The 115343-nt window shown below is 41.2% G+C and carries 102 protein-coding genes, 2 tRNA genes and 1 pseudogene (1 of these 105 only partly in view); 36 read left to right on the forward strand and 69 right to left on the reverse strand.

Annotation, left to right across the window (positions count from 1 at the left end; genetic code table 11):
- Nucleotides 1–153: 153 nt before the first annotated feature.
- The gene (uvrA, locus tag ACX3PU_RS06190) at nucleotides 154–2982 is read right to left on the reverse strand and encodes an excinuclease ABC subunit UvrA (protein WP_459084077.1); all 2829 of its coding nucleotides are present in this window, start codon (nucleotides 2980–2982) and stop codon (nucleotides 154–156) included.
- 272 nt (nucleotides 2983–3254) lie between these two features.
- Between uvrA (ACX3PU_RS06190) and ACX3PU_RS06195 the strand changes: the two genes are divergently transcribed.
- Nucleotides 3255–4121, forward strand: coding sequence for a sigma-70 family RNA polymerase sigma factor (locus ACX3PU_RS06195; RefSeq protein ID WP_459084078.1), 867 nt, complete (start codon nucleotides 3255–3257; stop codon nucleotides 4119–4121).
- Nucleotides 4122–4212: 91 nt separating this feature from the next.
- Here ACX3PU_RS06195 and ACX3PU_RS06200 read toward each other — a convergent pair whose 3' ends face one another.
- The 3 genes from ACX3PU_RS06200 to ACX3PU_RS06210 form a co-directional block, all read right to left on the reverse strand.
- Nucleotides 4213–4794 carry a Crp/Fnr family transcriptional regulator gene (locus ACX3PU_RS06200; protein ID WP_459084079.1) on the reverse strand — a complete coding sequence of 194 codons (582 nt, stop codon included), beginning with the start codon at nucleotides 4792–4794 and terminating at the stop codon, nucleotides 4213–4215.
- A gap of 9 nt (nucleotides 4795–4803) precedes the next feature.
- Nucleotides 4804–5178: a bacillithiol system redox-active protein YtxJ gene (gene ytxJ / locus ACX3PU_RS06205; protein WP_459084080.1), complete on the reverse strand. Its 375-nt coding sequence runs from the start codon at nucleotides 5176–5178 to the stop codon at nucleotides 4804–4806.
- 307 nt (nucleotides 5179–5485) lie between these two features.
- Nucleotides 5486–6022, reverse strand: a complete 537-nt coding sequence (locus ACX3PU_RS06210; protein ID WP_459084081.1) for a YfiT family bacillithiol transferase — start codon at nucleotides 6020–6022, stop codon at nucleotides 5486–5488.
- A gap of 164 nt (nucleotides 6023–6186) precedes the next feature.
- Here ACX3PU_RS06210 and pncA point away from each other — a divergent pair, with 164 nt between their 5' ends.
- Nucleotides 6187–6792 carry a bifunctional nicotinamidase/pyrazinamidase gene (gene pncA / locus ACX3PU_RS06215; RefSeq protein ID WP_459084082.1) on the forward strand — a complete coding sequence of 202 codons (606 nt, stop codon included), beginning with the start codon at nucleotides 6187–6189 and terminating at the stop codon, nucleotides 6790–6792.
- A gap of 73 nt (nucleotides 6793–6865) precedes the next feature.
- On the opposite strand, the gene ACX3PU_RS06220 is transcribed toward pncA, so the two are convergent.
- From ACX3PU_RS06220 to ACX3PU_RS06275, 12 genes and pseudogenes are all read right to left on the reverse strand, one after another.
- Nucleotides 6866–7945, reverse strand: a complete 1080-nt coding sequence (locus ACX3PU_RS06220) for a pseudouridine synthase (protein ID WP_459084083.1) — start codon at nucleotides 7943–7945, stop codon at nucleotides 6866–6868.
- A gap of 182 nt (nucleotides 7946–8127) precedes the next feature.
- A complete protein-coding gene (locus ACX3PU_RS06225; RefSeq protein WP_459084084.1) occupies nucleotides 8128–9075 on the reverse strand; it encodes an electron transfer flavoprotein subunit alpha/FixB family protein in 948 nt (315 codons plus the stop codon).
- Between the two features lie 31 nt (nucleotides 9076–9106).
- On the reverse strand, nucleotides 9107–9853 hold the full coding sequence (locus ACX3PU_RS06230; RefSeq protein WP_459084085.1) for an electron transfer flavoprotein subunit beta/FixA family protein: 747 nt from the start codon (nucleotides 9851–9853) through the stop codon (nucleotides 9107–9109).
- Nucleotides 9854–9955: 102 nt separating this feature from the next.
- Nucleotides 9956–10663, reverse strand: a complete 708-nt coding sequence (locus tag ACX3PU_RS06235) for an SDR family oxidoreductase (protein ID WP_459084086.1) — start codon at nucleotides 10661–10663, stop codon at nucleotides 9956–9958.
- A gap of 60 nt (nucleotides 10664–10723) precedes the next feature.
- A complete protein-coding gene (locus tag ACX3PU_RS06240; protein ID WP_459084087.1) occupies nucleotides 10724–12106 on the reverse strand; it encodes a dipeptidase in 1383 nt (460 codons plus the stop codon).
- Nucleotides 12107–12244: 138 nt separating this feature from the next.
- A complete protein-coding gene (locus ACX3PU_RS06245; RefSeq protein ID WP_459084088.1) occupies nucleotides 12245–12478 on the reverse strand; it encodes a hypothetical protein in 234 nt (77 codons plus the stop codon).
- Between the two features lie 97 nt (nucleotides 12479–12575).
- On the reverse strand, nucleotides 12576–13727 hold the full coding sequence (locus ACX3PU_RS06250) for a THUMP-like domain-containing protein (protein WP_459084089.1): 1152 nt from the start codon (nucleotides 13725–13727) through the stop codon (nucleotides 12576–12578).
- Nucleotides 13728–13761: 34 nt separating this feature from the next.
- The gene (locus ACX3PU_RS06255; RefSeq protein WP_459084090.1) at nucleotides 13762–14925 is read right to left on the reverse strand and encodes a methylmalonyl-CoA mutase family protein; all 1164 of its coding nucleotides are present in this window, start codon (nucleotides 14923–14925) and stop codon (nucleotides 13762–13764) included.
- Nucleotides 14926–14944: 19 nt separating this feature from the next.
- Nucleotides 14945–15307, reverse strand: coding sequence for an FtsB family cell division protein (locus ACX3PU_RS06260; RefSeq protein ID WP_459084091.1), 363 nt, complete (start codon nucleotides 15305–15307; stop codon nucleotides 14945–14947).
- Nucleotides 15307–15939, reverse strand: a pseudogene (udk, locus tag ACX3PU_RS06265) (uridine kinase); the annotation flags it as partial. The pseudogene udk and the gene ACX3PU_RS06260, both read right to left, overlap by 1 nt.
- A gap of 49 nt (nucleotides 15940–15988) precedes the next feature.
- Nucleotides 15989–16600, reverse strand: a complete 612-nt coding sequence (locus ACX3PU_RS06270) for a SanA/YdcF family protein (protein WP_459084092.1) — start codon at nucleotides 16598–16600, stop codon at nucleotides 15989–15991.
- Complete coding sequence (locus ACX3PU_RS06275; RefSeq protein ID WP_459084094.1) at nucleotides 16597–17721, reverse strand: 2Fe-2S iron-sulfur cluster-binding protein; 1125 nt, start codon at nucleotides 17719–17721, stop codon at nucleotides 16597–16599. Before ACX3PU_RS06275 ends, ACX3PU_RS06270 begins: the two co-directional genes overlap by 4 nt.
- Before the next feature lie 25 nt (nucleotides 17722–17746).
- Here ACX3PU_RS06275 and ACX3PU_RS06280 point away from each other — a divergent pair, with 25 nt between their 5' ends.
- The 7 genes from ACX3PU_RS06280 (at nucleotide 17747) to ACX3PU_RS06310 (ending at nucleotide 26294) form a co-directional block, all read left to right on the forward strand.
- Complete coding sequence (locus ACX3PU_RS06280) at nucleotides 17747–18307, forward strand: TlpA disulfide reductase family protein (protein WP_459084095.1); 561 nt, start codon at nucleotides 17747–17749, stop codon at nucleotides 18305–18307.
- Between the two features lie 29 nt (nucleotides 18308–18336).
- Nucleotides 18337–19332 carry an iron chelate uptake ABC transporter family permease subunit gene (locus ACX3PU_RS06285; RefSeq protein WP_459084096.1) on the forward strand — a complete coding sequence of 332 codons (996 nt, stop codon included), beginning with the start codon at nucleotides 18337–18339 and terminating at the stop codon, nucleotides 19330–19332.
- Nucleotides 19329–20264, forward strand: coding sequence for an ABC transporter ATP-binding protein (locus ACX3PU_RS06290; protein ID WP_459084097.1), 936 nt, complete (start codon nucleotides 19329–19331; stop codon nucleotides 20262–20264). The genes ACX3PU_RS06285 and ACX3PU_RS06290 overlap by 4 nt, the downstream gene beginning before the upstream one ends.
- A gap of 164 nt (nucleotides 20265–20428) precedes the next feature.
- Nucleotides 20429–20884 (forward strand): MarR family winged helix-turn-helix transcriptional regulator, encoded by a 456-nt coding sequence (locus ACX3PU_RS06295; protein ID WP_459084098.1) that lies wholly within the window; start codon nucleotides 20429–20431, stop codon nucleotides 20882–20884.
- Complete coding sequence (locus ACX3PU_RS06300; protein WP_459084099.1) at nucleotides 20885–23278, forward strand: 3-hydroxyacyl-CoA dehydrogenase/enoyl-CoA hydratase family protein; 2394 nt, start codon at nucleotides 20885–20887, stop codon at nucleotides 23276–23278.
- Nucleotides 23279–23302: 24 nt separating this feature from the next.
- The gene (locus tag ACX3PU_RS06305; RefSeq protein WP_459084100.1) at nucleotides 23303–24484 is read left to right on the forward strand and encodes a thiolase family protein; all 1182 of its coding nucleotides are present in this window, start codon (nucleotides 23303–23305) and stop codon (nucleotides 24482–24484) included.
- Between the two features lie 19 nt (nucleotides 24485–24503).
- Nucleotides 24504–26294: an acyl-CoA dehydrogenase family protein gene (locus ACX3PU_RS06310; protein ID WP_459084101.1), complete on the forward strand. Its 1791-nt coding sequence runs from the start codon at nucleotides 24504–24506 to the stop codon at nucleotides 26292–26294.
- A 320-nt stretch (nucleotides 26295–26614) separates the two neighbouring features.
- On the opposite strand, the gene ACX3PU_RS06315 is transcribed toward ACX3PU_RS06310, so the two are convergent.
- Both ACX3PU_RS06315 and ACX3PU_RS06320 read right to left on the reverse strand, forming a co-directional pair.
- A complete protein-coding gene (locus ACX3PU_RS06315) occupies nucleotides 26615–28144 on the reverse strand; it encodes a SulP family inorganic anion transporter (RefSeq protein WP_459084102.1) in 1530 nt (509 codons plus the stop codon).
- A gap of 22 nt (nucleotides 28145–28166) precedes the next feature.
- Nucleotides 28167–28478, reverse strand: coding sequence for a hypothetical protein (locus tag ACX3PU_RS06320; protein ID WP_459084103.1), 312 nt, complete (start codon nucleotides 28476–28478; stop codon nucleotides 28167–28169).
- 147 nt (nucleotides 28479–28625) lie between these two features.
- Here ACX3PU_RS06320 and ACX3PU_RS06325 point away from each other — a divergent pair, with 147 nt between their 5' ends.
- On the forward strand, nucleotides 28626–29069 hold the full coding sequence (locus ACX3PU_RS06325) for a phosphohydrolase (protein ID WP_459084104.1): 444 nt from the start codon (nucleotides 28626–28628) through the stop codon (nucleotides 29067–29069).
- A gap of 8 nt (nucleotides 29070–29077) precedes the next feature.
- Here ACX3PU_RS06325 and ACX3PU_RS06330 read toward each other — a convergent pair whose 3' ends face one another.
- The gene (locus tag ACX3PU_RS06330) at nucleotides 29078–29788 is read right to left on the reverse strand and encodes a DUF2490 domain-containing protein (protein ID WP_459084105.1); all 711 of its coding nucleotides are present in this window, start codon (nucleotides 29786–29788) and stop codon (nucleotides 29078–29080) included.
- A gap of 33 nt (nucleotides 29789–29821) precedes the next feature.
- Entirely contained in the window at nucleotides 29822–31630 is a 1809-nt protein-coding gene (locus tag ACX3PU_RS06335; protein WP_459084107.1) for a TonB-dependent receptor plug domain-containing protein, read from the reverse strand.
- Between the two features lie 277 nt (nucleotides 31631–31907).
- Here ACX3PU_RS06335 and uvrA (ACX3PU_RS06340) point away from each other — a divergent pair, with 277 nt between their 5' ends.
- Nucleotides 31908–34694, forward strand: coding sequence for an excinuclease ABC subunit UvrA (uvrA, locus tag ACX3PU_RS06340; RefSeq protein WP_459084108.1), 2787 nt, complete (start codon nucleotides 31908–31910; stop codon nucleotides 34692–34694).
- A 329-nt stretch (nucleotides 34695–35023) separates the two neighbouring features.
- Here the strand turns inward: uvrA (ACX3PU_RS06340) and ACX3PU_RS06345 are convergent, their stop codons facing one another.
- On the reverse strand, nucleotides 35024–35917 hold the full coding sequence (locus ACX3PU_RS06345) for an EamA family transporter (RefSeq protein ID WP_459084109.1): 894 nt from the start codon (nucleotides 35915–35917) through the stop codon (nucleotides 35024–35026).
- A 386-nt stretch (nucleotides 35918–36303) separates the two neighbouring features.
- On the opposite strand from ACX3PU_RS06345, the gene ACX3PU_RS06350 reads away from it, so the two are divergent.
- On the forward strand, nucleotides 36304–37323 hold the full coding sequence (locus ACX3PU_RS06350; protein ID WP_459084110.1) for a M28 family metallopeptidase: 1020 nt from the start codon (nucleotides 36304–36306) through the stop codon (nucleotides 37321–37323).
- A 110-nt stretch (nucleotides 37324–37433) separates the two neighbouring features.
- Nucleotides 37434–37505: transfer RNA gene (locus tag ACX3PU_RS06355), tRNA-Arg, on the forward strand.
- A 40-nt stretch (nucleotides 37506–37545) separates the two neighbouring features.
- On the opposite strand, the gene ACX3PU_RS06360 is transcribed toward ACX3PU_RS06355, so the two are convergent.
- The 4 genes from ACX3PU_RS06360 to ACX3PU_RS06375 all read right to left on the reverse strand — a co-directional run bounded on the left by ACX3PU_RS06360 (nucleotide 37546) and on the right by ACX3PU_RS06375 (nucleotide 41001).
- The gene (locus tag ACX3PU_RS06360; RefSeq protein ID WP_459084111.1) at nucleotides 37546–38430 is read right to left on the reverse strand and encodes an AraC family transcriptional regulator; all 885 of its coding nucleotides are present in this window, start codon (nucleotides 38428–38430) and stop codon (nucleotides 37546–37548) included.
- Nucleotides 38431–38522: 92 nt separating this feature from the next.
- Entirely contained in the window at nucleotides 38523–39629 is a 1107-nt protein-coding gene (locus ACX3PU_RS06365) for an alanine racemase (RefSeq protein WP_459084112.1), read from the reverse strand.
- A 2-nt stretch (nucleotides 39630–39631) separates the two neighbouring features.
- Nucleotides 39632–40066: a GNAT family N-acetyltransferase gene (locus ACX3PU_RS06370; RefSeq protein WP_459084114.1), complete on the reverse strand. Its 435-nt coding sequence runs from the start codon at nucleotides 40064–40066 to the stop codon at nucleotides 39632–39634.
- 17 nt (nucleotides 40067–40083) lie between these two features.
- The gene (locus tag ACX3PU_RS06375; RefSeq protein WP_459084115.1) at nucleotides 40084–41001 is read right to left on the reverse strand and encodes a universal stress protein; all 918 of its coding nucleotides are present in this window, start codon (nucleotides 40999–41001) and stop codon (nucleotides 40084–40086) included.
- Between the two features lie 96 nt (nucleotides 41002–41097).
- Between ACX3PU_RS06375 and ACX3PU_RS06380 the strand changes: the two genes are divergently transcribed.
- Nucleotides 41098–41286: a hypothetical protein gene (locus tag ACX3PU_RS06380; protein ID WP_459084116.1), complete on the forward strand. Its 189-nt coding sequence runs from the start codon at nucleotides 41098–41100 to the stop codon at nucleotides 41284–41286.
- On the opposite strand, the gene ACX3PU_RS06385 is transcribed toward ACX3PU_RS06380, so the two are convergent.
- The 7 genes from ACX3PU_RS06385 to holA all read right to left on the reverse strand — a co-directional run bounded on the left by ACX3PU_RS06385 (nucleotide 41287) and on the right by holA (nucleotide 45835).
- Entirely contained in the window at nucleotides 41287–41535 is a 249-nt protein-coding gene (locus ACX3PU_RS06385; protein ID WP_459084117.1) for a DUF6952 family protein, read from the reverse strand.
- The gene (locus tag ACX3PU_RS06390; protein WP_459084118.1) at nucleotides 41516–41830 is read right to left on the reverse strand and encodes a thioredoxin family protein; all 315 of its coding nucleotides are present in this window, start codon (nucleotides 41828–41830) and stop codon (nucleotides 41516–41518) included. The genes ACX3PU_RS06385 and ACX3PU_RS06390 overlap by 20 nt, the downstream gene beginning before the upstream one ends.
- A gap of 42 nt (nucleotides 41831–41872) precedes the next feature.
- On the reverse strand, nucleotides 41873–42511 hold the full coding sequence (locus ACX3PU_RS06395; RefSeq protein WP_459084119.1) for a redoxin domain-containing protein: 639 nt from the start codon (nucleotides 42509–42511) through the stop codon (nucleotides 41873–41875).
- Between the two features lie 639 nt (nucleotides 42512–43150).
- A tRNA-Ser gene (locus ACX3PU_RS06400) sits at nucleotides 43151–43235 on the reverse strand.
- Between the two features lie 109 nt (nucleotides 43236–43344).
- Nucleotides 43345–43707 carry a fluoride efflux transporter CrcB gene (crcB, locus tag ACX3PU_RS06405; RefSeq protein WP_459084120.1) on the reverse strand — a complete coding sequence of 121 codons (363 nt, stop codon included), beginning with the start codon at nucleotides 43705–43707 and terminating at the stop codon, nucleotides 43345–43347.
- Between the two features lie 6 nt (nucleotides 43708–43713).
- A complete protein-coding gene (gene trxB / locus ACX3PU_RS06410; RefSeq protein ID WP_459084121.1) occupies nucleotides 43714–44652 on the reverse strand; it encodes a thioredoxin-disulfide reductase in 939 nt (312 codons plus the stop codon).
- A gap of 148 nt (nucleotides 44653–44800) precedes the next feature.
- Nucleotides 44801–45835, reverse strand: a complete 1035-nt coding sequence (gene holA / locus ACX3PU_RS06415) for a DNA polymerase III subunit delta (RefSeq protein WP_459084122.1) — start codon at nucleotides 45833–45835, stop codon at nucleotides 44801–44803.
- Nucleotides 45836–45839: 4 nt separating this feature from the next.
- On the opposite strand from holA, the gene ACX3PU_RS06420 reads away from it, so the two are divergent.
- Genes ACX3PU_RS06420 through ACX3PU_RS06430 form a run of 3 tightly spaced genes read left to right on the forward strand, consistent with a single transcriptional unit; the run spans nucleotide 45840 to nucleotide 48226 of the window.
- On the forward strand, nucleotides 45840–46274 hold the full coding sequence (locus ACX3PU_RS06420; RefSeq protein WP_459084403.1) for a type I restriction enzyme HsdR N-terminal domain-containing protein: 435 nt from the start codon (nucleotides 45840–45842) through the stop codon (nucleotides 46272–46274).
- A gap of 6 nt (nucleotides 46275–46280) precedes the next feature.
- Nucleotides 46281–47597, forward strand: coding sequence for a Na+/H+ antiporter NhaC family protein (locus ACX3PU_RS06425; protein ID WP_459084123.1), 1317 nt, complete (start codon nucleotides 46281–46283; stop codon nucleotides 47595–47597).
- A gap of 17 nt (nucleotides 47598–47614) precedes the next feature.
- Nucleotides 47615–48226: an HAD family hydrolase gene (locus tag ACX3PU_RS06430; RefSeq protein ID WP_459084124.1), complete on the forward strand. Its 612-nt coding sequence runs from the start codon at nucleotides 47615–47617 to the stop codon at nucleotides 48224–48226.
- A gap of 1 nt (nucleotide 48227) precedes the next feature.
- Here the strand turns inward: ACX3PU_RS06430 and ACX3PU_RS06435 are convergent, their stop codons facing one another.
- The 11 genes from ACX3PU_RS06435 to ACX3PU_RS06485 all read right to left on the reverse strand — a co-directional run bounded on the left by ACX3PU_RS06435 (nucleotide 48228) and on the right by ACX3PU_RS06485 (nucleotide 60809).
- Complete coding sequence (locus ACX3PU_RS06435; protein ID WP_459084125.1) at nucleotides 48228–48590, reverse strand: cupin domain-containing protein; 363 nt, start codon at nucleotides 48588–48590, stop codon at nucleotides 48228–48230.
- The gene (locus ACX3PU_RS06440; RefSeq protein WP_459084126.1) at nucleotides 48577–49056 is read right to left on the reverse strand and encodes an Lrp/AsnC family transcriptional regulator; all 480 of its coding nucleotides are present in this window, start codon (nucleotides 49054–49056) and stop codon (nucleotides 48577–48579) included. The genes ACX3PU_RS06435 and ACX3PU_RS06440 overlap by 14 nt, the downstream gene beginning before the upstream one ends.
- Nucleotides 49043–50389, reverse strand: a complete 1347-nt coding sequence (argH, locus tag ACX3PU_RS06445; protein WP_459084127.1) for an argininosuccinate lyase — start codon at nucleotides 50387–50389, stop codon at nucleotides 49043–49045. The genes ACX3PU_RS06440 and argH overlap by 14 nt, the downstream gene beginning before the upstream one ends.
- Nucleotides 50390–50392: 3 nt before the next feature.
- Nucleotides 50393–51463, reverse strand: a complete 1071-nt coding sequence (locus tag ACX3PU_RS06450; RefSeq protein WP_459084128.1) for a M20 family metallo-hydrolase — start codon at nucleotides 51461–51463, stop codon at nucleotides 50393–50395.
- On the reverse strand, nucleotides 51460–52260 hold the full coding sequence (gene argB, locus ACX3PU_RS06455) for an acetylglutamate kinase (RefSeq protein WP_459084129.1): 801 nt from the start codon (nucleotides 52258–52260) through the stop codon (nucleotides 51460–51462). The genes ACX3PU_RS06450 and argB overlap by 4 nt, the downstream gene beginning before the upstream one ends.
- A 7-nt stretch (nucleotides 52261–52267) precedes the next feature.
- A complete protein-coding gene (locus ACX3PU_RS06460) occupies nucleotides 52268–53221 on the reverse strand; it encodes a Rossmann-fold NAD(P)-binding domain-containing protein (RefSeq protein WP_459084130.1) in 954 nt (317 codons plus the stop codon).
- Nucleotides 53218–54351, reverse strand: a complete 1134-nt coding sequence (locus ACX3PU_RS06465; RefSeq protein WP_459084131.1) for an aspartate aminotransferase family protein — start codon at nucleotides 54349–54351, stop codon at nucleotides 53218–53220. Before ACX3PU_RS06465 ends, ACX3PU_RS06460 begins: the two co-directional genes overlap by 4 nt.
- A 33-nt stretch (nucleotides 54352–54384) precedes the next feature.
- The gene (gene argC, locus ACX3PU_RS06470; RefSeq protein ID WP_459084132.1) at nucleotides 54385–55371 is read right to left on the reverse strand and encodes an N-acetyl-gamma-glutamyl-phosphate reductase; all 987 of its coding nucleotides are present in this window, start codon (nucleotides 55369–55371) and stop codon (nucleotides 54385–54387) included.
- The gene (locus ACX3PU_RS06475) at nucleotides 55364–56560 is read right to left on the reverse strand and encodes an argininosuccinate synthase (RefSeq protein WP_459084134.1); all 1197 of its coding nucleotides are present in this window, start codon (nucleotides 56558–56560) and stop codon (nucleotides 55364–55366) included. The genes argC and ACX3PU_RS06475 overlap by 8 nt, the downstream gene beginning before the upstream one ends.
- Nucleotides 56542–57192 (reverse strand): N-acetyltransferase, encoded by a 651-nt coding sequence (locus ACX3PU_RS06480; RefSeq protein WP_459084135.1) that lies wholly within the window; start codon nucleotides 57190–57192, stop codon nucleotides 56542–56544. Before ACX3PU_RS06480 ends, ACX3PU_RS06475 begins: the two co-directional genes overlap by 19 nt.
- Nucleotides 57193–57497: 305 nt before the next feature.
- A complete protein-coding gene (locus ACX3PU_RS06485; protein WP_459084136.1) occupies nucleotides 57498–60809 on the reverse strand; it encodes a cytochrome c biogenesis protein in 3312 nt (1103 codons plus the stop codon).
- A gap of 199 nt (nucleotides 60810–61008) precedes the next feature.
- On the opposite strand from ACX3PU_RS06485, the gene ACX3PU_RS06490 reads away from it, so the two are divergent.
- The 4 genes from ACX3PU_RS06490 (at nucleotide 61009) to ACX3PU_RS06505 (ending at nucleotide 66428) form a co-directional block, all read left to right on the forward strand.
- Nucleotides 61009–63441: an FtsK/SpoIIIE family DNA translocase gene (locus ACX3PU_RS06490; protein ID WP_459084137.1), complete on the forward strand. Its 2433-nt coding sequence runs from the start codon at nucleotides 61009–61011 to the stop codon at nucleotides 63439–63441.
- Nucleotides 63442–63540: 99 nt separating this feature from the next.
- Complete coding sequence (locus ACX3PU_RS06495) at nucleotides 63541–64179, forward strand: LolA family protein (RefSeq protein WP_459084138.1); 639 nt, start codon at nucleotides 63541–63543, stop codon at nucleotides 64177–64179.
- A gap of 69 nt (nucleotides 64180–64248) precedes the next feature.
- On the forward strand, nucleotides 64249–65706 hold the full coding sequence (locus tag ACX3PU_RS06500) for an LptF/LptG family permease (RefSeq protein ID WP_459084139.1): 1458 nt from the start codon (nucleotides 64249–64251) through the stop codon (nucleotides 65704–65706).
- A gap of 182 nt (nucleotides 65707–65888) precedes the next feature.
- The gene (locus tag ACX3PU_RS06505) at nucleotides 65889–66428 is read left to right on the forward strand and encodes a hypothetical protein (RefSeq protein ID WP_459084140.1); all 540 of its coding nucleotides are present in this window, start codon (nucleotides 65889–65891) and stop codon (nucleotides 66426–66428) included.
- Between the two features lie 54 nt (nucleotides 66429–66482).
- Here ACX3PU_RS06505 and frr read toward each other — a convergent pair whose 3' ends face one another.
- Together frr and pyrH are read right to left on the reverse strand one after the other, a co-directional pair.
- Entirely contained in the window at nucleotides 66483–67037 is a 555-nt protein-coding gene (frr, locus tag ACX3PU_RS06510; protein ID WP_459084141.1) for a ribosome recycling factor, read from the reverse strand.
- A 67-nt stretch (nucleotides 67038–67104) separates the two neighbouring features.
- Complete coding sequence (gene pyrH / locus ACX3PU_RS06515) at nucleotides 67105–67809, reverse strand: UMP kinase (RefSeq protein ID WP_459084142.1); 705 nt, start codon at nucleotides 67807–67809, stop codon at nucleotides 67105–67107.
- A gap of 176 nt (nucleotides 67810–67985) precedes the next feature.
- Here pyrH and cmk point away from each other — a divergent pair, with 176 nt between their 5' ends.
- From cmk to ACX3PU_RS06535, 4 genes are all read left to right on the forward strand, one after another.
- A complete protein-coding gene (gene cmk, locus ACX3PU_RS06520) occupies nucleotides 67986–68660 on the forward strand; it encodes a (d)CMP kinase (RefSeq protein ID WP_459084143.1) in 675 nt (224 codons plus the stop codon).
- Between the two features lie 157 nt (nucleotides 68661–68817).
- Nucleotides 68818–69231, forward strand: coding sequence for a YtxH domain-containing protein (locus ACX3PU_RS06525; protein ID WP_459084144.1), 414 nt, complete (start codon nucleotides 68818–68820; stop codon nucleotides 69229–69231).
- A 103-nt stretch (nucleotides 69232–69334) separates the two neighbouring features.
- Nucleotides 69335–69643, forward strand: a complete 309-nt coding sequence (locus ACX3PU_RS06530) for a phage holin family protein (RefSeq protein WP_459084145.1) — start codon at nucleotides 69335–69337, stop codon at nucleotides 69641–69643.
- Between the two features lie 4 nt (nucleotides 69644–69647).
- On the forward strand, nucleotides 69648–70139 hold the full coding sequence (locus tag ACX3PU_RS06535) for a phosphoribosyl-ATP pyrophosphatase (RefSeq protein WP_459084146.1): 492 nt from the start codon (nucleotides 69648–69650) through the stop codon (nucleotides 70137–70139).
- Nucleotides 70140–70160: 21 nt separating this feature from the next.
- On the opposite strand, the gene ACX3PU_RS06540 is transcribed toward ACX3PU_RS06535, so the two are convergent.
- Nucleotides 70161–70901 (reverse strand): TrmH family RNA methyltransferase, encoded by a 741-nt coding sequence (locus tag ACX3PU_RS06540; protein ID WP_459084147.1) that lies wholly within the window; start codon nucleotides 70899–70901, stop codon nucleotides 70161–70163.
- Between ACX3PU_RS06540 and tamL the strand changes: the two genes are divergently transcribed.
- Nucleotides 70887–73460 (forward strand): translocation and assembly module lipoprotein TamL, encoded by a 2574-nt coding sequence (gene tamL / locus ACX3PU_RS06545; protein WP_459084148.1) that lies wholly within the window; start codon nucleotides 70887–70889, stop codon nucleotides 73458–73460. The two genes, ACX3PU_RS06540 and tamL, sit on opposite strands and share 15 nt — an antisense overlap.
- Nucleotides 73461–73534: 74 nt before the next feature.
- Here tamL and ACX3PU_RS06550 read toward each other — a convergent pair whose 3' ends face one another.
- From ACX3PU_RS06550 to ACX3PU_RS06620, 15 genes are all read right to left on the reverse strand, one after another.
- Nucleotides 73535–73864: an ATP-dependent Clp protease adaptor ClpS gene (locus ACX3PU_RS06550; protein WP_459084149.1), complete on the reverse strand. Its 330-nt coding sequence runs from the start codon at nucleotides 73862–73864 to the stop codon at nucleotides 73535–73537.
- Between the two features lie 2 nt (nucleotides 73865–73866).
- Nucleotides 73867–75222: a hemolysin family protein gene (locus ACX3PU_RS06555; RefSeq protein WP_459084150.1), complete on the reverse strand. Its 1356-nt coding sequence runs from the start codon at nucleotides 75220–75222 to the stop codon at nucleotides 73867–73869.
- 84 nt (nucleotides 75223–75306) lie between these two features.
- Nucleotides 75307–75855, reverse strand: coding sequence for a phosphatase PAP2 family protein (locus ACX3PU_RS06560; protein WP_459084152.1), 549 nt, complete (start codon nucleotides 75853–75855; stop codon nucleotides 75307–75309).
- A complete protein-coding gene (locus ACX3PU_RS06565; protein WP_459084154.1) occupies nucleotides 75852–76229 on the reverse strand; it encodes a Sec-independent protein translocase subunit TatA/TatB in 378 nt (125 codons plus the stop codon). The genes ACX3PU_RS06560 and ACX3PU_RS06565 overlap by 4 nt, the downstream gene beginning before the upstream one ends.
- 68 nt (nucleotides 76230–76297) lie before the next feature.
- Nucleotides 76298–77518: a TCR/Tet family MFS transporter gene (locus tag ACX3PU_RS06570; protein ID WP_459084155.1), complete on the reverse strand. Its 1221-nt coding sequence runs from the start codon at nucleotides 77516–77518 to the stop codon at nucleotides 76298–76300.
- A gap of 55 nt (nucleotides 77519–77573) precedes the next feature.
- Nucleotides 77574–78473, reverse strand: coding sequence for a UbiA family prenyltransferase (locus ACX3PU_RS06575; RefSeq protein WP_459084157.1), 900 nt, complete (start codon nucleotides 78471–78473; stop codon nucleotides 77574–77576).
- Between the two features lie 32 nt (nucleotides 78474–78505).
- Nucleotides 78506–79432: a mevalonate kinase family protein gene (locus ACX3PU_RS06580; protein WP_459084158.1), complete on the reverse strand. Its 927-nt coding sequence runs from the start codon at nucleotides 79430–79432 to the stop codon at nucleotides 78506–78508.
- A gap of 146 nt (nucleotides 79433–79578) precedes the next feature.
- On the reverse strand, nucleotides 79579–81069 hold the full coding sequence (locus ACX3PU_RS06585; RefSeq protein WP_459084159.1) for an MFS transporter: 1491 nt from the start codon (nucleotides 81067–81069) through the stop codon (nucleotides 79579–79581).
- A gap of 93 nt (nucleotides 81070–81162) precedes the next feature.
- Nucleotides 81163–82344: a thiolase family protein gene (locus ACX3PU_RS06590; RefSeq protein WP_459084160.1), complete on the reverse strand. Its 1182-nt coding sequence runs from the start codon at nucleotides 82342–82344 to the stop codon at nucleotides 81163–81165.
- Between the two features lie 119 nt (nucleotides 82345–82463).
- Nucleotides 82464–83723 carry a nucleoside permease gene (locus ACX3PU_RS06595; protein WP_459084161.1) on the reverse strand — a complete coding sequence of 420 codons (1260 nt, stop codon included), beginning with the start codon at nucleotides 83721–83723 and terminating at the stop codon, nucleotides 82464–82466.
- Nucleotides 83724–83807: 84 nt separating this feature from the next.
- The gene (locus tag ACX3PU_RS06600) at nucleotides 83808–84413 is read right to left on the reverse strand and encodes a bifunctional nuclease family protein (RefSeq protein WP_459084162.1); all 606 of its coding nucleotides are present in this window, start codon (nucleotides 84411–84413) and stop codon (nucleotides 83808–83810) included.
- Between the two features lie 128 nt (nucleotides 84414–84541).
- Nucleotides 84542–87436 (reverse strand): protein translocase subunit SecD, encoded by a 2895-nt coding sequence (gene secD, locus ACX3PU_RS06605; protein ID WP_459084163.1) that lies wholly within the window; start codon nucleotides 87434–87436, stop codon nucleotides 84542–84544.
- 200 nt (nucleotides 87437–87636) lie between these two features.
- The gene (hemN, locus tag ACX3PU_RS06610; protein WP_459084165.1) at nucleotides 87637–89001 is read right to left on the reverse strand and encodes an oxygen-independent coproporphyrinogen III oxidase; all 1365 of its coding nucleotides are present in this window, start codon (nucleotides 88999–89001) and stop codon (nucleotides 87637–87639) included.
- Between the two features lie 89 nt (nucleotides 89002–89090).
- On the reverse strand, nucleotides 89091–90113 hold the full coding sequence (locus ACX3PU_RS06615) for a WD40/YVTN/BNR-like repeat-containing protein (protein ID WP_459084166.1): 1023 nt from the start codon (nucleotides 90111–90113) through the stop codon (nucleotides 89091–89093).
- A 53-nt stretch (nucleotides 90114–90166) separates the two neighbouring features.
- Nucleotides 90167–91843: an amino acid permease gene (locus tag ACX3PU_RS06620; RefSeq protein ID WP_459084167.1), complete on the reverse strand. Its 1677-nt coding sequence runs from the start codon at nucleotides 91841–91843 to the stop codon at nucleotides 90167–90169.
- Nucleotides 91844–92027: 184 nt separating this feature from the next.
- On the opposite strand from ACX3PU_RS06620, the gene pnuC reads away from it, so the two are divergent.
- The 4 genes from pnuC (at nucleotide 92028) to ACX3PU_RS06640 (ending at nucleotide 97289) form a co-directional block, all read left to right on the forward strand.
- A complete protein-coding gene (gene pnuC / locus ACX3PU_RS06625) occupies nucleotides 92028–92723 on the forward strand; it encodes a nicotinamide riboside transporter PnuC (protein WP_459084168.1) in 696 nt (231 codons plus the stop codon).
- A 46-nt stretch (nucleotides 92724–92769) separates the two neighbouring features.
- Nucleotides 92770–93546, forward strand: a complete 777-nt coding sequence (gene dapF / locus ACX3PU_RS06630; RefSeq protein WP_459084169.1) for a diaminopimelate epimerase — start codon at nucleotides 92770–92772, stop codon at nucleotides 93544–93546.
- A gap of 21 nt (nucleotides 93547–93567) precedes the next feature.
- Nucleotides 93568–94596: an endolytic transglycosylase MltG gene (gene mltG, locus ACX3PU_RS06635; protein WP_459084170.1), complete on the forward strand. Its 1029-nt coding sequence runs from the start codon at nucleotides 93568–93570 to the stop codon at nucleotides 94594–94596.
- Nucleotides 94597–94757: 161 nt separating this feature from the next.
- Nucleotides 94758–97289 (forward strand): TonB-dependent receptor domain-containing protein, encoded by a 2532-nt coding sequence (locus tag ACX3PU_RS06640; RefSeq protein WP_459084171.1) that lies wholly within the window; start codon nucleotides 94758–94760, stop codon nucleotides 97287–97289.
- 98 nt (nucleotides 97290–97387) lie between these two features.
- Here the strand turns inward: ACX3PU_RS06640 and galE are convergent, their stop codons facing one another.
- Both galE and ACX3PU_RS06650 read right to left on the reverse strand, forming a co-directional pair.
- Entirely contained in the window at nucleotides 97388–98428 is a 1041-nt protein-coding gene (galE, locus tag ACX3PU_RS06645; RefSeq protein WP_459084172.1) for a UDP-glucose 4-epimerase GalE, read from the reverse strand.
- A 12-nt stretch (nucleotides 98429–98440) separates the two neighbouring features.
- Complete coding sequence (locus tag ACX3PU_RS06650) at nucleotides 98441–99565, reverse strand: DegT/DnrJ/EryC1/StrS family aminotransferase (protein ID WP_459084173.1); 1125 nt, start codon at nucleotides 99563–99565, stop codon at nucleotides 98441–98443.
- Nucleotides 99566–99975: 410 nt separating this feature from the next.
- On the opposite strand from ACX3PU_RS06650, the gene ACX3PU_RS06655 reads away from it, so the two are divergent.
- Together ACX3PU_RS06655 and ACX3PU_RS06660 are read left to right on the forward strand one after the other, a co-directional pair.
- Nucleotides 99976–101139: an iron-containing alcohol dehydrogenase gene (locus ACX3PU_RS06655; RefSeq protein WP_459084175.1), complete on the forward strand. Its 1164-nt coding sequence runs from the start codon at nucleotides 99976–99978 to the stop codon at nucleotides 101137–101139.
- A gap of 29 nt (nucleotides 101140–101168) precedes the next feature.
- Nucleotides 101169–101825: a GDSL-type esterase/lipase family protein gene (locus tag ACX3PU_RS06660; RefSeq protein WP_459084176.1), complete on the forward strand. Its 657-nt coding sequence runs from the start codon at nucleotides 101169–101171 to the stop codon at nucleotides 101823–101825.
- 43 nt (nucleotides 101826–101868) lie between these two features.
- On the opposite strand, the gene ACX3PU_RS06665 is transcribed toward ACX3PU_RS06660, so the two are convergent.
- Both ACX3PU_RS06665 and ACX3PU_RS06670 read right to left on the reverse strand, forming a co-directional pair.
- Complete coding sequence (locus tag ACX3PU_RS06665; protein ID WP_459084177.1) at nucleotides 101869–103221, reverse strand: DEAD/DEAH box helicase; 1353 nt, start codon at nucleotides 103219–103221, stop codon at nucleotides 101869–101871.
- A gap of 427 nt (nucleotides 103222–103648) precedes the next feature.
- Entirely contained in the window at nucleotides 103649–104602 is a 954-nt protein-coding gene (locus ACX3PU_RS06670; protein ID WP_459084178.1) for an NAD-dependent epimerase/dehydratase family protein, read from the reverse strand.
- Between the two features lie 226 nt (nucleotides 104603–104828).
- On the opposite strand from ACX3PU_RS06670, the gene ggt reads away from it, so the two are divergent.
- Nucleotides 104829–106514, forward strand: a complete 1686-nt coding sequence (gene ggt, locus ACX3PU_RS06675) for a gamma-glutamyltransferase (RefSeq protein ID WP_459084179.1) — start codon at nucleotides 104829–104831, stop codon at nucleotides 106512–106514.
- A 4-nt stretch (nucleotides 106515–106518) separates the two neighbouring features.
- Here the strand turns inward: ggt and ACX3PU_RS06680 are convergent, their stop codons facing one another.
- From ACX3PU_RS06680 to lysS, 4 genes are all read right to left on the reverse strand, one after another.
- The gene (locus ACX3PU_RS06680) at nucleotides 106519–107370 is read right to left on the reverse strand and encodes a diacylglycerol/lipid kinase family protein (RefSeq protein ID WP_459084180.1); all 852 of its coding nucleotides are present in this window, start codon (nucleotides 107368–107370) and stop codon (nucleotides 106519–106521) included.
- 50 nt (nucleotides 107371–107420) lie between these two features.
- The gene (locus ACX3PU_RS06685; protein WP_459084181.1) at nucleotides 107421–108224 is read right to left on the reverse strand and encodes an RsiV family protein; all 804 of its coding nucleotides are present in this window, start codon (nucleotides 108222–108224) and stop codon (nucleotides 107421–107423) included.
- Nucleotides 108225–108362: 138 nt separating this feature from the next.
- Complete coding sequence (gyrB, locus tag ACX3PU_RS06690; protein ID WP_459084182.1) at nucleotides 108363–110297, reverse strand: DNA topoisomerase (ATP-hydrolyzing) subunit B; 1935 nt, start codon at nucleotides 110295–110297, stop codon at nucleotides 108363–108365.
- 343 nt (nucleotides 110298–110640) lie between these two features.
- Entirely contained in the window at nucleotides 110641–112338 is a 1698-nt protein-coding gene (gene lysS, locus ACX3PU_RS06695) for a lysine--tRNA ligase (RefSeq protein WP_459084183.1), read from the reverse strand.
- A gap of 161 nt (nucleotides 112339–112499) precedes the next feature.
- Here lysS and ACX3PU_RS06700 point away from each other — a divergent pair, with 161 nt between their 5' ends.
- The 3 genes from ACX3PU_RS06700 to ACX3PU_RS06710 form a co-directional block, all read left to right on the forward strand.
- Entirely contained in the window at nucleotides 112500–113078 is a 579-nt protein-coding gene (locus tag ACX3PU_RS06700) for an anthranilate synthase component II (RefSeq protein ID WP_459084184.1), read from the forward strand.
- A 41-nt stretch (nucleotides 113079–113119) separates the two neighbouring features.
- Nucleotides 113120–113875 carry a lipoyl(octanoyl) transferase LipB gene (gene lipB / locus ACX3PU_RS06705; protein ID WP_459084185.1) on the forward strand — a complete coding sequence of 252 codons (756 nt, stop codon included), beginning with the start codon at nucleotides 113120–113122 and terminating at the stop codon, nucleotides 113873–113875.
- A 350-nt stretch (nucleotides 113876–114225) separates the two neighbouring features.
- Nucleotides 114226–115343, forward strand: partial view of a dihydrolipoamide acetyltransferase family protein gene (locus ACX3PU_RS06710; protein ID WP_459084186.1) — the 5' portion only. It continues 220 nt past the right edge of the window; only the first 1118 of its 1338 coding nucleotides appear in the window; the start codon lies at nucleotides 114226–114228; the stop codon falls past the right edge of the window.

Below are 115343 nucleotides of genomic sequence, written 5' to 3' on the forward strand. Positions count from 1 at the left end.
TGTTAACATTGCGTTCACATTAGCGTAATACAAATGTAACAAATAAATACAAACAACTGTCAAACAATCAGTTAAAAATTACCAAAAAATCAACAATTCAATGCTAATCGCTTCCAGCACTCCAAATCCCTTAAATAAATTCTTTTTGTGCACTTAAAGCTCCTCTTTCAAGAAGCGACCCGTAACCGATTTTTTGTTCTTCACAATTTCTTCCGGCGTACCTTTGGCCACAATGGTTCCACCACGCTTGCCTCCCTCTGGCCCAACATCAATAATGTAATCAGCCAATTTGATTACGTCCATATTGTGTTCAATGATAATAAAGGAATTGCCCAAATCCACAAGCCTTGCGACGGTATCCATCAAAATGCGAATATCTTCGAAATGAAGTCCGGTTGTGGGTTCATCTAAAATATAAAGGGTGCTTCCGGTTTGTTTTTTGGAAAGTTCGGTTGCTAATTTAATTCGTTGGGCTTCACCTCCTGAAAGAGTGGTAGACTGCTGTCCTAAGGTAATGTAGCCAAGTCCCACATCATGCAAAGTCTTGACTCTGCTGTAGATCTTAGGAATGGGCTGAAAGAACTCAACAGCCTCATCAATAGTCATTTCAAGAACATCGGAGATGGACTTACCTTTGTAACGTACCTCGAGAGTTTCTCGGTTAAAGCGTTTACCATTGCAGGTTTCACAGTGCACATACACATCGGGGAGAAAGTTCATTTCAATCACTTTAAGTCCTCCCCCTTGGCACGTTTCACAGCGTCCTCCCTTGACGTTAAAGGAGAATCTTCCCGGCTTATAGCCTCGAATTTTACTCTCTGGCAATTCTGAAAACAGCGTACGAATGTCTGAAAACATTCCAGTATACGTGGCGGGATTGCTTCGTGGGGTTCGTCCAATTGGAGTTTGATCCACATCGACAATTTTATCAATATGCTCAATGCCTGTAAACTTCTTATAAGGCAGAGGCTCTTGAAGGCTTCGATAGAAATGCTTATTTAAAATAGGATAGAGAGTTCCGTTGATAAGGGAAGATTTTCCACTTCCTGAAATCCCCGTGACCACCACAAGTTGTCCTAAAGGGATGTCTACATTTACATTTTTCAGATTGTTTCCACTCGCTCCCTTGAGACTTAAGGTCTTCCCATTGCCTTTTCTTCGCTCAGTGGGAACCTCAATTTTGCGCTTTCCACTTAGATAATCAGAGGTGATTGTATGGGCAGAGGTTAGATCCTTCGGATCTCCCTGCCATAGCACTTCGCCACCGTGCTTCCCTGCTCGAGGTCCAATATCAAGCACGTGATCCGCCTCTAGAATCATGTCCTTATCATGTTCTACCACCAAAACCGAGTTTCCTAAATCCCGCAAGTTTTTAAGTGAGGCGATAAGTCTTTCGTTGTCCCTTTGGTGAAGCCCAATGCTAGGTTCGTCCAATATATACAAGACATTGACAAGCTGAGAGCCAATTTGAGTTGCGAGTCGAATCCTCTGGCTTTCTCCACCGGAGAGGGTTCGAGAACTTCTATTAAGGCTTAAATAATCAAGTCCTACATCCAGTAGAAATTGCAAACGAGTTTTGATTTCTTTTAAGATTTCGGATGCAATGAGTGTATGGGTTTTAGAAAACTTCCCGTCCAGTTGGCTCAGCCACTCTTTGAGTTCGGCCAGCGGCATTGCACTCACTTGCGCGATATTTAACTCATCAATTTTAAAGCTTAAACTTTCCGTTTGCAGACGAGCACCGTGGCAGCTTGGACACACATCTTCTGTCGTAAAATGCCTTTCTAATAGGACTGCGTCATAATTTTCTTTGTTTGCAATGAGATCCTCCATGTAAGGAATTAACCCCTCAAAATTAACTTTTATCTTCTTCGAGATCCCAGCGTATTTTAGATCTTTATTGAATTCTTTATGGAGTCCATTGTAAAGGTAGTCCAATGCCTCAGCGGAGATTTCCGAAAAAGGTGTATTTAGGTCTTGTCCAAAAATCTCAAGAATCGATTTTATTTGGCCCATTAGCCATTTGTTGTTTTTGATATCCTCTAGTGGGCGAAGGGCACCTCGGCTAATGGATAATTTCGGATTCTCAACAAAATATTCTTTGTTTATTTTCTTCACACTCCCAAGTCCCTTGCAAACAGGACAACTCCCTTTTGGGGAATTGAAGGAAAATGTATTGGGTTCTGGAAGCGCTAAGGAAAGACCTGAATCGTCATCCATTAATTTCTTCGAGAAATAATGAATTTCCGTTTCGTGGAGTTTTTGAATACCGATCACTCCCTCTCCCATTTCCATAGCGGTTCTTAGCGAACTTTCCATTCGGCTTTCCGTCGCATTCTCCCCGATAATCCATCGGTCTACAACAATGTCTATATCATGCGTTTTGTAGCGATCTAATTTTAGATCGTACTCGATGTCCTGCAACTCGCCATCAATCCTAGCTTGTCCATATCCTTTCTTCGCCATTTGTACGAACAACTCATGGTAATGCCCTTTTCGGGAGCGAATCACAGGAGCCAATAGAAGTACTTTCTCTCCTTGGTAATTAGACTTGATCACCTCTAAAATTTGCTCTTCTGTATAGCTTACCAGCTTTTTGCCCGAACTTTGGGAATAAGCCTCAGAGACGCGAGCGAAAAGAAGGCGAAGGAAATCGTATAATTCGGTAACCGTTCCTACGGTGGATCTTGGGTTTTTGTTAGTGGTTTTTTGTTCAATGGCAATGACGGGAGAGAGCCCTTCAATTTTATCTACGTCAGGACGTTCTAATCCTCCTAGAAACTGCCTTGCATACGCAGAAAAAGTTTCAATGTATCGTCTTTGACCTTCCGCAAAAATGGTATCAAAAGCGAGAGAGGATTTTCCACTACCTGAGAGTCCTGTAATTACGACCAATTGATTGCGCGGAATGCGCACATCAATATTCTTTAAGTTATGCTCTCGTGCGCCGTATATTTCTATATATTCGATTTCTTCGTTCATTATTTTAGGACTTTGACTATCAGAATCAAAATCGTACAAAATTACGAAATTTAACGCGATAAGCCGTCATAGAGAATGGAAAACCCACACGTGTTTACCCTTGGGTTTTCGGAATGTCGCATGGTCAAATCGCAATCCAACACGGTCTTAGAGCCCCCTTTTCCACTCATTTAGAAGGGCGAAAGAAAAAGAAAAGCAAAAGGTGTGTAACCTTTTGGTCATCTTGAACGTATATATAAGTAGAGCCCTATAAATACCGGGCAAAAGTTTACATGAGACAGTTAAAAATTACAAAGCAGGTTACCAACCGTGAGACGGCGTCCTTAGACAAGTATCTTCAGGAGATTGGTAAAGTGGAACTAATTACGGCAGACGAAGAAGTTGAACTTGCACAGAAGATTCGTGCAGGAGACCGCATAGCCCTTGAAAAACTAATTAAAGCAAATTTACGTTTTGTGGTTTCCGTATCGAAACAATACCAGAACCAAGGACTTTCCCTCCCCGATTTAATCAACGAAGGAAACTTAGGATTAATGAAAGCGGCCAAACGGTACGACGAAACAAGAGGATTTAAATTCATTTCTTACGCCGTATGGTGGATTCGTCAAAGTATTTTACAAGCGTTAGCAGAGCAATCTAGAATTGTGAGATTGCCTTTAAATAAAATTGGGTCCATCAACAAAATCAACAAAGCCTACGCACATCTAGAACAAGAGAACGAAAGACCTCCTTCCCCAGAAGAGTTGGCAGAAGTTCTCGACATGAGCGAGGATGACATTAAAGAATCCATGAAAAACAGTGGACGTCACCTCTCTATGGATGCGCCTTTGGTGGAAGGGGAAGACAGTAACCTGTACGATGTACTTCGTTCCGGTGAATCTCCAAGTCCAGACAAAGATTTGATGCTAGAATCTCTTCAAATTGAAATTGAAAGAGCCCTTCAGACGCTAACGCCCAGAGAGGCCGATCTAGTAAGACTTTACTTTGGACTTAACGGTAAGCATCCTATGACCTTAGAGGAAATCGGAGAAACCTTTGACCTTACAAGAGAAAGAGTACGTCAGATCAAAGAGAAAGCGATCAAACGTCTTAAGCACAATACAAGAAGTAAAATCCTTAAATCCTATTTAGGGAAATAGGACTCTATCCTTTTTGAATAAATCCTTCTAAGAAAGGGTTTGAACCTAATAACAAAGCCACTCGATGAGTGGCTTTGTTTTGTTTGGGCACTTATTTTTCTTTGCTTACGAGTTCTTTTCGAACTCGGCTTAAACTCTCTGGAGTGATTCCTAGGTAAGAAGCCACCATCCACTGGGGGGCTCGTTGCATTAAATTAGGATACATCTTAAGGAAATTCAAATACCGCTGCGAAGCCGTGTCTGACAATAGAGAATTGATTCGGTTTTGAAGGGAACGAATATGCTTTTGCAGAAGAAGATCATTGTTGACAATGGTCCCTGGAAACTGCATGCTTAGGTTTGAGAAAAAGTCTGAACTTAAAAAAAGAATCTCACTGTCTTCAACCGCCTCAATGTAATAGTTGGATTTTTCATTAAAATAGAGGGAACTGCGGTCACTCATTAGCCATTTTTCAGGCGCAAATTGGATAATGTGTTCTTTGCCATTGGGGTCAATCGAATACATTCGAAGAAGTCCCTTTTCTACAAAATAGGTACTCTGGCAAATTTCCCCAGCCCTTAAAAGAAACTCTCCCTTCTTTATGTGCTGAAGGGTATAATAGGCACCGCAAATACCGATGGCTTCCATGGGTATCTCTAAAACATCAGAAAGATAGTGTTCAATATTTTCCATCGTCTAAAACTAGACCAAAGATAATGAAATTGCTTGGTGTGAACTATTTTCTGTGCACACTCCGTTCTCAATTACGAGGAGCTGTGGGCTTTGATGAATAATTTTTAGGTCACTTGCAATTTGGTTGGAAAGCTGTCGGTATTGAAGTAAGTCTAGATAATAGAAATCCAGTTCCTTGTCCTGTTCTTCCATCTCGCGTTGAAAATTTTTTAAAACCATTTTACTTACGTGGCACGCCGTTGAGTGTTTAAACACCACTACTTTCTTCTGCTTCGAAGCCTCTAGCACAGCCTTCCAGTCGGCTTCGTTTCTCAAGGCGATCCATCGTGCATCCAGTTCAAAAGAAGGGTTTGAACCCGAGCTAAACAAATTAAAAAGACTCATATCCCAAACTATTTTTTTTATTAGTTAAACAGCGACAGTCCCTCACAACCCATTTGATATTTATATTATCTACTTATGGCTAACCGCTATTTCTATGGAAGCAAGAATCAAGTAAATATCAATAATAGAGCAATTGAATTCGCCGATTTCCTTTTATTGCAAATTCGTTGCCACTCAGTCCGACAGAATGTATTATTATTCTCTTGGACTGATTTTCTTTGAAATTTAGCGATTTAAAAGAAAGCCAATTGATTGTTGCAACCTAATTGGCACCTTTGAAAAATAGTGGATTCAAAAGCCAAATAAATTACCAGCCTTCTTTGTCTTTGAGAGCGTGCAACTGCGCTAAATGATGCTCACAATGCCATGCATAGTAAGCAAGACTTTCTCTAAGTGTGAAAGAACGATCGTATTCCGAGTGGTAGAATGTACGTTTCAGTTCTTTGTTGGTCAGAGCTTTAATTTCAAAAACCCAGCGTTTGTGAAGTCCTTTAAGAATAAGCATCGAGGGCTTGATATCGATCGAAAAACTATCTTGCAATTCTGCCCATGCGCTTTCTTTGTACGTTTTAATCGTGGGATTGTCTTCCGTAAGGGCTAATTTAAAGCGCAAATAGCTATTCATATGACTATCGGCCAAATGATTAATCAATTGGCGTGCTGTCCACCCTCCTTCACGGTAGGGCGTATCGAGCTGCTCCGTGGTCCACCCCTCGACCAGATTTTTCAATTTCGGATAAAAATCTTTTAGTGTGCGTAGGTGTTTGTCTACGTCTACGTCCGTGATCTTTTCACTTTGTTTGTATTCTCCTATCGGATATCGAATGTCCATTTTATCTTTCATAAATTTGTACAAGCGACAATTTGTCTTGTCTTTTGCATTCGGTCGCTTATTTGTGTAAAGTTAGTTTAGATTCTGCTAAACGAATTACACGATTAGATTAAATATTTATAAATAAATAAGGGTGTACCCTTTACCGAAGCCTTACAGAGGTAAAAAATAAGAATATGAAAAAAGCCTTACTCGTCGTAGATGTTCAAAATGATTTTTGCCAAGACGGATCGTTAGCCGTCCCCAAAAGCAATGAAATTATTCCTTATATCAATCTTCTAATGGAAGAAAACCAGTACGACCAAATTGTATTTTCACAAGATTGGCATCCTGCGAATCACAAAAGCTTTGCTTCCAACAATGGAAAACAAGTGGGGGACACGATCACTCTTAATGGCACTACTCAGTTCATGTGGCCAGATCATTGTGTTCAAAACACCAAGGGAGCTGAATTCCATCCGGAATTAGAGCTATCTAAAGCCACTCACATTATACAGAAAGGGAAAAACCCAGAGATTGATAGCTATAGTGCATTTCAAGACAACAATCACTTTGCAAAAACAGGACTTGATGACTATCTCAAATACCATGAAATTCAACTCGTGGAAATCGTAGGCCTGGCTCTAGATTACTGCGTCAAATTCACTGCGATCGATGCCTTTGATTTAGGGTATCTCACTTGTCTCCATTTTAATGGAACACGAGCAGTCAATGTAAAACCGGACAATGGACGCGATACCATCTATGAACTTTTAGAAAAGGGAGTTACTATATTGGGGTAAAAAATCTATTTACGAAACAAAAAATGCAGCCCGAGGGTTGCATTTTTTTATTTTCTAAAAGATAGGTTTTTGCCTAGAGCATTTTCAAATTGTTCACCTCTTGTTCCGTTAGAATTCTCCAATGTCCTCTTTTGATATTCTTTTTGGTTAGCCCTGAAAACATTACGCGGTCTAGGGTTTCCACTTCGTATCCTAATTTCTGGAAAATACGACGAATCACGCGATTCCATCCAATGTGAATTTCGATTCCAATCTCATTCTTTGGTTTCCCTTCAATAAAGGAAATGCTATCTACTTCTGCAATACCTTCGTCTAGACGAACTCCTTCAGAAATAATTCTTAAATCGTCCGTAGAAAGTTTACGATCCAAAGTCACGTGGTAGATCTTCTTCACATTAAAAGAAGGGTGAGTCAACTTTTTAGTTAAGTGACCGTCATTGGTTAATAGAATGACCCCCATTGTAGTACGATCTAACCGTCCTACAGGAAAAAGTCGGTAGGGAGAGGCGTTTGCCACTAAATCCATTACGGTTTTACGAGCCTTTTCATCCTTCGTGGTTGAGATATATCCTTTTGGTTTGTTTAAAAGTACATAAACAGGTTTTTCCGGCGTAATGTTCTGACCGTCAAAAACCACTCGGTCCGTTTTCTCGACTTGGTATCCCATCTCCGTTACCACTTTCCCATTCACTTCTACAAGCCCTTGGGTAATGAGTTCGTCCGCTTCTCTTCTAGAACAAATTCCAGAGTTTGCGATGTATTTATTTAAACGGATGGTATCTTTGTGAAGGTCTTTTTCGATTTTCTTTAAACGACGTTGTTGCACAAAATTACGTCCTCTATCCTCTCCTTTGTCGTCTCCTCTCGAAAACGGCTTCCTTGGATATTTCAAATCTCCTTTCGAATATTTATCTCTAGCATCAAACGGCCTTGATCCTCCTCTTTTGGGACGTGCTGAATTAAAGGACTTTGCCTCACCTTTTGTGAAAAGTCTAGGTTCTCTAGAAGTCTGTGGCTCCTTAGGCTCTTTCGCCTCTCTTGAGAAATTGGACTCTCTCGGTTCTTGCGTGCGAGGGCGCCGATCCCCTGAAGGGCTTGGTTTGGAGGGTCTTGGTTTTCTAGGTCTATCCGATTGATTTCGATCTTGGCGCATTTAACTTATATTTTTGCAAAGATAGTGATTTTGAAAATGGCTTTTCAAGATATTTACAATCTGGACAAGAGTCTCTTCTTTGGAATCAAATCTCTACTGCTACTTAGGACTTTATCAAAATAAAAGAGACTGCGTAAAATTTACGCAGTCCTCTATTTGTATAAAAAGATTCAAGTAAATTCTTATCCCTTGAAAGCTTTAATTTTCTCTGTGAGTTTAGGAATAATATCAAAAGCATCGCCTACGACTCCATAATCAGCAGATTTGAAAAACGGTGCTTCTGCATCGTTATTCACCACTACGATGGTTTTCGAAGAGTTTACCCCGGCCAAATGCTGAATCGCACCGGAAATTCCTACTGCGATATACAAATTGGGAGCAATCGCTTTCCCTGTTTGCCCTACGTGTTCACTGTGAGGTCTCCAACCTATATCGGATACAGGTTTTGAACAGGCCGTAGCGGCACCTAGTACTTCTGCAAGCTCTTCAATCATGCCCCAATTTTCAGGTCCTTTCATTCCTCGACCGGCAGAAACCACAATTTCGGCTTCTTTTAAATCTAGCTTTCCAGAAGACTGCTCATGAGAGATCACTTTGGTATCTTCGTTTTGTACACTTAATGCTTTTTCTGTGGTTGAACCTTGCACTGGATTTTCTTTCACTCCATAGGAGTTCTGAGATACGGTTACAATCACCTTATTACTCGTCGCAACCGCGTTCATAATTCCTTTCCCTGAAAACGCTTTACGCTTTACAGTGAAGGGAGAAACACTTGAAGGCGCTTCCATTGCATTGGTAATCAAACTATATTCCTTCGCTACAGATAGCATGGGAGCCACCGAGGAGGCATCCGTCGTGTGAGGGAATACAATTACGGAACCGTCTAGTACTTCCCCAATTGCTTTTGCAACTGCTTTTGCACTAAAATTCTTTAGTCCTTCGTCTTTAATTTCAATGACTTCCGAGGCACCGTAACGGTATAACACATCAGAAGAATCACTCGGGTTAATGGAGATTGCAGTGACACTCTCACCCGATAGGTCTGCAATTGCTTTCCCATAGGAGACGGCCTCAAAAGCTGCTTTTTTATAAACTCCGTTTATTGTTTCTGCGTAGACAAATACTGCCATTTTATTTATTTTTTCTTCGTTAATACTTAGATTAGATTACTTTCGCTTCTTCATGCAAAAGTCTTACTAACTCGTCAAGATTGTCTGGCGAAACCAATTTCACAGCCGCACGAGGCGCTACTCTTTCAAAGGTTTCCGCTTTTACGCGAACGTCTTGTTGCTGGGGTTCTACCACCTCTAAAGGCTTGCTTCTTGCTCCCATAATTCCACGAATATTTGGTATAATCACCTCTTTTTCGTCTACGAGTCCTTTCTGTCCTGCAATAACCGCAGGAAGTTTCACTGAAATGGTTTCTTTTCCCCCTTCAATTTCACGAACGGCTTTAAGCTGCGCTTCTTCTACTTCTAATCCGACGCATGCATTCACAAAAGGAGAATCTAAAAGCTCGGCAAGCATTCCGGGAACGGAGCCTCCATTGTAATCAATAGATTCCTTTCCACACAAAATAAGGTCGTATGAACCTGCACCCGCCACTTGCGCAAGAGCCTTCGCCGTTGAAAAACTATCTTGAGGATCCAAATTCACGCGTACTGCTTGGTTTGCACCTGTTGCAAGTGCTTTGCGAATAATGGGTTCATTTTCTGCCGGACCTACGTTGACTACGGTGACCTCAGCTCCTGCACTGGTTTGAAGTTGAATGGCTCTACTTAGCGCAAATTCATCTAGAGGGTTAATCACCCACTGAATCCCATTCTTATCAAGAGACTCTCCTCCCGCAGTGAAATTAATTTTCGAAGTAGTATCGGGAACACTACTGATACAGACTAATATTTTCATGTATTTATATGTATTTTAATTGTTGCTAAAATAATAAAAAAAGTCTTATGCATGCATAACAAATTAAAGTTTTACTATTCAGTGCATTACGTTCAAATTTGTTTATTTTAAATCCGGTCGACTTGGCCGAATCTCGATCTTGCTTGGAAGCGCTCTTCGATTCATCTTCAGGATACTTTCAATCAGTTCTCCAAGGTCTTCCGGTTGAATCTTCCAATGGTCTTTCATCGAGGGATCGTTTCCATTAAAATGGGAGGATACGGTTCCGGGCATAATCGTGCAAACACTAATGCCGTATTTCCGTAGATCGAGCATCGCGGCCTGAGTGAATCCCACCACACCAAATTTACTTGCATTGTAGGCTGAACCGTTCTCAAAGAAATTGGTTCCTGCTAGAGAAGAAATACTAATGTAATAGCCTTTGCTTTCTTTCAAGGCTTCTACCGTAGCTTTCAAGGTATAAAACGCACCGGTCAAATTGGTGTCAATCATTTGATTCCATTCCTCGGGGGAAAGTTCATCTACCGGTTTGAAGATTCCGACGCCCGCATTGGCAATGACCACATCAATCCGGCCAAATTTATCTAGAATTGCTTTGACAGCGAGTTCTTCTTTTTCAAAATCCCGAACATCCGAAACCACGCCGATTACGTCCATCGAAATACGACTTAGTTCTAGTGCTATTTTTTGGACGTCCTTTTCATTTCGACCGCTAATGGCCACTTTGTATCCACTTTTAAGCAGAAGCTGCGCCACTCCGTAACCAATTCCTTTGGTGGCTCCGGTAATGTATATCACTTTATTTTCCATGTCCTAAAAATACGAAAAACGCCCCAAAGTAGGGGCGTTTTCCAAGAAATTAATTAAACTTTAACCTTTCGCATAATTTTCAAAGAACAAAGGAATACTCTCAATACCTTTGTAAAAATTAAACAGTCCGTAGTGTTCGTTTGGAGAGTGAATCGCATCGGAATCAAGTCCAAATCCCATAAGAACAGACTTCGCTTCAAGCACTTGTTCAAACATAGCGGTAATCGGGATACTACCTCCGCTTCGGTAAGGAAGAACTTCCTTGCCAAAGGCAGTTTCCATGGCCTGTTTCGCGGCTAAATATTCTTTCGTATCGCTAGGCAGTACATAAGGCATTCCTCCATGATGTGGAGTGACTTTCACCTTTACATTGTCGGGTGCGATTTTATTGAAATACGCAGTGAATTTTTCAGTGATTTCGTCTGGAGTTTGGTACGGAACCAAACGCATCGAAATTTTAGCAAACGCTTTGGATGGGATCACGGTTTTGGCACCCTCGCCTGTGTACCCACCCCAAATGCCATTGCAATCGAGAGTGGGACGAATGGAGGTACGCTCAAGAGTCGTGAATCCTTTTTCTCCTTCCACTCCAGAAAGGCCAATGCTTTGCATGAACTCTTTTGGATTGTCTTTAAGACGATTCATTTCGGCGCGCTCATCGCTGCTTACTTCTAAAACGTTGTCGTAGAATCCGTCAATTTTAATTCTTCCGTCCTGATCAATTAATTCCCCAATCATACGAGAAAGGACATGAATAGGATTTGGAACTGCGCCTCCATAAAGTCCAGAGTGAAGATCTCGGTTGGGTCCCTCCACTTCTACCTCGACATAACTTAGGCCTCTTAATCCTGTGGTCACGGTAGGCTGTTCTCTAGAATAAATATGCGTGTCTGAAATCAGGATGCAGTCGCAAGAAAGTTTATCCGTGTTTTGCTTCACAAATCCTTCTAAACTTTTGCTTCCTACTTCCTCCTCTCCTTCAATAATAAATTTCACATTGCAAGGCAAAGAATCGGTCTTAATCATGGCTTCAAATGCTTTCACATGCATGAAAAATTGCCCTTTGTCATCCGCAGAACCTCTAGCGAACACAGCTCCTTCTGGGTGAAGTTCCGTTTTTTCAATATAAGGTTCGAAAGGGGGTTTTTTCCATAGATCGAGGGGATCTGGCGGTTGCACATCGTAATGCCCATAAACCAATACGGTCGGCAAAGAAGGATCGAGGATTTTTTCCCCGTACACAATGGGATACCCCTCGGTATCGCAAACTTCTACTTGGTCGGCCCCGGCATCTTTTAGGAATTGTGCTACTTTTTCCGCACAATCTAAAACATCTTGGTTGTACGCTGGATCTGCACTAATGGACGCTATTTTCAAGAGTTCGAATAATTCGTCAAGAAAACGCGCTTTGTTTTGCTCAATGTAATTTAAGGTTTGCTGCATTATCAAATATTTACGTAATGTGTAAAAATAGCAAAAATGCCTTGCGGGGGCAAGACATTTCGCGAATATTTATGAGTTTAAACCCCTAACCTGGAAACGAAATCCTTAGGGACTGCTCTTTAAAAGTAAGGAATCTCCTTAGTGTGTAGTAGCCTGAGGTTCTACCTTGGTTGAATCTGCATTCATTGCAGGGGCACTTAAGGTATCTACAGCGATAACCGCAGGTTCCTGTTTCGCTTTACGAGATTCCTCAGAATCGTAACGCTCTACTCCATCCTCCATGGCTAATACTCCTTGATTACCGCCTGCAGCAATTTTTTTACAACTTACTAAAAAGGCACATACGGCCACAGCAAATACTAGTTTTTTCATACAATAGGGATTAAATTTAAGGCCCAAATAGTTTAATACAGGCCCAAATGCATTTCGTTCGCCAAAAGTAAGAAATACTTAAGACTCCGCAAAACGATTAAATTGATTTTAATACTATTTTTCCTTTTCCAGACTGCGTAAAGATAAGGTAATTCACTCCCCCATCTTTCAGTTTGTATTTCTTTTTGATTTCCTCCGGTTTTAAGGGATGATTTTTTGAAATAATATTGAATTGACTGCCTTTGGGTAGCTTAGAGGGATCTGTAATTTCCATGCGCAATACACGTCCTGGAAAGTCCTTTACGAGCCGAGTCGAGGTGTAAAGGTGGGTGTTTTTGGCTAGTTTTTCAAGTCCAAAAACATTTGCGATATGGGAAAAAGCGCCCGATTTCAAAAGGGCATTGTTCGGTATGTATATATACTCTTTCGGCTCACCATATATAGGAGTACATTCAGCATCTTCCCTAGTAAACGTGAAATCCGGTTCGCCCGATTCTAAATTGACGCATTTAAAAAGAACCGATTCTTCTCCAAATTCCTGTTCCATATGAACCAAAACTTCTTTGACTTCATTTTTTACAGCGACAATCTCTATTTTACTCACCTTCTCAAGAACCTCCGTCAAATAAGTAAGGTCAATCAAGGGGGAGAGTTTAACGAGTATTTTTTTTGAACGCTTAAGAAGCAAGGATTGAATCTCTACCAGGTTAGGGGACAAATCTTCAAGCAAAAACACTTTCTTTTTCTGCGCATCTCTACGCGCTGGATCCAGATAAATCAAATCAAAACTTTCATTTGAATGACTTAAAAAATCATGGAGATCGCCCGTTTTAAATTCCGCTTCACGCCCTAGAACTTTCCAATTGTGCTTTACGATTTCAATTAGAGCCGAATCCCTTTCGATTAAAACCCTGCGTGTAAAGTCTTTAGATAAAAATAAGGGATCAATTCCAAACCCAAGGGTCAAATCCAAAAAGGACTCTCCTTTTCGCCCCCTACTTTTGTACTCCGCTGTGGCTAGGGAAGAGCTTTGTTCTAGATTTAGATGTTCGGGAAACACAATGCCCTCGGTCCGTAAAAACGGATATTTTTTGGCTGCGATTTGCCTGCCCTTAATCTGCACCACGATCTCTCGCATACTCACCTTCTCAAAGGGAGATTTCTTTAGCATCAAAGAGCGCAGATCTTCGTTAGAATGCGTGTCTATAAAAAGTTGAACCTCGGGATCGAGAAGGGAATCGTAGTCCATTTCACCGTGGGAATAGAGGGTAATTGAACTTGATTTAAGGTTCAAACATTTCAGAAAGTCGAACTGCTTTGAGTGAATTCGGACTGTAAAGAGATTCCACCGTGCGAATTACTTCGTGCTTAGGATATAAGTTTACGCCAATGAGCTTAATTCTACCCTCCTGAACCCAACTCTGTTCTTTGCAGGCAGATTGGTAAATCTTCTGGGTAATGGATCCGTTTTCAAAGGCTTTTTCAAATCCGCCCTCCTTTTCGATTTCCAGAAACTCTGCCCATGCTTTTTCACAAAGCTGAAGCGTTAAGTCTTCTACATAATAACTCCCTCCAAGGGCATCCTCAAATACGTTGATGAGACTTTCGTAAGCGAGTACGATTTGCTGTTTGAACCCAATTTCTCGACTCCACTCTGAACCAGACTCAAGTTTATAATCACTAGAATACAGGGCATCGGCGCCCCCTACCATGGCAGAAGAGAGCTCAAGGGTAGAGCGAATTAAATTGTTTTCTATATCCAGTTTGGATTTGTTTCGATTGCTGGTTTGGGCAAATATATAAGGTACTCCCGTCTTGTCATATTCTTGACAGAACTGATTGAAAAGAAGTTTAAGTGCACGAATCTTGGCAATTTCAAAAAAGTAATTGGATCCTACCGAAATGCGAAACAGAACCTCCTCTAGACACTCAGGTCCAAACACCTCAACAAGTTCCTTTAGTTTTCCAAGGCCCACAGCAAGCTGCTGCACCATGGTTGCTCCTGCGTTCTGATAAAGTGTCAAATCGATGCAAAGCGCCCGTTCAAATCCTTTAGCTAAGAACTCTTTGACGAGTTGATCGCTAAGTTTTTGAGTGGACTCCTCAAAAGGTTCTACCAGGGGAAAGACGCGATTTAAGTCCGTCACAATATGCTCGCAAAGCTCTTTGCTCGTTACAAACAAGGTTTTGTCCTCAAGGTCCTCCACATTGTTCTCCAAGGCAAAACTATACACATCTTGCTCTAGACTCTCATGGTAAGGGGCCACCAAACTACTTGACTCTTCAAGTCGGGGCAGTACCGCTCTTTCTTTCTTTTCTTTTGCATAGATAGGCTTGACCACGAGTCCTTCTAAATTCTCTTTGGAAAGACTTTCGTATAAATTCTCAAGGTTTTGCTGTTTTTTTACGAGCTCTTCCCAGGCTTCTATGGAGATAGGTTCAGACATGCACTAAGCTTTAAGAGCACTAACGAGTAGTGGCAGGTTTAATATTACTGGAATCTACGACCAAAATGAAAATCTCCTCGTCGGGTTTACGCATAAAGTAATTCTCTCGTGCGTATTTTTCTTTTTCGTCCTTGTTATTCATTAATTTTCTATAAAACGAATCGTTCTTCTCGTATTCGGTTTTGTAATAGTCAAGTTGGGTTTCGTATTTGTCAATTTCTTTGTTCAAATCATTGATAACCAAATACGACGTACTGTCAAAAAGCGTCATCCAGACCAAAAAAGCCACAATCGTAATAAAATACTTATTCAGTACATACGTCTTCAAAAGCCTTACGGTTTTGGATTTGGGTTTTAGGTCTTTGATTTGCGATTTCGACATTACATAGATTTTTTCAAAGAATTGTTAATCACTGTGGTTAAAAAGTCAATCGCCACATTGTTGTGTTTCATATTGGGAACAATCAAATCCGCTTCGTTTTTTGAGGGCTCAATAAATTCCTTATGCATCGGTTTAAGCGTGGTTTGGTAGCGATGCAAAACCTCGTCTAAGTCCCGTCCTCTTTCCTGAGTATCACGGCGAATCCGGCGAATGAGTCTCTCGTCCGAATCGGCATGGACAAACACTTTCAAATCGTATTCTCTGATAAGTTCGGGGTGAGTTAATACCAAAATACCCTCCACAATCAATACATTTTTCGGCTCAATAGTCACATGATCTCCCGTACGGCTGTGCGTCACAAAACTATAGATGGGTTGATCTATGTTTTCTTTGTTTTTTAGTTTCTTTACATGGCTTGTAAGAAGCTCAAAATCGATGGATTTCGGATGATCATAATTCAGCGATTCCCTTTCATGCAGGGAAAGATGCTGGTTGTCATGATAATAATTGTCTTGTGAAAGCACGTTTACGCCTTCTGTGCTAAGTTGTTGAAGAATTTTGTTTACCACTGTGGTTTTTCCACTTCCAGTTCCTCCTGCGATACCTATGACCAGCATGTTTAAATATTTTTTACAAAGATAATATTTTAATTAAAACCAACGAGACTTTGTCCCTATCTCCTTAGCCAATTCCAAATACATAATGCACCACGGCAAGAACCCGAGCGAAAAACTCTCGCATTTGGTTTCGGTAAAAGCTTTCGGGTCTGGATATATCTTGCGCATCAAAACCCAGGGCATTCATTTTCATATTTCTAGCAAAAAACAAAGCTCTAAAATTGTGGAACCCTTGGGAAACAATAATCACATTGCTTTCTAAATAAAGTTCTTTGCATCGATCGATACTCTCTTTGGTGCTCAGCCCTTTGGAATCTTTTAGAATAATATTTGCAGGGACTCCTTCTTGATATACAAGAAAGTTCTTCATCGCGGTAGGCTCATCGTAGCCTCTGCTTTTCTCACCACTCACAATAATCCGTTTGATCTTGCCGTGATGGTACAAAAGGGCAGCCGCCTCCATTCTTGCAATAAAATAGGGATTGGCATTGCCGCTCATGGTTTTAGGTGAAGTCCCTAAGACCAGGGCGGAGTTGCGAGGTGGAATTTTTGAAATTTTGGTATAGGTTCTCCCATTGGTTAGGGCAAAAACCCAAACATTGGCAAACATCATCACTAGAACGGCAAGTTCTAAGACTCGAAGCAAAATTTTCAATATGTTTAAAGCGCCTCTCAAAGTTGATCGAAATCTAAGACAATTTTTTCTTTTAACGCGTAAGACATACAGGCTAATATTTGCCCTCTGGACTCTTCGCTTTGGGTTAAATATTCGTTCTCAAGAAGTTCGACTTCTCCTTCCACTAACTTGCATTGACACGACCCACAAATTCCCGATTTACAAGAAAAAGGTAGCTCGAAATTTTGAACGGATAGACTTTGCAGAAGTTTGTTTTTGTTGGAATCCAAATCGGTTTCGTGCCACTGCCCATTGTACAGAAATTTAACATGGACGGGACTAATATGCGGCAGCTCCACCTCGACAGGGTAGATATCTTCGTTATAGGATTCAAAGAGTTCAAAATGGATTTGCTTCTTGGGAATCCCGTTCTCGTAACAGGCTCTAGCGATGGATTTAATCATTTCCCCCTTTCCACAGATGAGCACGTGATCCACCGCATCCCAAAGGGTAGATTCTTCGTCCGTATCATCGATCATCATCACTTGATTAATGATTAAATGCACTTTTTTCGCATCCAGTCTTCCTTCCAAAAAAGCATTTCCAAGCTTTTCCCTCGAATAAAAATAGTGAACGCTAAAGCGCTCTCTGTTTTCCATTTCCAAGGCATCAATTTCCTCTTTGAATGCAACGTCTTTTCTTGTTTTATTGCCATAAAAGAGAAAAAGGCGCGTGCGCGGCTCTGTTTTCAGCAGGGTTTTGAAATGACTTAGGATCGGAGTAATTCCAATGCCCGCTGCGAAGGCCACAATGGTTCTAAACTCATGAGGTTTTGAGACAATCGTAAAGCGTCCTTTAGGCTCGGACACCTCCAAATAACTTCCCACGGGATGCGCATGAATCAAACTACTTGTGGAACTCAGCTCATCGTTTACTTTAATTCCTAGAGTTAAAAAAGACCCTCCGCTCATTCCGGTCATGGAATAATCGTTCAGGTACTTCTCTCCCTTATGCTCATACTCAAGGGTCACATACTGCCCTGCAAGAAATTCAAAATTTGATTGTAATTCCGTCGGGATTTCCAGTTCCAAGGAAAAAGTACTTTTGGTAAGTTGTTGTTTTTTCGTTATTTTTAGCGGGTGAAACACACCCTTTTTGACTTTCTGTAAAGTTGATTCCATAGGTGTAACAAAACTAAGAAAAATTATGAAAAGAATTTGCCTCCTACTTGTAGTATCCCTAAGCTTAGTAGCCTGTAAAAAAGAAACCACCGTGAGCGATGCGGATCTCTCTTCTAGGACTGCCGCGGATTCTGCGGGCGCGCAAACCCAAGCGGTAGCCAGCATTAAAGAAGTTACTCCTCAGGCCTTTAGTGAATCGCTTAAGCTTTCAAACGACACGCTCTATGTAACGAATTTCTTTGCCACTTGGTGTGGACCGTGCGTAAAAGAAATGCCTCACTTCCAAGATAAAATCAAAGAACTTGAGGGGAAAAAAGTAAAATTCACCTTTGTGAGTCTTGATGAAAAATCCGATTGGAACACCAAAGTCCCGGAATTTGGAGACAAGTATCAAATCTTAGACAAGATTGTTTTACTAGACGGCCAGGCTTTGGGTGAAGATTTTTTCAGATCCAACTTTGAGTCATGGGAAGGAGCCTCTATTCCTTTCACTCAGTTCCGTCAGGGAACCCAAAAGAAAGAAATTGTCGGAATGATGACCCAAGAGCATATGCAAGAGCAGTTTTCTGCCTTTACCATCAAGTAACACGGCATCCTTTTACGAAACGAACCCAATTGAAATCCCTCCTGCGAAAACAGTCCCTAAATTTTAAGACTTTATGTCTGCTGCTTGTTGTGCTCGCTATTGTGGGAGTGGGAAGCAATTTAAGCATTGGGTATTTGGATTTATCGTGGCAGGACTTCTTTTTCTCGACTCCCAACCAAAGCATTGCTTCTCTTCGAATCCATCGGGTTTTGGTCATGATTTTGGCGGGAGTAAGCATTCCCACCGCGGGGTTTTTACTTCAAGAATACTTTCAAAATCCTCTTGCGGGTCCTTCCGTTCTTGGAATCAGTTCGGTGGCTAGTTTGAGCGTTGCGCTTTATATTTTTCTTTCGTACGATCTAGAAGTTCCTGAATTCTTACAAAACGGCTTTATTTCACTCACAGCCATTGTGGGAAGCTTTCTTTTGATGCTCATTCTAATGCTTATCTCTAAGCGCTTTGAGGACCCTTCTTTCTTAATTATTTTTGGGTTCCTGATTTCTGCCTTGGCAGGAGCAGTGGTCTCAGTTCTCCAAGTTTATGCGGACAATCAAAGTTTGAAAAACTACATCCTTTGGAGCTTTGGGGCAAACAATCAAGTCAATCAAAATCAACTTCTGGTTCTCGCTTTCTTTGTAATCCTAGGGTTAGGGGTGAGTTTTCGAGCCATTAAACCTTTGATAGGCAGTTCTCTTGGACTCCCATACGCTCAAAGTCTCGGGGTCAACCTGAACCATTTAAAATACCTCGTGATTTTTGCTTCGTCTCTTTTGTCTGCGAGCGTGACGGCCTTTCTTGGCCCTATACTATTTATAGGAATTGTCGTACCTCATTTTTCAAGGATGCTTTGGAATCCTGCTAAACTATGGCACCAATGGATTTTAAATATGCTAATTGGAGTTCTTATCATGCTAATTTTCTCCAGTATAAGTGAGCTTACACTCTTTCCTATTAATGTGATTACTTCGCTCTTTGGGATTCCAGTAATCTTGCTTATGCTTCTAAAACCGAGAACTTCCTCATGAGCCTAAGTCCTTACATAGAATTAAAAAACGTCTCCATCGGCTATAAATTTCCGCTGATTTCAAAGGTAAATGCTACTCTTTTTCAAGGAGAAGTGGTTCTCTTGGTAGGAAATAACGGAGTGGGCAAAACCACTTTAATGCGTTCGCTCTTAGGACAAATACCTCTTCTTGAAGGAAGCATCCTCATGGAGGGCAAGAACTTAAAAAATTTAAGTTCTGTGCAAAAGGCTCACCATACCGCCGTGGTGTTTTCCAAGTCAAGCGTACCTCCTCAGCTTACTCTCTATGACCTTGTGGCCTTAGGGAAATACATTTACTATCCCTACTACATTAAACTAAGCCAATCTCATAAGGCAGAGGTGCAGGATATTATAGACAAGCTGGGACTTGGATCCTACCAGCATCATTTGCTCTCGCAGCTCTCGGAAGGCAATCTTCAAAAAGCATACATCGCGAGAGCTTTTTGCCAGAACTCGCCTTTTATTTTGCTCGATGAGCCTACGGCGCATTTGGATGAACTCAACAAGATCATGATCTTGAAACTATTAAGAGATCTTGCAAAGACTTACGGGAAGCTAATACTTTTCTCCTCTCATGATTTTCGGTTGGCCAAAGAATTTGCAGACAAAATTTGGCTCATCAAAGATTCTCAATTTTACAGCGGCGTTTCTGAGGATCTACTCTCTCAGCATCAAGAACTCATCCGTCCTCTTCTCTTTGATTTAAACCAAGGCTTTGTTCCTCCGGAGATAGAAGCAGGCCCACTTGAAAAGGAGCTACTCTACTCTTTTTTGCAAAAGCATTTTCAAAGCGATTTTTCTAATTTTAAGTTTCTCCGCTCCGAGGGCCATTGGCAAGTCTATTTCAGGGAAAAAAAGTGGACCTTGTCCTCCTACGAAGATTTGCAGCGGCTTCTATCTACCTTGCTATAAATCAGCCTATTACCTACTGTTCTCTAATACTATGCATGCATAGTATTATGCAATTCATACTTTTTAAATACTTGATAATCAACAATTAACAAAAGATTAACATTTAAAATATACTATGCATGCATAAGATTTTCTATATTTGAAATAACCCAATCGCAAATACAATGAAAACGACCTCAAAGGAGAAATCCGACAACATAGATTTGATCTTAAAGTCCACATGGCTCGCAGTTTCCAAGATGTATTCAGACATGGCTTCCGAATACGACTCCACCGCAGTGCAGGCACTCACTTTACTCAAAATAGATCCCAAAGACGGCACCCGAAGCACGAATTTGGGACCCAAAATGGCAATTGAGCCCACTTCCCTCACTCGAATCGTGAAGCTTTTAGAAGACAACGGGTATATATACAAAGAAAAGACGCAGCACGACAAGCGTGAAGTAATTATTAAACTCACGGAGAAAGGACTTCAACACCGGGACATTTCGAAAGATGTCGTTCTTAACTTCAATCAGATTATCGTGGATACAGTAGACAAGGAAAAACTCGATGTTTTTCGAGAAGTGATGTCCACCATCCTACGAACCGCTAAGCAATTAAACAATAAAAAGAAATAAATGAAACGCAGAATCAAACACGTGAGCGTACTTGGATCTGGAATTATGGGATCTGGCATCGCAGCGCATTTCGCCAACATTGGCGTCGAAGTCCTGCTGTTAGACATTGTTCCAAATGAACTCAATGCCGCAGAACAAAAAAAGGGCCTTAGCCTAGAGAGTAAAACTGTACGTAATCGCATTGCGAACGAAAATTTAGAAAAACTTAAAAAATCAAACCCCGCTTTATTGTATTCCCCTAAATTCGCCTCCCGAATTAAAACGGGTAATTTTGAGGACGATTTAGAAAAGATTAAATCCACCGATTGGATTATTGAAGTGGTTGTGGAACGCATTGACATCAAGCGTTCGGTCTACGAGAAAATCGAACAGCACAGAAAAAAAGGAACTCTGATTTCAAGCAATACTTCGGGTATTCCTATCAACCTTTTGGCTGAGGGTCGTTCCGAGGATTTCAAAGCGCATTTCGCAGGCACCCATTTCTTTAACCCTGTGCGTTATTTACCTCTACTTGAAATTATTCCTACAAAGGATACCCAGAGCGATGTACTTGATTTTTACATGGAGTATGGCGCGAAATACTTAGGCAAAACGACTGTTCTTGCAAAAGACACTCCTGCCTTTATCGCCAACCGTATCGGAGTCTTCTCCATCATGAACTTACTTCATTCGGTCAGCGAACTAGGTTTAAACGTTACAGACATTGATAAACTAACAGGGCCTGTCATCGGTCGACCTAAATCTGCGACCTTTCGAACTGCGGATGTCGTCGGGTTAGATACCTTAGTGCATGTGGCGAAAGGCGTTCACCAAAGTGGAGTGGAACCGAACAATTTCAACGATGTTTTTCAACTTCCTCCCTACATTGAAACGATGATGCAGAATCAGTGGTTAGGATCCAAATCCGGCCAAGGCTTCTTCAAAAAAGTAAAAAATCAGGACGGTTCCTCAGAAATCCTAGGCTTAAACCTCCAAACCATGGAGTACGAAGCGCAAGCAAAATCCAGTTTCCCGACCCTTGAACTCACCAAAGCAATTGACCGCCCCATTGACCGATTTAAAGTCTTAATTGGCGGAAAAGACAAAGCGGCTGAATTGTACCGGAAATCCTTCGGTTCCCTATTCGCTTATGTTTCTCATAAAATTCCAGAGATTTCGGACGATCTATATAAAATTGACGATGCCATGAGAGCCGGGTTTGGATGGGAAAACGGTCCGTTTGAGATTTGGGATGCCATTGGCGTAGAAAAAGGGGCAGCCCTTGCAAAAGAAGCAGGATATGAAGTCGCTCCTTGGGTTCAAAATGTCAAGTCATTTTACCAAGTCGACGGCCAAGGACACAAACAGTTCTATACGCAAGAAAATGAATCTTACAAAGGAGTCCCAGGACAAGAATCCTTTATTATCCTTGACAACATCCGAAAAGAAAAAACGCTTTGGAGCAATTCAGGATCGGCGATTGTAGATTTGGGGGACGGAGTAATCAATTTTGAAATCCGGTCAAAAATGAATTCCTTAGGAGGCGAAGTTCTGGACGGACTAAACCGCGCCATTGAATTAGCGGAGAAAGATTACGAAGCCCTCGTAGTGGGTAACCAGGGGACGAATTTTTCTGTGGGAGCCAATCTAGCTATGATCCTAATGATGGCTATCGAACAAGATTGGGACGATTTGAATATGGCCATTGCGTACTTCCAAAAATCCATGATGAGAGTTCGCTATTCCAGTGTTCCCGTCGTGGTTGCTCCCCATGGGATGACCCTTGGTGGTGGATGTGAAATGACCATGCACGCAGACCGAGTGGTCGCGGCAGCAGAAACCTACATCGGTCTTGTGGAAACAGGAGTCGGTGTAATCCCTGGCGGAGGTGGAACCAAAGAGTTCACTTTAAGAACCTCAAAAGAATTCAGCAAAGACGATGTGAAAACAAACCGTCTGCGCGATGTCTTTATGAACATCGCTATGGGAAAAGTAGCCACTTCTGCGTACGAAGCCTATGATATGGGAATTTTAGAACCTCACAAAGACCTTGTGGTGGTAGACAAAAACCGACAAATCAAGGAAGCGAAAAAAGTCGCTCTGCTTCTTGCCGAGCAGGGCTATACTCAGCCAATTGAACAAACGGTAACGGTGCTTGGAAAAGATGCCCTCGGAATGTTCTACGTAGGGACCGACCAAATGCTTGCAGGACGTTATATTTCAGAGCACGATAAAAAGATTGCGGACAAATTAGGTTACGTGATGGTCGGAGGAAACCTTTCTGAACCTACAGCCGTGAGTGAGCAGTACCTCTTAAACCTGGAACGTGAGACCTTCCTACAGCTCTGTGGGGAACGCAAAACGCTTGAGCGTATCCAGTATATGTTACAAAAAGGGAAACCACTTCGTAATTAATCTTTCATCTTAAAGAACAAAAAAATGTCAAAAGCAGCATATATCGTAAAAGGCTATAGAACAGCCGTAGGAAAAGCGCCCAAAGGAAGTCTGAGGTTCACAAGACCCGACGTGATGGCCGCAAGAGTAATTGAAAAACTAATGGCAGAATTGCCCGGTTTAGACAAAAACAGAATCGACGATTTAATCGTAGGAAATGCCATGCCTGAAGCGGAACAAGGGTTAAATGTCGCTCGTTTGATTTCCCTCATGGGACTTAACACCGAAAAGGTACCTGGAGTGACAGTCAATCGCTACTGCGCCTCGGGTTCAGAAGCCATTGCTATTGCAAGTGCTAAAATCCAGGCCGGTATGGCCGATTGCATTATCGCAGGAGGTACGGAAAGTATGAGTTACATTCCGATGGGAGGCTACAAGCCTGTGCCTGAAGCCGACATGGCCAAAGCCAATCCGGATTACTATTGGGGAATGGGCTACACGGCAGAAGCGGTAGCCACTCAATTTAACATTTCTCGTGAGCAGCAAGATGAGTTTTCATTCCGTTCGCATCAAAAAGCGCTCAATGCACTGGCCGAAGGGAAATTTGAAAGTCAGATAGTTCCTTTGCCCGTCGAGTATACTTTTTTGGATGAGAACCAAAAGGTGCAAACCAAAAAGTTTGATTTCAAACAAGACGAGGGTCCACGAAAGGACACTTCCATGGAAGGACTTGCTAGACTTCGCCCTGTTTTCGCTAACGGAGGTAGTGTCACGGCAGGAAATTCATCTCAAATGTCTGACGGAGCTGCCTTCGTGATGGTTATGTCAGAAGACATGGTAAAAGAACTTGGTCTTGAACCTCAAGCGAGATTGGTGGCCTACGCGGCCGCGGGGTTAGAACCAAGAATCATGGGGATGGGTCCTTTGTACGCGGTTCCAAAAGCCTTAAAGCAGGCAGGTCTTTCCTTACAAGACATGGACCTTATTGAACTGAACGAAGCTTTCGCTTCTCAATCCGTTGCACTAATTAAAGAACTGGATCTAAATCCAGACATTTTAAATGTCAACGGTGGAGCCATTGCACTTGGACACCCGCTTGGATGCACAGGAACGAAACTTACCGTGCAACTAATGAACGAAATGAAAGCCCGAGGAGGTAAATACGGTATGGTGACCATGTGCGTAGGAACCGGACAGGGCGCAGCCTCTATTTTTGAAATACTATAACGAATAAAAAGTAAAAACAATGAGCGATACTGAAAACCGCACAATAAAAGGGGGTGAATTCCTAATCAAGGACATCCCAGCAGAAGAAATTTTCTCACTAGAGGAACTGTCTGAAGAACAAAAAATGCTACGCGATTCGCTAAAGGAATACATGGAGCGCGAGGTCGACACAAAAAGAGAACGATTTGAGAAGAAAGATTATGCTCTGACTGAGGAGTGTATGAAACAACTTGGAGAACTTGGAGCTTTAGGAATTGCCGTTCCCGAGGTGTACGGGGGACTTGAAATGGGCTTTGTCACCACCATGCTTGTCTGCGATGTGGTCTCAGGTTCAAACGGTTCTTTGGCCACTGCCTACGGTGCTCATACCGGAATTGGAACCCTTCCTATCCTACTCTATGGAACGGAGGAGCAAAAACAAAAATACTTACCGGCTCTCGCTACGGGAGAAAAATTTGGTGCTTACTGTTTGACAGAACCGGACGCCGGATCAGATGCTAATTCGGGCAAAACTAGAGCAAAGCTCTCCGCAGACGGAACTCATTATCTTGTGACAGGACAAAAAATGTGGATATCGAATGCAGGATTTGCGGATACTTTTACTTTTTTCGCCAAAATTGAAGACGATAAAAACATCACCGGCTTTGTGATCAATCGATCCGAACTAGAAAATCCAGAAAGTCTTACTTTGGGAGAAGAAGAACACAAACTAGGAATTCGCTCCTCTTCGACTCGTCAGGTCTTTTTCAATGAAATGAAAGTTCCTGTAGAGAATTTACTGGGAGAAAGAAACAATGGATTTAAAATTGCCCTAAACGCACTTAATGCAGGGCGTATCAAATTAGGTGCTGCCAATTTAGATGGACAAAGACGCATTACGAATCTTTCTATTGCGTATGCAAAGGAAAGAAAGCAGTTCGGCGTATCGATTTCTACCTTTGGAGCTATTCGTAAAAAAATAGCAGAAATGACTACGGGTATTTTTGTTTCTGAGGCCGCCGCGTACCGCGCAGCGAAAAATGTAGAGGACAAAATTAAAGAGAATGCCGCCTCTGGAATGGACCACCAGAAAGCGGAATTAAAAGCTTTAGAAGAGTTTGCCGTAGAATGTTCTATCTTGAAGGTTTACATTTCGGATTTAACTCAACACATCGCCGACGAAGGAATTCAGATATACGGTGGAATGGGCTTCTCCGAAGACACACCAATGGAAGCGGCATGGCGTGATTCCCGTATCGGTAGAATCTACGAGGGTACGAATGAAATCAACCGTCTACTGGCCGTAGGGATGCTTATCAAAAAAGCAATGAAAGGCGAACTTGATTTGCTCAACCCTGCCATGGCTATCGGAAAAGAACTCATGGGAATTCCATCGTTTGAGGTTCCCGATTTCTCCGAATATATGTCAGAAGAAAAAGCGGTGCTTCATAACTTAAAGAAAGTCTTCTTAATGGTTTCAGGAGCTGCTCTTCAAAAATACATGACGGAGATCGAAAACCAACAGCACTTGCTTCTGAATGCCTCTGAAATCTTAAACCAGATATACATCGCTGAATCCGCTATTCTACGAGCTGAAAAGCATTTTGCAAGCGATTCTGTAGAAGCGAGCATGGCTAGACTAAATCTTTACAAAGCCGTAGAAAAGACCATCGTAGCTGCAAAAGAAGGAATTGTTTCGTTTGCAGAAGGTGACGAACAGCGTATGATGCTTTCAGGGCTTAGACGATTTACAAAATACACAAACACACCAAATGTTGTGGAGTTAACCGAGAAAATTGCGGCGCACTTCATTGACAAAGGAGCTTACTAAAAACGAGTTATCCTTTTCGAAAATTGTAGTAGCCGCCTCCGTATTGGGGCGGCTACTTACTTTTATATCTCTGGTTTTACCCGTTCCATCTACGGCGTAGCCTTCTATGGGTAAGCTCCTCCAAAAAACAGTACGGTCTCTAAGTATAAAATTTAATTACCTTTTTAGGTATTAACTTGGTAAGAAGAATTAAAGTGAAAAATTTGAATTTAGAATAAAATAGCATTGCATATTACCGTGTTTTTAGCCTACCCTATTACTTCAAAATCCTTGCAAATAGACCTCCTTCTGTTCGGTTCCATTATTAGTAAGAACAAAGTCTATTTCATAACCACGTAGGATGGATCCTCTAGAATATGAATGTCAATTACCGCATCCGCATTGCTTAATAACTTTCGACAATCCGGACTTAGATGCTTTAAGTGAACGATTTTGCCTTGTTTAGAATAGCGCTGGGTCAATTTATTGAGCGCATCGATTGCGGACATATCCACCACTTTGCTTTCTTTAAAATCGACCACCACTTTTAAAGGATCCCCTGCGGGATCAAATTTCTCGAGAAATGCCGTGGTTGAGCCAAAGAAAAGTGGGCCGTAGATTTCATAATGTTTCACACCCTCCTTATCAAGAAATTTACGGGCTCGAATTCGTTTTGCACTTTCCCAGGAAAATACCAGTGCCGCAAGTATGACACCGATCAAAACGGCCAATGCCAAATTATGACTAATGACTATGATTAGGGCCACTAACACGCCGATCAAAATATCGGCTTTTGGCATTTTACGAATAATACGAAAACTGGCCCATTCAAAAGTTCCAATGGCCACCATCATCATCACTCCCACCAAAGCAGCCATAGGAATTTGATCGATTACAGGACCCGCCACGAGAATAATTAGTAGAATGCTTAGCGATCCAATGATCGCTGAAATTCGTGTGCGCCCTCCTGCACCAAGATTCACCATGGTTTGAGCTACCATCGCGCAGCCCCCCATAGCACCAAAGAATCCATTGGTGACATTTGCAACACCTTGCGCCACGGCTTCTTTGTTGGAGTTTCCTTTTGTGGCCGTGATTTCATCCACCATGTTTAAGGTTAAAAGACTCTCGATTAATCCTACACCGGCCATGACCAAAGCGTAGGGAAAAACAACTTGAAGTGTTTCGTAAGTAAAAGCGACATTTGGCACATGAAATTTGGGAAACGAACCACTAACCGATGCAATGTCTTGAACTTGCCGAGTGTCGATTCCTAGAAAGTACACCAGGGCAAAAACCACCACAATGGCCACCAGAGAAGAGGGAACTACTTTTGTGAATTTTGGAAGCACATACACAATGGCGATCGTAAGAAGAGTTAGAAATACCATTAGGTAAAGGGCCGAGCCTTCTAACCAACTTTCCGTTCCGTTTTGGAAAACCTTAAACTGCGAGAGTTGAGCCATGAAAATGATAATGGCAAGTCCATTCAAAAACCCATACATGACAGGCTGCGGAATTAGGCGGACTAATTTCCCTAATTTTAATACGCCGACTAAAATCTGAATAAAACCTCCTAAGACCACAGCTGCAAAAAGATACTCGACGCCGTGCGAACTTGCAAGGGCCATGAGCACAACAACGGTGGCCCCTGCTCCCCCTGAAACCATTCCAGGTCTTCCACCGAGAACCGCCGTTACGAGTCCCATCAAGAAAGCCGCATAGAGTCCAGTTAAAGGAGAAAGTCCGGCTAAGATGGCAAAGGAAAGCGATTCCGGAATCATCGTCATGGCGACGGTGAGACCGGCGAAAAGTTCATTTTTGAAATTAATTTTTTTACGAAAATCAAAGAGATTGATTACTTTCTCCATACGCGCGTTCTATGGGTAGAGACTAATTTAAAAAAATCTGAGAAAAAAGACTACTCACCCTTTCCATTTCCGACCTTAGTCCATAGACGAGCATGAGTTTTAGTTTGAAAAGAATAGGTTCCATCCCTGAGCCCAGCGCAGCCCATTGGGTTTCCGGTATAATGCTATAGCATTTTCCGTTTTGTTCCACAAAAAGCGCATTGTCCACTAGCGAAACCCGAATCCGGCTTACCACTTGGTAAAACGAAGTTTCGCTAAGTCGTTTAAACCCATCCATGCTTAATTCTTGACAAAGCTTATTAAATATTATTTGGCCTTCCGGCGATAAACTCATAAGTAAATTCGTTTTCGAGTTCAAAACTACTTAATAAGATTTAATTTAAGGACCCTTGCTCCTACTTTTTCAAGAAAAAATGACACAATTAGTTTTTGTTCAAAACCAAAATAATAGTTAATTTTACTTTTCGGAACCTTTTCTTATATGACAAAACAAGAATTATTACACAAAGCAATTAAGATTGCGAACAAAGCGCACAAAGGTCAAACCGACCGCTATCACGCTCCTTACATAGCCCATGTTTTAAGAGTCTCCGCTGCGGGTCGCACACTCGACGAAAAAATTGTTGGTGCTCTTCACGATGTGGTCGAAGACTGCCCAGAATACAATTTGGAATATCTTGAAAGTGTTGGGTTTCCAAACGACATTCTCTTTGCCGTAAAATGCTTAAGCAAAATGGATCCCGAAGAAAGTTATAGCGACTTTATTTTAAGAATTGAAGCCTCTTCACTTGCCATTTCTGTCAAACTAAATGATTTAAGAGACAATATGGATCTTGCCCGGTATCCGGATGAACTTAGTTCTCACGATTTCAAGAGACTTCAAAAGTACCATAATGCGTACCGGTATTTAATTGCGAAATACTAAACGGAAAGTTAATCCGCACTTGGGAAACTATAGTCTTTTTCGTCGTCCGTGGAATCGATATTAAAATTAAGCGCGAAATAAATAAAATTTATATTTTTATTCCCCTTGGAGGCAAATTCTCTTTGCCACAAATAACCGCCTGCTAGCCCAATGGTTTCGTCAATCTGATACCCTAGACCACTATACAAACGATTTCGAGAGAAGGCATGTTCTGTTTTTGAAGGCGTAAAAAAGACCTCGTTGTAAGCGTTCACAGAAATAGTTCCCGGCTCAATCTTCTTTTTATTTAAGGGAACCGAAACGTTTAAACGGTAACGAAATCTTGTTCTGCCGCTTTTCTTATCTACGTCGGGTTCGTAAAACCAACTTTTCTCCGCTCGCACTCTATTTTCAAACTTGACGACTCCTTTTTGCACGTTCACCACGTCCTGCAACCAAATTCTAAATTCTTCTTTGTCCAAATTATGCTCTGAATAAGTGGCATACCTTCCAATTCCAAGCAAAGGTTTATGATTGGAAGTTAAATTATACCCTAACCCTCCTTTAACCTCATAGTAGTCAGGATACGAAAAATCCTCAATTCCTCTTAGTTGAATTTCTCCGAAAATAAAGAATTTCGGGTGGAATTTGTAATTAAGGCTCATCGAATTGTAGCTCGAAAGCTGCGCACTATGAAGAACTGCCCAGAAAAAAGCAAGGAAAATGGATATTTTTTTCATGGATGCAAAAGTACGTTTTTTTGTTTAATTCTTTTATTTGAAATCAAGTCTCACACTTGCTCCTATTTGAAAATAGCGACCCGGCATAGGTACGCCGAAGGCCTCGTGGTACTGCGTATTGGTTAAGTTCTGCAACAGAAGAAAAAGTTCCACCTTTGAGAGCTCGTATTGCAGTTTCGCATCTAGGAGGTGATAGCTATATCCGTCTGCTCTCGATTGAAAACGGTAAACCCATTCAGTGGTAAGATGCTTTGTCAAGCGATTTTCAAGTTTTCCGATTAGCTGATGACGCTGATGATCGAGTACGTATTTGGAAAGCTCTGCCTTCGTGTCAAGTTCTTGATTTAAATAGGTATAGCCTAGGGAATATGACTGTACGAAACGATTCGGTCTAACCGAGAGCTCAGCCTCAAACCCGAGGGTTGAAATATTCCCCACGTTTTGAGCCACCCATGGATCTGCAGGCTCGTTTTTAATCCAGTCGATTCCGTTCTTCGTTTCGCGACCAAAGACACTCGCTTTGGCAAGAATCCCTTTATGCAAATACCGATATCCAAACTCATAGCTAAATGCATTTTCAGGACTTAAATCGGGATTCCCTATCTCGGTTTTACTCACATAATACAAGTCTGTGAAGGTTGGGATGCGATGCACTCTTGCGGCGTTTGCATAAAGTTTATGCCTAGAGCTAAGATTGTACCCGAGATCAAGTCCAGGATAAAAGAAGGAACCCACACCAGAGTAATTAGCCCAAGTGATTCCAGGGACTATTTGCAATTTTTCTTCGAAGAAAGAAAAATGATGCTCAAAGAATCCTTGCGCTAAGAAACGGTTTCGTCCCCCAAGATTGTTACTCGCTAAATCTTCCTGCCTTAGTTCGATTCCAATGCCCGAATACCCAAGTTTTGATGGGACTCCTACATTAATTTCGCCCCCGTACGTATTGCCAATGTGCATATTTCGATATCCCTGCGGCATGGCGCGATCATATAAGTATAGATCTTGACCTCTTCGCCAAAATAGATTTGATTTAAGCTGGACCTTCCCCACGGCTTTCTCCAGTCCAATACTTACAACAGAAGCCTGAGTTTCTTCGTATTGTTCCGTGGCCAACGGCGAGGCATAAAACCCATTGGCTCCAAATTTCCTCTCCGTGAATCCTGCTTGAAATTTAAGTTTTCCCTCAGGGATACGAAGTTCATTTTGATAAAAAACATTTTGAATTTTATAATCGGTATTGTGTCGATAGCCCTCTGAGGCACTTGTTGAGGTTTGAAGTAAATGCCGGAAATTTTCCGTTCCTAGCGCAGCACTTGCGCTGAGTCCGTAGGAAGAGTAGTCCCCTAGTTCCGCTTTGATTCGAACATGATCCTTTTCACTTATCCTTGTGACTACATTGACAACCCCTGCGAATGCATTGTTACCAAAACGCCGCGCAGCAGGGCCATTTACAATTTCAATTCTCTCTACATTCTCTAGATCCACAGGTATGTTAAAGGAATTGTGTCCAGTTTGCGCGTCGTTCATGCGGATTCCGTTAATCAAAATCAGGGTTTGTTCAAAAGAGCCTCCCCGAATTGAGACATCCGATTGCACACCGGACACCCCTCGGCGCTGTACATCAAGCCCTAAGGTTTGCTGCAGAATTTCATCCAAACTTTGCGCAGGAGAACTTTCAATATCCCGTCGGGTGATTACCACCGTATTTTCATTGAGAGTTTTATAAGAAAGTGACATGAATTTCCCTTCAATAGAAACTTCCTCTAATTCGGTTTCTTGACTCTGCCCAAAAAGGGACATCCCAACAAAAAGGGCGAAAATCGCGACTCTGGATCTTTTCATAAATGTAAAATTTTAACAAATAATCTAAAATTGTATAATCTAATAAATTGCCAAAAACACTTTATTGATGAGTATTTTGCGCAATTTTAGGGGCAAATATAATTATGTTTTTCGCAATACAACAAGGATATTTACACTATTTATCTATGGAAATTCTAATTTAAATTGGCGAAACCTATAAGAGCACTAATTCAGAAAATGGTTCCAAAGATTCTTCCCATCAATGCATCGCACTAGGCAAATATTTTTGCGTAATTTTGTGCTCTCGAATTTCAACATGAAAACATCTGATGCTATCGATATTAAGAAGGAGCTATTTGTCAAAAATGCCCATCTTAACAATCTCAAACATATTGACGTCCTGATTCCCAAAAACAAACTCGTGGTGATTACAGGCGTTTCCGGAAGCGGAAAATCTTCTCTTGCCTTTGACACCATTTATGCCGAGGGTCAAAGGAGGTACGTGGAAAGTTTAAGTTCCTACGCAAGACAATTTTTGGGCAAACTAGAAAAACCCAAAATTGACGACATCAAGGGACTAGCACCCTCCATTGCCATTCAACAAAAGGTAATTTCCTCTAATCCTCGATCCACTGTGGGTACTTCCACGGAGATCTACGACTATCTGAAATTGCTCTTTGCGCGAATTGGAAGAACCTTTTCACCCGTATCGAACCGCGAGGTCACCAAAGATACGGTGACAAGCATTATAGACTTTCTAAAAACCCAAGAGAAAGAAACCCCTTTTCTACTTCGTGTCCCGCTTCGTTTTACAAAAGCAGATTTCAGTGAAGTTTTGAAAACCTTGAAACTCTCGGGATTCAACCGACTTGAGGTCGATGGAAATGTAGTGGCTATTGAGGATCTTGAAAGCTTTGGATTTGTTCCTGAGCCTAAAATGGAAGTAAATCTAGTCATTGAGAGGTTTTTCTATCAAGAGGAAGAAAGCTTTCTTCAACGTTTAGCCGATTCAATCCAACTCGCCTTTTACGAAGGAAGAGGCAATCTTTCGCTTAAAAACACGCAAACCCAAGAAGTTTTTGAATTTTCCAATAAATTTGAATTGGACGGCATTGAATTTCTAGAACCCAATGTTCATTTCTTTAGTTTTAACAACCCTCTAGGCGCCTGCCCTACCTGTGAGGGCTACGGAAAAGTGATTGGAATTGATCCCGATTTGGTGATTCCTAACAAAAGTCTTTCTTTGTACGAAGATGCGGTGGCTAGCTGGAGAGGAGAAAGCATGAGCGAATGGAAGAAAGAATTTATTAAAAAAGCACAAGACTTCCCGATTCATAAGCCTTACAATGAACTCTCCAAAGAGCAAAAGAATTACTTATGGAAAGGAGACGGTTCTAAAAACTTCCCTAGTATTGATCGCTTCTTTGCGATGGTGGAAGAAAACCTATACAAAATTCAGTACCGTGTGATGCTTTCGCGCTACCGCGGGAAAACCCTTTGCCCTACATGCGAAGGGCTACGACTTCGAGAAGAAACTCAGTGGGTCAAAGTAGACTCTCATTCCATTCAATCCTTAATCGAGCTGCCTTTGGATGAACTCCAAGTGGTAATGGAATCTCTTGAACTAAACCCTTATGATCAAGAGGTGGCCAAAAGATTGCTCTATGAAATTCGAACTCGAATTGATTTTCTTTTAAAAGTAGGACTAGGCTACTTAAATTTAAACCGAACCTCCAACACCCTTTCCGGTGGAGAGAGTCAGCGTATCAATTTAGCCACGAGCCTTGGAAGCTCCCTCGTAGGGTCCATTTATATCCTCGATGAGCCTTCTATTGGACTCCACTCGAGAGACACCCAAAACTTAATCCATGTTCTAAAAAATCTTAGGGATTTAGGCAATACCGTGATTGTGGTGGAACACGACGAGGACATCATGCGAGCCGCGGACTATATCATTGACATTGGTCCAGAGGCAGGCTACTTAGGAGGAGAACTCGTGTTTGCAGGGGATTTTACTGCTCTCAAAAACGCAGATACCTTGACCTCCAAATACCTAACCGGAAGACTTGAAATTAAAGTCCCAGCAAAAAGAAGAGAACCCAAAGAATATGTGAAAGTTCGAGGGGCTCGGGAAAACAACCTCAAAAACATGGATGTAGATCTACCCCTTGAGATGCTTACGGTCATTACTGGGGTATCCGGAAGTGGAAAATCCACACTCATGAAAGACATTGTGAAAAATGACATTCAAATTCAACTTGGACACGGAGGGAAACAAGGGGATTACGACAGTGTAAGTTTTCCTAAAAAATTAGTGAAAAACCTAGAGCTTATTGATCAAAATCCAATTGGGAAATCTTCCCGATCCAATCCCGTTACCTATCTAAAAGCCTACGATGACATTCGAGAGTTATTTGCAAAGCAAAAACTTTCCAAAATGATGGGATACAAAACCAAGCATTTCTCCTTCAACGTCGACGGAGGACGATGCGACGAATGCAAAGGAGAAGGTGTGATCAACGTTTCCATGCAGTTTATGGCAGACATCGAAATTGAATGTGAGGTTTGCAAAGGCGCGAGGTTCAAAAATGAGATTCTCGAAGTTAAATTTGACGACAAAAACATTTCAGACATCCTTCACCTCACAGTGGACGAAGCCCTTGCGTTTTTCCAAGACAATGAGGAAACCAAAATCGTGACCAAATTAAAACCGCTCCAAGATGTAGGTCTTGGTTATTTGCAACTCGGACAAAGTTCCTCTACTCTTTCCGGTGGAGAAGCCCAGCGTATTAAACTGGCCTCCTTCCTTGTGAAAGGGTACACGACAGACAAAACCTTATTTATTTTTGACGAACCCTCCACTGGGCTTCATTTCCATGACATTCAAAAACTACTTACTTCCCTACAAGCTTTGATTGAACTGGGCCATTCGGTTATGGTCATTGAACACCAACCCGATATTATGAAATCGGCCGATTACATTGTGGACATCGGTCCTGAGGCGGGAAAACACGGCGGTGAGCTGGTTTTTACAGGCACACCAGAGGAACTTGCAAAAAACAAAAAGTCTCGCACGGCAGAATATGTCGCTGAAAAACTATAGATAAATCATGCTGATTTACAATTTGTTACCGTAGATTAATCCACAAAATTTTGTGGATAAGACGTGAATCTTAACATTCTATTCATATGGACTTTCATTTTTTTAAGTATCTTTGAAATGTACTCGAAAAAGAAAATCAAATGAAAATTCATTTTCCCATCGTAGAAGTCCTCAAATATCGAAGATAAAATCTAGAGAGAAGCACCGTCGGCTTCTCTTTTTTGTTGTTGTTTAATCAAAAAAATGAGATGTCTTTATCTAGCAAATCCGTTCGGGCAGAACGGATTTGTTTTTCGTTGAGAATCTCAAAATAGACTTCCTTTCCAAGATTATTTCTTGAAAAGGGCAAGGATCTTTTTCTCGAATAGATTAAAGACAAGTCCACTTAATATAAAGGCCGACGCACTTAGCTTCCATGGAGTTAATTCTTCCCCAAGAAAAAGAGCTGTGCTTAGAAATCCAACCACGGGAATCAAAAGGGTGTACGGAACCACAACCGAAGTGGCATATTTGTTCATTAAAAAGGCCCAAAGCCCATACGCTAAATGGGTAGAGAAATAAACCACATATAGCACAGCCCCTATCGTTACCCACGAAATCTTCTGAATCGACTGTAAAATAAGCTCGGGCCCGTCTACAAATAACGAAGTAGCAGCCATAAAAGGAAGGGCAATCAAATTGCCCCAAACCACAAGGGCCAAAGGAGAGTCTGCATTAATCTTTTTCGTAAAGATATTTCCTAGTGCCCAAGATAGCGCAGCTAGAACTGTGAGCACCAAACCAATGAGAGTTACGCCTCCACCTACCTTCGAGGCCACGATCCCTAACCCTATAAAGGAAATAAGAGATCCTATAATTTTAATAATTCCCGGTTTTTCATTAAATAGCAAATAGGCCAGTCCAATCGAAAAGAAGACTTGGACCTGCACAACCAAAGAGGCAAGTCCGGGTGACATTCCAAAGTAGATGCCACTAAACATCAGTCCGAATTGAATGGCAAAATTAAACAGTCCAAAGGCTACCAGAGTAAGAAATGGCGCTTTGGGTCTAGGAAGAAAGAACACAAAAGGTATCGCAGACATCGCAAAGCGAATCGTACAGAAAAGAAAGGGAGGAAGTTCCTTCAAGCCTACAAATATGGCGATAAAATTGAGTCCCCAAACCAGGACCACTAGAAGTGCAAACAAAAGATGTTTTGTAGACAAATGAGTAGCTACGCTCATGGATTGAATTTCATATTAGGGTTTTGTTAGTGGGACTAAACTTGCACTTGTCTAGTTCTTTTTAGGTGGCCGTGACCAAAAAAGCTTTTACCTTCTAGCGCCACGGTTAATTCTACGGTAAAATTACGGAACAAAACCCTTAAATATCTATTTCTACCCTTCTAATTTTTCTTCTTACAATTAAGTTTGAGTTAACGCGCTCATCGTGTTGATTTTTGGAAAGTTACCTCTCGAACCCTGTTTCGTAAATTCCCTAAATCCAATTCTTATTTCTACCCTCTACAAACTAAATCCATTCACCCAATCCCTAGGAATATCGCTATGCACCGCACATCATAGCCAAATTATCATTTAATTTTTTTACCTTTAAAAAAAATTTGATATTTATGAGAAAACCAATTGTTCTATTGTTTTCCGCATTTATCCTCAGTAGTTGCGCGGTCAACATGGGGTACGACGGAAAGGCATTTAAATCTTCTTACGAATCTATTAGTGCCCAGGATTTGAAAAAACACCTTTATATCGTAGCATCCGATGAGATGGAAGGAAGGGCTACCGGCAGCGAAGGGCAGAAAAAAGCGGGAAATTACCTGATTTCTGAATATGGAAAAATAGGAGTTTCTCATCCCGCATCGATGAGCAATTTCTATCAAAAAATTCCTTCTGCTTATTTCGGAAATCGTAGAGGAGCCACGCATCCAGATTCCGAAAACATTTTAGCTTATATCGAAGGAACTGAAAAGCCTGAGGAACTTATCGTAATTTCTGCGCATTACGATCACGTTGGAAAAAACAAGGAAGGCGTCGTATACAATGGAGCAGATGATGACGGAAGTGGTACTGTCGCACTTCTTGAAATTGCAGAAGCATTTAGCAAAGCTAAAAAAGACGGAAAAGGTCCTAAAAGATCGATTCTATTCCTTCACGTAACTGCGGAAGAAATTGGACTTCAAGGATCTCGTTTCTATACAGAGAATCCTGTATTTCCTTTAGCCTCTACGGTTGTGAACTTAAATATCGACATGATCGGAAGAAGCGATCCTGAAAACGAAGGAAAAGATTATGTTTATGTAATCGGTTCTGAAATGCTTTCTTCGGAATTAAAAACCATTAACGAGGCCGCAAATAACAAAACGACGAAATTAGATCTGAACTATAAATACGACGATCCAGCGGACAAAATGAGACTATACTATAGAAGTGATCATTACAATTTCGCGAAGAACAATGTCCCTGTCGCTTTTTATTTTGACGGAATCCATGCCGACTATCACAAAACGACAGACACTCCTGACAAAATCGATTACGATCTACTTCAAAAGAGAACGCAACTGGTTTTTGCCACGGCGTGGGAACTTGCAAACCGTGACAACCGAATTATTGTGGACGGAAAGAACACAAGATAAACGAAAACAAAATAACACAAAGTCCCCAACTGCGCTTGCATTGGGGATTTGTTATTTGTATTTTTGTGTTACCTAAATTCAATAGTAGGCGCAATCTAATGCCCTTTCAAGGCTCCATAGTTCAACGGATAGAATAGAAGTTTCCTAAACTTTAGATCCAAGTTCGATTCTTGGTGGAGTCACGACGCAGGTTTGAAGCTGTTTTTCAACGTAGCAGCAAAACTAATTCACCTTGGAGTGGTTCCGAAATTCAACGGGTGTAGAGCCCACCTCATTTCGAAAGTACTTCCCAAAATGAGAATTGTCACTAAAGCCTAATTCCAAAGAAACTTGACGAACTGATAGATTGGAATGAGCCAAAAGTCGTTTGGCTTCTAAAACGGTACGGTTTTTTATTAAAGTACCCGCCGCTTTTCCTAATACTTCCTTCACTACCGCATTAAGATAGTTCGGGGTAATGGAAAGGAGCTTAGCGTAGTCTTTTGTTAGTTTCAGTTCTCTAAAATGCTGTCCAACCAGCAATACGAATTCCTGAACAAGTGCACTTTTGTGGTCTGTTTTATTATTGCGGTAGTTCGACTGCTCTGGACTTTGTTGAATCTTTAGAACACATGCTTTAAGAAAAAGGCAAATGATTTCATTTGAGAACTCTTGGCCTTTTAAAAACTCGTAATAAATACTTTCGAAAAGAACAGTCCAAGAACCCATTTCTTCTGGTGCCACATCAATATAGCTTGGCAAATTGTCTAACGCGGAGTCGCTTTTTATGGACTCATTTCCTGTATAAATTAGATTGTAGAAGGATCTGGAGAATAAAATCACATACCCTTTTAAATCTCCCTGTATGTTCCAAGAATGAATCTGATCATAATTGATAAAGAATAGTCGTCCTGCATTCAGTTCATACTCTTCAAAATCAATGACATGCGATCCGTGTCCTTTTAAAGTGAAGATGAAGGTATAGAAATTATGACGGTGCGATTTTGAGAGATGCTCTGCATCCTTCAAAAAAGTTTCAAATTCATAAATGTTAAATCCATCGAAATCGCTCGCAGAACCTCGAATTGTATCAATCGTATATTTTTCAGGTGTTTTATTCCCTCTCATTTGTGAATCAAAATTACCGAGTAAAGATAAAAAATACCATTCAATCCTAGTCTAAAACTGCAATGCAAATTTAGATTCAATCTTCAGGACCGCTAGGCTTCGTGCAGAGGTTCTAGATTTTTGTAATCTTCTTCTAGCATTTTTGCAACGTAGTCCGAGTTCATTAAACTCAAAAGCCCCATATAGTTGATCTTGAAGGTCATGAAATCCCCAACTTTGTACGGCCTATCTGAATTTTCAAGGTCCATCACAAGCATGTCCGAACTTCCGCCAATAATATTCAAATCAGAATCTATCGGGGTAAGGTCACTTGGATTCATTTCTAAAAGACCAATGTCCAGCAAGGCTCGTTTTGTGCTCTCCGAAAAATCTTGTTCACTAAAATCCTTTTGCTCTCCTGTTAAGTTAAGGCCCAAGGTTCCCTCCGGGACATTGGGTTTGTTTTTAATCTCAATGATTTCTGCATGAAGCATAAAAACATCTTGGTGCATGGCCTCAATTTCTGTACTATCAAAAACATCTGTACCAAAATAGAGACTCTCTCCCACTCGGAAGTGGTTAATGTAAGAAGGCAGCTCATTTCTAAGAATCAAGGGGATCGTTACTGAGGCCCCACCAGAGACATAAGGAATCCGGATTCCAAATTTCTGTTCAATCTCCAATTTGCTTTCGTGAAGCTCCTTCATCTTTTCGTAGTCCGGTAGCACTCCATTAAGACAAGTCAAATTGGTTCCAATACCGACAATCTCAATATTTGGAAGATCTTTAATCTTCTCAAAGAAACTTACGAGTCGGCCGCGCACAACTCCTTCTCTTAACTCTCCCATCTCGACCATGATGAGCGTCTTATGAATCTTTCCAAGCTCAACCGCTCGTTTAGAAAGGTAGACCAAAGTCTCTACTTCCGTATTAAAACTAACATCCGCATACTGCAATATATCATCCGCAAAAGTCACGGGTACTGGCTTTATGTACACCGTTTGGACTTCAGGCGAGATGCGCTTGATTGCCTGTAAATTAGAGATTCGAGAATCACAAAACTCTTCGATAGGAAGGCTAAGTACTTCTTTTAAAAAGACCTCATTGCCACAAAGCACCTTGGTCACGATACTCCATTCAATGTAATGCTTCTTAAAGAGCGAGTCTAGGAAGAAGAAGTTATGATGGAGCTTTTCTTTATTAAGGGTTACAATGGACATACCTAGGAATTAAGTCTCATTTCGAGATACTTCGAAGTAAAGCCCAGTTTTTCATAGAGCTTTCTTGCAGGATTATCGGGCTCGCAGTGTAGAGCGATACCGCCTTCACAAACTTTAATGGTCTCCTCCATAAGGCTACGACCAATTCCTTTTCCACGATAGTCTTTATGGGTAGCGATATAGACTAGAATATTAGCCGGTATATACCCATCCATCCCCGTTTGGTTCACAATGACAGCGCCTACCATGGTAGCTCCGTCTTGTGCGAGCAAAAGATGTCCGCCTTTCCCGTTAGCAAAGTCGGAGATATAATCTATCGATTTTGATATATCTTCTTTGGAATCTCCAAATTCTTGGAGATGCTCAAAAAGAAAGGACACAACCTCCTCTTGATGAGACTTTGAAATTTCAACATTTGAAAATTTTATAATTTGCATTGTAATGTTTTTTAAAGTTATACCGGGTACATTGGGTATGGAATCTGAACGTAAGTTTGAACCAAATTTTCAGGTTCATTCTTACGGTAAAAAAGCACAGGTACTTCGGATTTACTAATAATGTTTTCCGTAAAGTTATTTTTAAATAACTTCTTAAGACTTCGTTCTGTGGTCACATTTACTGCAAGAAGATCAGGACCGAATTTTGAGACTTGTGCGAGGATTTCCTTGGCAGGACTGTCGGTAGTTACCGTATCGACTCTTCCCACCGCAAGTTTTTTGCGCCTCATTCTCACTTTCAAGAATTTAAGCACATTTCCAATCGGACGTCTATCTTCCTCTCTTTTTTGAGAAGACCTCACCCCGAACAGATGCACAGTGGCGTTTTTTCGAAGCAGTATGGGCATCAATGAATTTAATTTTGAAATAACCCCGTCCACTTCTCTCACTGGGTAAATCACACTTTTAAGCTCCTTAATTTCACAGAATTCAGGAACTGTAATGACAGGCACCTCGCTCTGACTAACGACCGAATAGGCTTTGTTTGTCGAAAAAAGGTTTGTAATCTTCTTGAGCCCTACGCTCATAAGGACTAAGTCTATGTTTTGTGTAGGAACGTAATCTCTAACTACGGCCGTTAACTCTCCTACCTGAGACTCTATAATCACGGGAATGTTCACCTGGGACTCAATGGTTTCTTTTAACTTTTGTAATTTTTTTTCTGAACGTTCGAGAATTGCAGCACCATGAAAAAAGAATTTCCCAGAAAAAGCGCTACCCGAACCTAATAAATTTGAATCCACCACATGCAATAGATGCAGTGCGGCAGAATTTTGGGTTGCAATTTGCACCGCGAGATTAACCACATTTAATTGGTTCCTTGAAAAATCCAAGGGAATTAAAATCTTTTTTATATCATGCTCCATAATATCCATACGGTGCAAAGATAAAACAGACTGTCTTTAAACCATGGGTTAATCAGCACTGTTTATGGTATAATTTATCTTAATACTGGTTTGGAAGGCATTTGAATGAACCTTTCTATCTTAAACTACGAAAAGACACTCTATTTCAACAAAAGTGTGGACTGCTCGGATTTAAACGAAATCATTCTACTTTATTTTAAAATCATTCCACTTCTAATCCTTCGGCAGATTGCGGATTATAAAACAAAAACCCGAGGCCACAGCCTCGGGTTAAAGTTTTTAAGAGAAACTTAATTATTGTGCAATAGCACCTAAAACTCGCTTCATAAAATGATTTGCAGCATCACGCTCACTCATTCCACCGTCTACCATCGACTTCATCTCCATTGCGCCACAAATATTAGAAATAATCTCACCAATGGCTTCTCTTTCTTCTTCTTTCACTGCTGGGGAATCCGCATAAATCTCAAGGACTTCTAACGCATTCTCCATCGCTTCATTGGAAGCTGATTTTGCTAAATTTTTATAAACCGGCAATTTCATTGGTAATATCTTTTAAATGTTCTTCTTTAGAGGTTACGACTTGATTTACGAACGAACCATTGTTGTAAATGGCAAACGTAGGTAAATTGGTAACTTCCGCTAATTTTCTGCTTTCAGGGTATTTCTCCGCATCCACATATACAAACTGTACTTCTGGATTTGCTTCCGCTAGTCTTTTTACTTTTGGTTTAAGCAATCGACAGTTTCCACACCATGCAGCGCCAAATTGAACTAGCACTTTAGGGTTCTGGGACAAAACCTCTTGTAAATTATCTTCAGTTGCTTCTATAAACATATGAATAGTATTTGTGTTTGATTTTATTGGTGTTTTAACGAATTAGTTTAAACTTACGTTGCTAGACAGATAATCTGCAACTCCTTCTTTCGTTGCTGCCATCGCTGTTTTTCCTTCTTCCCAGTTTGCTGGACAAACTTCTCCAAATTTCTCAACGTGAATAATCGCGTCTAGAAGTCTTACGTACTCATCGATATTTCTACCTAGTGGTAGGTCATTGATGGTTTCGTGTCTTACCACTCCGTTTTTATCGATAATGAAAGTTCCTCTGTAGGCTACAGGAAGACCTTCAAATACAACTTTACCTGTTTCGTAATCACTTACATACTCTCCTGCTAATACTCCGTAATCCATGGAAATCGTTTTTGCTAAGTCTGCAACCACTGGGTATTTAACTCCTTCGATTCCACCGTTGTCTTTATTCGTGTTTAACCAGGCAAGGTGTGTTTCTTCTGAATCCGTTGAAACCGCTACTACCACTGCATCTCTTTTTTCAAATTCCGCTAATTTCGCTTGAAATGCATGAAGTTCAGTTGGACACACAAACGTGAAATCTTTTGGGTAAAAGAATAAAACGATGTTTTTCTCACCGATTGGTAATTTGAAATCAGAAACGATCTCTTCTCCGTCTAATACAGCTGGAGCTAAAAATTGTGGAGCTTGTTTTCCTACTAATGACATAATATATATTGTTTTTAAGTTCGCTGCAAATTTACGGCACTTAGGCCTCAAACTAAAACTTAATCAATAGATAAATACAATGAGAGAATTCGAATAATTAATAGGCTTTGTCTTCTTAAATCTGCGCATACCATTTGCAACAGAAGGTATGCGAAGGCAAAGACCCAATTCTTTTGCACGAAGTAAGGTCTAATTTAATTTTACTTTTATTTTAATGCAATAGAATCTGTATATCGATCGAGAGGATGTATTCCTCTCCTGTATTAGTATGAATTCCAGAACTGAATTTTAACCCCGCATTAAATTCCATTTTCACTTTTTGTTTCCCCATTTTCTTAAAATGGCTTTTTCTGACCTTAAACCATCGTCTTTTTTAAAAGATCGTTGACAGTGTGGATGCTGAAAAATCACCGGTGTTTTTGTTAAAGGTCAATGGGTTGACAAGATTTAGCGAAATGAAATACATTAAATAAAGCTAAATATGACTGGAAAAAGAGGAAGGAAATTAAAAATAAAATCGGACACGAAACAGAACATATAAATCTTGACCTATTTTGATTTTTATTGATACTGCGCCAAAAAAAACGCTGTAAACATTTAAATTTACAGCGTTCTAGCTTATTTTGGTTTCCCAACCAGCGGAGAGAGAGGGATTCGAACCCCCGGACCTGTTACAGTCAACGGTTTTCAAGACCGCCGCATTCGACCGCTCTGCCATCTCTCCAAAAAACGAATAATTTCGTTTTCAGTGGTGCAAATATAAAGAGGTTTTCACTTTTGCACAACTATTTTACAAAGATTTATTACAACACCCTTATATTCAAGGTGAAAAATTAAGATTTGCCCGTATACATCCCTAGATAGACGGCTAATATCCCTCCTATTACGCTTAGAAGTACGTATAATAAGGCAATTGGCATCTGTGAATTCTGCATCAAGTTAGTCGTTTCTGAGGCAAAAGCGGAGAACGTCGTAAACCCACCACAAAAACCACCGATCAAAAAATATTTAGCGCCTGGTTCTTTCAAGAAAAAAACAGAGAAAAGTCCAATTAAGTAACACCCTATAAGATTTACTGTGAACGTTCCTATAGGAAAAGACCCGATGGATCCTAATTTTGGTGTATAAGCGGATACTAAAAAGCGAAGTACGCTTCCAAGTCCTCCACCTAAGAATACAAGAACTAGACTTTTCATTTCTTTCTAGTCTAATTCCGCAAGATACTTCTCGGCATCCATTGCGGCCATACATCCAGAACCGGCAGCCGTAATTGCTTGACGATAGATATGATCTTGTACATCTCCGGCTGCAAAAACACCCGGTAAGTTGGTACGAGTAGAACCTTTCTCCGTCACAATGTATCCATTTTCATCTGTGGTAATCTGCTCTTTAAAGACCTCTGTATTGGGTTTATGTCCAATCGCAATAAAGATCCCATGCACCTCAATCTCCGAAATTTCGTTCGTTTGATTATTAAGGACTTTAGCTCTTTCCACCAGTCCGTTTTCTCCTTCAATTCCTACCAATTCATGAAAATATTTCACTTCGATATTCGGGGTGTTTTCCACACGGTGAATCATGGCTTTGGAAGCTCTGAATTCTCCTTTTCTAACAAGCATGGTTACTTTACTCGTTAATTTCGCCAAATAGGTAGCTTCTTCCGCTGCCGTATCGCCTCCACCGACAACGATGACATCTTTTCCCTTGTAGAAAAAGCCATCGCAGGTAGCGCATGCAGAAACCCCTCCACCAGAATAAGTCTTCTCGTCTTCCAGGCCTAAATATTTTGCTGTGGCACCGGTAGAAATAATTACAGTTCTCGCTTTCAATTCCTTGTTTCCAGCCCAAAGCGTATGAACACCTCCTCTCTCTGAAGAAAACTCCGCCTTGGTAATCATTTCATAATGCACTTTGGTGTCAAAACGCTCTGCCTGAGCCTGCAATTGAAGCATCATTTCAGGACCTGTAACTCCCTGCGGATATCCGGGGAAGTTGTCTACTTCGGTTGTAGTCGTTAATTGACCTCCAGGTTCAAGACCTGTATAAAGTTCTGGTTTTAAATCCGCTCTTGCCGCGTAAATCGCAGCCGTATATCCTGAAGGGCCGGACCCTACTATAAGGCAGTCTAAAATGCTTTCCATAAGTATTTGTCTATGTTTATATATGTTTACTTGCCCAAAATTGGGCTCATTTTTAAAAATCAACGCTCAAAAGTCGTGTTAAAATCTAACTTTATGCAGCTTTAATTCATGAATTCTGTCAATGATGCAAATTCAATAATTCATACGGTTACAAGTCGACCTTTACTTTGTCGACATTCAATATTTTGTATACCAATTCACAGAGTAACTCCCCACTGTCTACCGCGGCAGATCCCACTCCTCGTTCTCTCATGTGGTAATCTCGAATTATTGAAATCACGCGGGTCGCTTGCTTTAAGTTATAACGCGAGGCTGCATCTCGCACCTCGTTTAGAAAAAAAGCATGACCCAGCCCCATGGTTTTTAAAACATCTTGCTGAGGCAATCCTTTCATGGTGTGAAAGAAGATGATATTGCAAAAATAGCGGTAAAACAAAGTGGTAGTTCCTCCACTTGATTTCGAGGACTTACTCATGAAATATGCAATTCGCATTGCTTTTTCCTTGTCTTTTTGTCCTATGGCTTTTTGAAGTTCGAAAGTATTGAACTCTTTGCTAATTCCGATATGAGTCTCTACTATTTTCCCATCGAGAACTTGATTTTCCTTTAAAATCAATTTGAGTTTGTCTAGTTCCGAGCGGATTCGAGAAAGATCATTTCCAAGATGGTCTGCCAGTAATGCAGGAATGGAGGGCTCTACGGGAATCCCTAGTTTTTTGCATTCATTGGTGATCCACGATCCAATTTGATACTCTTTAACCGGTTCACTTAAGAAAGCCATGGACTTTAACTTAAGTTTCTTCATGAACTTTTTACGTTCGTCCATTTTCTTGTGCTTGTAGGCCAGCACTAAGACTGTCGTAGGAATGGGATTCTCTACATAGGAACTGAATATTTCGCCTGCTTTCTCGTCAAACCGAAGGTCTTGCGCCTCTTTTACAATAATAAGATTATAGTCTCCCATCATTGGAAATTGCTGCGCATAGGAGATGATTTGAGCTATGTTTGTTTCCTTACCGTAGAGCACGGTTTGGCCAAAAGCCTTTTCGTCCTCCTGCAAAACTTCATTCTCTAACACGCTCACAGCCAAATCAATATAGTAAGGCTCTTCACCGTGAAAAAAATAGATCGGAAGAAGTTCTTTATTTTTAATATTTTTGATGAGTAAATCTAATTCTTTCATACTTGTGCAAGTGCCAAAACTGAATTTTCCGAGGGATTTTGATTTTGCGATCCGTAGAGACAAAGATAAGTTTTTTATTTATGATTCAGTTCGCAAGACTTCGCTTTTACTTACCCCCGAGGAATGGGTAAGGCAGCATTGGATTCACTATTTCCTTCATGAGAAAGGCTACGCGCCTTCTTCATTGTTGTCTGAAAAAAAAATAACCCTTAACGGTCTTACCAAACGATTAGATTTGGTTGTGACTGAGAAAACACTACCCAAGATTCTAATTGAATGCAAAGCCCCTAAAATACCGCTTTCGCAAAGTACCTTTGAACAAATTGCCCGCTATAATTCTATCGTTAAAGCAGAAACCATTCTCCTCAGCAATGGGCTTAATCATCTACTCGCTAAAACCACTGATAAAGGTTACGAATTTATAAAATTTGAATTTTAATTCTTCATGAGCACTCTACCCATAAAAAATAGATTTTTGTCCATTGTACCACTTTTGGTCTTTGTCGTTACCTTTCTTGGATTTGGAATTTACAACCAAGATTTTTATGCCCTTCCTTCCCCACTCGCTGCACTCATGGGAATTGTAGCGGCCTTTGTTTTATTTAAAGGCAGCCTACAGAAGAAAATGGACACCTTTTTAAAAGGTTGCGGTGACGGACAGATTCTTACCATGTGTATTATTTATCTCCTAGCTGGCGCTTTTGCTGCGGTTTCGAAAGCGGCAGGCAGCGTCGATAGCATTGTGAACTTAGGAATGACTTATATTTCCCCGCAATATTTTGCGGCAGGTATTTTTGTGATTGCCTCTTTCCTTTCTTTTGCCTCGGGAACTTCCGTTGGATCAATTGTTACACTAGGTCCGATTGTAATCGAACTGGCAAGTAAGAGCGATTCCCCACTGGGCTTAGTGGGCGCCGCTTTGTTATGCGGAGCGATCTTTGGAGACAACCTTTCCATTATATCCGACACCACCATTGCGGCCACACAAAGTTTGGGATGTGAAATGAAAGATAAATTCCGAGCGAATTTCAAACTCGCTTTGCCTGCTGCGATTCTCGCACTTGGCTTTTTTATATTTGCGGGTCGAAACGGATCTCCAAGTCCTATCGAGACCTCCAACCTGCATTTTGACCTTTTGTTAATTCTACCCTACCTAATTGTCATTGCTTTAGCCCTTAAAGGAGTCAATGTCTTTGTGACCTTATTTTTGGGGCTATTTTCAGCCGCAATACTTGGATTGTGGAATTCAAGCTTTGATTTCCTAACTTTAAGCAAGACCACTTACCAAGGATTTACCAATATGTCCGAAATATTTTACCTATCTCTTTTGACAGGAGGTCTTGCCGCCTTAGTAGAAAAAGCAGGAGGAATTCAATATATTTTAAGTGCAATCAATCGACTCATCTTTGACGAAAAGAGCGCTTCTCTTGGAATTGGAGCGCTTGTCAGTGCCACGAACCTTTGTGTCGCGAACAACACAATTGCGATTTTAATTTCGGGTAAAGTGGCAAAGGAAATAAATGACAAGTACGAGCTAGAAGCTAAAAACTCAGCTTCCATTCTGGATATTTTCGCCTGTTACATTCAAGGGTTAATTCCCTACGGAGCGCAGGTACTCATCCTAATATCTTTAAGTGGCTTTAAAATTGAGTATGTAGATCTTCTCTTAAATTCTTACTATCTTCACCTACTACTTATTATAACCCTTGGCTTTATCTTTTTCAGAAAGAAAGAAAGAAAGAAAGAAAGAAAGGCCCATTGAACAAATAAAAACCGCTCATGATTAAAAACATCATATTTGATTTTGGAGGAGTCCTGATGGACTGGGACCCAAGATATTATTTCAAAGACTATTTCCAGGACGACGAAAAAATGGAATACTTTTTAGATTCCGTGGCCACGAATGAGTGGAATGCACAACAGGACAAAGGTAGACTCCTTAGTGAGGGAACGGATATACTTCTGAAACAGCATCCGGAGTGGGAGAAAGAGATTCGTGGCTACTACGAAAACTGGACGACCATGCTTCGCGGGGATATACCTCATAGAGTAAGTGTTCTTAGGGAACTATCTAAAACTCCTTATCAACTGTTTGGTCTCACCAATTGGTCGCATGAAACCTTCCCCTATGCCTTAGAAAACTATGACTTCTTCAAACTTTTCGATGGGAAAATTGTCGTTTCTGGTGAGGAAAAATTAATCAAACCCGATCCTGAACTCTGGCATGTTTTACGTAATCGTTACGATCTAAAACCAGAAGAATCCGTCTTTATAGACGATAATTTTGAGAATTGTAAAACGGCAAAGAGCCTTGGCTTTCTTACCGTTTGGATTACAGAATCCACGGATTTAAAAAAGGAACTGATAAGTTTAGGGGTAGAGTTTAATTAGTTTACGTTTCCTCTCGATGCACGAGATCGAGCGAAAAAGCCGGAAGGCAAATGGAAACGTATTCGCATTCCCTAGAAAAAGGATTGCTATAACGTACTCTTGCTCCCTTCTGAATTAAGATGCTTTGTCCCTCTTCTAAATCGAGGACTTCTCCCTCGATTTCAAAACGTTTTTTGCCTCGCACAATCAGGGTGTATTCATCAAATTCGGGAGTCTGGAAGGGTTCGCTCCAACCTTTTGGAGCCTTCATATGGGCTATGGATAGGCCCGGCGTTCCCATAGAATTTCCCCAATGTTCGAGAATCGTTTTCCCATCCGTGGTGGGTACGTGAAAGGGCGACTTTTGAATTTTATACTTTGTCATCTGGCATAAACGTTAATTTGGTTTCCTCCTTGATGACAGAGAGAACTATATGGCTATGGTACTGGCCAATGTTAGGAATATTCGCCACGACTTCAGTCATAAAACGGTTGTATTCTTTGATGTCTTTCGTCACCACCTTAATCATATAATCGTACGTCCCCGAAAGGCTTACTACCTCCAAGACCTTTGTCTGGGACATGATTTTGGTTTCAAATTCTTGAAGTCTCTCTAGGGACTGCTCTTTTAAGGTAATATTACAATAGGCCGTCAACTCAAAGCCCGCCTTTTCTTTGTTGATTACGGCGACGTACTTTTCAATAACCCCCGAACTTTTCATATTTTTAATACGCTCGTAGGTGGGTGAAAAGGAAAGTCCTACTTTTTCGGCTAAATCTTTTACCGAAATCGTGGAGTCTTCTTGCAATAAGTTTAGGATTTTTTGATCCGTGGCATCAAGAGGTTTCATCTTTAAAATTTTTGTACACGTCGTTAAAATCTTGGACGATTCGCTCTAAACTGAGATTCCCAATACTTCCAATGTGGGTATGAGATAGACTCTTTTTTTCATAGTGGTAAGTCCCATTTTCAATCGAATTTCCTACTTTCCGATAGGCTTCGCGAAAACTATCTCCCTGAAGAACGAGCTCATTAATTTTTTCAACGCTGAAAAGATACTCATATTTTTTCTCATCTAGAAGATCTTTTTTCACCTCCATATAGCCTAACATAAACTCCATGATTTCAATAGAATCTTTTAAATCCTCGAGGGCAGGAAAAAGAATTTCTTTGGTGAGTTGATAATCCCGATTGTACCCTGTCATTAGGTTATGACTTAGCAAAGTTAACTCTGTAGGAAGAGCCTGAATTCGAGAACACTTCCCTCGAATCAGTTCAAAAACATCTGGGTTTTTTTTATGGGGCATGATACTGCTGCCAGTGGTAAGATCATTAGGAAACTCCACAAATCCAAAATTCTGATTGCTAAAAAGACACAGATCGTTCGCTAGTTTTCCGAGCGTTGAGGCAAGAGAGGCCATGGCGAATGCGAGAGTCTTTTCCGCTTTGGTTCTTGTCATTTGAGCATAAATTGAATTGACATTCATCTTCTCTAAACCCAATTCGTTTGTGGTATAATCTCGATCCAAGGGAAAACTAGAGCCGTATCCCGCTCCTGAGCCTAAAGGGTTTTTTGAGACAATGCTATAGGCTGTAGCAAGAATTTCAAGGTCTTCGCTAAAGGATTCAGCAAAGGCACTTAGCCAAAGCCCAAAAGAGGAAGGCATTCCGATTTGAAAATGCGTATACCCAGGCATCAGTTCCTTCTCGTATTTTCCAGAGAGAGAAATTAAAGTACCAAACAAGGAGCTTGTGGCCTGTGCGAGGCCTTGCGCCTCTTCTCGGAGAAAAAGCTTAATGGCCAATAAAACTTGGTCGTTGCGAGAACGCCCTGTATGAATCTTTTCACCCGGAGCCCCTACGGCCTGAATGAGAGAAAGTTCAATTTGAGAATGAACATCTTCTACGCCAGGTTCTATTTCAAAATTCCCGGATACAGCGCGGTCCAGGAGAATCTCTAGATGCGCAAGGATTTCACTGAGCTCCTGCTTTTCAAGATATCCAATTTTAGAGAGCATTTTCACATGAGCGGTGGTTCCTATAATGTCATACTTGGCAAGTTGCAAATCAAATTCAGGATCTTTACCTAGCGTGAATTTTTCAATAATTTCTAGTCCTTTGCTCTTGGTCGAATTTTTTGCCCAAAGCTTGGTCACCTTGGCCTTCTCACTTGAATTGTTCATATTTTAATTTTTTTTCGATAGAAATAGTTCGGTCAAAAGTCCGATATACTCCTCTATTCCATTGTATAGTTCGGTTTTGTAAATAAATTCGTCTGCCGTATGGGATCTCGTGGAATCACCAATGCCCATTTTCACAGAATCGAAAGGCATAAGTGCCTGATCAGAGATCGTAGGAGATCCATAAAGCGTGTGTCCTTTCGCCTTCGCAGCAAGAACAAGTGGATGATCCAAATTAATCTTTGAGGAATTCAGTCGCAAAGATCTTGCCTTCACCTTTGCCTCCAATAACGATTCAAAATAAGCTACCACGTCTTCATTCGAATAAAACTCATTGGTACGTACATCAATGGTAAAATTCGTTTGGTCGGGGACCACATTATGCTGGTGGCCAGCGGAGACTATCGTGACGGTGGATTTCACCTCGCCTAGAAGGTCCGAGCATTTTTCAAATTTCGCGTGACTTACTTTTTCAATTTCCTTTAGGGCTTTGTAAATCGAATGGTCTGCATTGGCATGGGCTGCATGCGAGGGCGTGCCTGAAACGATACAATCTAAGACCACGAGTCCCTTTTCAGCTACTGCCAATTGCATCTGGGTGGGCTCGCCCACTAGGGCAAAATCAATTTTACCCAAGTCTTCCAAAATGCTTACAATTCCGTTCTGCCCTGAAATTTCTTCCTCGGCACTTGCCGCGAAAATAAGATTATAAGGCAGCTTTTTGCGATAAAAAAAGACAAAACTAGCCCATAATCCCACGAGAGAAGCGCCCGCATCGTTACTTCCCAGTCCATAGATTTTTCCTTCCTCTTCATAGGCCTCAAAAGGATCTCTCGAATAAGACAGGTTCGGTGCCACTGTGTCGTGGTGGGAGTTGAGCAGGATCGTTGGAAGTTTAGGATCAAAATATTTATTCTTTGCCCAAAGGTTGTTTCCTTTTCGTTGAAAAGGAATCTTCTCCATGGTAAAGCAAACTTCTAAAAAATCGGCCGTCTCATTTTCATGGGTACTGAGTGAAGGGGTTTCAATCAATTTCTTTAAAATTATCTCGCTTTTACGCTGTAATTTCTCTATCATGATTCAAGGATTAATTGGGTTCCTACCTTCCGATCAAAGAGCGCGGACTCAAGTCCTGTACTTGACAAAATTTGCACTTTCGCCACTCCTTTTTCTAAGGCCTTAAATCCCGTTTCTAATTTAGGAAGCATTCCTCCTGCCACCTTTTGGGATTCTTTTAAATTCAAAAACTCAGGCTGCGAAAGAACAGGAATAAGGCTTTCTTCCTCATTCACATCGAGCAAAACCCCTTCTTTTTCAAAACAGTAAAGTAGACTGACCTCAAACCTTTCTGACAATTTAATCGCGATTTCTGAAGCTAATGAGTCTGCATTCGTGTTCAAAAGTTCATACTCCTCTCCCAGCGTCAAGGAACAAACAATCGGAAGTACCCCCAAACTCAAAAGTTGAGAGAAGACTTCTAGGTTTACATTTTGCACATCGCCTACCTGTCCATAATCCACTATGCTTACTTCTCTCTTTTTCGATTGAACGGATTTTAGATCCGCTCCACTTAGTCCTAAAGAACTTAGTCCAGCGGCGCTAAATTTCGCTACGAGTTGTTTATTGAGAAGTCCTGCGTACACCATGGTACAGAGTTCAAGGGTTTCCCTGGTCGTTACTCGACGTCCATCTACCATTCGCTGCTCAATTCCGAGTCTCTTCGCATAGTGATTTAAGAGGGTTCCTCCCCCGTGCACAAGTACCAAGTTTTGAGGTTTGTGCTTTGATATAATCTCAATTACCCGATTTAAGGCCGAAAGAGAATTTAGAGTTTCGCCTCCTATTTTAAGGACCTGTACCTGCTGCTTTTCCATCCTTAGTTTATAAAGTTCCTTTAAGGATTCGTTCGAGTACGGTCTGCATAGCCACGGTACGATTGAAAGCTTGCTGATAGACTAGGGAATTCTCACTATCAAGCAGTGCATCGCTCATCTCTAGATTGCGTCGAACAGGAAGACAATGCATTACTTTAGCCTGAGGGTTCTTTGTTAGAAAATTCTCTTGTAACAACCAGTTTTTTTGCACCTTCGGCATGGTGCCATAATTTTCAAAAGAAGACCAGTTCTTCACATACACAAAATCCGCATTTTCAAGAGCTTCATCTTGATCGTGATACACCTTGGCTCCTTGTACAAATTCAGGACTTAAATCGTATCCTAAGGGATTTGCAATGGAGAAATCAACCTCAGCAGCATTCATCCATTCGGCAAAAGAGTTGGGCACACATTGAGGAAGCGCTTTGGAATGGGGGGCCCAGGAAAGAACCACTTTTGGTGCACGTTCTAATTTCCAGTTTTCTTGAATCGTGATTAAATCAGCAAAACTCTGAAGCGGATGCCGAGTGGCAGATTCTAAGGAAATCACAGGGACTTTTGCGTACGAGACGAAGCTTTTAAAAACGTCCTCGCTGTAGTCTTTTTCTCGGTCGCTAAGACCAGGAAAAGAACGAAGTCCGATAATATCGCAATATTCACTTAATACTCTCGCCGCTTCTTTTACGTGCTCCGAGCTACTGCCGTTCATCACTTCTCCGTCTTTAAACTCCCAAGTCCAAGCCTCGGATCCTGGACTGACCAAAAGTACCTGCATGCCTAAATTCGCAGCGGCCTTTTGACTACTAAGTCTCGTTCTTAAACTCGGATTTAAAAATACAAGACCTAAGGTTTTATTTTGACCTCCTTTTGAATTGCCGTAAAGATCTTTTTTGAGCTGATGTGCATGCAAAAGAAGCTCCTTTAGGTTGGTCACATCAGCGAGGGATGTAAAGTTTTTCATGATAAAATTTGTTTTAAAGCGTGAAGAAAATCATCTACCGCTTTTTTGTTTATAGTTAAAGGGGGAAGAAGTCGCATGGTTCGAGGGTCTGAAGCACTTCCCACCAAAATTCCATGCTCAACTCTTAATTGATGCGCAATAACAGAGGCCGGCCCTGGGAAATCAATTCCCACCATAAGGCCCCTCCCTCGAACCTGCTCAATCTGCGGAATTTTACCTAATTCTTCCAATAAATAATCTCCTAAGTCCGCAGCATTCTTAGCAAGACCTTCCTTTTCAATCACTTCTAAAACTGCGATGGACGCTGCGCAGGCTAGGTAATTCCCACCAAAAGTAGTTCCAAGCATCTTTTTTTGAGAAGGAATGCGAGGGCTAATAAGCACACCTCCAACTGGAAATCCATTCCCCATGCCCTTGGCAATTGTAATTAGATCAGGCCTAAGGGTGCTGTGTTGATGAGCGAAGAACCGACCGCTTCGAGCGTAGCCACTTTGCACTTCGTCGAGAATCGTAAGAAATCCATGTTTTTTAGCTAAAGTTTCGATCGTTTCAAGCATAGAAGAATTGGGAAGGTGCACACCGCCAATTCCTTGAATTCCTTCAATAATTACACCGGCCAAAGACTCTTTGTGCTGCTGAACAATCTGTGAAAACATAAGAGGATTATTCAACTCACAGAATATAAAATTCTCAGATTCATTGACGGGAGCCACAATGGAGGGGTCGTCCGTGGCCGCCACTGCAGCAGAAGTTCTTCCATGAAAGGCACCGTGAAAGGCAATGAACTTTTTCTTCCCTGTAAAAAAAGAGGCTAATTTAAAAGCATTCTCATTGGCCTCTGCTCCGGAATTGCAAAGAAATAGCTCATAATCCGGGTAACCACTTACTCTTCCTAAAAGTTCAGCCAACTTCTCTTGCAAGGGATTTTGAACTGAATTCGAATAGAATCCGATTGAACTCAGCTGTTTAGAAAGAGATTCTTGGTAGTGAGCATGGCTATGTCCAATTGAAATCACGGCATGTCCTCCATAAAAATCCAGATACTTCTTACCGTTTTCATCCCAGAGATAGCAGTCTTTTGCTTTCACGATCTCTAAAGGAAGTCGAGAATAGACTTCAAATAATTTCATAATTCCTTTCTTTAAGGTTCTTCTACTTTTTACTTAATACACAGAGGCTTTTAACTGAAGTCCACAGGTAGGAGCTAGTCCAAGCATGAGGTTCATATTTTGTACCGCTTGCCCCGAGGCACCTTTGATTAGATTGTCAATCGCTACATGCACCGCCAAATCCTGCCCTACTTGCTCCAAGTAGATCAAAGCTTTGTTCGTGTTTACAACTTGCTTTAAATCGATCGGACCGGGAGAAACATGCACGAAATCGGAATATTTGTATGCGTATTTATAGGCTTCAATCACTTCGGACGAGGGTTTCAGAGTTTTTAGCATTAAGGTCACAAAAATCCCGCGGGTAAAAGCGCCGCGCCAAGGCACAAATTGAAAATCTATCGGTTTTTCCTGTACTACGGAGATTCTTTTTAAGATCTCATCGTTGTGTTGGTGTGTGAAAGTCTTATACGGAGAAACATTGCCTGTACGCCAATTTGCATTGGTCGTATGAACTAGGGATTTGCCTGCGCCGGTGGATCCTGTAATCCCCACGCAGCTCACTTTGTCGATTTCTTCGATTTTCGTAAGTGGCAAGAGGCCAAGTTGGATGGCGGTCGCAAAACAGCCTGGATTCGCAATGTGCGTAGCCTTTGCGATTTGATCCTGATTAAATTCACTCAGACCATAGACAAATTTACTTTCGTCCCAAAGTTCATCCACCCGGAAATCATTGCCTAAATCAATAATTCGAGTACCTGTTCCCAAGTGCTCCTTATTTTCTGCCATCCAATTTCTGCTCTCCCCATGAGGAAGGCATAAAAAGATAACGTCTGCAGGCTCAATAATTTCTTGAAACACTAATGAAGTCTCCCCTAGCAAATCTTTGTGTACCTCTGAGACCGCTTGCCCTTGCATACTGGTTGAGGTTAAGAAGGAAATCTTTACGTGGGGATGGTAAAGAAGAATTCGTATTAATTCTCCTGCCGTCACTCCGGTTGCACCTACAATGCCAACCGCTATTTGATTTTGCTCTTTACTCATGACTGTGAATTTGATGGTATATACTTAGTGCATTGGCGTAAATCTTAGAAAATCCTTTCGCATCCTGTGCGCTCCACCCCTTATTCACTTCTCCATACACCCCTGCTGCGCTCTGCATTAAATCATTAGGAGATTCTATTCCTAGAAGCGTAAAATAATGGGGATTAAGTTGAACAAGGACCTTCCCTGAAACTTTGTCTTGGGAGCTTTCGAAAAACGCTTCGAGATCTTTCATTACAGGATCTAGCACCTGCGCATCGTGCAGGTAATTGCCATACTGAAGTGCCAACTGGTCTTTCATGAGAAGCTGAGCTTTGCTTAGGGTATGTTTTTCTAGCAGATGGTGAGCTTTTAAAAGAATCATCGCTGCAGAAGCTTGAAAACCGACTCGGCCTTTGAGTCCTATAATGGTATCTCCCACGTGGATCTCTCGTCCAATCCCGAAGGGCTGCGCTAAAGATTCAAGATACTGGATAGCCTCTAAAGGCATTGAAAACTCTTTATCGTCCACCGCTATAACTTCTCCTTTCACAAAGGTAAGACCTACCACAAGCGACTCTTTTGCTGTGACCTTTGTAGGATATGCCTCCTCAGGCAAAGGGAGGTTTGAACTTAAGGTTTCTTTTCCTCCGACAGAGGTTCCCCAAATCCCCTTGTTGATAGAATACATGGATTTTTTAAAATCCATTTTAAATCCATGGGACTGTAAAAACTCAATCTCTTGCGTTCTCGAATAGTTTAAATCTCGGATTGGCGTTAAGATTTCTACAGTAGGACAAAGAATTTGAAAAATGGAATCAAAACGGATTTGATCATTTCCGGCCCCTGTACTACCATGGGCTATATAAGTAGCTCCGATCTTCTTTGCATACTGAGCAAGGGCTGAAGCCTGATAGACTCTCTCTGAGCTTACAGAAAGTGGATACGTATTGTTTTTAAGCACATTTCCATAAATCAAAAACCGAAGGCAGTTTTGGTAGTAGGTCTTTTGCTCATCCAGTACATGAAAACTAGCCGCGCCAAGTTCAAGTGCCCTTTTTTCTGTTTCTACCAATTCTTCGGGGCTAAACCCTCCTAGGTTTACCAAAACAGCGTGTACCTCTAAATTCATATTTTTTGAAAGATACACCGCACAAAACGACGTGTCAAGCCCACCGCTGTAGGCCAAAACTACTTTTTCCATAACCATTGTTTCTTATTTTTAAATTTTGCAAACAGAGGGAGTCCTGCTTTTTTACTTTCTGTTAAGCCAGAATCCTGACGCCCTTTGTTCTTTTGGGCATGAGGATCGTAAAGCATGGCGGTGCAAAGGCAGTTTTTTCGCTCTTTGCTTTTTAGAATTTCATAATTCACGCAACTTTCGCAACCTTTCCAAAACACATCGTCCTGGGTTAACTCGTCATAAGTAACGGGAGCATATCCTAAATCGCTGTTGATTTTCATCACCGCCCGACCTGTGGTTAATCCAAAGATCTTGGCTTGCGGAAATTGTTCTCTGGAATACGCGAATGTGGCAAGTTTAATTTTCTTGGCAAGTCCCTTTTCACGGAATTTTCTTTTGACAATTAAGCCTGAATTGGCGACGTAAGTTTTATCACTCCAGGTTTCGATATAACAGAACCCTGCCCACTCTCCCTTCGAAGTAAAAGCCATGATTGCTTTGTTCTCTTCAATCTTTTGCTCCACGTAAGAGGCGCTGCGTTTTGCAATGCCGGTTCCTCTCGCAAGGGCTGATACTTCAATTTCTTGTAAAATTTCAGGCACATATATCTTATGGGATGCTTGTGCCACGATTACTGTAAATTCAATTTCTTCTTCCACTTTTATCTAAAACAAAGTGCAAATTTAGATATTTTATCTTTACCAACAAATAATAAAAGATAATTTATTTCAAAAAAATTGCTTTGAAAAGTTTTTTGATCTGAAAAAAGTGAAATTGGAAGAAATTTTATCTGTAGAAAGAACAGACACTTTTGAAGTCCGTCTATTCTTGTCTTGTAGCTAATTTTTTGGCGAATAAAGTTTCACCCCTTTACAAGCAATGTGTTTAATCTTCGGGTACAACAACTACAAAAAACCGCCTCAAAATTATAGTGAGGCGGCTGCTTTATTTTACTAAGAATTCCTTAGTTCTTTTTATTTAATTTTTTGAATTTGAAATAGGAAACGGTAGCTAAAAGAAGCATAGAAACGGTTCCTATGTAAACCCATGCCGGTACAGGAACAGGATCTCCTGCCGCGTAGGAATGGAGTCCACTTAAGTAATAGTTCACTCCGAAATAGGTCATAATAATGGAAGAAATAGCAAACATGCTTGCCACGTGGAACGCCCATCTTCCTCGAAGACCCGGTACAAGACGCATATGCAGAACAAAAGCATACACCATTACAGAAACAAAAGCCCAAGTTTCCTTCGGGTCCCAGCTCCAATAACGACCCCACGATTCATTTGCCCAGATCCCCCCTAAAAAGGTTCCTACGGTTAAAGCATAGAGCCCTATGGTGAGGGACATCTCTGACACAATAGTGAGTTCTTTAATTGTTCTTTCGTTATGCAATTTGTAGATTTTCTTATTTGCAAGAAGGTAAAACACGAGGCATATAATAGCAATCACGAAGGAGAGCCCAAAGAACCCGTAACTTGAAGTAATGATCGCTACGTGGATAATTAGCCAATAGGATTTTAGAACAGGTACAAGCGGAGTAATCTGAGGGTCCAGCGCAGAGCCTCCATGAGCAAAGCCCATCATAATCACTGCAACCATAAATCCAGCTGCCGGAATTAAGGCATTTGAATTACGGTACAGCGCAAACCCGGCTGTAATACCAACCCAGGAGATAAAGACGATTGCTTCGTATCCATTGCTCCAAGGCGCGTGTCCTGAAATGTACCAACGTCCTATTAAACCAAGAAGTTGTAAGAACCATCCGATTGCACCAATATAGAGAACCACCTTTATGAGTTTTGCGATAATGGCTTTCTTCTTAAATAGATCCACAAATCCTAAAATGATCAGGAGTCCTCCAATTAGGGTATAGAATATTAACAAACGGAAGTTGATATCCACTTGATTCATCAAGACCTCCGCCTTGACTTTTGATTCGCTAGGAACTACATTTTTCCCCCAAGTTTGTTGGTAATTCGAAAGGTCTTGAAGTGCGGCATCGGCCTGAGCCCAATTTCCAGTTTGTTGCGCATGAAGCACAGAGGAGAAATAAGGACCCATCACTTTTTGAGATTCCATGTCCGGTTCAAAATTCTGATCTAGCCAAGAATGCCATGTTGAGTTTGGATCGTTCTTCACAGGGACAATTCTCATGAATTGACCAGAGAAAAACTCATTAAATATTTGAACTCTTTCGTTTACAGAAATAACTTCTTTATCATAATTGGTTTGCTCTGCTGGTTTCTTTGCAAACGCAGCATTATAATCTTCCTCAAGAACGTAATTCAAATTTCCATTCTGATCTGATGGGAATAAATTCATAAGGGCCGTATACCCCTCGTCATTCGCTTTGGTTTTTCTCTTAAGTTCGTCTCCTCCTTTGGTTCCCACTTTAATAAGGGGCACCATAGTCCAACTTGGCGTATCGGTATTAATGGATAAAAACCACTGCTCAGGAGTTAATTCCTTATCCCCTGTTCCTTTAAATTTATCCTTTTTATAAAGTTTACGAAGTACATTTAAAGCTTGTGTACTCATCGGAACAATTCTTCCCTCGTAATTCTGTACGAGCAAATAAGCAAACTTATCCGCGTGCTCTTTCGAAATTCTAGATTTCGCGATGGCTTCGTCCGCAGAGATTACTCGTAGGGCCGTCATCGACTGTGCAACTGAATTCTGATTGGAAGCCTGAGGCTGGTTGGAAGCCGTAGCATTCGAATCGTTTGCATGAATCGTACCATCCTCAAGGGCACGGGTCGACGCATTGGCTGCGCTCTGATTCGTAGCCCTCATTTGTGGACTTCCGTCCGAGGTACCATGCGTTTCTATTTTCTGCGCATTAAGGCCGACGCTTAAAAGAAGTAAAAGCGCAAGAGTCGTATTTTTACGATTGAGGTTCTTTAGCATGGTATTTAATTTTGAAAAGTGAGTGCCTTTCCAAAAGAAGATAATAAACATGGAGGTAAAGAGTAAGAAATACCCAATGTACGTCACAAGCGTTCCCCAATAATCATGGTTCACAGACAGGTGAGTACCTCGTCTATCTTGGTCAAAACTGGCTTGGAAGAATCGATACCCCTTGTGATTGAGTACATGGTTCATGTATATTTTATAAGGCGTCTGTTTTCCCTCGTCAATAATTTGAATGTGACTTTCGTACGCACTTGGAGAAGAACTTCCTGGATAGGTTTCCATCACAAAGTCATCTAATTTAATTGCAAACGGTGTGGTGTAAATCTTAGGACCAAAACCTAGCATAATGTTTATTCCGTCCAGGGTGATTTGTTTATACAAATTAGGATTTCCTCTTTCCACGACAAGCTCGACCTGTTGGGTCGTTTTTGGCCCTTGCACTTCTACTGTAAGTGCATCTGGGACAGCTTTGTCCTTGTTTCGATCTCCTTCAAAAGCAAGAAGGGAACCTTTTGTAAGTCCTTCTGGAACCACAATTCGTATGTCGTTAATCGTATAGAGACTTCGAAGTGCTAAAGGCTCATAAACATTTGCCTTTACAGAACCACTGTCCTGCGTTGCCATAACCATATATTTAGAATCGACGGGTGTTTTCAAGGATAACTTACCGTCCGCATCTTTTTTAAATTCAATCGCTCCTTCAATCGGGTTATTGAAACTCACGAGAGTTCCGTTTAAGGATTTAGACTCTCCTTCTTTCAAATAATAATTGAGTCTTCCGCGATCGCCTGTGGTCACAAAGTGAAGATACTCCTGACCATCGGCGCTCGCCACCAAACTGTCTTTTTTTCGCTGTACATATTCAAGAGCTTTCACTTTCACTTTTTCACCGTGAAAATCATAATTGGCTTTAAAGTTATGGTGAATTGGGGACATCATATACTGCACATCCTTATAACTAAGGACATCGCCTGATTTTTCCATTTGAATCTTAAAGAAGGTCTTGTCCGTAATAATTTCGTTCGAGGTTTCCCCTTCTCTAATGAGCATAATGCCCTCAAAACTAATGTATCTTGTAATGGCACCTCCTAAAAACAGAAGGACAAAAGACAAGTGAAACACGAGTACTGGCCATTTCTCTTTACGCCACAAACGATAGCGTCCTATGTTTCCAATAAAGTTTAAAATTAACAGAACCATCACCGCTTCGAACCATTTGGCCTCGTAAACAAGAGCCTTTGCCGTTGGGGTACCGTAATCGTTCTCTAGAAATGTGGCATAGCCCATTGCGCCCGCATAAACTAAAAGAAGAACCGCCATGGTTCTCGTCGAAATTAAAATGCTTTGAATCTTTTTCATAATCTTGACATTACCGACTTTAGAGTCGATTTTTACCGTTTGGATGCAAAAATACGCCCTATAATCTTAACACACGAATTTCCATCAAGATATTTGCATCTAAATTTGAGACAAATCCCTGCAAAAGTTGGAGATTAGATATTCTACTGCGATGACCAAATTCTAAAGTAAAAACATTAAATTTGCCAAGATTGAACTTATGGAAAAGAAAATTAAAACCCCCTCCACAAGCCGCACACTTAGCGATAACAAAACGCTTTCGAAACCGCGCATCTTTTTTGGCCTGTTTTTCATTCTACTGAGCCTCATACTCTTTTTGTCCTTTATTTCCTTTTTATTCAATTGGAAAGCGGACCAAAGCCAGGCAGGTAGCATGCTCGACAAAACAATAAAATCCTCTAATTTCATTGGGAAATTAGGCGATTATCTGGGCAACTTGTTTATTTTCCAGAGCGTTGGTATCGCAGCCTTCCTCATCGCCTTTCTTATTTTAATGCTGGGTACCCTTATTTTAAAAAAGAAATATTTCAAACCTTGGAAAACCATTGGTCATTCCCTATTTTTCATTTGTTGGCTTCCTATTTTCCTAGGAGCAGTCACCCAAGGAGAAGGCGTACTGAGCGGAGTTTATGGCTATCAAATCATGGACTTTTTAGCCTCGATGATTGGAAATGTAGGACTTTGGCTTGTATTAGGTTCTAGTATAGCACTTTACTTTATTCTTGAATTCAATTTAAGACCCAGTGCGATCAAAAAAAGACTTAACGATATTAACGATAGCACTCTAGGAAAAGTCAAAGAATTTTTACCAAGTTCAAATTCGTTTGAAGATGAGGAGCGAATCGAAGATGAGACTGAGGAAGATTCGCCAGTATCTACCCTTCCCACTACAACAGAGCCTAGTTTCCCACTAAGTCCCCAAAAAGAATCCTTGGGTAGTAGTACAATTCCACTTACCTCCACTTTAAATACTCCTGTGAGTACAGTTCCAATAAAGGAATTTACTGAAAAATCAGAAACGACAAAGGAAGACTCTTTTGACTTTAACGTGGAAATTGCAAAAGAGGAAGATCAGTGGGATGAGATGGCACAAAAATCCGCAGATCTTGTCAAAGAGTATGGACTTTTCGATCACCGATTGGAACTGGCCAAATTTCAAATGCCCACCCTCGAACTTTTGAAAGACTATGGAAACGAAGAAATTTCCATTAATCAAGACGAACTTGAAGAAAACAAAAACAGAATTGTCGGACTACTTAAAAACTTTAATGTCGGAATTTCCGAAATCAAAGCGACCATAGGTCCCACGGTCACTCTCTACGAAATTGTGCCCGATGCTGGAATTCGGGTTTCTGCCATTAAAAAACTGCAAGACGACATTGCTTTAAATCTTTCTGCGCACGGGATTCGAATTATTGCCCCGATGCCAGGCAAGGGGACCATTGGAATTGAAGTTCCCAGAAAGAACCCTACCATGGTATCCATGAAAAGCGTACTCGCTTCTCAAAAATTCCAAAATACGGACATGGATTTGCCCGTGGTTTTTGGAAAAACCATTTCAAACGAAATCTTCATGGCCGATTTAGCCAAAATGCCTCACCTTTTGATGGCAGGAGCAACCGGTCAAGGAAAGTCTGTGGGGATTAATGCGATTCTAACCTCTTTACTCTACAAGAAACACCCAAGCGAAATTAAATTCGTGATGGTGGATCCTAAAAAAGTGGAGCTTACCCTTTATTCAAAAATTGAGCGCCACTACCTAGCCAAACTACCTGGTACCGACGAAGCGATCATTACGGAAAACTCAAAAGTAATTGCCACACTGAACTCCTTATGTGTGGAAATGGACACTCGATACGATCTTCTAAAAAATGCATTTTGTCGAACCATTAAGGAGTATAACAAAAAATTCTCTGAACGCAAGTTGAATCCTGAAAACGGACACCGATACCTACCGTACATCGTTTTGGTTGTGGATGAATTTGCAGATCTTATTATGACGGCAGGGAAAGAAGTGGAACATCCAATTGCCAGACTAGCCCAGCTCGCAAGAGCCGTGGGTATTCACCTTATCGTGGCCACACAAAGACCTTCTGTGAACGTAATTACAGGGATGATTAAAGCGAACTTCCCAGCAAGGGCTGCTTTCCGTGTGATTTCCAATGTCGATTCGCGTACGATTTTAGATTCCCCTGGTGCCGAGCAACTCATCGGAAAAGGAGACATGCTTTATTTTAACGGCAATGAAATCGTTCGACTCCAGTGTGCTTTTGTAGACACCCCGGAAGTAGAACGGATTGTGGATTACATTGGAGCTCAAAAAGGTTACAGTTCGGCCATGGTTCTTCCAGATCCACCCCAAGAGGAAGGTTCTTCAGGCACCGTTGAGTTTGACCCCAACGAAAAAGATGCCCTCTTTGAACAAGCGGCCAAAATTGTGGTCTCGACCCAACAAGGTTCCACCTCTATGCTCCAACGTCAATTAAAATTAGGATACAACCGAGCGGGTCGCATCATGGACCAATTGGAAGCAAGCGGAATCGTAGGAGGGTTTAATGGAGCGAAAGCAAGAGAGGTTTTGATTACCGACTTAAATGCTTTGGAACAATTTTTGGAAGAATTGCGCCCGTAAGCTTGGAAAGACTTGAAGACGCAGCTTGAGGGCTGCCGGTTTAACTTTTGAAGAAGTAACTTATCCAAGATAAAGTAATTCACAAAATTGAAAGTAACAATGATAAAAAAAATTGCCATAGCACTAGGAACCTTTGCATTTCTAGGCACCTTAAGCGCACAGACTGCGGATCAAAAATCGAGAACAATTCTCGACGCGGTTTCCAAAACCTATAAATCTAACCAAAACACGTACTTTAAATTTGCATACGGAACGGGACCTGCAGGTAAGGTCACCCAAACGCAGACCGGGATCTTCTATACAACTCCTTCCAAGTACAAGCTAACGATTATGGACACCGAGCAACTTTTTGACGGATCCAAAGTATACAACATTAGCAAGGACGATAGGGAAGTCACCATTGCGAAGGCTTCGGGGAGCGAAATGATGTTCTCGCCTACCAATTATTTAGATACTTACAAGACCAATTACCAAACTACTTATGTTGGGAAACGCCAGCTCAATGGAGTTCAAACGGACCTCATAAAGCTAACCCCCGTAAAAAAGAGTGGGATTAAATATGTTTTTATCTACGTAAATTCGCCGAAGAATCAACTGGTAAAAGTAGAACAGTATTCTACAGACAACCAAGTGGCTGTAATTGCCATTCAAGACTACCGTGCAAACCAAAAATTAGAGTCTAATTTTTTCCAATTTAACCGTCAAGCGTATCAAAACTATCTGATCACGGAATTATAATTCAAAAAATCCATAGAGAATAGAGTCACAAAGTTTTTGCTTTGTGACTTTTTAAGTATTTTTGCCCCAATGAAATTACTAGACCGCTATATAATTAAGACCTTTTTCGGGCCGTTTCTTTTTATCTTCAGCGTGCTGTTCTTCATTTTCATTGTGAACATCATCTGGATTCAGATGGCTCAGTTCATGGGCAAAGGGCTAAGTACCTTTGAAATCATCAAACTTTTATTCTACATGGGGGCCACGGTCGTGGGAATGGTCCTTCCCCTTACGATTCTGCTCTCCTCTATTATGACCTTTGGAGACTTTGGGGAGCGTTATGAACTTGCTGCCATGAAAGCAGCAGGGATTTCCCTGGTCCGTGTGATGATGCCTTTGTTCCTGGTAAATGTTCTTCTTGCGAGCATACTCTTTATCTTTCAGAACAACATTACGCCCGATTTTCAAAGAAAGGCGAAAAATATGCTGTACAATATTGCGGCCACAAAACCTGCATTAAACTTTACTCCGGGACAGTTCATTCATGAGCTCCCTGGCTTTGCTGTGAAATTTGATGAAATTTCGGGTGAAAATGCAGAGAACTTAAAAGGGGTCTTTATTCATAAATCGACCAACATCTATGAAGATCAACAGGCCATTGTAGCAAAGTCTGGAAAATTTGTTCCTGCGGCCGACAAAAATTATTTAAAACTGCTTCTTTTCGACGGCTATGTTTTTGAGGATAATTATAAAAACAAGGATTATTATCAGCGCTTAAAGCAGCCGAACCAGGCCATTAAATTTGACACCTTGGTTTCTCATTTTGACGTGAGCGAGCTCATTAGCAATGCCATCGAAAAAGAACAAATTAAAGACGATTACCGCTTCCAGACCTTCGGACAAATTAACCATACCATTGTAGAAAGGAAAAAGGAAAACAAAGAAATCGTCGAAGGCATGGGCCTATCCCTCGTTAGCCAAGCCAATAATTACATTCAAATTATTGAAGCAAACAAAAAGCAAGACCAAAAATTAAAACCTCAATACAAACTGGACACAATCAAAAGTGACCAGAAATTAGAGATGCTCTATTCTGCCTACAACAAAATAGAATCACAGAAAAACGAACTTAAGGGCAAGGAGGAACAAATGTATGGAATCATCAAATTTCAAAACAAGATGATCATGCACCAACAGCGTATCTTCGCCTACTCCATTACGTGTCTGATCTTTTTCCTCATTGGAGCCAGTCTAGGAAGCATCATACGAAAAGGAGGAGTCGGTCTTCCGGTGGTCATTGCCATCGTAATTTTCATCATCTTCTATGTCATGAATTTAACGGTCGAAAACCTATCCTGGAAAGGGAAAATGAACGCGTACTTGGCCGCCTGGATCCCGAATCTAGTGCTCTTCCCGTTTGCAGTTTGGCTCACGATTAAAGCCGTTCGAGACTCTCAATTGTTTGATGCAGAAAAGTACCGCGCCTTCTTCAAACCGCTTATTGCAAGATTTCAAAAAAAGCCTGAAGAACACAAGCGATATCAGTAGACTCGATGTTATTCCAAAGAACTCGAATGCGCAAAAGCTGCGTTCCTAAATCTTAGACTTCTGCATTCTTAAAAAAATCTCCCTTTCGTGAAATAGATTCACGGAAAATTACTACTTTAGTATGCAAACAGTTCGTCTTATGGAGATTACATAAGAATCAGCCTTTAAACTTCGCTATGCAAATGAAAATCAACAAACCTTTCAATCAGCTTCACAAAGAAGAATACTTGCACTACATACAAAACCACAAGCAATATTCTGATTTTAATACTCTGGGACTGTATCGCTCCTTATTGGAAAACGAAATGCTCACCTTGAATGAACTTCTAGAAATCCGTGATTTTGCCCATACGATTTTCCAAAAAACATTTGATTTCCTCCAGCTCAAAGATCCTAGAACCTATATGAAAGTGGTTTCCCTAGGTGAGGACTTGACCCCACAAGAGAGCCAAGTACTTTGGGAAAGTGTCCGCGACAACCAACAAAAGATCCTGAAAGAAAAACGCTTTGGACACCGTAATTTCGGCACCTATTCCAAACACGAATGCGGACTTCCCTATTGTACACTTGACGGACTGATGGTAAAGCAAAACTCACCCCTAGGTCGAGACGGCATCTGTTTTGAGAGTGATGAAAACAAAGATGAAAAACACGACAAATCAAAGCGATTGCAAAAAGAAAAGCGAAATTTCAAACAAAACAAAAGAAATTTTGAGGATTAAAAAAGGGATCTCAAACTCGAGATCCCTTTTTCGTATATAATAGGAAAGCGACAATTACACTTTCATAATATCGGCTTCTTTTACTTTGACTTGTTCATCAATTACCTTAATAAACTTGTCAGTAAGTTCCTGAACAGAAGCTTCTGTTTGTTTGATTAAGTCTTCAGAGATGCCGTCCAATTTTTTTAGTTCCTTCATTCCTTCTTGACGCGCGTTACGTACAGTCACTTTGCTTTGCTCTGCTTCTGCTTTGGCTTGCTTTGCAAGATCTCTTCTTCGTTCCTCGGTCAAAGGAGGTACATTCAAAATAATGGTATCCCCATTGTTAGAAGGAGCAAACCCTAAATTGGAATCAATAATTCCTTTTTCAATAGAACGAATTGCGGTACGGTCCCATGGTTGAATTGAAATGGTCATGGCATCTGGAACCGAAACGTTTGCTACTTGAGAAAGAGGTGTAGGGGCACCGTAATATTCCACCATTACATCTTGTACCATCGTTGTCGAGGCTCTTCCTGCGCGTATTTTTTGAAACGCGTGCTCTAAGTGTTTGATTGCGGCATTCATTTCGTCATTCACTGACTCCACAATTATATCTAATTCTTCCATTACGTATATATAATTTGATAGGTTACACATTGTTTGATGCTCTTTGGGTTCTACTCCAAAAAAAAAATTAGTTCACAAGGGTTCCGACCTGCTCTCCTTGCACCACTTTTAGCAAATTGTCCTGTTTGTTCATATCAAACACGAGAATTGGCAAATGGTTTTCGTGGCTTAAGGTAAAGGCGGTCATGTCCATTACTTTTAAGTTCTTTTCAAAGACTTCTTTAAAACTTAAGGAATTAAATTTCACAGCATCGGCATTGGTCTCCGGATCGCTGTCGTAAATTCCATCGACACGGGTTCCTTTTAAAATGACATCTGCTCCCACTTCAATCGCACGAAGCGTTGCGGCCGTGTCCGTCGTGAAATAAGGATTTCCTGTACCGGCTCCAAAAATCACCACTCGCCCTTTTTCAAGGTGGCGTGTGGCACGTCTCTTAATAAAAGGTTCTGCAATTTTATCCATTTCAATGGCACTTTGCAAACGGGTATACACCCCTAGGTTCTCAAGGGCGCCTTGAAGTGCCATCCCATTAATCACGGTGGCAAGCATTCCCATATAATCCCCTTGAACACGGTCCATTCCATTGGCAGCTCCTGCAAGTCCTCGGAAAATATTACCTCCTCCAATGACGATGGCCACTTGGCATCCTAGATCCACTACCTTTTTGATCTCTTTTGCATACTCCTCTAGGCGATTGTTGTCAATTCCATAAGCACGTTCTCCCATCAGGGCTTCTCCACTTAATTTTAGAAGGATTCTTTGGTATTTCATTTCTTTTATTTTCCTAGGTGCAAATATAAGGAAATGTCGATAATTTGTAGCCTGGCAATTAAAATAACCTTTTAATTTTTGAAGCTCTTTCAAAATGACTTACTTTTGTAAGGCATTTTTTAAAAGTCAACCACTTTGATCCCATGTACATTGATTAATACTAAACTACTTTCTTTATGAACCGCAAACCTGTCATTGCCATGGATGGATTTTCCTCCACAGGAAAAAGTTCGATTTCAAAAGAAATTGCGAAAAAGCTAGGCTTAATCCACCTCGACACAGGAGCTCTGTACCGTGGAATCACTTATTTTGCGTTAAGCAAGTGCCGCTCATCTAAGAAGTCCTTGGATCTAGAGAAGCTTTATTCCCATTTTGATCGCATTGAACTCGAGTTTAAACAAAATGAAAACGAACTAGACCTCTATCTTAATGGACAGAATATCGCAATGGAAATCCGATCTCCGGAAGTGAGCGACCATGTAAGTTACATCGCAAAACAAGCACCTGTCAGAGACTTTTTGCTTTCTACTCAGCGGCAAATTGCGCAGAAAGGCGGTGTAATTATGGACGGTCGTGATATAGGCACCACGGTACTTCCCGACGCTGATTATAAGTTTTTCCTGACCGCCAGTATTGACGAAAGGACTCTTCGCCGATACCTTGAACTGCTTTCTTTTGGACAAAAAACGAGTAAAGAGGAAGTAAAACAGAACCTTGAGCAGCGTGACAAGATGGACAGTGAACGCGAGGTATCCCCTCTTCGTAAGGCAGAAGATGCAATTCTGATCGACAATACCAAGCTGACCAAAGAGCAAACCATTGCACTCATTTTGTCTCATATCACGAAGTAAAAAGAGAATTTTTGTCTTATTTTGAGCTGAAAAGCGAAAAAATATCATAATTCCCACCTTAACATACTTTATGACCACTCGGTTTCAATTTGGCATTTTTGTTGCACCTTCACAGAAGAACCATTAAACGATTAATAACATCAAAATTCAAGAACAAATGGCAAAGAAAGGAAATAATACAGCGGCCGTATTGGCAGGGCTTTTAGCAGGAGCAGCCGCGGGCGTAGTTTTAGGAATGCTTTATGCACCTGAAGAAGGAAAAGAAACCAGAAAGAAAATCAAATCCAAAGCGGACGATCTAGCACACCAAGCGCAAGAACAGTACGGGAAAACCTCTGAGCAGGTAAAAGAGCAGTACGGTAAGACCGCAGAAAAGGTAAAAGATCAATACGGCATTGTGTCGGAAAAAGTAAAAGATCAATTCAGTCAAATTTCCTCGCAAGTCAAAGAGACGGCGGACAAAGTATCGAGTTCTGTAAAAGAAGGCTATGATAAGTACAAAAGCCAGGCTGCAGGAACGGTAGCAGAAGTCTCAAAGGACATTGAAACGGAACTGGACGCCTTAAAATAATAAAGGCGCCTTTCTCCAAGGCTAGGCATTTAAATATTCATGGGAAACTTAGCTTTTTTAAGTTTCCCATTTTTTGTAAATTCACACCAAATTTCTATTACGTATGATTCATCTCGTTAAAGAGTACGCTAGCAAACGACTCGAGCTCCTGAAATTAGAAGCGACTGAAAAATCTTCGAAAGGCGCTGGACTCCTTGTTTTCTTCGGCCTGGCAGCTTTGGCTGCTCTGTTTTTCATTCTCTTATTTAATATCGGTGTAGGACTCTATATTGGTTCTTTGCTCGGGAACTACGGCTATGGAATACTCATCGTAGCGGGTTTCTACCTGCTTGTATTATTGCTGCTAATTGTATTGCGAAAATTCATCACATCCAAAGTGGCAGGAGGAATCATCAAATTTATAAACGACTAAGATTATGGCCAAAATTACGACCATCGAGGAGCTAAGAAAAAGAAAGCTCGAACTCAAGGCCGAAGTTCAAGAACTAGAGGGCCTACTTACCTTTGAGAGTCCAAAAGAATCACTAAGTCTTCTCAGTGGAGGACTCTCCGACCAGTTTTTGACGGAAAAACCATCAAAAGACGGTCAGAAGAAACTGGCCATCAAAACGGCTCCTTTGATTAAAGGACTTGGAAACTCACTGTTAGGAAAAAAAAGCAACCGATCCCTTCTAGCTTTTGATCACACCAACGCTCAGTCCAACTTGTTAGAAACTTCTCTCAAGTTAGGCACGGCAGCCCTTGTGGGGAATCTAGCCAAGAAAAGCATCAAAAGCAAAAGCTGGAGAAATCGAATTTTAGGACTCGTCTTAATCTATGTGGCTCCAATGGCCCTTCGATTCTTGCGATCCAAACTTGAGGTATACGAGAAAAACAAAAGCGTATCTAGTTTAGAAAAACTAATCTAGAATATTCTTCTTAGGTCCCGATTATCGGTTCGAAAAATAAGCGCCTAAAATAATGCCTGTTGCCATCGAGACGTTTAAACTCTCGGTGGAGCGGATTTCGCCAAATTGCGGAATGGTAAGGGTTCGCTCAAGCAGAGGCTCTAGGGTAGATCGGATTCCATTTCCCTCATTTCCTAAAATGAGGTTTATTTTTTCAGGAAACGCAAACTCATAAAGATTTTCTCCCTGCATATCGGTTCCGACAGCTATATGTTCGGATTCCTCAAGGAAAGTAGGAAGATCCAAATAATGGACCTTCACGCGAGTAAAGGATCCCATAGAGGCTTGGATTACTTTCGGATTGTATAAATCCACTGTGTCTTCACTACACACGATTTGTTCAATCCCAAACCAATCGGCTAGTCGGATGATCGTTCCTAGATTGCCTGGATCTTGCAAACCGTCTAAAACCAAATTCAATTTAGTCCCAGTTAGCACCGAAGATTCATCTTTTTGTTCCACGAGGGCAACGGAATCTTTCGGATGTTTTAAAAAACTAATTTTCCTTAGATCGGTTGGCCCAATTTCTGTTATCAACTCCTTATACGAAGGACTTTGAGTAAGAGAGTTTGGCTCTAAGGAGAATATTTGTTTAATTTTATAATCGGAATTAAAAAGTTCAGAGATGGTTTTATTGCCTTCAACCAAAAACAAATTGTATTTTTGTCTGAACTTCTTTTTGTCTAAAGACTGTATAACTTTTATAGTATGAGCGGTAAGCATTGCAAGAAATATTTTCAAAAGTATCACATATTTTTTTCTGTCGCAACATCAATAGGTGTTCTTTATGCCTGTAGTACGACGAAAAAAGTACCCGATGGGGAATATTTACTCGTAAAAAACAAATTTGAATACGTAGATTCAAAAGAACACGCTAGTGAACTTCCCGGCTATGTGAGTCAATCTCCTAACAAAAAGACCCTGTTTCTATTTCCTATCGGTCTGATGGCCTACAATTTAGCGACACCCAAATACGACACCCTACTCTCCGAGTACATGACTTACCCTTCAGAAATTCGAGATCAAAAACTACGGGACTCGCTCTTTTTAAAATATGACATGCCCCAAGACGTAGGAAAGAATCTTTTCATGGATCGTTTTTTACACACCATTGGACAACCTCCCGTCATTTTAGACCAAAGTCAATCTGAGAACAGTGCTGACAACATAAGGAAACGACTTGTATTTCGTGGTTATTGGGATGCCAATGTCAATTTTCACCACAAGTTGGACTCGAGCGCTAAAAAAGCGGAAGTAGAATACCAAATTAAGCACAACGACCCTACGCGAATCTCTGAGTATTATTACGACATACCGGATCCAAACATCAAGGCGCAGTACGAGAGTCAATTCGAGAAAAGCAAAATTTTAACAGGGGACATACTAGACCAAACAAAATTAGAGGACGAAGTCGATCGAATTACTCAGCAGATGCGTAAAGAGGGCTACTATCGTTTTAACGCAAGCAACGAGGAAATTTATTTCACAGCCGACACGCTTCAAAGTCGTAAAAACATACCCCTTGTGATGGAGATCCAAAAGGACTCTCTTCATACTCCTTACAAGAAGGCTACCATAGGAGATATAAAGGTTTATGTGGTAGAAACCATGGAAGATGTTCCTCTAACGGTGAAAGACTCTCTAAGAGGGATTAATATCTATAAGTTGGATGATCAGTACAAGACCCCTGCCCTTTGGCGTCCTATTATTCTTCGAAATGGGGAAGTCTATGACCAAGGGAATCTTGACCTTACGAAACGAAACCTCTCGGCGATGAATAATTTTAGTATTATTAGTTACGAAGAGGATTTACGAAAGAACTCAGACAGTATTATAGACGTGGCTTATTACCTCGCTCCTCTACCCAAATACGATTTAAGAACGGCCCTCGATTTGAGTTATTCTCAAATCCTCAATTTTGGTCTCGCGCCCTCTGTGGATTTAACCTCACGAAATGTTTTTGGAGGAGCGGAAAACTTAACGGTGGGGCTTTCCGGAATTGTGGGAAGCGTGAAGGACACAAAAAACTTAGACAAACGCTCTGTGGCGTACGAAGTCTCTGCGCAAGGAACCCTAAGTTTCCCTAGGCTATTACTTCCCTTCCGTTCGTATAAGCTTTTCCCAAAACGATACTCTCCCACTTCCAATGTCAATTTAGGAGTGAGTGTACAAAATAACATTGGTCTAGGTAGAATCTCCTTTAATACGGGACTTAATTACTTCGCTAATATAAACGATGTGGTGACCCACCGACTTTCGTTATTCAATACGCAATTAAGCTTAACCCAAAACAAAGACCGGTATTACGAATACTTTCCAAAGGATGGAGAATTCAGGGACCAAATGTTCCAACTCTATTCCCCTACGCTCTATGAAGAATTCATGCAGGGACAAGTGAGTTCCGATGAAGTCTCAAGTCAAATTCTCCAAGATTTGCCTTACCAGGAAAATTTGGCAGGACCGGATTTAGACCTATTCAATAACTTCCGCCAATCGATTATAAACAAGGACAGACAAACCCAAGATGTTTTAATCTCCTCTGTGATCTACAATTTCATTTACAACGAGATTGGCAAGAAAGATAGAATCAACCCTTTCTATTTTAATGGAAAAATAGAAACCGCCGGAAACCTCCTAGGCATCCTTGCAAAAGAGGCTTCCCAAAGTGAAGGCATCGCGGCGCAAAATGAGCAAAAAGCCATTTTTAACATTCCCTATTCTCAATTTGTAAAGTTCGATTTTGACGTACGTAAGTACTTTCAATTCTTTGACAATAAACACACCCTCGCACTTCGCCAGTTCGTAGGCATTGGAATTCCGTATGGCAATTCCTCTACCATGCCTTTTGTTCGTTCTTATTTCAATGGAGGATCAAACGACATCCGAGCTTGGAGGGTTTTCGGAGGTCTAGGACCCGCCGACTCTCAATTAGACGAACGGGTAAGGGCCTATGTGATGGATAACATCAAATTAACCACCAACATTGAGTATAGAATGCCTTTTAGTTCCATGTTTGAGGGAGCTGCCTTTGTGGATGCAGGTAACATCTGGAATCTAAAAGACAGTGGCTTTGGGGATCAGTTCAAATTTAGCAAATTCATCTCTCAAATGGGAGTAGGTGCAGGGCTTGGACTACGTATCAATGTGGCTTATATTACACTTCGTCTCGACGCGGCTTGGAAAGTCCATGACCCCAACCGTCCCGAGGGAGACCGCTGGGTGATTAGCAAATGGCAACCCTTTAAGCCTACGCTTAATTTCGCATTCGGATATCCGTTCTAATGTAGAGACATAAAACTAAAAAAAGAGCCCTGCATTTCCAATGCGGGGCTCCTGGTTTTGTTTCACGAAAGGTCTTAAACGATTTCGCTTGTGAGGCCTTTGTCTAAGAGTTTTTCATGCATCGGTTTAAGTACCTCTAAAGAACCTGACTTGACGGTGCACTTTCCTTTGTAATGGATGAGAAGCGTACATTGCTCTGCTTGAATTAAAGAATGTTTACAGATACTCACAAGACAGTCAATTACAAAATCAAAAGTGTTCACATCGTCGTTCCAAACCACGAGCTTATTTTCAAACTCATCTTCCTCTAAAACGAGCACATCTTGCTGCTCCTCTTTTTCTCTTTTTGGATCGTTATAATCGCGATTTAGGGAAAGGGTCCCTAAAAGTCTTTCACTTGCCATTTTTACTCTGTCATTTCTTCGTCTATGGCCTGGTCTGTAGACTCGTCTTCATAGATTAGTTCTACTACCTCCACACTTTTATTATTCATCTTCAGGATCTTAAACTGATACCCGTTGATTTCAAACTCTTGATTTTCTTCCGGAATGTTTTCTAGTTGGTGCAAAATATACCCTGCAAGGGTATTGAATTCCCCTTCTTCCGAGAGTGGAAACTCTTTCGGAAGATTCTCGTTAATCTCTTCCAAAGGCTGGGTGGCTTGAACCCAGAAAATATTTTCTCCTACTTGGTCCACAATTTTATCTTCATCGTCTTCCTCGTCTTGAATTTCACCTACAAGCTCCTCTAGAATGTCTTCTAAAGTAATAATCCCTTCGGTTCCTCCAAACTCATCAATGACAATGGCCAAATGCTGCTTCTTCTGTTGGAAGACTTTGAGCAAATCTGAAATCTTTTTGCTTCCCACCACAAAAAAGGCATCCCGCATAAGCGAACGTAAAACTTCGTGGTCCATCGTCGCTTTTCTTCTTACATACTCCCTTACAATCTCCTTGGCGTAAAAGATGCCGACAATGTTATCGATGGAATCTTCGTACACAGGAATTCTAGAGTATCCACTGTCCATGATTTGCTCTATGATTTCCTCAATGGAATCTTCAAGATCAATGGATAAAATATTTTGACGAGGAACCATGATCTGTTTGGCAGAGTGGTCTGTAAAATCAAATGCGTTCTTGATAATCTCATAGTTCTCCTCCTGAATCTCTCCCGAATCTGCAGACTGCTTTACAAGAAGCTGCAATTCCTCCGTGGAGTGTATTTCTTGGTCTGAGGCTGGGTTGATCTTCATGAGCCTTAGACAGGCATTCGACATTTGATTCATGGTCCAAATGAAGGGTCTAAAGACGGTGTAAAACACACGAAGAGGCACGGCAATCGCCATGGTGGTCGGTTCTGCTTTCCGGATTGCGATGGACTTGGGAATCAATTCACCAAAGACAATGTGCATCACGGTCACGATTAAAAAGCTAATGACAAGCGACAACGTGGTAATGGTCGTAGGGTCAGCCATCAAATTGAATTGTATGAAGACCTTTTCAATTAGATGGTGCATCGCGCTCTCCCCAACCCAACCTAAGGCCAGTGAGGCAAGCGTAATTCCCAACTGCGTGGCAGAAAGGTACTCGTCTAAATGCTTGATGATGTGCTCGGAATGCTTGGCTAATTTGTGGCCTTCTGCAGCCTTGAGCTGAATTTGTGAATAGCGTACCTTGACGATTGAAAATTCAGCAGCTACGAAAAAACCATTAAGTAATACTAAAAATAAGGCTAATAAAATCTTGACTAAGTCTGAGTCCATTTAAAAGTTAATAAACATTGGGGCAAAGATAAACATTTTTTTAATTTCAATTTGAGGAAGTTACGCCTAATACGCCTAGGAGAATTACTTAAGTGTTTTTAAACTTAAGGCATAAAAAGTACCTCCAAGCAACCCCCCAACTAGCGCTCCATAAATCACATCGAGTGGATAATGCACGCCTAGATAAATTCGGCTGTACGCGACGACCCCTGCCCAAAGAAGAAACAAAATCGCATAGGGCTTAATTCGCTTTCTTAAATGCAAAAACATAAAGGCTGCAATAAAAAAGGTATTGGAGGCATGGGCCGAATAAAACCCAAAGGGGCCTCCACACTTCACTTCTCGAACCAGACCCTCAAGCGAAGGCTCATGACAGGGCCTAAGTCGTTCTATTCCGTATTTAAAGACGTTGGACAATTGGTCCGAGATGGTCACACCCAGAGCAATAAAAAGAAGCATAAAAGCCAAATTTCGCCAACCGAAATTGGATTTTAATAAATAGAGGAAAATTACGTAGAGTGGAATCCAAATAAAAGTTTTGGATACAAGGAGCCAAAAGGAATCAAAAGAGCTGTCTCCTAAATTATTAAGAAAAAGAAAGAGCTCTGTATCGTATTCTAAGAGACTCGTCATGATCTACGGCTTACCGGACCCTCGTGGGTGGGATCTTCAAAAGAAGGAAGGGCCGTTTTCTCAGCACCCTCGTCCTTGACTAGAGAATTGCTATCCATCGTGGTGGCCTTTTTTAAGTCTTCGATTTCCTGCTTTATTTCTTGCACAGGAGTATACTCTTTGGCCGCCATTTTCACTTTGTCTATTTCTCGTTTAATCTCAGAAACCGGCTCGTGGGTTTCCTTAAGAATTTCGGTTTTTATATCGTCCATTGCGCCTCTCATTTTGCGAACCCCAGAGCCCAGGTCTCTCGCAATTGAAGGCAGTTTGTCAGGTCCGAAAAGTACGATAATGGCCACTGCAATGACGACCATTTCCATGAATCCTAATTCCATGCTGCTAAATTAATAAAGATTTTCCATTCCACTTCTACATCGCCTTTAAAAAAGGCCTACTTCTTTTGTTATTTGGATTGTTTTTGAAACACATAATAGATAAACACAGCGCTAAGTCCCATAAGAAGAAACCCTAAGAAAAAAGGAGCTCCCGGAAATGAGAAAGGGGCCGTATCGTGCGTAAAATAATAAAAGACATTGGTCATCATAGGCGGACCAATAATAGAGGTTAAACTCACTACACTTGTAAGGGCTCCTTGCAAATCCCCCTGCTCGTTCTTAGGAACTTTGGAGGTAATTAGGGACTGAAGAGCAGGACCTGCAATTCCTCCTAAAGTATAGATTCCAAGAATGGCAAACATCATCCATGGTTCGGGTGCAAAGGCAAATAAAAGCATTCCTACCGCGTAAAAGAGAATTCCATACAAAATACTGCGTTCGCTACCAATTCGCGGATGGACTTTGGACACGAGATACCCCTGAACTAGGGCGGTCATAGCTCCCATCACCCCAAGAGAGATTCCCACCATTCGTTCGTCCCAAGAGAAGCGAAACATGGTGAAGTAAGCCCAATTGGTCTGTACCGCATGCGCAGCCACATAGACCAGGAACCAGGCAAGAAGCAGTTTGAAAATTTCAGGATGTTTTTTAATCTGATAAAGACTTCCAATCGGATTGGCTCGTTTCCATGAAAAATCACGACGGTATTTCGGCTCTAAACTCTCTGGCAAAACAAAAATTCCATAAAGAAAATTCACAAGACAAAGAACACCGGCTGCGATGAAGGGAAGCCTGGCTCCGTACACCCCTAAAACCCCACCTAAGACCGGACCAATGATAAATCCAAGTCCGAAGGCTGCCCCGATGAGTCCAAAGTTTTTGGCACGATTGGAATCGTCTGAAATGTCTGCAATGTAGGCGCTGGCTGCCGTGACACTCGCCCCGGTAATACCTGAGAATATACGTCCGATGAAAAGCCACAAAATGGTGGGTGCCCAAGCCTGAATAAAGAAGTTTATGGAAAACCCTAAGAGCGAAAGCAAAATCACAGGTCTGCGACCGTATTTGTCGCTTAGGTTTCCAAGGATAGGCGCAAAAACAAACTGCATAAATGCGTAGAGAAACCCGAGCCAACCTCCATACTTGGCCGCCTCCGATATGTCTGCATTGATCAGTTCTTCAATTAATTTCGGAACTAGGGGAATTACAATTCCCCAACCGGTTATGTCCACTAGAAGGGTTATAAAAATAAACCCCATGGCAGCGGAATTTTGCTTTTTCTTCGCCATAATAAGGCTGCAAATTTAAGTCATTTTGCGCAATTAAGAAGGTAGAATTAAATCGCTAGTGAAGTTTTTCGTAAATCCCATTGGCTAGCATGAACACTACTCCAATGAAAATCCAGACCCTAAGGGTGTTTAGAAGCAGTGGGATTCTTGCAAGTCGAACACGAACCACTCGAATGCAGGCAAACAAAAGCACAAGAATGGAGCTGCTAAAATAAAAGGTAAGGTAATTAAAGGACTGAATTCGCGCTACAATTCCTAAAGCTACCCCCATGGTGACCACAAGTAGTACAGCCACAAGTACACTGGTGTATTTCACTCCAAGGACAATGGGCAAAGTTTGGTAGTCAAATAGCACATCGGCCCTTAGCGTTAAGAAGTCCTTCAATACATCGACCACCAAAAGGATTAAGAACAAAAAAGCAGCCATCAAAAATAAATTCAGCGAGAAATGCTGATAGTAAACAAGCATTCCAAAAAAAGGATAAAGGGTCAAACTTACAAACGTAAGGTTATTCACAATCACAATCTTGCTTAATTTGTGGCTATAAAACCACATCATAAATTGATAGAATAGAAAAAAGACGAAGATTCGTGGGGAAAGAAAGTAGGCAATGCCTAGGGAGAATGCATTTAACAGCACATAGGAATACAGAAAATACTTTTGCTTCAAAAAGCCTTGCAGCTTCGTCACAAAGGGCTTTTGAATTCGGTCTTTCTCAAGGTCGTAAAATTGGTTGATGATCCCTCCTGCACCAATGCTTAGAATGCTACAAAAGATAATCCCATGAATTTTATAATCAAAGACAAATTGCTTTAAGGTTTCTTCTTGGTTGATTATAAAAAAAGTAGATACGTAAAGGGCAAAGGTAAAGAGTAGCAGCATGAAAATCCGGGCCCCAATTAGGAGACTTACCAGTTGAGATACACGGTACATCAGCGGGCTATTCTGTTTCATGGGCGAGTTAATTTTGCTTTTTCAGATTCGATTTAAAAGCGATAGATCACTTCTTTGTTAAATCCATTTAGCATTTTACTAGCTTTCTCGTAGTCTTTTGTAAATCCTAAGATATAGCCTCCTCCTCCGCTTCCACAAAGCTTCAGATAGTAAGCATTGGAATCAATGCCTTTCTTCCAAACCTTGTATAAACTCTCAGGGATCATAGGCTTGAAATGATCAAAGGCCCAAAGAGAGAGTTTCTTTAAGTTTCGGAAAAAAGGATTCATATCCTTTTTTAGGAACGCTTCTATACAAGCGTTGTTATAGCGAATGAATTCTTCTTTCAGGGTCTTTCTAAACCCTTCTGTTTTCATCTTATCAAAGAAAATTTGAATCATCGGACCGGTTTCTCCCACGGTTCCTGAGTCAATTAAAAAGATAGCTCCTTTCCCTTCGCTTTGAGAAGGTAGAGACACTTTATCGACACTTTCTTTCGATTCAATTAAGATGGGCAGGTTCATATAGCAAATCAAAGGGTCGATTCCACTACTGGTGCCATGGAAAAAACTCTCCAAAAGTCCAAAAACTTTCTTTAGCGCTTTTAGTTCATCTTTGCTAATTAAATCCGCTGGGTATTTAATTCGGCTGTAGCGCTCAAAAATAGCTGCTACCAGGGCGCCAGAACTCCCCACTCCATACCCTTGGGGAATGTTGCTATCAAAGAAAAGACCTTTCTTTAAATCCTTTTGGAATTCATCCACCTTTAACTCATATTCTGCAGGCAGTTCAAGAGTTTCCAGAAACTTCATATAGCGCTGCAAACTTTCGTTTGAACGCTTTTCAAAATCAGAATCCAAATCAGAGAACTTTAGCGTGCCTTTATAAAAACTATAAGGTACCGTTAAGCCTTGGGAATCTTCTATAATTCCGTATTCTCCAAAGAGAAGTATTTTCGCATAGAATAAAGGACTGGACATACGCTTCAATTACAGGTCTTAAACCTTGCGGCAAAGATACGATATTATATTTTTAGTGCAGGATGCAAAAACCGGGCCTAAATCATCCGCTAATCCACTGATATAATGAAGGTATAGCTTTTTACAATTTTTTAAATCACTCTCGTTTAAAGAACTTCCTTATTTGGGCTGTTACTGCCTTTCACGAACCGTATTAAAACCAATCCAATCAAAAAGAACAGAACCATGGAGAGAGCGGCATAACGCATGTTATTAAATTCTTCAATCAGCGTCGCAAAGATAAAAGTCCCCAGAATGATCGCTAATTTCTCAAGCACATCGTAAAAACTAAAAAACGTGGTATTGTCCATTGAGTTTTCAGGAAGTAGTTTCGAATAGGTAGATCGAGACATGGCTTGAAGTCCACCCATCACAAGTCCTACAATACCCGCTACAAAATAGAATTGATACTCTACATTTGGATCTTCGCGGTTCAAAAAGAAGGCGGCGAGACAAGCCACGATCCAAAGACCCACGGCAATGGAAATCACGTTCTTATTCCCGATTCGTCTCGAGAGTCTCGAAAATAAGATCGCCCCGATAATCGCTTCAATCTGTATCACCAAAAGAGTGGCAATTAATCTTCCCTGGTCCAAATTGATTTCACTCTTCCCAAAGAGCGTTGCCATCAGAAAGATGGTTTGCATTCCCACACTGTAGAAGAAGAAACTCGAAAGAAAGAATTTAAGGTTGGTGTCTTTAAACAAAATATTCCCCACTTTAAAAAGTTCACGAAAACTTTGTCTTGCAATGTCCCAATAGAAATTCACATTGTCTTTTAGAACTTCAAAGAAACCACCATTCTCCTCGTGCTTTTTAAAGATGTTTTTATAGTTCAAAAGCACTAAGTCTTTCGGTAGTTTTTCTTTGATATCCCCAAAGACAGGCAAATGTTTAAAGGTGTATTGGGAGAAACCAAACCACCAGGCTGCGGTCAGTAAGAAACTAACGCGGGTATAAATCAACTGCTCCTTCGGTCCCTCGGCCACAACCATAATAAGAAGTAGGCAAAGAACCACCAAAACCACGGATCCTATGTATCCATAGACGTACCCTCGCGCCGAAAGCGCATCTTGCTTGTCCCGAGTGGCAATATCGGGTAAGAAGGAATTATAGAACACCAAAGAGCCCCAAAAGCCTACGCTCGCGGTAATGCTAAAGAGAAGCCCTAAAAACACGTTCTCCATTCCCGTAAACATGGCGAGTCCCATACAAGAGGTCGCTCCTAAATAACAGAAAAATTGCAAAAACGATTTCTTATTCCCTATGGTATCGGCAAGGGAAGAGAGAAAAGGAGAGATCAAAACCACGATGAAAAACGAAATCGTTAAGGAGTACCCATAGATTGCATCGGGATGGTAGGACTGACCAAAGAGTTCAATTTCATGACGAACGGGAACGTTGATCCAACGATTCTGATCCGCTAAAAATTCCTTTCTTTCGTACTGGGTCGTAAGGATGGAGTAATAGATTGGGAAAATCGTCGAGGTGATCACTAAGGAATACACAGAGTTTGCCCAATCGTAGAAGGCCCACCCCTTCATGATTTTAGGATTATTCTTTATAACCCCTTGTGGGGAGAGAGAGGAATTTGACATGAAATTAGTATAATTTAGACAAAAGTAAAAAATCCATTAAGAACTCAACCTTTTTTTTAAGTCTTAATGGATTTTTAATTAGTGTGTAGCTTTTTACGCTAAGTTTTCGATCACGATCGCAGAAGCACCTCCGCCTCCATTGCATATCGCTGCAGCACCATAACGAGCCTTGTTTTGCTTTAGAACATTTACCAAAGTGACCACAATTCTCGCACCGGAACTTCCAAGTGGATGCCCAAGGGAAACAGCTCCCCCATTGACATTGACTTTCGCGCTGTCTAAACCTAAAATTTTATTGTTTACGAGTCCCACAACGGAAAACGCCTCGTTAAATTCAAAAAAGTCAATCTCATCAAGGGAAAGACCTGCCTTCTTAAGGGCTTTAGGAAGAGCTTTAGAAGGTGCCGTGGTAAACCACTCTGGCTCGTGCGCAGCATCAGCATAGGACACAATTCTTGCTAGAGGTGTTAGCCCTAAACTTTCCATTTTCTCTTTTGACATTAAAACCAGTGCGGATGCCCCGTCGTTTAAGGTGGAGGCATTGGCCGCCGTCACGGTTCCGTTTTCTCTTTGAAAAACGGTAGGAAGCGTGGAGAGCCTGTCAAAGTTTACATTTTTGTATTCTTCATCTTCATTCACCACAATCGGATCCCCTTTTCTTTGAGGTACTTCCACAGCGACAATTTCTTCACTATATTTTCCTTCGCTCCAAGCTTTTGCGGATCTCGTATAGGACTCTACCGCAAAGCGGTCCTGGTCTTCTCTTGAGAACTCATATTCGGCGGCGCACTTCTCAGCGCAAACTCCCATATGAACTTTTCCATATTTGTCAGTCAGACCATCGGTCAATAAACCGTCTTGCATCTTCACATCCCCTAATTTGGTTGCGGTTCGCGCATGGTAATAGTGAGGTACTTGAGACATGTTCTCCATTCCTCCCACCACGACCACTTCAGCATCGCCTGACTTGATGGTTTGCGCTCCAATGGAAATCGCTTTCATTCCGGATGCACATACTTTGTTCACGGTCGTGGCCGGAGTCTCGGTAGAAAGTCCTGCTCCTAGAGCCACCTGACGGGCAGGTGCCTGTCCTTCCCCAGCTTGCAGTACATTTCCCATGAAAATTTCTTCTACTTCGCTTGGCTCTAACTTAATTTTATCCAATGCGCCTTTAACGGCCACCGAACCTAGGGTGGTAGCCGGTACACTTGATAAGCTTCCATTAAAACTACCCATTGGGGTTCTTGCCGCGGCGACTATAAATACTTCTTTCATTGCTCTTTATCTATTTAAAATTATAAATTTTCGTTAAAATTGATTCGGCTCTAAAATACAAAAAAAAATACACTGCGAAAGAGTGTATTTTTTTATGTGTTTCGGCTCTGTAGTAAGCCTTAGTGTGTAATCGTTTTTAAGGCTTCAGGGGTGTGTTTATGCTTAAATAGCGCCCAAAAGGCAATGGCAATTACAAAGGCGTAGAGAGCAAACACGAGCCATATTTCATGCCACATTTTTCCTCCGCCAGGAAGTGTAAAGTATGTGTCAATCATCCAACCACTCACAAGACTTCCCATCACCGCTCCAAATCCATTGGTCATCATCATAAAGACCCCTTGCGCAGAACTTCTAATTTTATAATCGGTGGTTCCTTCCACAAAGAGAGATCCAGAAATATTGAAGAAATCGAAAGCCATTCCGTACACGATGCAAGAAACAATGATGAACACAAGACCCATTCCTTCTGGCGTTCCGTATCCCAGTAACAAAAAGCGAAGAACCCATGCAAACATGGAGATAAGCATCACTTTTTTGATTCCGTATCGCTTAAGGAAGAAAGGAATTGCTAGGATGAAAACCGTTTCTGAAATTTGAGAAATAGACATGATAATGGTCGACCGCTTCACGACAAAACTATCGGCATAGTTAGGATCGTTTGCAAAATCAGATAAGAACGTATCGCCGTACATGTTGGTGAGTTGAAGCGCAGCTCCAAGGAGCATGGAAAAGCAAAAGAAAAGAGCCATCTTATAATCCTTGAACAAGGAAAAAGCCTTCAGCCCTAATTTTTCACTTAGCGGTGCGTCTTTCGGGATTTTGTTTTGCGGTGGACAATCCGGAAGTGTAAAGGCATAAATCCCTAAGATAAAAGCCACCACTGCTGCAATGTAAAATTGATCCGCGGAATCTTTACTGCCCGTAAGGTTGGTCACCCACATCGCGATGATAAATCCAATGGTTCCCCAAACCCGAATGGGTGGAAAATCTTTGAGAACATCGTTTCCACTGTTTTTTAAAACGTTGTAAGCGATCGAATTTGAAAGTGCGATTGTAGGCATGTAAAAAAGCATGGCTAAAAGCATAACCCAAAAAAATTGGTCAGGATTGATTAGCGAAGGCATTAACAGAAGACTTCCCCCATAAAGGAAATGAAGCACTCCATACAGCTTTTCTGCATTCACCCATCGATCGGCAATAATCCCGATTAAGGCCGGCATGAAAATCGAAGCGATTCCCATGGTTGAGAATACAGCTCCAAATTCGGCTCCACCCCACTGTTTGGTTGAAAACCAATAAACAGCGATTGTAATTAGCCAAGCTCCCCAGACAAAAAACTGCAAGAAACTTAAAATGGTAAGTCTTAATTTTACATTCATAAGATGGTCAAAATAAAAAGCCCTTTTTGGGCAGCGGTTCTTTTAATTAATTGAAAGAAAGCATGCCTTAAGGGCGTTGGGTCATTAATCTAGGTTCTTTTTCCTTCTTTTGATTTCTTCTTGCAATTCAAGAGCAGCATCAAAATCTTCGTCTTTCACGGCCTGTTCTAAAAGAAGTTTTAGTTCTGCTAGGGGTAGGTTGTATATATCTTGAGAACCCAACTCACTGGGAGAAGGGCTAAATTCAGGCTCACTTGACTCCTCTTTTTGAATTTCGAGCAGGATTCCGGCTTCTTCGAGTACTTGCGAGGTGGTAAATATCGGAGCGGAAAAACGAACGGCCATCGCCACGGCATCTGAAGTTCTTGCATCAATCACGATTTCTTTGCTGGTACCGAATTCCCGAAAGACCATATTGGAAAAAAAGACGCCGTCTACAATCTGGTAAATTAACACGGAGACCATTTCATAATTCACGGTAGAGACAAATGTCGCAAACAAATCATGGGTCAAGGGCCTAGGCGGCTGAATGTCTTTTTCAAGTCCAAGAGAAATGGCCTGCGCCTCAAAATTTCCGATCACGACCGGCAATTTAATTTGGGTCGGAATGTGTTCCAAAAGTAGCGCATAGGCTCCAGACTGAGTCTGGCTATAGGAGATCCCTCGGATATTTAACTCTTTGTAATCCATCTTACAAATATAAAAAATTATTAATTGGATAGCATCGCTTTCCACTTGCAGTTTCAAGCCCGATTCCTCAAAGCACAATGTCCCTCATTCGAAGGACATTGCGCATAAAAATCAAACTTGATTTTTACTTATTTTACATGTTTTTTTGTCTCGCCATCTTCTGGCTTAAACCCTTTTTTAAGGAAAAGGTCATAGGATATTGCTGAGGCAATAAACCAAGTGGAATACGTACCAAATCCAACCCCGATCAGAAGAGCAAACATAAATCCTCTTAAGTTCTCACCTCCTACAATGAAGATCGCAAGAATCACAAGGAAGGTCATAAAGGCAGTGTTAAAGGTTCTACCAAGTGTGCTTGAAATAGAATCGTTAAATAGGCTCTTCAAATCCGCTGACTTCTTATCTTGGAGGTATTCACGAATACGGTCAAAGATAATTACCGTGTCGTTAATGGAGTACCCTAGAACGGTAAGGATTGCTGCGATAAAGTCCTGGTTAATTTCCATACTGAACGGCATCACATTTTTCAAAAGAGAGTACGCTCCTAGAATCACAACTGAGTCATGAATAAGGGACGCCACAGCTCCTGCAGAGAACTGCCATTTTTTGAATCGAACCAATATGTATAGGAAGATACCCACTAAGGAGATTATTAGAGCAAGTGCGCCCCCTGTCTTAATGTCATCGGCCACGGTAGGTCCTACTTTAATAGAGCTTACAATACCGTATTTTTCTTGTCCTGAACTACGGAATGATTCCAAACTTGCATCTTTTGGAAGATACGGCTGGAGTCCTTCGAACAATTTAGCCTCTACATCCTGATCTGCTGCAAGACTCTCTTCATTTACACGGTAGTCCGTCGTAATTTTCAGTTGTTGTTCGTTACCGAAAGTTTTCACATCGACGGCATTTTTTTCACCTTCTGCATCGACAAATTTCCCTTCCAAGTTGGTTTGGGCATCGTTTGCGACCACAGGCTGTTCAAATCTTACTACATAGCTACGTCCCCCATTAAAGTCAACACCAAATTTAAATCCTTGCGTGACAATCGATACGATACATACCACAGTAATAATTGCAGAAATGATGTAGGCATATTTTCTTTTGCCAATGAAATCGACCCAAGTATGTCTGAAGATATTTTTGGACAAAGAAGTCCATACAGAAAGTCCTTTCCCTTTGTTCAAACGACTAAAGATCATGACACGTGTAAGAAGTACACAGGTGAACATGGACATTAAAATACCAATCCCTAAGGTGACAGCAAACCCTTTAATCGGACCTGTACCAAAAATATATAGTACCACCGCCGTCAAAAGTGAGGTTAAGTTTCCATCAATAATCGCAGACAGGGAGAATTTGAATCCTTCGTTGTAAGCTTCTTTAATGTTCTTCCCGGCAAAAAGTTCCTCCTTGGTTCGTTCGTAAACAATTACGTTCGCATCAATCGCCATGGCCATCGAGAGCACGATCCCTGCAATCCCTGGAAGGGTAAGGGTAGCATCCACCGAATCCATGATTCCCATAAGGTAGAATAGGTTAATCGTCATGGCAATAACAGCGTATATACCGGCACCACCATAATAGAAGATCAAATATAAAATTACGATCCCAAAGGCAATGATAAAGGACCACAGTCCTGAGCTTACAGATTCAGCACCGAGTGAAGGTCCTACCACCTCTGCTTGCACGATTTTCGCGCCTGCTGGAAGTTTACCTGCTCCAAGTACGTTTACTAAATCTTGCGCATCCTCTTGGGTGAAGTTCCCAGAAATCTGAGTTCTACCGTTCGGGATTTTATTTACTACGTTGGGCGCAGTATAAACTACATTGTCTAGAGTCACCGCTACGGGTTTTCCCACATTCTTCTCAGTCAAAGTAGCCCAATCACGAGACCCTTTGCTGTCCATTTGCATATCGACTACAATACGACCTAATTCATCGTAACTAATGTTAGCCGTTTCTACTGCTCCGTCTACCGGTGCTTTCTGGTTGATATTTCCTCTTACGGCATAAAGAACCAAATTGTCTTGGTCTCCCGCTTCCGGCTTGTATCCCCATTCAAATTTCGTGTATTTAATATGGTTAGGTCTTGCGTCCTTGGCCACTTTGCTTGCAAGAATCTTATTAATTTTTGCTGTATCCGAGAGTTTTACATTCGCAACTCCATTGGATTTCAACGTATTTAATTGAAGTAATGATTCAAAATTCAGGTCTTTTGCTACCCCCATAGAATCCCCTTTGGTTGCCACCAAAGTCTTAAGGGTTTGGAAATACGGGAAAATCTCCTGAATTTCTTGCACTTCCCAGAATTGCAGTTTTGCAGAGGTCTGCAACATTTTTTTAACTCGGTCAATGTCTTTTACTCCAGGCATTTCTACAGAAATCCTTCCCGTTCCTGGTACTCTTTGTACGTTCGGTTGAGTCACCCCCATTTTGTCAATACGGGTTCTAATTACTTCGTATGCAGTACCCGTGGAAAGATCAATTCGAGTGCGAACCACATTACGAACATCTTCGTCAGTTGAGTTGAACTTTATCTCCGTTAAATTGGTGTTCCCAAAAATCTCTGGATCTGCCAACTTCAAATTCGCATTTTTCTCCTTGTTTACGATCTCAAACTGGTCAAAGAATAAGTCGACATACGTTTTGGTCGAATTTTTCATTCCCTCGTCGGTGCGGTCAAGCGCCTCGATAAGCACAGGGTTGGTGGAATAATTGGTTAGGTTGTTGATCAGATCTCTCTGGTTAATTTCCAAAAGAACGTTAATCCCGCCCTTAAGGTCAAGACCAAGTTTCATTTCCTTTTCCTTCGCTTTGGAATAGTATAATTTGGTGAAACCTAGATTTAAAGTGTCTTTGGAAAGCCTTGTGAGTTCATTTTGGTATTTTACCGGATCGTCTCCCGCCACTAGTTCGGCTTGCTTTTCAATTTTTCCTGAGTACCACGTCGGCAAAAGCTCGTTTAGACAAATAAGTCCTAGAACAATGGCCACGAGTGTGATGAGTCCTTTTCCTTGCATTTTAATTACAGCATTAATTTTTCGTGGGCAAATATAATGATTTCCAAATCAATTAAGGATTTTTTAACAGCACTTTTGCGATTTGTTCCCTCTGTTAAAGTAGCAAAGTTAGAATCCAGAAAGCCTAGCAGTTGCAGGATTTTCTGGATTCTAACTTCGAGTACGCTTTCAAAACGTCTGAAACTAGAAAAATGTCGCTTCTAAATGGTCATGGAGAAAATCCTCGTTTCCGGTTTGTTGCGAAGCATTCTTAAATCCAGAGTCATGGCTACATTTCGGGTAAAGGCTCTTCCTTTTTCCGTGATTTTAATTTTGTTATCACTTAAATCCACCAGTCCGTCCTGCTGCATTTCAAAGAGTCTCTCTTTTGCATTCTCTAATTCAGGAAGGTAGTTATCCCCGTTCCAACTCGTTTCCAAACGACACATTAAATTCAAAATATGCTGACGCACAAGCAAATCCTCAGAGGTTAAAATGTGTCCTTTCACCACAGGAAGTTTCCCTTCTTCCACGCGTTTTTGATAGGCCTCTACGGACTTATCATTTTGCGCGAAGGCGTACCAACTATCAGAAATTGCGCTCATTCCAAGTCCCACCATAAGCTGGGTTTTGCTAGAAGAGTAGCCCATAAAATTCCGGTGGATTTCACCCGATTTTAAACTTTGGTAAAGATCGTCTTTCTCCAAAGAGAAATGGTCCATTCCGACTTCTATGTAGCCCAAGTTTTCAAGAAGATTCTTTCCATTTTCATACAATTTGCGTTTTTCTTCACCACTTGGTAGGTCATTTTCGTCAAATCCTCTTTGTCCCACTCCTTTTATCCAAGGCACGTGCGCATACGAATAAAATGCAATTCGGTCTGGCTTTAAGGTCATGGTTTTTAAAATGGTCTCGTTCATTTTCTCCCAATTCTGGTGAGGAAGTCCAAAGATTAGGTCATGGGACACACTGGTGTATCCTATTTCTCGCGCAAGGCGAGTTACTTTCTCCACATTCTCATACGATTGAATTCGGTTGATTGCCTTTTGAACTTTGGGATCGTAATCCTGCACTCCAAAACTACAGCGTCTAAACCCTAAATCGTAAAGAGTTTGTAAATGTGCCTCAGTGGTATTGTTGGGATGACCTTCAAAACTAAACTCCGGATTCTGTGCAATTTTTGCCTTTTTAAAAATCCCTTCTAAAAGAGATCTTAAATTTTCAGGAGAGAAAAAAGTGGGAGTTCCTCCTCCCAAATGAAGTTCTTTAATAATTGGAACCTCATTTTCGAAAAGACCCAAATAAAGATCCCATTCTTTTAAAACCGTTTCTAAATAAGGAGTTTCTACCGTATGCTGTTTCGTGATGCGTTTGTGGCAGGCACAAAAGGTGCATAAACTTTCGCAGAATGGCAAATGAATATAAATAGAAATGCCCTCGGAGGCATTGCTTTCTTTGTAAGCTTTAATCACAGAGCTTTCCCATTTTTCAGTGGAAAACTCAGACTCTTCCCAAAAAGGGACCGTAGGATAAGAAGTATACCTAGGTCCAGGAATGTTGTATTTATCGATGAGCGTTTGATTCATGAGGCAAAAATACAAATTATAATAGAGTCTCAATTTCAAAACTGAATAATATCATCTATCAGCCTCATGCGAGAAGTTGGCTCATTTGCCTAGAGTCCTTTAAAATCAAATTTTACAATTTTGCCACGACCCGCGGCGATCAGCGTATTTGAATTTTGCCATTCGCAGGCGTAGAGTCCTTTCTCATTGGAAAGCACACGCCAGGTTTTACCTGCGTCTTCTGAAAAGGAAAGGTGCTGGTCTCCAAGGGCCACAATTTGTTTCCCCTTGGACCCTGGTCTGTATTTGACGCAAGTGGAATACCCTGCATTTTTTCCCTCGGCCTGTAGTTCCCAAGTTTCCCCTCCGTCTCTCGTCGTTGCAATCACCCCTTTATTCAAAGTCTGGTTTGTGTAATCTCCTCCCACGGCAATTCCAAGGGTTTCAGAATAAAAATCAATTGAATACATTCCACTCGAAGAAATGCCTTGGACAAACGGTGTTTCAAACCTTTTCCATACTCCCTTATCACGTCGCAAGATTCTAGACTTAATTCCTCCCGTTGCAATCCATAGCCGATCTTTCTTCGAAGCAATGTTGGTATTGCTTGCAGCAAAAGCAGCTTCTCCTATGGCTAAGGTAGGAAGCTCATCGCACGACTGCATATCCCAAGTTTCCGTAGCGAAATTAAATTTTGCGATTCGAGGACAACTCGTGTCCGAATCACTGAAGGTCCAACCCTCTCCTGAGTTTGTAAAATGGATGGCATCGTAAAATGCAGATTTAGACTCGTCTTTTCCAAGAAGTGTGGCTTCTAGTGTTTTCACGTTTATCTTATAGAAAAAAGCAGGCGTATCGATGGAGGTCGCATAAAAGAATTTCCCATGGCGCCCCAGAGATCGAAACTCTAAGTTGGGCTGAGAGACCTGAATTTGCTTTTGATCGCTAGGCCTGTGAAGGCTCACATACCCAATCTTGGATTTAGATCCCGCATAAAAAACCTTTCCCTTGTAAATTGAAATACTTCGAATGCTGATGTCGTCCTTCAAAAGAACGGAGCTTTTTTGGGCCCATAGGCCTTGGCTTAGGAGTAGTAAAAACACCACTACTCCCATTGGATATCTATTCTTCATACTAAAAAAGCAATCCTAGCTTTAGGAGCTAGGATTGCTGCATTAAGTGAAACTTATTTTCTATTTTTAAAATACTGGTAGGAGTAGTAGATTGAATGGATAACAATCATCCCTACTGAGAATATAATAAGACCTGAATCGTCCGTTTCTGCATTTTGATGATGCAGGTATGTGAGAACCGCTAATGCAAGGGTTAAAATCACACCTGAAAGCGCTGTAATTCGATAATTTTTAGGATCGTGCGTCGTTTCATTCTGTTTTCCAAGGAAGGAATTACGAATTCCTCTATATAGATACACATCCAGACCAATCATCATCCAGCACACAAGTCGAATCCAGGTGTCAAAAGGAAGGAAAGCCATCATTCCAAAACATACCAAAATACCAAGAATTGGAATAAGGGGAACCAAAGGAGTTCGGAATCCACGAGGCGCATCGGGCTGCGTTTTACGCATCACAAGTACACCCACACAAACCAAGATAAAGGCAAATAGAGTTCCAATACTGGTCATCTCTCCTACCACTCGTCCCGGAATGAAAGCCGCAAATAGACTCACAAACACAAGGAAAAACAAATTGGCTTTAAATGGAGTTCTAAATTTTTCATGTATTTCTGAAAACGCTTTGGGAAGCAGTCCGTCCTTACTCATGGAGTAGAACACACGGCTTTGTCCCATTAACATCACAAGGATCACGGAAGAATATCCAAGCAAAATCGCTACGATAATAGAGGTGTTAAGCCAAGGATAAGCAGGAACCACCACTCCATTTACGACGTCACCCATCGCTTCAATGGCAATGGCCACAGGCGCTAAGTGATCGCCACCGCCACCGGCGGTAAATTCTTTGTAATGCACGACTCCTACCATCACATAAGCGAACACGATATAGAGTACAGTACAAATAATAAGCGATCCTAAAATCCCAATAGGCATGGCTTTCTTCGGATTTTTGGTTTCCTGCGCTGCAGTGGAAACTGCATCAAAGCCTATATAGGCAAAGAAAACAATGGCCGCCGCCCGTATGACTCCCGACCAGCCGTATTCTCCAAATTTTCCGGTATTCTCCGGAATTAGCGGAGTTAAATTCTCAGGTTTGATATAATTAAATCCAATGACAATAAAGATAATCACAATGGCTACCTTCAAGATCACGATCGCTCCATTGACCCATGCGGATTCACTGGTTCCTTTGATGAGCACCAGGGACATAATCACCACAATAAACACAGCCGGCAAATTGACCAGACCGGCTTCTCCTGCGGAAGTAATATCAAAGGGGGTCATCATAAATCTCTCGGGGAGTGCGACTCCAAAATTGGAAAAGAACTTTCCTAAATACCCCGACCAACTCGAGGCGACCGTAGCAGCACCCACCGCATATTCTAAAACAAGATCCCAACCGATAATCCAGGCGATAAATTCACCCATAGTGGCGTACGAATAGGTATAAGCACTACCGGCCACAGGAATCATAGAGGCAAATTCTGCATAACACAATCCTGCGAAGGCACAACCCAACGCAGCGATGATGAAGGACACCATAATTCCAGGCCCTGCATGGTTGGCTGCTGCCATTCCGGTGATCGAAAACAATCCAGCACCGATAATTGCACCAATCCCTAGGGCTACAAGGGAACTTGCGGTTAGTGTTTTCTTAAGTCCTTTTTCAGACTCCTCTGCCTCTGCTAATAGTTGATTAAGAGGTTTAGTCCTCCACAAATTTGACATGTTTAAATATTTTGATTTTCCAAAAGTATAAATTTTTACGAACTATTAACTATTTTATCCCATTATTATTGAAAAAAAATTGAGGGAAGGGTATTGAATAATTTCTTTGGTTTCGATTAAGGAATTTGCCCTTTTGCGGATGTTTGATAATTCAATTTCAAAGAAATTCTAATATATTTGACTAATGAATTTCTACGAACTTTTAATCTCCCCCTACGAAAGTTATGAAGCCTACCAGATCGTGCTTGAAATACTAGCCGCATTCTTTGGTCTTCTCAGTGTTTTCTTCTCCATTAAAAAAAACATTTGGGTGTATCCCACAGGAATTATTTCCACTGCAATGTATGTGTACATTCTTTTTGTCTTCGGACTTTTGGGCGACATGATGATCAATGTCTATTATACATTTATGAGCGTATACGGCTGGATTCTTTGGTACCAAAATTCAAATGATCACGTGCACATTGAAGTAAAAAGGACTTCGAAAAAGGAGTGGATTTTTAGTTTTGGACTTTTTCTTCTCAGCCTCGTGCTTGTGACCCTCGTTTACTATTACAAACCGGCCATTGACCAGGGCTTCTCTACTGAGGGAGTCTCCTTGGGACTCTACCATTTGGATTGGGCCAATTGGCTTGATGTCTTTACGACCTCTGTCTTTTTAGTGGGAATGTGGCTCATGGCCAAACAAAAGGTAGAAAATTGGATTTTCTGGATTCTAGGGGATTTAATTTGCATTCCTATTTTCATCTATAAAGGACTTGCAATTACCTCCTTCCAATATTTTGTTTTCACGCTAATGGCCGTAATCGGCTATCTGGAGTGGAAAAAAAGCGCAGCATTAAGCAAAACCTCTACTACACTAGAGTCATCGCCCCAATAAAACTCTACTTTTTAGTATATTTACCCCCTCAATAGCATAATATAAGATGGCTCAATTTACATTCTACAAATACCAAGGAACCGGCAATGATTTTATTCTTGTGGATCACCGCCAGGGCGGTTTTCCTAAAGAAAACAAAGCACTCATTGCGAAATGGTGCGATCGAAGGTTCGGAATTGGAGCAGACGGGCTGATCCTTCTGGAAGAGGATGAGGCTTTGGATTTTAAAATGGTGTATTACAATGCAGACGGCAGTGAAAGCACGATGTGCGGGAACGGAGGTAGATGCATTGTTGCCTTTGCAAGGGATTTAGGAATTATTCAGGAGCAGTGTAAATTTAGCGCCATTGACGGACACCACGAGGCTTCTATCGCCGGAGACATTGTCACTTTAAAGATGATTGATGTAAAGGAAATTCAGACGCTAGAAAAGGCAAGCATTGTGGACACAGGCTCCCCTCATTACGTAACCTACGTAGAGAAGTTAGAAGAGTACCCTGTTTTTGAGAAGGGTCGTCAAATTCGAAATTCCGATCTGTTTAAATCCCAGGGAATTAATGTGAATTTTGTGCAAGTTTTAGGAACCAATTCTCTCTTTGTTCGGACGTACGAACGAGGGGTCGAAGACGAAACTTATAGCTGTGGAACGGGAGTCACAGCCGCAGCCCTCACCTATTTACAAGACCAGGATCTGGAAAAGGTAAATATAAAAGTTAAAGGAGGAGAATTAGTCGTAAAGGCGGAAAAGAATGGCACTGAATTTTCTAACATTTGGTTAGAGGGTCCTGCCCTTAGAGTTTTTAAAACAGAAATTCAATTGTAAGGATCTTTTTAATTTAATCGAATGAAAAAAAACAGCAAACTAATTCTTGCCCTCGTCCTGGTTCTACTTGCCTTCTGGGGAGTTCAATATTTTTTAAATTTCAAGACCAATAATGTAAAAAAAGAAGGGTACTTTCATGTGGCAAGTAACGCTTCCTACGCACAAATCCTAGACAGCATTCGACCCTTTATCCAAGACATGGATCGCTTCGAAAAAGTGGCCAAAAAGGAGGATTTGGAAAAAAGACATCACGCCGGCCGATATAAAGTAGTGGAAGGAAAAACCTCTCAAGAGTTGGTTCAAATGCTTAAAAATGGGAACCAAGTAGACATTACATTCCGAATTGGAGATTTTAGTGATGTATACCAAATGATGGGGCGTGTGGCGAGAAAAACACAGGCCGATTCGCTAACGTTCATTAGAGAATTTGATAAAATTGCAAAATCCAAAGGACTTTCGAATGCCGAGGATTTAAAAAAATACTTCTTAATCGATTCTTATAATTTCTTTTGGACCGTGTCCCCACAAGAATTTTTTGAGCGATTTGAAACCCAGTACAATTCCTTTTGGACTCCTGAGAGAATCGCAAAAGAAAAAGCCCTTGGGTTAACACGAAATCAAATCTACGCTCTTGCCTCGATTGTTTACAAAGAATCAGGAGGAAAACCAGACGAACAAAAAACCATTGCAGGACTCTATTTAAATCGCTACCGAAAAGGAATGAAACTTCAAAGCGATCCCACCGTAATCTATGCGCACCGAAAAGACACAGGGTTCCAAACTGAGATCAAACGTGTCTATTATAAACATCTTCGCTACCCCTCTCCCTACAATACGTATGCGAACGAAGGAATTCCGCCCGGTCCGATTTGCGTGGTGGATAAATCTTCTCTTGATGCAGTACTAAATCCAGAATCACACGGATACATCTTCATGGCCGCTGATCCTCAGCGTCCTGGACTCCATCGTTTCACTTCGAGCGACATCGAACATGCCCAAAATGCGCGAAATTACCAGCAGTGGCTTGATCGACAAACCGCATCAAAATAAACTTTAACACATTTTAAGAATTTTTGTTTTTAACATTTAGGGGATTCTTACGTCTAATGGGGGTAGTACGGAAATCGGGAACGATCCGTGCAAATTAAAATTACTCTTATTTACATGTAGAACTAACAAAATTCACTTGAATTTTGCGTAAAATTAACTTGATGATTCAGACAGAAATTACTCAAAAACTAACCAGAAAAACTCTGGGGTTAACTCTTTTACTTTCGGCGGCCGCTTTTGCCTTTGCACAAGAAAAAGTAAGTGTCAGCGGAAATGTAGTGGACAAGGCAAACAACCCCGTACCCTATGCTTCAATTGCATTCTCTAGCAAGAGCGATTTATTATATAGCGATGCTACGCTGACCGATGAAAACGGTCATTACGAGCTTCAAATCGTCCCAGGACTTTTCGATATCACGGTCGAGGCTATCGACTTTAAAAAGTACGTATCTTCAGGACGAACCCTAAATGCTGGGGTCCTAGGATCGATCGTTTTAGAACCTGAAAGCAACATGACCATGGCGCCTACAGCCAACATTGAGGGAATTACTCTGACCGCCACCACAAAACCTTATAAGGTGGAACTAGACAAGAGAACTTACGATCCATCTAGCGACGTGATTAGCAAAGGAGGAAACTTGCAGGATGTTCTTCAAAACGTTCCTTCTGTTTCTGTGGATACCGATGGAACAGTCTCCATGAGAGGAAACTCAAACATTCGTTTTTTAATTAACGGAAAACCGTCCGCTTTACTAGGAATTGACGACGGGGCGAATGCTCTTCAAACCATTCCTGCAGATCAGATTGATCGAATTGAAGTCATTACCAACCCTTCTTCTAAATACGAAGCCTCTGGAACCGCAGGGATTTTAAATATCATCTTAAAGAAGAACAAGAGAATTGGATTTAACGGGAGTGTAACCGGAACGCTAGGGTACTTGCCTAACACGAGTCTTAATACCAATTTAAGCTGGAGACGTGGGAACGCGACTTGGTTCCTAAATGGCGGAGGAGGATACCGTAAATCAGAAGGAAACAGCTATAACAATGCGACCTTTGACGATCGAGGTACCCTATATCAACTTCTACGTTCCAACAGCAATACCGTGACCAACAACGAAATGAAAAATTACAACGGTACGGCTGGATTGGTTTATGACCTATCGGATCGAACGTCTGTAAACGGGTCGGTAACTCTTCGTCATTACGAAGGAGAAAACGAAAGTGTAATCTCAACAGAAAGTGATTACAGTGGAATTACAAGGGACAACGCAACGGCGCAGTATCCGATCAGCAAAGAAAGAAGAACTAGTGGAATTAATAACAACAACGCCTTCCAAGCGGATTTTGGTATTGACCACGAGATTGGGGACAAAGGATCCACAATCGCTGCCTCGGTAAGTCTTCAAAATAACGAGTCCACGAACTCAAGCGATATTTTTGAAACCAGAATTCCAGCGTATAATACAATGGACCAAACGGCTCAAGAAACAAAAAACCGCTCTGTGGTCGCAAAAGTAGATTATGAGCTTCCGATCGGAGAGTATTCAAAAATTGAGGCGGGATACCGTTTTGACTCTCGTAACAACGATTACGATTACGCTGTATGGAACGAAGGCGTCGTGAATCCTGATTTCACATCCGTGACGAACTACAAAGAAATGTTCAATGCATTTTACGCTCAATTCAAAAGCAAAATTGGAGACAATTTCGCATACCAACTTGGTTTAAGAACGGAGCTTTCAAAAATTGACGTGGATTTTAGAAGTCTCACCAATACAGAACCGGCCATTAGTAAATCGTACAGCAACTTCTTCCCTTCTGTGTTTTTAAGCTACAATCTAACCGAAAACAATCAGTTGTTATTAAACTACTCAAAACGGATTAACAGACCCAGATCTTGGTTCCTAGTTCCGTTTAACAGTTACAACGACAGTGACAACATCTTTAGCGGAAACCCAGACTTGAACCCTTCCTATGTAGACTCTTTTGAATTTGGGTACAGTTTCCAAAAATCAAAAATAACCTTCAACCCGACGCTTTATTACAATCACGAAAAAGACGAAACGCAAATGGTCAACATTTACAATTTCGAGCGTCAAAGATTTGAAACCAAACCCTACAATATCGGATTCGAAGATCGCTACGGTTTAGACATGAACTTTACTTACGATCCTTTCAGCTGGTTAAAGCTAATGGGTAGTTTAGACCTCTATGGATACCGTTCTGAAGGAGAATTTAATTATACAACCCTAATTGACGGTGTTGAAACTCCCACTTCGATGTCCTTTAACGGAAAAGGATTCTCACAAAGAGCTAGACTTAATACCACGTTTAAAATTGACAAGACTCTTAATGTACAATTGCAAGGATTCTACAGAGGAGGAGAAGAAACAGACACTTCCAAAAGAGATGCAATGTACGCTCTTAATTTAGGAGCTTCCAAAACGATTTGGAACGGAAACGGTACGTTTAGCTTTAACATCCAAGACATCTTCAATACTAGAAACAGAACGAACTTTACGTACGGAGACGGATTCCAAAGAGAATCTTACATGCAATGGCAGCCTAGACAATTCTCTCTATCCTTTACATATCGATTTAGAGAAGGAGACCGAGTGGATCAACCTAAGAGAAAGAAAGACATTAATAGCAATGCAGAGGCTGGCGAAGACGAAATGCCACCGATGTAATCAAATGCTTTAGCAAGCTCATGCTAAAGGAAAACAAAACTGGCCTAGAGAATCTCTCTAGGCCAGTTTTCGTATTTGTAGGAAGAGTGAGTTTTCTATTAAAAAGATATCCCACTGCTATCACTTGCTCTCGATTTGAGGTATTTTTGCCACTCCCATGTTGTTTTAAGCGCATCGCGCAGAGAGGTATTTGCTTTCCAATTTAATTCACGTTCTGCCTTAGACGCATCCGCATAAGCAGAAGTAATATCGCCTGCTCTACGAGCGGTGATTTCATAGGGTACCTTGATTGAATTTGCCTCTTCAAACGCATGCACTACTTCCAAAACTGAGGATCCTTTGCCTGTTCCTAAATTGTAAATATCAAGCACGGTGGAGTTAGGGTTCTGCATTAACTTTTGCAAGGCTGCCACGTGCGCTTTGGCTAAATCCACCACGTAGATATAATCACGTATTGCGGTTCCATCTGGGGTTGGGTAATCGTCTCCGTAGATCAGTAGTTTTTCGCGAATTCCAGCAGCAGTTTGCGTGACAAACGGCACTAAATTATTAGGAATTCCTATTGGAAGTTCGCCAAGTTTTGCTGAGGGATGAGCTCCAATTGGATTAAAATACCGAAGTAAGGATACTTTGCGCTGGTGCGCTCGAGCGAAATCCATCAATATCTCTTCTCCCATCTGTTTGGTCTTCCCGTAGGAACTCTCTGGGGTTTTAAGCGGAGTGGATTCTTCTATGGGCATTTGATCTGCTTGCCCATACACAGTACAGGAAGAGCTAAAGATAAAATTACCCATATTTCTCTCTTTAAATTCTTGCAAGAGATTGAGCAGTGAAAACAAATTGTTTTCATAATAGTCCATGGGTTTCACTTGACTCTCTCCTACCGCCTTAAAGGCCGCAAAGTTGATACAGCCTTCAATGGTATGCGCATCGAGAAGCTGGCTTAGCAATTCTCGTCGTTTTAAATCAAAGGGATAAAACACCGGTCTTTTCCCACTAACTTCTTCAATATTATCAAGGATAAACTTCTCAGAGTTGGACAAATCGTCCACGATTACGACCTCAAAACCAGAATTTAGAAGTTCAACCACTGTGTGCGAACCAATATATCCGAGTCCACCGGTCACTAAAATTGCCATCGTGTATGTTCTTTAATTAAAAAATTCTAGAATACTATCACAAATGTATTTCAGTTGCTCGTCATCCAGTTCCGTATGCATCGGAAGCGAAATCACCTCGTCTAAAAGACGGTCTGTGTGAACGAAATCTTCGTCATTGCTAGGTTGATAGTATGCTTTTTGTTTGCGAAGGGCAACTGGATAATAAATCATGGCAGGAATCTCCTTCTCGGCTAGGAATTCACGAAGTTCATTTCTTTTGCCGTTTGTCACTCTTAACGTATACTGATGAAAAACATGAGACGAATTCTCATTTCGTGCTGGAATTAAAACAGACTTATGATCTTTAAATGCCTCGTCGTAATAATCCGCTGCTTTTCGGCGAGCCTCATTGTACAAATCTAAATTGGGTAGTTTGCGACGAAGTACGGCCGCTTGAATGCTATCCAATCGAGAATTCACACCCACCTCGTCATGGTAATAACGTTCGTACATACCGTGGTTGACAATGCCTCGAATTTTATAAGCTAAATCGTCGTCCTGGGTAAACAATGCACCCCCGTCTCCGTAACAACCTAGGTTCTTGGAGGGAAAGAAAGAGGTGGTTCCAAGAGTTCCCATGGTACCCGATTTTTTCACATCACCGTTTGCGAAGGTATACTCTGCTCCAATGGCTTGGGCATTGTCCTCAATGACGTAAAGCTGGTTTGCTTTTGCAATTTCTAGTATCGATTCCATCTCACAGCATTGTCCAAACAAATGCACAGGGATGATGGCTTTGGTTTTAGGAGTGATGGCTTTTTTCACAGCCTCAGGATCTAGGGTAAACGTATTGTAATTCACATCGACCAGCACCGCTTTCAATTTCAACAAATGAATTACCTCCACCGTAGCAGCAAAAGTAAAATCTGCTGTAATCACCTCATCTCCTTCTTTAAGACCTAAAGCCATTAACGCAATTTGCAATGCGTCTGTCCCGTTTGCACAAGGAATCACGTGGCCCACTTCTAAATATTCTTCCAGTTCTTTTTGAAACCATTCCACTTCAGGACCGTTTACAAACGCTGCTGACTTCATTACGTTTAGAACCGCATTATCTACTTCCGGTTTTATTTTAAAGTATTGACTCTGGAGATCAACCATTTGAATCTTTTTCATCTTTTGCTCTTTTTTTGCTGTTCGTCCTTCGACGTATCTGTCTTAATTGCTCAAAAATACGTTTATTAAGGCAAGTATGAAAATTTTCTTTGGATTTTCTCCCTTGATTTTCTATACCTGGAACTGAAAGGATAAATGCGCTGTCGAACTGCCGGAAAGACGAAAAACCCTCCTCGAATTGAACATCGAAATTAGCCTCGCAAGAGCGTAAAAAATCTTAAGACTTTCCTAGATTCCATGATTTAATGCATACACTTTCAGTCCACTTCCAATCGTATCTATTAATAAACTTCTACTATAGTTCTTATATAGTTGTAGTATAGTAATAATGGTTTAATAAGATTTTAAAAAACACCGAGGGATGCCACAGATTCTTAAAAATACTTCGTAATTTTGAACAAAAAGATACAATGTTAAATTTTGACTATAAAAATCCGACGAAGATTTTATTCGGGGAAGGACAAATTGAAAACCTAGCAAGGGAAATTCCTGCAGACGCAAAGGTTTTAATTCTCTATGGAGGCGGCAGTATTAAGAAAAATGGAATTTACGATCAAGTGAAATCGGCACTGAAATCCCATGAGGTTCTTGAATTCCAAGGCATTCCTGCCAATCCCGAGTATTCGGTACTTTTAGAGGCTTTAAAAGTGATTAAATCGAACTCGATTGATTATTTGCTTGCCGTGGGCGGAGGCTCTGTGATTGACGGCACGAAATTTCTTGCCGCGGCAGCGTGCTACAAAGGGGAACCTTGGGACCTTGTGAGTAAGCGGGTTCGCACCCATACAAATGAGGCGTTACCGTTCGCCACCGTTTTAACGCTTCCTGCCACAGGATCCGAAATGAATTCCGGATATGTGATTTCAAGAAAAGAAACGAACGAAAAATTATCTTCTGGGGGTCCGGGTCTCTTTCCTACGGTCTCTGTGCTTGACCCGACAGTCATTAAATCTCTACCCACAAGACAAATTGCCAACGGAATAGCAGATGCCTACACCCACGTTCTAGAACAATACCTCACCTACCCTACGGATGCAAAACTACAAGATCGCTTTAGCGAAAGCATTCTCTTAACGCTTCAAGAAGTTAGCACTCCTCTATTAAAAGGTCCGTTTGATTATAAGAACGCATCCGATTTCATGTGGGCCTGCACGATGGCGCTTAACGGACTCATTGCAAAGGGGGTACCTACGGATTGGTCTGTACATGCCATAGGGCATGAACTGACAGCGCAGTATGGAATTGACCACGCAAGAACACTTGCCATTATTGCCCCCTCACACTATCGAACTATGTTTGAAAACAAGAAAGAAAAACTAGCGCAATATGCCGAGCGTGTTTGGAATATAACGCAAGGTTCACTTGAAGAGAAAGCAAAGCAGGGAATTGAAAAATTAGAAGAGTTCTTCCATTCCTTAGACATTCAAACCAAATTATCAGAGTACACAAACGATTTTCAAGACTCGGGCGAGAAGGTGGAGAAAGCTTTTACCGACCGAGGTTGGCTATTGCAGGGCGAACGAAAGGATTTAACCCCTGAAATCGCTCGAAAAATTGTCGAAAATAGTTATTAACCTACGCCGAAGAGCAAAAATAAATAAAAATGAAAAAATACATCTCCTTTCTATTACTGCTATGCTTTACATTTGCCTTTACGCAGGAGAAGCCCGCCTTTTGGTCTGATATCCAATCGCTTAATTCAAAGAAAACCACTGAAAACCTGCCTTCTGATGCCATTCTGTTGCTAGGCAGTTCATCCTTTACCATGTGGCAAGATGTTGGAGACTATTTCCCGACTAAAAAATTCATTAATTTCGGGTTTGGAGGGTCAAGACTTGTCGACGTAAATTTTTATATTAAGGAACTTCTAGAGGTTCCCACGCCCAAACAAATACTGGTGTATTGTGGAGAAAATGACATTGCCTACGATGTAGAACCTGCAAAAGCAGAGCAAGTACGAGAAAGATTTGAAACGCTTTACAATACCCTTCGTACGAGGTATCCTGAGGCTCAAATCGATTACCTATCCATGAAACATTCACCGAGTCGCGAATCGCTGTGGCCTGAAATGGAAAAAGGAAATGCTCTAATCAAACAGTTTGTAGAAAGCAAAGAGAACTCTTCCTATATTGAAATTAACCCCTCGATTGAGGACAAAGATGGAAACCCTCGAACCGAACTCTTTTTGAAAGACCTTTTGCATTTAAATCCAAAAGGCTACCAGAATTGGGCGAAGGTCATTGCTCCCTATCTAAAATAAATGTAGCAAAGGACGGTTACAAAGAATCAAAGCAATAGGGGAATTATTTTTTCCTATTTGCTTTGGATTTTGCTTTGGCCTGTGCACGGTTTGCACCGGGTTTGGATTTTGGGACTTTACGCTTGCTTGGACCTCCTAGGTTGATTTTCCTGTTCTTTTCCTTTTTTTCATGAAAGGCGCCACCTCCTTCTTGTATTTTCACCGTGTGCGCATTCTTCATTTTGACTTCGTCCTCTTCGGATGCGATTTTCTTCGGATTTACTTTTACTTCTTTTGGAAATTCCATCTCGAGGAGTTCTTTGTCCATTAGAACCACGATCTCAAGAAGCTGCGGCTCTTCTTTTTTGGTATAAAACGTAATGGCTTTCCCATCTTTATCGGCACGACCCGTACGTCCAATTCTGTGAATGTACTGCTCGGGTACTGCAGGAACCTCAAAGTTGATTACGTGGGTAATGTCCGAGATATCAAGCCCTCTAGCCATAACATCCGTAGTAATTAACCCTCTTACTTCTTGATCCTCAAAGCGTTTCATGGCTCGAAGCCTATAATTTTGAGATTTGTTGGAGTGGATTACATCAAATTCTTCCGGCAATACTTCCTCTATTTTAGAAAATAGAAGGTCTGCGTGTCTTTTGTTATTCGTGAATATAAGAACCTTGGAAAGATCCTCGCTCGTTTCAAGCAAATGCTTTAGGAGATTAAATTTCGTATTGAAATTCTCTACTTTGTAGGCGCTTTGCTCAATTTTTTCGAGCGGTGTTCCTGATTTAGCCAGTGAGATCTCCATTGGACCCGCAAAATATTCGGCAAGCATATCATCTACAGCTTCCGTCATGGTAGCTGAGAAGAGGATGTTTTGCCTTTTTTCTCGCATCATTTCGAAGATATGCGTAAGCTGCGGTCTAAAACCTAAATTAAGCATCTCGTCGAACTCATCAATGATCAGTCTTTGGACCTCTTTTAGCGAAATTGCATTGTCAATCGCTAAATCCATCACCCGTCCTGGAGTTCCAACTAAAATATCACAGCCCGTATTAAATAACTTCTTCTGCGTATTTATGTTCTTACCTCCATAAATCCCAATGACTCTTGCCGATAAATTTTGAGTTAAATTCTCAACAATTTCAGCGACTTGAACCACTAGTTCCCTTGTAGGAACCAGAATAAGCAGTGTAGGATTGCCGTTTTTGTTATACTTCCACTGTTTGAGAGTAGGTAGTAAATACGCTAGGGTTTTCCCCGTTCCGGTTTGCGCAATGCCCATCACGTCTCTTCCCGATAAGATCGGTTTGAAACTTCTTGTCTGGATGGGTGTGGGTTCAAAAAGTTCGAGATCCGCAAGAACATCTAATATTTTCTCTGGTAAATCGAAATCGGCGAAAGTTAAATTCATGGAGTAGAGTTAAAAAAAAAGAACTTGTGCAGTTCTTCTCTCATGTTTTACTCGGCAAAGATAAGGTATTTCCTTAAAAAGGATTGATTTGGTTTTACTCTGAAAAATAATATCGACAACAAAGCCCATGAAACTTGCAAAAGAATCTTTCAACCTCAACGCAATCCCTTGTCATTTGCAGAGGATAAATTTCCACTGGAAATCCTAAAATGAATAAAAAAGCTTGCCCTGCAAGAACATAAATGCTGTGAGAAATGCACAAAAATACGGTAAACAAAAGAGTCTAAAATTGCAGGTTTTGGCAAAACGATGAGCTAAAATTAAATTCCTTACACAAACTATCATTACTTAAAGTAAAAATCAGTTAATTCTATTAATTAACTGATTTTTAATATTTTACTTTTGAGTACTTAAAGTATATTTTGGATTACTTTTTAAGTTTATTCCTTAAGTTTTTGATCATGTCGCTAGCCATTTCTTCAATGCCAAATTCATAGTGAAGTCCCCAATCCTCTTTCGAAGTACGGTCATCAATGGAAGCAGGCCAAGAGTCCGCAATCTCTTGTCGGAAATCAGGTTTGTAAGAAATCTCAAATTCAGGAATTTCTTTCTTGATCACCTCTGCAAGTTCCGCCGGTGTAAAGGACATCCCTCCGAGATTATAAGAAGTTCTCACGCTAAGGGATTCTTTTTCGGCTTGCATTAACTGAAGAGTAGCATTGATTGCATCGTCCATGTACAGCATGGGCATCGCCGTATCTTCTTTTATAAAGGACGTGTACTTTGCATTTTCAACCGCTTCGTAGAATATTTCTACTGCGTAATCTGTCGTTCCTCCTCCTGCTGGGGTTTTCCAAGAGATAAGACCTGGATACCGTATGCTTCGTACATCCACTCCGTACTTGTCAAAATAATACTCACACCATTTCTCTCCTGCCAGTTTAGAAATTCCATAAACCGTGGTTGGATTGAGCACTACGTCTTGTCCTACGTCTGTTTTGGGAATTCCTTTTCCGAAAACAGCAATGGAACTCGGCCAAAATATCTTTTTAAGAAGTCCTTCTTTGGCCATTTCGCATAAATTAATGAGCGGCTCCAAATTGAGCTTCCACGCAAACAAAGGTTGTTTTTCGGAAGTTCCCGAGAGCAAGGATGCTAAATGGTATACGGTTGTGATTTCATATTCCTGGATCACTTGTCGCATGAGTTGGGTATTGGTCACGTCCATTCGCTCGTAAAAGCCTGCGGAGGTCAAATTTTTGTCGAATCGATCAAGACCAGAAGCGACTACATTTTCTTTTCCGTATAGGCTAACCAAACGGTTGGTAAGTTCTGTACCTATCTGACCTAAAGCGCCTGTAATAAGAATTTTTTCCTGCATCGGGGGATTAGTTTAATTGATTAGTTATTCTTACAAAAGTAGAAAATTACGCCCTATAAAAAAAGCAAAACCTTTCAAAGCCTTATGTAGGCGATGATTTCAACCCGATCTGTCCAGAAAAACCACTGCTTTTTGGATTTTGCCTTTTTTTAATACCTTTTTCAAACTTCTTCTTATCTTTATCCATCCGTTTCTCCTTAGAAGCGATTAAAAACGATTTGAATTCATGAAAAAATTACTTTTTCTCTTCACCCTTGTTTCTACTCTCGCCTTTGGACAGGCCACTGAGCATACGATCTACAAGGAAATCCATGTAAAAAACAAAGGGCTAGTCGTCTCCGCCCATCCGCTAGCAAGCGAAGTGGGAGCCAAAATCCTTCGAGAGGGAGGGAACGCATTCGATGCGTCCATTGCTACGCAACTGGCTCTTGCCGTAGTTTATCCTCAGGCGGGGAATCTTGGCGGCGGTGGTTTTTTGGTTGGAATGAAAAACACAGGTGAAAAATTCACAATTGATTTTCGAGAAACAGCGCCCGAAAAATCCACAAAGGACATGTATTTGGATTCAAGCGGAAATGCGGACACGAGCTTGTCTCAAGACGGAGGTCTAGCCATCGGCATTCCCGGTTCTGTTGCGGGTATGTTTGCAACCCTTCCCTATGGAAACTTGCCGATGGAAAAACTAATCGACCCTGCCATTGAACTTGCCGAAAAAGGATTTGCCATCACCAAAAGGGAAGCAGATTTACTCAATGCACATCGCGAGCAATTTCTAAAACACAACTCTCATCCCATTGCTCTGGTGAAAAAAGAGCCTTGGAAGCCAGGCGACCTTTTGATTCAGAAAAATCTAGCCACCACGTTAAAGTTAATAAAGAAAGAGGGAGCCAAAGGTTTTTATGAGGGAGCGACCGCTGAAAAGGTCGCAAAAGGAGTTCAGTTGCAAAAAGGAATACTATCTCTTGACGATCTGAAAAATTATAAAGTAGTCTTTAGAACTCCTTTGGAGTTCGACTATAAAGGATACTCAATACTCACCATGCCCCTGCCTTCTAGCGGCGGAATTCTTTTAGCTCAAATGCTAAGAATGAGCTCCTTTGCCCATTTAGATCAAATGGGTTTTCAATCGCCAGAAGCCATGCAAGTTATGATTGAAGCGCAGCGTCGCGCGTACGCAGACCGAGCAGAATTTATGGGGGATCCAGCTTTTGTCAAAGATCCCACCGAGCGTCTTATTTCAAAGAGCTATCTGAAAGAACGATGGAAGTCGTTCAATCCCCTTTTGGCCACACCAAGTGCGGAGGTGGGAGAAATTATTAAGCAGCCTGCAGAAAGCACGGAAACCACGCATATTTCCATCCTCGATCGGGATCACAATGCCGTGTCTGTGACCACCACATTAAACGGACTTTATGGAAGCAAAGTCATCGCGCCAGGAACGGGGTTTCTACTCAATAATGAAATGGACGATTTCTCCATCAAACCCGGTGTTCCCAATATGTTTGGTGCTGTGGGAGGCGCAGCCAACGCGATTGAACCTGGCAAACGGATGCTTTCTTCTATGACACCCACTATCGTTTTAAAAGATAACAAACCCTTTTTAGTGGTAGGAACTCCCGGGGGCACTACAATACCCACTTCCGTGTACCAAACAATTGTCGGATTGATTGATTTTAAACTTTCTCCAAACCGCGCCGTAAATGCACCGAAATTCCACCACCAATGGTTACCCGAATCGGTGCAAGTAGAAAAAGGATTTAATACAGCGCCTTTAAAGGTTCTAGAATCCAAGAATTATGTATTTAAAACGGTCAACCAGATCGGCAGAACTGAAATCATAGCGGTACAAGAAGATGGAAGCGCCGTAGGGGTTGCTGATTCTCGAGGAGACGATTCCGTTTCACGAGAATAAAGGATTAAATCAGAATATTCAAACTCTGAGGCAAGACTTCAATCTCTATGGGTGAATTCAGTTCTACAAATTCGCCATCCATTTGAAAAACCGTGGTATCTAGGGAGAACTCCGCTTTTGATATGGGAACGTAGGTTAGATAGGAGTCTTGTTTCAAGGCTTTGGTAAACAATCGAAAAGCAAACAATAGGGTGTACGGTAAAGGGAATTTCTTAACCAGTACGAGATCGACAAGACCATCGCTTTTGCTTGCTTTCGGCGCTATGTACGCGAAATTACCAAATTGCCGAGTATTAGCTAGATTGAGCATCATATATTCTCCACTGTATTTCACTAACTCCTTCGTATGGAAAACCACATGAATTGGGCGGTAATTGAAAAAAGTTTTAAGCGTGACTTTAATGTAGTTTTTAAACCCTCGGGTTGTGTTTTCAAATTCTTTTGCAACGCGGGCATCTAATCCTGCTCCAGACACGTTGATCGACAAATATGGACCTATTTTAAAGGTATCAATTTTACGGCTCTTACGCGCCTTAAGTTTTTGCAAGAGCACCTCCAGGTTCGTATTAAAGTGTGTTTCATTCGAAAATCCATTGCCGGATCCTGCTGGAAACACCGCTAATATTTTAGAGGAGTGCACTAAACTTTTGGCCACTGACGCAATGGTGCCGTCCCCTCCGACGGCCACATACACGTCATACTGATCTTTCGTTTCCAAAATAAACTCAGCAGTCTTTTCGACCGACTCAGAAAGGTAGTAATGCAAAGGGTCTACCTTTGTTTTAAGCTTTTTGATAAACAAATCCGACTGCCTTTTGGCCGAAAACGGATTGATAATAAATACGGTGCGATCCATGGGTGGAAAGTACGATTTTTACTTGATATTTTTGAGTAAGATCAACCCTACTACTGAATTCCCATTCTCTCTTTAAACTCAGGAGTAAGAGCTGAAGAAATAGCCGCGTACGGAACCGTGATTGTTATGATGCCATACACATAGGCTGCAATCTCGTACTGGTTGTAGGTAAAGCTAAGTCCTTTCTCATCGAAGAAAAAATTCTTGTTGTAAGACAATTTCTCAGGCTCAAAGAAATTTTCTTTTCTTTCGTCCGCTTCTTTTAGAAGTACCTTGTTCCAATCTACTTTGTCGAGTGCCACGATGTCTTTTAATTCTACTCTTTTCTGATTTTCGATGTCGACCACTTTATACAAATCGTAGGCGTATCCATGCGCACCTCCTGTATACCCGTACCCCGTATAATGGACCGTAAGGTATCCGTTCTCATTTCCTACCACATTCATTTCAGAGACTCGATCCCAAACTTGACGAGAGCCGGGTCTAAAGTCCAAAACATCGGCTTTGGTCTGGGTATAATACTGACTTTTTCTTTCTTCTAGTAGGCTTTGTACTTCGGGTCTTGAATACGCGACATCCGGTGCAATGCTATCGTAAAGCTCTGATTTGTATAAGCTATCCAGGACAGGCTTATCGAGTCCTGTAAACACAAGTACTTTTTGCTTGAATTTCGCACTCACAGAATCACTCACATTGAGGGAGTCCATCGCGACAAGAGAATCGTAAGCAAACTCGATCCTTTGGTTCTTGACAGCGAGAGTATCGCTGGCTTGATTGGTTTCACTGGTAGAAGTTTTCGTACAGGACACTAGGGCAATACCTAGTGCAAATGCGGAGATAAAGATTGATTTCATATTTATTTTTTATTTCGGTTTCCTTCTAAGTCATACAAATAATGCTCCAAAAAAATAAGGCTATTCGAATGAAAAAAAACAATGCTCTGCGCGAGGCAGAGCATTGTATTCAATCGTTTTAACATACAAGACAAAATCTTAGACGTCGATCTTTGCATATTTTGCATTTTTCTCGATAAACTCACGACGTGGAGGCACCTCATCTCCCATTAGCATAGAGAAGACGCGATCTGCTTCCCCCGCATTGTCAATGGTCACTTGTTTTAAAGTTCTAGATTCAGGATTCATTGTCGTATCCCAAAGTTGTTCTGCGTTCATTTCTCCAAGACCTTTGTATCGTTGTATATCTACTCCTTTCCCGTCTGGTGCTATCTCGAGGGTTCTTTCTTCCCTTTCTTTCTCATCCCAAGCATAATGCTTTTTGTTTCCTTTTTTAACGAGGTATAACGGTGGAGAAGCAATATACACATACCCATGTTCAATTAATTCTTTCATATAGCGGAAGAAGAAGGTCAGAATCAGGGTCGAAATATGCGCACCGTCGACATCGGCATCGGTCATGATCACCACTTTATGGTAACGAAGTTTGTTCAAATTCAGAGCTTTGCTATCTTCCTCAGTTCCTACAGAAACGCCTAACGCAGTATAAATGTTTTTAATCTCTTCGTTGTCGTACACTCTATGAAGCATCGATTTCTCCACATTTAAGATCTTCCCACGCAAAGGTAGAATCGCTTGAAAATGTCGGTCCCGACCCGCCTTGGCGGTTCCCCCTGCAGAATCTCCCTCGACAAGGAACAATTCAGAAATCACAGGATCTTTTGAAGAACAGTCCGCTAATTTCCCAGGCAGTCCAGATCCCCCCAAAGGAGATTTACGTTGAACCATTTCCCGAGCTTTCTTCGCAGCTTGCCTTGCTTTGGCTGCCAAAACTACTTTTTGGACAATTAGCTTGGCTTCGTTTGGATTTTCTTCAAGGAAATTGGTAAGCATTTCACCGACGATTTTATCCACCGCACCGGCCACCTCCGAGTTTCCTAATTTGGTTTTGGTTTGCCCTTCAAATTGAGGCTCCATCACCTTGACAGAAATAATTGCAGTAAGACCTTCTCTAAAGTCATCCCCTGTAATTTCTACCTTTTCTTTGGCAGGAAGTCCAAGTTCATCTGCAAACTTTTTAAGAGTTCTCGTAAGGGCTCTTCTAAACCCTGTAAGATGGGTTCCCCCCTCGTGGGTATTAATGTTGTTTACATAAGAGTGCAAGTTTTCATTAAAAGACGTGTTGTAACGCATGGCTACTTCCACAGGGATGTCATCTCTTGACCCTTCCATGAAAATCACACTGTCCATGATGGATTCACGGTTCCCATCGATGTATTCAACAAACTCTTTTAGCCCTCCTTCCGAATGAAAAATTTCGGATTTGTAACTGCCGTCTTCTAACTTCTCTCTTTGGTCGGTTAGCGTGATGGTAATTCCTCTATTTAAGAAAGCAAGCTCACGCAGACGCGTGGCTAGGGTATCGTAATTGTATTCTAATTCCTGAAAGATGGTATCGTCTGGCTGAAAAAACACAGTAGTTCCTGTATCGTCGGCCGTTCCAATTTCTTTTACATCCGCTAAGGCTTTACCTTGCGAATATTCTTGCTCGTATATCTTTCCGTCTCTGTGAACGGTGGCAATTAACTGGTTCGACAAAGCGTTCACACAAGAAACCCCTACTCCGTGAAGTCCTCCGGATACTTTGTAGGAATCTTTATCAAATTTCCCTCCGGCACCAATTTTAGTCATAACCACCTCTAAGGCGGATTTTTGCTCCTTTTCGTGAAAGTCTACAGGAATTCCTCGACCGTTGTCGGTCACGAGAACTCCATTCCCTTCATGAATCTCCACTTCAATTCGATCACAGTGTCCAGCTAGCGCCTCATCGATAGAGTTATCGACCACTTCATAAACCAAATGGTGTAGACCTCTTGCACCGACATCGCCGATGTACATCGAGGGTCTCATCCTCACGTGCTCCATCCCCTCAAGGGCTTGGATACTGCTTGCTGTATATTGTTTTTGACTCATATTCTATTTAAAAACCTAAATTTATTACTAAACTTTTTTCGTCTACTTCGCCTTTCATTTTCAAATGCAAAGACTAGCAAATTTACGAAAAATATTGCTTTTTTCAAAGGAAAATTAGACCTGAATAAGGCAATATCAAAACAAATGTGATAAAAGCAGTAGCCTCCTCTCAAGCTTTTCATTTTATAGGCCTCTTTCTTGTGCTTTTCAGATCCCAAATCCCTTACAAGTTGAAAAAAGGAACCTATCGTTTTTTCACCAATATCCTTTCAAATAGAAAAAAGAGATCACTACAAACAAAAACTGCTTCCCCAAGGAAGCAGTTCGTACTATTGATTTTATTTTAAACGAGAGTGGCTGTTAATACCTCTTCGATTTTTTCAATCTTAATGAGATTATTTTTGGTAAGCAGCTTGGTGGCTTTGTCCCATTTTTTACCTGACAATTGGCTTGCCACTTTAAGATCTTGCAAAGGTTGGCTTTCCGGTCCCTTTTTAAGAAGATCTAGAATGAGAGTTTCGTCCTCTCCTAGCTCTACGGTCGGGGTCACCTTTTCTGGTCTCATTTGTGGAAAGAATAGGACATCTTGAATCGATTGATTGTTTGTCAAAAACATAACGAGTCGGTCCATCCCAATTCCAAGTCCTGCCGTAGGAGGCATTCCATACTCGAGGGCTCTTAAGAAGTCCTGATCAATGAACATCGCCTCATCGTCTCCTCTTTCTAAAAGGGACAGCTGCTGTTCAAATCGTTCTCTTTGATCTATTGGGTCGTTTAGTTCCGAATAGGCATTGGCAAGTTCTTTTCCGCATACCATTAATTCAAAACGCTCGGTTAGCCCTTCTTTGAATCGGTGCTTTTTCGTAAGTGGCGACATCTCTACGGGATAATCTGTAATGAAGGTAGGCTGAATGAAATTCCCTTCGCATTTCTCGCCAAAAATCTCGTCAATTAATTTCCCTTTCCCCATGCTTTCGTCCACTTCAATCCCAATGGACTGAGCGAATTCACGAAGTTCTTGTTCACTTTTCCCTGTAATATCAAAACCTGTATATTTTAAAATTGCCTCCGTCATAGAAACTCTAGGGTAAGGTGCTTTCCAAGAAATTTGATGTTCACCAAAAGTGGACTGGGGTTCCCCATTCACTTCTGTAGCACAAAACTCTAGGAATTGCTCCGTAAAGTCCATCATCCAGTTGTAATCCTTGTAGGCCACGTAGATTTCCATAATGGTAAATTCTGGATTATGGGTTCTATCCATTCCTTCGTTCCGGAAATTCTTTGCAAACTCGTAAACCCCTTCAAAACCACCGACAATCAATCGCTTTAAATAGAGTTCATTCGCAATTCGTAAATACAGTGGAATATCTAGTGTATTGTGATGCGTCGTAAAAGGTCTTGCCGCAGCTCCTCCTGGAATCGCTTGCAATACCGGAGTCTCCACTTCAAAATAACCCGCCTTATTAAAGAAATAACGCATTGCGTTATACACTTTGGTTCGTTTTATAAAGACCTCTTTTACATGCGGATTTACGGTTAAATCCACGTAACGTTGGCGGTATCTAAGTTCTGGATCGTTAAATGCATCGTGCGTGACCCCATTTTCATCCGTTTTTGCTTGGGGTATAGGACGCAGTGCTTTAGCAAGAAGCGTAAATTCTTTCACCATCAGGGTCATTTCGCCTACTTGAGTTTTAAAAAGCTCTCCTTTAATCCCGATGATATCTCCAATATCAAGGAGATGTTTATAAACCTCATTGTACAAGGTTTTGTCGTCTCCTGGACAGATTTCGTCCCGATTGAAATAGACCTGAATTCTTCCTTCAGAATCTTGAAGTTCGGCAAAACTTGCCTTTCCTTGTATACGTCTAGACATTAATCGACCTGCTACACTCACAGAAAGACCCGGTTCAAAAGACTCCTTAATCTGTTTGGTAGAATGGGAGATTTTATATTCTGCAGCTGGGAATGCTTCGATTCCCATCGCACCTAGTTTTTGTAGTTTTTCACGTCGGATAATTTCCTGTTCTGATAATGACATAGTTAAGAATTTTGAGAATGCAAAAATAGGGAAAATTTACGGATGTCGAGTCGTTTAGACCGAAGTATCCACGCCTTAATTTCCCTTAAGAATTAAAATGAATTCCATGAGTCCTTTTGCCTCTTGCAATCTAATTCTTAGATTTGCTTCTATTTTTAAAAGTGAAAGTATTACTTATTGACAATTACGATAGCTTTACCTATAATCTCGCCCAGCTTATAGAAAGGATACTTGAGCAGCGAATTACCGTTGTGAAAAACGATGAATTAAGTTCACAGCTTATAAAAAAGTTCGATAAAATAGTGCTCTCCCCAGGACCTGGAATCCCCTCAGAGGCCGGTTCACTTTTAGAGGTAATTAAAGAGTTTTATAAGGAAAAATCGATTCTAGGTGTTTGCCTAGGCATGCAGGCAATTGCGGAGAGTTTTGGGGGAAGTTTACGAAATGGGGAGAAAGTATACCATGGAATTTCAACCCAGATAAATATCACTAGGCAAGAAGCGAAACTTTATAAAAACCTATCCAATTCAATCCGTGTAGGACGTTACCATAGTTGGACAGTGGATCCCCATACCCTTCCTGAAGACTTAGAAATCACAGCTGAGGATGACCACGGAACCGTTATGTCTTTGCAACATAAAAAATACGATTTGCACGGCGTACAATACCATCCTGAAAGCATTCTCACGCCTGAAGGCAAAACCATTGTGAGCAACTTTCTACTCAATTCGTATTCATAGCATACTATAATTTTCATAAATTTGTTCCCAAAATAGCGAATATGACAACCCAAAATAAAGAACTTATCTTTCGAGACCTAGGAGTAATGGATTACCCTGATGCCTTCGAGTATCAAGAAACCCTCATGAAATCCATTATTGATTTAAAATTAAAAAACCGAGATCGCACCGACGGAATCCAGGAAATTACTCCAAACTATTTCCTTTTCGTTGAGCATCCTCATGTCTATACCCTTGGGAAAAGTGGCGATGAGCACAATATGCTGATTGACCAAGATAAATTGAAGCAAATTAATGCCTCCTTCGTCCATACGAACCGTGGAGGTGATATCACCTACCATGGATTTGGTCAAATTGTGGGCTACCCTATTCTAGATCTTGACAATTTCAAATCGGATATCCATCTCTACATGCGCAATTTGGAAGAGGTCCTTATTCGGGTCATCGCAGAATACGGTTTAAAAGGAGAACGTAGCGAGGGAGAAACCGGAGTTTGGCTTGATGTAGGAAGACCGTTTGCTCGTAAAATCTGCGCAATGGGAGTGAAGACCTCCAAATGGGTCACCATGCATGGCTTTGCCCTCAATGTCAATACAGATTTGCGTTATTTCGAATACATCATCCCATGCGGCATTAAAGACAAAGCCGTGACCTCTTTACAAAGAGAACTAGAGAAAGAATTCACCCTAGAGGAAATCGCTGAAGTAAAAGAAAAAATTCAAAAGCATTTTAACGATGTTTTTGGGTCGGAATTCCTGCTTTACTCAGAGCAGCACTCAAAGTCAACTGAGATTTGATTGTATTTTTCTGAATCTTTCCAAAAAGACATTCCTTCCGATCCGCAATTTAAAGCAGGCCATAAAACTTCGATTTTCAGTGCCTGCTTCTTTTATTTTAAGAATGCGATACAGGAACTCCAGCGTTCATTTTTAGGCACCTTCTGCTCAAATCTCCAACTTTTTTTGCCTTCTATTTTTGAGAAGAAAAACCGTTTTTAAATTGAACTCTCCACGCCTACATCTATTGCAATTCCTTATTTCCGAATTGCTTCAAATTTAAAAATAAAGACAATCTTTTGTGAATTATTAATTTCACAATTTTTATAACTGAAAATTTATATATTTGTAAAATTCCAAAATCGAAAAAAATGGCAGAATACAAATTATTACTTCCAAGCATGGGCGAAGGCGTCATGGAAGCCACAATTATCACTTGGTTATTTAACGAAGGAGATCAAGTTGGAGAAGACGATTCCGTAGTGGAAATAGCGACGGATAAAGTGGACTCGGATGTCCCAACCCCCGTTTCAGGAAAAATAATCAAAATTCTTAAGCAGAAGGACGAAATCGCAAAGGTAGGCGAAGCCATTGCTATACTAGAAACCGAAGGAGGGAATTCCATCGAAGCAGAGCAAACGCAGGAGCAAAAACCGATCGAAGAGGTAAAAACGCAAATCCCAAGTTTAAATGAAGAAGAGATTAAGGAACTTGAAAAACCATTAAGTAGCGCTAAAAATACGGAAGGAAGCAAAGGACAATACCTGTCCCCTCTGGTAAAAGCCATAGCGGAACAAGAAAAAATAGAAACAAGCGAACTTGAATCTGTGCAAGGAACAGGACTCGAGGGAAGAATTACAAAAGAAGATATTTTAAAGTACATTTCCACTCGAGGTGAAAAGAGAGCAGAATCGAAAGATTCCGCACCTAGTTCAGCACCAGCTGCCGCAAAAGCACCTGCAAGTCCAGTTGTGAAAACAGCCCCTATTCCCGTGGGCGCAGGAGATGAAATCATCCCTATGGACCGCGTTCGCAAGATCATCGCAGAGGCCATGGTAAATAGCAAACGTATTTCTCCACACGTCACGTCCTTTATTGAAACCGATGTAACAAACGTGGTGAAATGGAGAGCGAAAAACAAAGCCCTCTTTGAACAAAGAGAAGGAGAACGACTTACCTTTATGCCTATTTTCGTGAAGGCCATTGTGAAAGCCATTCAAGACTTCCCAATGATCAATGTTTCTGTGGATGGTGATAAAATCATTAAAAAGAAGAACATCAACATTGGTATGGCCACGGCCATGCCGGATGGGAATTTGATTGTTCCTGTCATTAAAAATGCAGATCAGCTGTCCTTGTCTGGACTAGCAAAAGCCATTAATGACCTTGCAAGCCGAGCTCGAGCTAAAAAGCTTAGACCTGAAGACACGCAGGGAGCCACTTATACTATTTCAAACGTCGGAAGTTTTGGAAACCTAATGGGAACCCC

Source organism: Chryseobacterium sp. A301, from assembly GCF_054489425.1.

What these genes read in the sequence shown, in the direction of transcription:
- uvrA (WP_459084077.1), bottom strand. Translation starts at nt 2,982, where the DNA reads ATGAACGAAGAAATCGAATATATAGAAATATACGGCGCACGAGAGCAT.
- ACX3PU_RS06195 (WP_459084078.1), top strand. Translation starts at nt 3,255, where the DNA reads ATGAGACAGTTAAAAATTACAAAGCAGGTTACCAACCGTGAGACGGCG.
- ACX3PU_RS06200 (WP_459084079.1), bottom strand. Translation starts at nt 4,794, where the DNA reads ATGGAAAATATTGAACACTATCTTTCTGATGTTTTAGAGATACCCATG.
- ytxJ (WP_459084080.1), bottom strand. Translation starts at nt 5,178, where the DNA reads ATGAGTCTTTTTAATTTGTTTAGCTCGGGTTCAAACCCTTCTTTTGAA.
- ACX3PU_RS06210 (WP_459084081.1), bottom strand. Translation starts at nt 6,022, where the DNA reads ATGAAAGATAAAATGGACATTCGATATCCGATAGGAGAATACAAACAA.
- pncA (WP_459084082.1), top strand. Translation starts at nt 6,187, where the DNA reads ATGAAAAAAGCCTTACTCGTCGTAGATGTTCAAAATGATTTTTGCCAA.
- ACX3PU_RS06220 (WP_459084083.1), bottom strand. Translation starts at nt 7,945, where the DNA reads ATGCGCCAAGATCGAAATCAATCGGATAGACCTAGAAAACCAAGACCC.
- ACX3PU_RS06225 (WP_459084084.1), bottom strand. Translation starts at nt 9,075, where the DNA reads ATGGCAGTATTTGTCTACGCAGAAACAATAAACGGAGTTTATAAAAAA.
- ACX3PU_RS06230 (WP_459084085.1), bottom strand. Translation starts at nt 9,853, where the DNA reads ATGAAAATATTAGTCTGTATCAGTAGTGTTCCCGATACTACTTCGAAA.
- ACX3PU_RS06235 (WP_459084086.1), bottom strand. Translation starts at nt 10,663, where the DNA reads ATGGAAAATAAAGTGATATACATTACCGGAGCCACCAAAGGAATTGGT.
- ACX3PU_RS06240 (WP_459084087.1), bottom strand. Translation starts at nt 12,106, where the DNA reads ATGCAGCAAACCTTAAATTACATTGAGCAAAACAAAGCGCGTTTTCTT.
- ACX3PU_RS06245 (WP_459084088.1), bottom strand. Translation starts at nt 12,478, where the DNA reads ATGAAAAAACTAGTATTTGCTGTGGCCGTATGTGCCTTTTTAGTAAGT.
- ACX3PU_RS06250 (WP_459084089.1), bottom strand. Translation starts at nt 13,727, where the DNA reads ATGGACTACGATTCCCTTCTCGATCCCGAGGTTCAACTTTTTATAGAC.
- ACX3PU_RS06255 (WP_459084090.1), bottom strand. Translation starts at nt 14,925, where the DNA reads ATGTCTGAACCTATCTCCATAGAAGCCTGGGAAGAGCTCGTAAAAAAA.
- ACX3PU_RS06260 (WP_459084091.1), bottom strand. Translation starts at nt 15,307, where the DNA reads ATGTCGAAATCGCAAATCAAAGACCTAAAACCCAAATCCAAAACCGTA.
- ACX3PU_RS06275 (WP_459084094.1), bottom strand. Translation starts at nt 17,721, where the DNA reads ATGGAATCAACTTTACAGAAAGTCAAAAAGGGTGTGTTTCACCCGCTA.
- ACX3PU_RS06280 (WP_459084095.1), top strand. Translation starts at nt 17,747, where the DNA reads ATGAAAAGAATTTGCCTCCTACTTGTAGTATCCCTAAGCTTAGTAGCC.
- ACX3PU_RS06290 (WP_459084097.1), top strand. Translation starts at nt 19,329, where the DNA reads ATGAGCCTAAGTCCTTACATAGAATTAAAAAACGTCTCCATCGGCTAT.
- ACX3PU_RS06295 (WP_459084098.1), top strand. Translation starts at nt 20,429, where the DNA reads ATGAAAACGACCTCAAAGGAGAAATCCGACAACATAGATTTGATCTTA.
- ACX3PU_RS06300 (WP_459084099.1), top strand. Translation starts at nt 20,885, where the DNA reads ATGAAACGCAGAATCAAACACGTGAGCGTACTTGGATCTGGAATTATG.
- ACX3PU_RS06305 (WP_459084100.1), top strand. Translation starts at nt 23,303, where the DNA reads ATGTCAAAAGCAGCATATATCGTAAAAGGCTATAGAACAGCCGTAGGA.
- ACX3PU_RS06310 (WP_459084101.1), top strand. Translation starts at nt 24,504, where the DNA reads ATGAGCGATACTGAAAACCGCACAATAAAAGGGGGTGAATTCCTAATC.
- ACX3PU_RS06315 (WP_459084102.1), bottom strand. Translation starts at nt 28,144, where the DNA reads ATGGAGAAAGTAATCAATCTCTTTGATTTTCGTAAAAAAATTAATTTC.
- ACX3PU_RS06320 (WP_459084103.1), bottom strand. Translation starts at nt 28,478, where the DNA reads ATGAGTTTATCGCCGGAAGGCCAAATAATATTTAATAAGCTTTGTCAA.
- ACX3PU_RS06325 (WP_459084104.1), top strand. Translation starts at nt 28,626, where the DNA reads ATGACAAAACAAGAATTATTACACAAAGCAATTAAGATTGCGAACAAA.
- ACX3PU_RS06330 (WP_459084105.1), bottom strand. Translation starts at nt 29,788, where the DNA reads ATGAAAAAAATATCCATTTTCCTTGCTTTTTTCTGGGCAGTTCTTCAT.
- ACX3PU_RS06335 (WP_459084107.1), bottom strand. Translation starts at nt 31,630, where the DNA reads ATGAAAAGATCCAGAGTCGCGATTTTCGCCCTTTTTGTTGGGATGTCC.
- uvrA (WP_459084108.1), top strand. Translation starts at nt 31,908, where the DNA reads ATGAAAACATCTGATGCTATCGATATTAAGAAGGAGCTATTTGTCAAA.
- ACX3PU_RS06345 (WP_459084109.1), bottom strand. Translation starts at nt 35,917, where the DNA reads ATGAGCGTAGCTACTCATTTGTCTACAAAACATCTTTTGTTTGCACTT.
- ACX3PU_RS06350 (WP_459084110.1), top strand. Translation starts at nt 36,304, where the DNA reads ATGAGAAAACCAATTGTTCTATTGTTTTCCGCATTTATCCTCAGTAGT.
- ACX3PU_RS06360 (WP_459084111.1), bottom strand. Translation starts at nt 38,430, where the DNA reads ATGAGAGGGAATAAAACACCTGAAAAATATACGATTGATACAATTCGA.
- ACX3PU_RS06365 (WP_459084112.1), bottom strand. Translation starts at nt 39,629, where the DNA reads ATGTCCATTGTAACCCTTAATAAAGAAAAGCTCCATCATAACTTCTTC.
- ACX3PU_RS06370 (WP_459084114.1), bottom strand. Translation starts at nt 40,066, where the DNA reads ATGCAAATTATAAAATTTTCAAATGTTGAAATTTCAAAGTCTCATCAA.
- ACX3PU_RS06375 (WP_459084115.1), bottom strand. Translation starts at nt 41,001, where the DNA reads ATGGATATTATGGAGCATGATATAAAAAAGATTTTAATTCCCTTGGAT.
- ACX3PU_RS06380 (WP_459084116.1), top strand. Translation starts at nt 41,098, where the DNA reads ATGAACCTTTCTATCTTAAACTACGAAAAGACACTCTATTTCAACAAA.
- ACX3PU_RS06385 (WP_459084117.1), bottom strand. Translation starts at nt 41,535, where the DNA reads ATGAAATTGCCGGTTTATAAAAATTTAGCAAAATCAGCTTCCAATGAA.
- ACX3PU_RS06390 (WP_459084118.1), bottom strand. Translation starts at nt 41,830, where the DNA reads ATGTTTATAGAAGCAACTGAAGATAATTTACAAGAGGTTTTGTCCCAG.
- ACX3PU_RS06395 (WP_459084119.1), bottom strand. Translation starts at nt 42,511, where the DNA reads ATGTCATTAGTAGGAAAACAAGCTCCACAATTTTTAGCTCCAGCTGTA.
- crcB (WP_459084120.1), bottom strand. Translation starts at nt 43,707, where the DNA reads ATGAAAAGTCTAGTTCTTGTATTCTTAGGTGGAGGACTTGGAAGCGTA.
- trxB (WP_459084121.1), bottom strand. Translation starts at nt 44,652, where the DNA reads ATGGAAAGCATTTTAGACTGCCTTATAGTAGGGTCCGGCCCTTCAGGA.
- holA (WP_459084122.1), bottom strand. Translation starts at nt 45,835, where the DNA reads ATGAAAGAATTAGATTTACTCATCAAAAATATTAAAAATAAAGAACTT.
- ACX3PU_RS06425 (WP_459084123.1), top strand. Translation starts at nt 46,281, where the DNA reads ATGAGCACTCTACCCATAAAAAATAGATTTTTGTCCATTGTACCACTT.
- ACX3PU_RS06430 (WP_459084124.1), top strand. Translation starts at nt 47,615, where the DNA reads ATGATTAAAAACATCATATTTGATTTTGGAGGAGTCCTGATGGACTGG.
- ACX3PU_RS06435 (WP_459084125.1), bottom strand. Translation starts at nt 48,590, where the DNA reads ATGACAAAGTATAAAATTCAAAAGTCGCCCTTTCACGTACCCACCACG.
- ACX3PU_RS06440 (WP_459084126.1), bottom strand. Translation starts at nt 49,056, where the DNA reads ATGAAACCTCTTGATGCCACGGATCAAAAAATCCTAAACTTATTGCAA.
- argH (WP_459084127.1), bottom strand. Translation starts at nt 50,389, where the DNA reads ATGAACAATTCAAGTGAGAAGGCCAAGGTGACCAAGCTTTGGGCAAAA.
- ACX3PU_RS06450 (WP_459084128.1), bottom strand. Translation starts at nt 51,463, where the DNA reads ATGATAGAGAAATTACAGCGTAAAAGCGAGATAATTTTAAAGAAATTG.
- argB (WP_459084129.1), bottom strand. Translation starts at nt 52,260, where the DNA reads ATGGAAAAGCAGCAGGTACAGGTCCTTAAAATAGGAGGCGAAACTCTA.
- ACX3PU_RS06460 (WP_459084130.1), bottom strand. Translation starts at nt 53,221, where the DNA reads ATGAAAAACTTTACATCCCTCGCTGATGTGACCAACCTAAAGGAGCTT.
- ACX3PU_RS06465 (WP_459084131.1), bottom strand. Translation starts at nt 54,351, where the DNA reads ATGAAATTATTTGAAGTCTATTCTCGACTTCCTTTAGAGATCGTGAAA.
- argC (WP_459084132.1), bottom strand. Translation starts at nt 55,371, where the DNA reads ATGAGTAAAGAGCAAAATCAAATAGCGGTTGGCATTGTAGGTGCAACC.
- ACX3PU_RS06475 (WP_459084134.1), bottom strand. Translation starts at nt 56,560, where the DNA reads ATGGTTATGGAAAAAGTAGTTTTGGCCTACAGCGGTGGGCTTGACACG.
- ACX3PU_RS06485 (WP_459084136.1), bottom strand. Translation starts at nt 60,809, where the DNA reads ATGAAAAAGATTCAAAGCATTTTAATTTCGACGAGAACCATGGCGGTT.
- ACX3PU_RS06490 (WP_459084137.1), top strand. Translation starts at nt 61,009, where the DNA reads ATGGAAAAGAAAATTAAAACCCCCTCCACAAGCCGCACACTTAGCGAT.
- ACX3PU_RS06495 (WP_459084138.1), top strand. Translation starts at nt 63,541, where the DNA reads ATGATAAAAAAAATTGCCATAGCACTAGGAACCTTTGCATTTCTAGGC.
- ACX3PU_RS06500 (WP_459084139.1), top strand. Translation starts at nt 64,249, where the DNA reads ATGAAATTACTAGACCGCTATATAATTAAGACCTTTTTCGGGCCGTTT.
- ACX3PU_RS06505 (WP_459084140.1), top strand. Translation starts at nt 65,889, where the DNA reads ATGAAAATCAACAAACCTTTCAATCAGCTTCACAAAGAAGAATACTTG.
- frr (WP_459084141.1), bottom strand. Translation starts at nt 67,037, where the DNA reads ATGGAAGAATTAGATATAATTGTGGAGTCAGTGAATGACGAAATGAAT.
- pyrH (WP_459084142.1), bottom strand. Translation starts at nt 67,809, where the DNA reads ATGAAATACCAAAGAATCCTTCTAAAATTAAGTGGAGAAGCCCTGATG.
- cmk (WP_459084143.1), top strand. Translation starts at nt 67,986, where the DNA reads ATGAACCGCAAACCTGTCATTGCCATGGATGGATTTTCCTCCACAGGA.
- ACX3PU_RS06525 (WP_459084144.1), top strand. Translation starts at nt 68,818, where the DNA reads ATGGCAAAGAAAGGAAATAATACAGCGGCCGTATTGGCAGGGCTTTTA.
- ACX3PU_RS06530 (WP_459084145.1), top strand. Translation starts at nt 69,335, where the DNA reads ATGATTCATCTCGTTAAAGAGTACGCTAGCAAACGACTCGAGCTCCTG.
- ACX3PU_RS06535 (WP_459084146.1), top strand. Translation starts at nt 69,648, where the DNA reads ATGGCCAAAATTACGACCATCGAGGAGCTAAGAAAAAGAAAGCTCGAA.
- tamL (WP_459084148.1), top strand. Translation starts at nt 70,887, where the DNA reads ATGAGCGGTAAGCATTGCAAGAAATATTTTCAAAAGTATCACATATTT.
- ACX3PU_RS06540 (WP_459084147.1), bottom strand. Translation starts at nt 70,901, where the DNA reads ATGCTTACCGCTCATACTATAAAAGTTATACAGTCTTTAGACAAAAAG.
- ACX3PU_RS06550 (WP_459084149.1), bottom strand. Translation starts at nt 73,864, where the DNA reads ATGGCAAGTGAAAGACTTTTAGGGACCCTTTCCCTAAATCGCGATTAT.
- ACX3PU_RS06555 (WP_459084150.1), bottom strand. Translation starts at nt 75,222, where the DNA reads ATGGACTCAGACTTAGTCAAGATTTTATTAGCCTTATTTTTAGTATTA.
- ACX3PU_RS06560 (WP_459084152.1), bottom strand. Translation starts at nt 75,855, where the DNA reads ATGACGAGTCTCTTAGAATACGATACAGAGCTCTTTCTTTTTCTTAAT.
- ACX3PU_RS06565 (WP_459084154.1), bottom strand. Translation starts at nt 76,229, where the DNA reads ATGGAATTAGGATTCATGGAAATGGTCGTCATTGCAGTGGCCATTATC.
- ACX3PU_RS06570 (WP_459084155.1), bottom strand. Translation starts at nt 77,518, where the DNA reads ATGGCGAAGAAAAAGCAAAATTCCGCTGCCATGGGGTTTATTTTTATA.
- ACX3PU_RS06575 (WP_459084157.1), bottom strand. Translation starts at nt 78,473, where the DNA reads ATGAAACAGAATAGCCCGCTGATGTACCGTGTATCTCAACTGGTAAGT.
- ACX3PU_RS06580 (WP_459084158.1), bottom strand. Translation starts at nt 79,432, where the DNA reads ATGTCCAGTCCTTTATTCTATGCGAAAATACTTCTCTTTGGAGAATAC.
- ACX3PU_RS06585 (WP_459084159.1), bottom strand. Translation starts at nt 81,069, where the DNA reads ATGTCAAATTCCTCTCTCTCCCCACAAGGGGTTATAAAGAATAATCCT.
- ACX3PU_RS06590 (WP_459084160.1), bottom strand. Translation starts at nt 82,344, where the DNA reads ATGAAAGAAGTATTTATAGTCGCCGCGGCAAGAACCCCAATGGGTAGT.
- ACX3PU_RS06595 (WP_459084161.1), bottom strand. Translation starts at nt 83,723, where the DNA reads ATGAATGTAAAATTAAGACTTACCATTTTAAGTTTCTTGCAGTTTTTT.
- ACX3PU_RS06600 (WP_459084162.1), bottom strand. Translation starts at nt 84,413, where the DNA reads ATGGATTACAAAGAGTTAAATATCCGAGGGATCTCCTATAGCCAGACT.
- secD (WP_459084163.1), bottom strand. Translation starts at nt 87,436, where the DNA reads ATGCAAGGAAAAGGACTCATCACACTCGTGGCCATTGTTCTAGGACTT.
- hemN (WP_459084165.1), bottom strand. Translation starts at nt 89,001, where the DNA reads ATGAATCAAACGCTCATCGATAAATACAACATTCCTGGACCTAGGTAT.
- ACX3PU_RS06615 (WP_459084166.1), bottom strand. Translation starts at nt 90,113, where the DNA reads ATGAAGAATAGATATCCAATGGGAGTAGTGGTGTTTTTACTACTCCTA.
- ACX3PU_RS06620 (WP_459084167.1), bottom strand. Translation starts at nt 91,843, where the DNA reads ATGTCAAATTTGTGGAGGACTAAACCTCTTAATCAACTATTAGCAGAG.
- pnuC (WP_459084168.1), top strand. Translation starts at nt 92,028, where the DNA reads ATGAATTTCTACGAACTTTTAATCTCCCCCTACGAAAGTTATGAAGCC.
- dapF (WP_459084169.1), top strand. Translation starts at nt 92,770, where the DNA reads ATGGCTCAATTTACATTCTACAAATACCAAGGAACCGGCAATGATTTT.
- mltG (WP_459084170.1), top strand. Translation starts at nt 93,568, where the DNA reads ATGAAAAAAAACAGCAAACTAATTCTTGCCCTCGTCCTGGTTCTACTT.
- ACX3PU_RS06640 (WP_459084171.1), top strand. Translation starts at nt 94,758, where the DNA reads ATGATTCAGACAGAAATTACTCAAAAACTAACCAGAAAAACTCTGGGG.
- galE (WP_459084172.1), bottom strand. Translation starts at nt 98,428, where the DNA reads ATGGCAATTTTAGTGACCGGTGGACTCGGATATATTGGTTCGCACACA.
- ACX3PU_RS06650 (WP_459084173.1), bottom strand. Translation starts at nt 99,565, where the DNA reads ATGAAAAAGATTCAAATGGTTGATCTCCAGAGTCAATACTTTAAAATA.
- ACX3PU_RS06655 (WP_459084175.1), top strand. Translation starts at nt 99,976, where the DNA reads ATGTTAAATTTTGACTATAAAAATCCGACGAAGATTTTATTCGGGGAA.
- ACX3PU_RS06660 (WP_459084176.1), top strand. Translation starts at nt 101,169, where the DNA reads ATGAAAAAATACATCTCCTTTCTATTACTGCTATGCTTTACATTTGCC.
- ACX3PU_RS06665 (WP_459084177.1), bottom strand. Translation starts at nt 103,221, where the DNA reads ATGAATTTAACTTTCGCCGATTTCGATTTACCAGAGAAAATATTAGAT.
- ACX3PU_RS06670 (WP_459084178.1), bottom strand. Translation starts at nt 104,602, where the DNA reads ATGCAGGAAAAAATTCTTATTACAGGCGCTTTAGGTCAGATAGGTACA.
- ggt (WP_459084179.1), top strand. Translation starts at nt 104,829, where the DNA reads ATGAAAAAATTACTTTTTCTCTTCACCCTTGTTTCTACTCTCGCCTTT.
- ACX3PU_RS06680 (WP_459084180.1), bottom strand. Translation starts at nt 107,370, where the DNA reads ATGGATCGCACCGTATTTATTATCAATCCGTTTTCGGCCAAAAGGCAG.
- ACX3PU_RS06685 (WP_459084181.1), bottom strand. Translation starts at nt 108,224, where the DNA reads ATGAAATCAATCTTTATCTCCGCATTTGCACTAGGTATTGCCCTAGTG.
- gyrB (WP_459084182.1), bottom strand. Translation starts at nt 110,297, where the DNA reads ATGAGTCAAAAACAATATACAGCAAGCAGTATCCAAGCCCTTGAGGGG.
- lysS (WP_459084183.1), bottom strand. Translation starts at nt 112,338, where the DNA reads ATGTCATTATCAGAACAGGAAATTATCCGACGTGAAAAACTACAAAAA.
- lipB (WP_459084185.1), top strand. Translation starts at nt 113,120, where the DNA reads ATGACAACCCAAAATAAAGAACTTATCTTTCGAGACCTAGGAGTAATG.